This window comes from Pantoea osteomyelitidis, assembly GCF_044342975.1.
Classification (GTDB): Bacteria; Pseudomonadota; Gammaproteobacteria; order Enterobacterales; family Enterobacteriaceae; genus Pantoea; species Pantoea osteomyelitidis.
The window spans coordinates 114,361-226,603 of sequence record NZ_JBGFSN010000003.1; the positions used below are offsets into that span (position 1 = coordinate 114,361).

The 112,243-nt window shown below is 55.9% G+C and carries 111 protein-coding genes, 3 tRNA genes and 2 pseudogenes (2 of these 116 running past the window's edge); 59 read left to right on the forward strand and 57 right to left on the reverse strand.

Annotation, left to right across the window (positions count from 1 at the left end):
* Positions 1–455, reverse strand: partial view of a tartrate dehydrogenase gene (locus tag ABU178_RS02770; protein WP_397211771.1) — the start only. The gene continues 616 nt to the left of window position 1, outside the view; the window shows 455 of its 1,071 coding nt (coding positions 1–455); the start codon lies at positions 453–455; its stop codon lies off the left edge, out of view.
* Positions 456–660: 205 nt separating this feature from the next.
* Here ABU178_RS02770 and ABU178_RS02775 point away from each other — a divergent pair, with 205 nt between their 5' ends.
* On the forward strand, positions 661–1,584 hold the full coding sequence (locus ABU178_RS02775) for a TIM barrel protein (protein ID WP_397211773.1): 924 nt from the start codon (positions 661–663) through the stop codon (positions 1,582–1,584).
* A gap of 10 nt (positions 1,585–1,594) precedes the next feature.
* A complete protein-coding gene (locus ABU178_RS02780; RefSeq protein ID WP_397211775.1) occupies positions 1,595–2,767 on the forward strand; it encodes a Gfo/Idh/MocA family protein in 1,173 nt (390 codons plus the stop codon).
* 58 nt (positions 2,768–2,825) lie between these two features.
* Here ABU178_RS02780 and ABU178_RS02785 read toward each other — a convergent pair whose 3' ends face one another.
* The 7 genes from ABU178_RS02785 to aspA form a co-directional block, all read right to left on the reverse strand.
* Positions 2,826–3,116, reverse strand: coding sequence for a DUF1330 domain-containing protein (locus ABU178_RS02785; RefSeq protein WP_397211777.1), 291 nt, complete (start codon positions 3,114–3,116; stop codon positions 2,826–2,828).
* A 27-nt stretch (positions 3,117–3,143) separates the two neighbouring features.
* Positions 3,144–4,010, reverse strand: coding sequence for a glutathione-dependent disulfide-bond oxidoreductase (gene yghU / locus ABU178_RS02790; RefSeq protein WP_397211779.1), 867 nt, complete (start codon positions 4,008–4,010; stop codon positions 3,144–3,146).
* A 602-nt stretch (positions 4,011–4,612) separates the two neighbouring features.
* A tRNA-Phe gene (locus tag ABU178_RS02795) sits at positions 4,613–4,688 on the reverse strand.
* Between the two features lie 109 nt (positions 4,689–4,797).
* Positions 4,798–5,373: a division control transcriptional repressor DicD gene (gene dicD / locus ABU178_RS02800; protein ID WP_397211781.1), complete on the reverse strand. Its 576-nt coding sequence runs from the start codon at positions 5,371–5,373 to the stop codon at positions 4,798–4,800.
* A 69-nt stretch (positions 5,374–5,442) separates the two neighbouring features.
* On the reverse strand, positions 5,443–7,164 hold the full coding sequence (locus tag ABU178_RS02805; RefSeq protein ID WP_397211783.1) for a protein-disulfide reductase DsbD: 1,722 nt from the start codon (positions 7,162–7,164) through the stop codon (positions 5,443–5,445).
* Positions 7,140–7,244 carry a divalent cation tolerance protein CutA gene (gene cutA, locus ABU178_RS02810; RefSeq protein WP_397211785.1) on the reverse strand — a complete coding sequence of 35 codons (105 nt, stop codon included), beginning with the start codon at positions 7,242–7,244 and terminating at the stop codon, positions 7,140–7,142. Before cutA ends, ABU178_RS02805 begins: the two co-directional genes overlap by 25 nt.
* A gap of 102 nt (positions 7,245–7,346) precedes the next feature.
* The gene (aspA, locus tag ABU178_RS02815) at positions 7,347–8,783 is read right to left on the reverse strand and encodes an aspartate ammonia-lyase (RefSeq protein WP_397211787.1); all 1,437 of its coding nucleotides are present in this window, start codon (positions 8,781–8,783) and stop codon (positions 7,347–7,349) included.
* A gap of 387 nt (positions 8,784–9,170) precedes the next feature.
* On the opposite strand from aspA, the gene ABU178_RS02820 reads away from it, so the two are divergent.
* From ABU178_RS02820 to ABU178_RS02835, 4 genes are all read left to right on the forward strand, one after another.
* Positions 9,171–9,626, forward strand: a complete 456-nt coding sequence (locus ABU178_RS02820) for an FxsA family protein (protein ID WP_397211789.1) — start codon at positions 9,171–9,173, stop codon at positions 9,624–9,626.
* Between the two features lie 203 nt (positions 9,627–9,829).
* Complete coding sequence (locus ABU178_RS02825) at positions 9,830–10,123, forward strand: co-chaperone GroES (protein ID WP_312241227.1); 294 nt, start codon at positions 9,830–9,832, stop codon at positions 10,121–10,123.
* Between the two features lie 46 nt (positions 10,124–10,169).
* Complete coding sequence (groL, locus tag ABU178_RS02830) at positions 10,170–11,819, forward strand: chaperonin GroEL (protein WP_397211792.1); 1,650 nt, start codon at positions 10,170–10,172, stop codon at positions 11,817–11,819.
* A gap of 191 nt (positions 11,820–12,010) precedes the next feature.
* On the forward strand, positions 12,011–12,358 hold the full coding sequence (locus ABU178_RS02835; RefSeq protein ID WP_397211794.1) for a DUF4156 domain-containing protein: 348 nt from the start codon (positions 12,011–12,013) through the stop codon (positions 12,356–12,358).
* A gap of 72 nt (positions 12,359–12,430) precedes the next feature.
* Here ABU178_RS02835 and ABU178_RS02840 read toward each other — a convergent pair whose 3' ends face one another.
* The 3 genes from ABU178_RS02840 to epmB form a co-directional block, all read right to left on the reverse strand.
* Positions 12,431–12,880: a GGDEF domain-containing protein gene (locus tag ABU178_RS02840; RefSeq protein ID WP_397211796.1), complete on the reverse strand. Its 450-nt coding sequence runs from the start codon at positions 12,878–12,880 to the stop codon at positions 12,431–12,433.
* Positions 12,881–12,914: 34 nt separating this feature from the next.
* Positions 12,915–13,094 carry a hypothetical protein gene (locus ABU178_RS02845; protein WP_397211798.1) on the reverse strand — a complete coding sequence of 60 codons (180 nt, stop codon included), beginning with the start codon at positions 13,092–13,094 and terminating at the stop codon, positions 12,915–12,917.
* A gap of 343 nt (positions 13,095–13,437) precedes the next feature.
* A complete protein-coding gene (gene epmB, locus ABU178_RS02850) occupies positions 13,438–14,466 on the reverse strand; it encodes an EF-P beta-lysylation protein EpmB (protein ID WP_397211800.1) in 1,029 nt (342 codons plus the stop codon).
* 41 nt (positions 14,467–14,507) lie between these two features.
* Here epmB and efp point away from each other — a divergent pair, with 41 nt between their 5' ends.
* The 3 genes from efp to ABU178_RS02865 all read left to right on the forward strand — a co-directional run bounded on the left by efp (position 14,508) and on the right by ABU178_RS02865 (position 15,527).
* Complete coding sequence (gene efp / locus ABU178_RS02855) at positions 14,508–15,074, forward strand: elongation factor P (protein WP_397211802.1); 567 nt, start codon at positions 14,508–14,510, stop codon at positions 15,072–15,074.
* A gap of 54 nt (positions 15,075–15,128) precedes the next feature.
* Positions 15,129–15,260, forward strand: a complete 132-nt coding sequence (locus tag ABU178_RS02860) for an entericidin A/B family lipoprotein (RefSeq protein WP_397211804.1) — start codon at positions 15,129–15,131, stop codon at positions 15,258–15,260.
* A 132-nt stretch (positions 15,261–15,392) separates the two neighbouring features.
* Positions 15,393–15,527, forward strand: a complete 135-nt coding sequence (locus ABU178_RS02865) for an entericidin A/B family lipoprotein (RefSeq protein ID WP_193405233.1) — start codon at positions 15,393–15,395, stop codon at positions 15,525–15,527.
* Positions 15,528–15,577: 50 nt separating this feature from the next.
* Here the strand turns inward: ABU178_RS02865 and blc are convergent, their stop codons facing one another.
* Entirely contained in the window at positions 15,578–16,102 is a 525-nt protein-coding gene (gene blc, locus ABU178_RS02870) for an outer membrane lipoprotein Blc (protein WP_397211807.1), read from the reverse strand.
* 163 nt (positions 16,103–16,265) lie between these two features.
* Here blc and epmA point away from each other — a divergent pair, with 163 nt between their 5' ends.
* Positions 16,266–17,243, forward strand: a complete 978-nt coding sequence (gene epmA / locus ABU178_RS02875) for an elongation factor P--(R)-beta-lysine ligase (RefSeq protein WP_397211809.1) — start codon at positions 16,266–16,268, stop codon at positions 17,241–17,243.
* Positions 17,244–17,279: 36 nt separating this feature from the next.
* On the opposite strand, the gene degS is transcribed toward epmA, so the two are convergent.
* The 3 genes from degS to zapG form a co-directional block, all read right to left on the reverse strand.
* Positions 17,280–18,344 carry an outer membrane-stress sensor serine endopeptidase DegS gene (gene degS, locus ABU178_RS02880; protein WP_397211811.1) on the reverse strand — a complete coding sequence of 355 codons (1,065 nt, stop codon included), beginning with the start codon at positions 18,342–18,344 and terminating at the stop codon, positions 17,280–17,282.
* A gap of 90 nt (positions 18,345–18,434) precedes the next feature.
* Positions 18,435–19,802: a serine endoprotease DegQ gene (gene degQ, locus ABU178_RS02885; protein WP_397211812.1), complete on the reverse strand. Its 1,368-nt coding sequence runs from the start codon at positions 19,800–19,802 to the stop codon at positions 18,435–18,437.
* A gap of 109 nt (positions 19,803–19,911) precedes the next feature.
* Positions 19,912–20,313, reverse strand: a complete 402-nt coding sequence (gene zapG / locus ABU178_RS02890; RefSeq protein ID WP_397211814.1) for a Z-ring associated protein ZapG — start codon at positions 20,311–20,313, stop codon at positions 19,912–19,914.
* Positions 20,314–20,545: 232 nt separating this feature from the next.
* Here zapG and zapE point away from each other — a divergent pair, with 232 nt between their 5' ends.
* The 8 genes from zapE to ABU178_RS02930 all read left to right on the forward strand — a co-directional run bounded on the left by zapE (position 20,546) and on the right by ABU178_RS02930 (position 28,243).
* Positions 20,546–21,673 carry a cell division protein ZapE gene (gene zapE, locus ABU178_RS02895; protein ID WP_397211816.1) on the forward strand — a complete coding sequence of 376 codons (1,128 nt, stop codon included), beginning with the start codon at positions 20,546–20,548 and terminating at the stop codon, positions 21,671–21,673.
* A gap of 239 nt (positions 21,674–21,912) precedes the next feature.
* On the forward strand, positions 21,913–22,341 hold the full coding sequence (gene rplM, locus ABU178_RS02900) for a 50S ribosomal protein L13 (RefSeq protein ID WP_006121722.1): 429 nt from the start codon (positions 21,913–21,915) through the stop codon (positions 22,339–22,341).
* 15 nt (positions 22,342–22,356) lie between these two features.
* Positions 22,357–22,749 (forward strand): 30S ribosomal protein S9, encoded by a 393-nt coding sequence (rpsI, locus tag ABU178_RS02905; RefSeq protein WP_312241208.1) that lies wholly within the window; start codon positions 22,357–22,359, stop codon positions 22,747–22,749.
* A 325-nt stretch (positions 22,750–23,074) separates the two neighbouring features.
* Positions 23,075–23,716 (forward strand): stringent starvation protein SspA, encoded by a 642-nt coding sequence (gene sspA, locus ABU178_RS02910; RefSeq protein ID WP_397211820.1) that lies wholly within the window; start codon positions 23,075–23,077, stop codon positions 23,714–23,716.
* 3 nt (positions 23,717–23,719) lie between these two features.
* On the forward strand, positions 23,720–24,205 hold the full coding sequence (gene sspB / locus ABU178_RS02915) for a ClpXP protease specificity-enhancing factor (protein WP_397211822.1): 486 nt from the start codon (positions 23,720–23,722) through the stop codon (positions 24,203–24,205).
* 237 nt (positions 24,206–24,442) lie between these two features.
* Positions 24,443–24,664 (forward strand): hypothetical protein, encoded by a 222-nt coding sequence (locus tag ABU178_RS02920; protein WP_397211824.1) that lies wholly within the window; start codon positions 24,443–24,445, stop codon positions 24,662–24,664.
* Between the two features lie 176 nt (positions 24,665–24,840).
* Complete coding sequence (locus ABU178_RS02925) at positions 24,841–26,139, forward strand: HlyD family secretion protein (protein WP_397211826.1); 1,299 nt, start codon at positions 24,841–24,843, stop codon at positions 26,137–26,139.
* Positions 26,132–28,243, forward strand: a complete 2,112-nt coding sequence (locus ABU178_RS02930; RefSeq protein ID WP_397211828.1) for a peptidase domain-containing ABC transporter — start codon at positions 26,132–26,134, stop codon at positions 28,241–28,243. The genes ABU178_RS02925 and ABU178_RS02930 overlap by 8 nt, the downstream gene beginning before the upstream one ends.
* A gap of 79 nt (positions 28,244–28,322) precedes the next feature.
* On the opposite strand, the gene ABU178_RS02935 is transcribed toward ABU178_RS02930, so the two are convergent.
* Together ABU178_RS02935 and gltB are read right to left on the reverse strand one after the other, a co-directional pair.
* Positions 28,323–29,741, reverse strand: a complete 1,419-nt coding sequence (locus ABU178_RS02935; protein ID WP_397211830.1) for a glutamate synthase small subunit — start codon at positions 29,739–29,741, stop codon at positions 28,323–28,325.
* A 9-nt stretch (positions 29,742–29,750) separates the two neighbouring features.
* Entirely contained in the window at positions 29,751–34,217 is a 4,467-nt protein-coding gene (gene gltB, locus ABU178_RS02940; RefSeq protein ID WP_397212507.1) for a glutamate synthase large subunit, read from the reverse strand.
* Positions 34,218–35,072: 855 nt separating this feature from the next.
* Here gltB and arcB point away from each other — a divergent pair.
* Complete coding sequence (gene arcB, locus ABU178_RS02945) at positions 35,073–37,427, forward strand: aerobic respiration two-component sensor histidine kinase ArcB (RefSeq protein ID WP_397211832.1); 2,355 nt, start codon at positions 35,073–35,075, stop codon at positions 37,425–37,427.
* A gap of 874 nt (positions 37,428–38,301) precedes the next feature.
* Complete coding sequence (gene mtgA, locus ABU178_RS02950) at positions 38,302–39,024, forward strand: monofunctional biosynthetic peptidoglycan transglycosylase (protein ID WP_397211834.1); 723 nt, start codon at positions 38,302–38,304, stop codon at positions 39,022–39,024.
* Positions 39,025–39,064: 40 nt separating this feature from the next.
* On the opposite strand, the gene npr is transcribed toward mtgA, so the two are convergent.
* The 11 genes from npr to ABU178_RS03005 all read right to left on the reverse strand — a co-directional run bounded on the left by npr (position 39,065) and on the right by ABU178_RS03005 (position 47,081).
* Complete coding sequence (gene npr, locus ABU178_RS02955) at positions 39,065–39,337, reverse strand: PTS phosphocarrier protein NPr (RefSeq protein ID WP_397211836.1); 273 nt, start codon at positions 39,335–39,337, stop codon at positions 39,065–39,067.
* Complete coding sequence (rapZ, locus tag ABU178_RS02960) at positions 39,334–40,188, reverse strand: RNase adapter RapZ (protein WP_397211838.1); 855 nt, start codon at positions 40,186–40,188, stop codon at positions 39,334–39,336. The genes npr and rapZ overlap by 4 nt, the downstream gene beginning before the upstream one ends.
* A gap of 54 nt (positions 40,189–40,242) precedes the next feature.
* The gene (gene ptsN / locus ABU178_RS02965) at positions 40,243–40,725 is read right to left on the reverse strand and encodes a PTS IIA-like nitrogen regulatory protein PtsN (RefSeq protein WP_397212509.1); all 483 of its coding nucleotides are present in this window, start codon (positions 40,723–40,725) and stop codon (positions 40,243–40,245) included.
* Between the two features lie 176 nt (positions 40,726–40,901).
* Entirely contained in the window at positions 40,902–41,189 is a 288-nt protein-coding gene (gene hpf / locus ABU178_RS02970; RefSeq protein WP_397211840.1) for a ribosome hibernation promoting factor, read from the reverse strand.
* A 21-nt stretch (positions 41,190–41,210) separates the two neighbouring features.
* Positions 41,211–42,644: an RNA polymerase factor sigma-54 gene (gene rpoN / locus ABU178_RS02975; protein ID WP_397211842.1), complete on the reverse strand. Its 1,434-nt coding sequence runs from the start codon at positions 42,642–42,644 to the stop codon at positions 41,211–41,213.
* 48 nt (positions 42,645–42,692) lie between these two features.
* Positions 42,693–43,418: an LPS export ABC transporter ATP-binding protein gene (lptB, locus tag ABU178_RS02980; RefSeq protein ID WP_397211844.1), complete on the reverse strand. Its 726-nt coding sequence runs from the start codon at positions 43,416–43,418 to the stop codon at positions 42,693–42,695.
* 5 nt (positions 43,419–43,423) lie between these two features.
* Complete coding sequence (gene lptA, locus ABU178_RS02985) at positions 43,424–43,978, reverse strand: lipopolysaccharide ABC transporter substrate-binding protein LptA (RefSeq protein ID WP_397211846.1); 555 nt, start codon at positions 43,976–43,978, stop codon at positions 43,424–43,426.
* Positions 43,947–44,525 (reverse strand): LPS export ABC transporter periplasmic protein LptC, encoded by a 579-nt coding sequence (gene lptC / locus ABU178_RS02990; RefSeq protein ID WP_397211848.1) that lies wholly within the window; start codon positions 44,523–44,525, stop codon positions 43,947–43,949. The genes lptA and lptC overlap by 32 nt, the downstream gene beginning before the upstream one ends.
* Positions 44,522–45,085, reverse strand: coding sequence for a 3-deoxy-manno-octulosonate-8-phosphatase KdsC (gene kdsC, locus ABU178_RS02995; RefSeq protein WP_397211850.1), 564 nt, complete (start codon positions 45,083–45,085; stop codon positions 44,522–44,524). The genes lptC and kdsC overlap by 4 nt, the downstream gene beginning before the upstream one ends.
* Before the next feature lie 13 nt (positions 45,086–45,098).
* A complete protein-coding gene (kdsD, locus tag ABU178_RS03000) occupies positions 45,099–46,085 on the reverse strand; it encodes an arabinose-5-phosphate isomerase KdsD (protein WP_397211852.1) in 987 nt (328 codons plus the stop codon).
* Between the two features lie 15 nt (positions 46,086–46,100).
* Positions 46,101–47,081, reverse strand: a complete 981-nt coding sequence (locus tag ABU178_RS03005) for a calcium/sodium antiporter (protein ID WP_397211854.1) — start codon at positions 47,079–47,081, stop codon at positions 46,101–46,103.
* Between the two features lie 227 nt (positions 47,082–47,308).
* Here ABU178_RS03005 and mlaF point away from each other — a divergent pair, with 227 nt between their 5' ends.
* The 7 genes from mlaF (at position 47,309) to murA (ending at position 52,102) form a co-directional block, all read left to right on the forward strand.
* Entirely contained in the window at positions 47,309–48,124 is an 816-nt protein-coding gene (mlaF, locus tag ABU178_RS03010; protein WP_397211856.1) for a phospholipid ABC transporter ATP-binding protein MlaF, read from the forward strand.
* A 4-nt stretch (positions 48,125–48,128) separates the two neighbouring features.
* Positions 48,129–48,911, forward strand: a complete 783-nt coding sequence (gene mlaE / locus ABU178_RS03015; RefSeq protein WP_397211858.1) for a lipid asymmetry maintenance ABC transporter permease subunit MlaE — start codon at positions 48,129–48,131, stop codon at positions 48,909–48,911.
* A gap of 4 nt (positions 48,912–48,915) precedes the next feature.
* A complete protein-coding gene (gene mlaD / locus ABU178_RS03020) occupies positions 48,916–49,452 on the forward strand; it encodes an outer membrane lipid asymmetry maintenance protein MlaD (RefSeq protein ID WP_397211860.1) in 537 nt (178 codons plus the stop codon).
* 13 nt (positions 49,453–49,465) lie between these two features.
* Complete coding sequence (mlaC, locus tag ABU178_RS03025) at positions 49,466–50,098, forward strand: phospholipid-binding protein MlaC (RefSeq protein ID WP_397211862.1); 633 nt, start codon at positions 49,466–49,468, stop codon at positions 50,096–50,098.
* Entirely contained in the window at positions 50,098–50,403 is a 306-nt protein-coding gene (mlaB, locus tag ABU178_RS03030; protein WP_397211864.1) for a lipid asymmetry maintenance protein MlaB, read from the forward strand. The genes mlaC and mlaB overlap by 1 nt, the downstream gene beginning before the upstream one ends.
* A gap of 114 nt (positions 50,404–50,517) precedes the next feature.
* On the forward strand, positions 50,518–50,772 hold the full coding sequence (gene ibaG / locus ABU178_RS03035; RefSeq protein WP_312241468.1) for a BolA family iron metabolism protein IbaG: 255 nt from the start codon (positions 50,518–50,520) through the stop codon (positions 50,770–50,772).
* 70 nt (positions 50,773–50,842) lie between these two features.
* Positions 50,843–52,102 (forward strand): UDP-N-acetylglucosamine 1-carboxyvinyltransferase, encoded by a 1,260-nt coding sequence (murA, locus tag ABU178_RS03040; RefSeq protein WP_397211866.1) that lies wholly within the window; start codon positions 50,843–50,845, stop codon positions 52,100–52,102.
* 56 nt (positions 52,103–52,158) lie between these two features.
* Here murA and ABU178_RS03045 read toward each other — a convergent pair whose 3' ends face one another.
* Together ABU178_RS03045 and ispB are read right to left on the reverse strand one after the other, a co-directional pair.
* Complete coding sequence (locus tag ABU178_RS03045; RefSeq protein WP_397211868.1) at positions 52,159–52,458, reverse strand: helix-turn-helix domain-containing protein; 300 nt, start codon at positions 52,456–52,458, stop codon at positions 52,159–52,161.
* A gap of 243 nt (positions 52,459–52,701) precedes the next feature.
* On the reverse strand, positions 52,702–53,673 hold the full coding sequence (ispB, locus tag ABU178_RS03050; protein WP_397211870.1) for an octaprenyl diphosphate synthase: 972 nt from the start codon (positions 53,671–53,673) through the stop codon (positions 52,702–52,704).
* Between the two features lie 256 nt (positions 53,674–53,929).
* On the opposite strand from ispB, the gene rplU reads away from it, so the two are divergent.
* The 3 genes from rplU to cgtA all read left to right on the forward strand — a co-directional run bounded on the left by rplU (position 53,930) and on the right by cgtA (position 55,946).
* Positions 53,930–54,241 (forward strand): 50S ribosomal protein L21, encoded by a 312-nt coding sequence (rplU, locus tag ABU178_RS03055; RefSeq protein ID WP_397212511.1) that lies wholly within the window; start codon positions 53,930–53,932, stop codon positions 54,239–54,241.
* Positions 54,242–54,256: 15 nt separating this feature from the next.
* A complete protein-coding gene (gene rpmA / locus ABU178_RS03060; protein ID WP_397211872.1) occupies positions 54,257–54,514 on the forward strand; it encodes a 50S ribosomal protein L27 in 258 nt (85 codons plus the stop codon).
* A 253-nt stretch (positions 54,515–54,767) separates the two neighbouring features.
* Positions 54,768–55,946: an Obg family GTPase CgtA gene (gene cgtA / locus ABU178_RS03065; protein ID WP_397211874.1), complete on the forward strand. Its 1,179-nt coding sequence runs from the start codon at positions 54,768–54,770 to the stop codon at positions 55,944–55,946.
* Positions 55,947–55,990: 44 nt separating this feature from the next.
* On the opposite strand, the gene ABU178_RS03070 is transcribed toward cgtA, so the two are convergent.
* Genes ABU178_RS03070 through ABU178_RS03090 form a run of 5 tightly spaced genes read right to left on the reverse strand, consistent with a single transcriptional unit; the run spans position 55,991 to position 60,840 of the window.
* A complete protein-coding gene (locus tag ABU178_RS03070; RefSeq protein ID WP_397211876.1) occupies positions 55,991–56,407 on the reverse strand; it encodes a hotdog fold thioesterase in 417 nt (138 codons plus the stop codon).
* A gap of 3 nt (positions 56,408–56,410) precedes the next feature.
* On the reverse strand, positions 56,411–57,169 hold the full coding sequence (gene dhbA / locus ABU178_RS03075) for a 2,3-dihydro-2,3-dihydroxybenzoate dehydrogenase (protein WP_397211878.1): 759 nt from the start codon (positions 57,167–57,169) through the stop codon (positions 56,411–56,413).
* Positions 57,166–58,020, reverse strand: a complete 855-nt coding sequence (locus ABU178_RS03080) for an isochorismatase family protein (RefSeq protein ID WP_397211880.1) — start codon at positions 58,018–58,020, stop codon at positions 57,166–57,168. Before ABU178_RS03080 ends, dhbA begins: the two co-directional genes overlap by 4 nt.
* A 29-nt stretch (positions 58,021–58,049) precedes the next feature.
* Entirely contained in the window at positions 58,050–59,651 is a 1,602-nt protein-coding gene (locus tag ABU178_RS03085) for a (2,3-dihydroxybenzoyl)adenylate synthase (RefSeq protein WP_397211882.1), read from the reverse strand.
* A 10-nt stretch (positions 59,652–59,661) separates the two neighbouring features.
* Positions 59,662–60,840: an isochorismate synthase gene (locus ABU178_RS03090; protein ID WP_397211884.1), complete on the reverse strand. Its 1,179-nt coding sequence runs from the start codon at positions 60,838–60,840 to the stop codon at positions 59,662–59,664.
* Positions 60,841–61,014: 174 nt separating this feature from the next.
* On the opposite strand from ABU178_RS03090, the gene fepB reads away from it, so the two are divergent.
* The 4 genes from fepB (at position 61,015) to ABU178_RS03110 (ending at position 64,890) form a co-directional block, all read left to right on the forward strand.
* The gene (gene fepB / locus ABU178_RS03095) at positions 61,015–61,983 is read left to right on the forward strand and encodes a Fe2+-enterobactin ABC transporter substrate-binding protein (RefSeq protein ID WP_397211886.1); all 969 of its coding nucleotides are present in this window, start codon (positions 61,015–61,017) and stop codon (positions 61,981–61,983) included.
* A 143-nt stretch (positions 61,984–62,126) separates the two neighbouring features.
* Positions 62,127–63,116, forward strand: coding sequence for a Fe(3+)-siderophore ABC transporter permease (gene fepD, locus ABU178_RS03100; RefSeq protein WP_397211888.1), 990 nt, complete (start codon positions 62,127–62,129; stop codon positions 63,114–63,116).
* Positions 63,113–64,096, forward strand: coding sequence for an iron-enterobactin ABC transporter permease (gene fepG, locus ABU178_RS03105; RefSeq protein ID WP_397211890.1), 984 nt, complete (start codon positions 63,113–63,115; stop codon positions 64,094–64,096). The genes fepD and fepG overlap by 4 nt, the downstream gene beginning before the upstream one ends.
* On the forward strand, positions 64,093–64,890 hold the full coding sequence (locus tag ABU178_RS03110; protein ID WP_397211892.1) for an ATP-binding cassette domain-containing protein: 798 nt from the start codon (positions 64,093–64,095) through the stop codon (positions 64,888–64,890). Before fepG ends, ABU178_RS03110 begins: the two co-directional genes overlap by 4 nt.
* On the opposite strand, the gene ABU178_RS03115 is transcribed toward ABU178_RS03110, so the two are convergent.
* From ABU178_RS03115 to fes, 3 genes are read right to left on the reverse strand one after another with little or no spacing between them, the layout of a single operon-like run.
* Positions 64,887–68,828, reverse strand: coding sequence for an enterobactin synthase subunit F (locus ABU178_RS03115; RefSeq protein WP_397211894.1), 3,942 nt, complete (start codon positions 68,826–68,828; stop codon positions 64,887–64,889). The two genes, ABU178_RS03110 and ABU178_RS03115, sit on opposite strands and share 4 nt — an antisense overlap.
* Positions 68,821–69,033: an MbtH family protein gene (locus ABU178_RS03120; RefSeq protein WP_397211896.1), complete on the reverse strand. Its 213-nt coding sequence runs from the start codon at positions 69,031–69,033 to the stop codon at positions 68,821–68,823. Before ABU178_RS03120 ends, ABU178_RS03115 begins: the two co-directional genes overlap by 8 nt.
* Positions 69,034–69,070: 37 nt before the next feature.
* A complete protein-coding gene (gene fes, locus ABU178_RS03125; RefSeq protein WP_397212513.1) occupies positions 69,071–70,285 on the reverse strand; it encodes an enterochelin esterase in 1,215 nt (404 codons plus the stop codon).
* Between the two features lie 262 nt (positions 70,286–70,547).
* Here fes and ABU178_RS03130 point away from each other — a divergent pair, with 262 nt between their 5' ends.
* On the forward strand, positions 70,548–72,824 hold the full coding sequence (locus tag ABU178_RS03130) for a TonB-dependent siderophore receptor (protein WP_397211898.1): 2,277 nt from the start codon (positions 70,548–70,550) through the stop codon (positions 72,822–72,824).
* Between the two features lie 3 nt (positions 72,825–72,827).
* Here the strand turns inward: ABU178_RS03130 and pmrB are convergent, their stop codons facing one another.
* Genes pmrB through dacB form a run of 3 tightly spaced genes read right to left on the reverse strand, consistent with a single transcriptional unit; the run spans position 72,828 to position 75,982 of the window.
* Positions 72,828–73,886: a two-component system sensor histidine kinase PmrB gene (pmrB, locus tag ABU178_RS03135; RefSeq protein ID WP_397211900.1), complete on the reverse strand. Its 1,059-nt coding sequence runs from the start codon at positions 73,884–73,886 to the stop codon at positions 72,828–72,830.
* On the reverse strand, positions 73,883–74,545 hold the full coding sequence (gene pmrA / locus ABU178_RS03140; protein WP_397211902.1) for a two-component system response regulator PmrA: 663 nt from the start codon (positions 74,543–74,545) through the stop codon (positions 73,883–73,885). The genes pmrB and pmrA overlap by 4 nt, the downstream gene beginning before the upstream one ends.
* Before the next feature lie 3 nt (positions 74,546–74,548).
* Positions 74,549–75,982 (reverse strand): serine-type D-Ala-D-Ala carboxypeptidase, encoded by a 1,434-nt coding sequence (dacB, locus tag ABU178_RS03145; RefSeq protein ID WP_397211904.1) that lies wholly within the window; start codon positions 75,980–75,982, stop codon positions 74,549–74,551.
* Positions 75,983–76,231: 249 nt separating this feature from the next.
* On the opposite strand from dacB, the gene greA reads away from it, so the two are divergent.
* Positions 76,232–76,708 (forward strand): transcription elongation factor GreA, encoded by a 477-nt coding sequence (gene greA / locus ABU178_RS03150; protein ID WP_397211906.1) that lies wholly within the window; start codon positions 76,232–76,234, stop codon positions 76,706–76,708.
* A 127-nt stretch (positions 76,709–76,835) separates the two neighbouring features.
* Here the strand turns inward: greA and yhbY are convergent, their stop codons facing one another.
* Entirely contained in the window at positions 76,836–77,129 is a 294-nt protein-coding gene (yhbY, locus tag ABU178_RS03155; protein ID WP_397211908.1) for a ribosome assembly RNA-binding protein YhbY, read from the reverse strand.
* A gap of 126 nt (positions 77,130–77,255) precedes the next feature.
* Between yhbY and rlmE the strand changes: the two genes are divergently transcribed.
* From rlmE to ABU178_RS03240, 17 genes are all read left to right on the forward strand, one after another.
* Complete coding sequence (gene rlmE / locus ABU178_RS03160) at positions 77,256–77,885, forward strand: 23S rRNA (uridine(2552)-2'-O)-methyltransferase RlmE (RefSeq protein WP_397212514.1); 630 nt, start codon at positions 77,256–77,258, stop codon at positions 77,883–77,885.
* A gap of 55 nt (positions 77,886–77,940) precedes the next feature.
* The gene (gene ftsH / locus ABU178_RS03165) at positions 77,941–79,872 is read left to right on the forward strand and encodes an ATP-dependent zinc metalloprotease FtsH (protein WP_397211910.1); all 1,932 of its coding nucleotides are present in this window, start codon (positions 77,941–77,943) and stop codon (positions 79,870–79,872) included.
* 88 nt (positions 79,873–79,960) lie between these two features.
* Positions 79,961–80,794: a dihydropteroate synthase gene (gene folP / locus ABU178_RS03170; protein WP_397211912.1), complete on the forward strand. Its 834-nt coding sequence runs from the start codon at positions 79,961–79,963 to the stop codon at positions 80,792–80,794.
* A gap of 4 nt (positions 80,795–80,798) precedes the next feature.
* The gene (gene glmM, locus ABU178_RS03175) at positions 80,799–82,133 is read left to right on the forward strand and encodes a phosphoglucosamine mutase (RefSeq protein WP_397211914.1); all 1,335 of its coding nucleotides are present in this window, start codon (positions 80,799–80,801) and stop codon (positions 82,131–82,133) included.
* 217 nt (positions 82,134–82,350) lie between these two features.
* Positions 82,351–82,683 carry a preprotein translocase subunit SecG gene (gene secG / locus ABU178_RS03180; protein ID WP_397211916.1) on the forward strand — a complete coding sequence of 111 codons (333 nt, stop codon included), beginning with the start codon at positions 82,351–82,353 and terminating at the stop codon, positions 82,681–82,683.
* Positions 82,684–82,733: 50 nt separating this feature from the next.
* Positions 82,734–82,820 (forward strand) — tRNA-Leu (locus ABU178_RS03185).
* Between the two features lie 59 nt (positions 82,821–82,879).
* Positions 82,880–82,956, forward strand: a tRNA-Met gene (locus tag ABU178_RS03190).
* A gap of 211 nt (positions 82,957–83,167) precedes the next feature.
* Positions 83,168–83,620 (forward strand): ribosome maturation factor RimP, encoded by a 453-nt coding sequence (gene rimP, locus ABU178_RS03195; RefSeq protein WP_397211918.1) that lies wholly within the window; start codon positions 83,168–83,170, stop codon positions 83,618–83,620.
* Between the two features lie 24 nt (positions 83,621–83,644).
* Positions 83,645–85,132, forward strand: coding sequence for a transcription termination factor NusA (gene nusA, locus ABU178_RS03200; protein WP_397211920.1), 1,488 nt, complete (start codon positions 83,645–83,647; stop codon positions 85,130–85,132).
* Between the two features lie 17 nt (positions 85,133–85,149).
* Positions 85,150–87,846 (forward strand): translation initiation factor IF-2, encoded by a 2,697-nt coding sequence (gene infB, locus ABU178_RS03205; protein WP_397211922.1) that lies wholly within the window; start codon positions 85,150–85,152, stop codon positions 87,844–87,846.
* 65 nt (positions 87,847–87,911) lie between these two features.
* Positions 87,912–88,319, forward strand: a complete 408-nt coding sequence (gene rbfA, locus ABU178_RS03210; protein ID WP_397211924.1) for a 30S ribosome-binding factor RbfA — start codon at positions 87,912–87,914, stop codon at positions 88,317–88,319.
* On the forward strand, positions 88,319–89,263 hold the full coding sequence (truB, locus tag ABU178_RS03215) for a tRNA pseudouridine(55) synthase TruB (RefSeq protein WP_397211926.1): 945 nt from the start codon (positions 88,319–88,321) through the stop codon (positions 89,261–89,263). Before rbfA ends, truB begins: the two co-directional genes overlap by 1 nt.
* 144 nt (positions 89,264–89,407) lie before the next feature.
* Positions 89,408–89,677, forward strand: coding sequence for a 30S ribosomal protein S15 (gene rpsO, locus ABU178_RS03220; protein WP_013507704.1), 270 nt, complete (start codon positions 89,408–89,410; stop codon positions 89,675–89,677).
* A 309-nt stretch (positions 89,678–89,986) separates the two neighbouring features.
* Positions 89,987–92,122: a polyribonucleotide nucleotidyltransferase gene (gene pnp, locus ABU178_RS03225; protein WP_397211929.1), complete on the forward strand. Its 2,136-nt coding sequence runs from the start codon at positions 89,987–89,989 to the stop codon at positions 92,120–92,122.
* Between the two features lie 126 nt (positions 92,123–92,248).
* A complete protein-coding gene (nlpI, locus tag ABU178_RS03230; RefSeq protein WP_397211931.1) occupies positions 92,249–93,133 on the forward strand; it encodes a lipoprotein NlpI in 885 nt (294 codons plus the stop codon).
* 105 nt (positions 93,134–93,238) lie between these two features.
* On the forward strand, positions 93,239–93,295 hold the full coding sequence (gene yrbN / locus ABU178_RS03235) for a protein YrbN (RefSeq protein WP_397212516.1): 57 nt from the start codon (positions 93,239–93,241) through the stop codon (positions 93,293–93,295).
* 16 nt (positions 93,296–93,311) lie between these two features.
* Positions 93,312–95,234, forward strand: coding sequence for a DEAD/DEAH family ATP-dependent RNA helicase (locus ABU178_RS03240; RefSeq protein ID WP_397211933.1), 1,923 nt, complete (start codon positions 93,312–93,314; stop codon positions 95,232–95,234).
* Between the two features lie 92 nt (positions 95,235–95,326).
* Here the strand turns inward: ABU178_RS03240 and ABU178_RS03245 are convergent, their stop codons facing one another.
* Positions 95,327–96,337 (reverse strand): luciferase-like monooxygenase, encoded by a 1,011-nt coding sequence (locus ABU178_RS03245; protein ID WP_397211935.1) that lies wholly within the window; start codon positions 96,335–96,337, stop codon positions 95,327–95,329.
* 262 nt (positions 96,338–96,599) lie between these two features.
* Here ABU178_RS03245 and ubiT point away from each other — a divergent pair.
* Together ubiT and ABU178_RS03255 are read left to right on the forward strand one after the other, a co-directional pair.
* Positions 96,600–97,078: pseudogene (gene ubiT, locus ABU178_RS03250) on the forward strand (ubiquinone anaerobic biosynthesis accessory factor UbiT).
* Complete coding sequence (locus ABU178_RS03255; protein WP_397211937.1) at positions 97,072–97,578, forward strand: GNAT family N-acetyltransferase; 507 nt, start codon at positions 97,072–97,074, stop codon at positions 97,576–97,578. The pseudogene ubiT and the gene ABU178_RS03255 overlap by 7 nt, the downstream one beginning before the upstream one ends.
* On the opposite strand, the gene ABU178_RS03260 is transcribed toward ABU178_RS03255, so the two are convergent.
* Complete coding sequence (locus ABU178_RS03260; RefSeq protein ID WP_397211939.1) at positions 97,562–97,849, reverse strand: GIY-YIG nuclease family protein; 288 nt, start codon at positions 97,847–97,849, stop codon at positions 97,562–97,564. The two genes, ABU178_RS03255 and ABU178_RS03260, sit on opposite strands and share 17 nt — an antisense overlap.
* A gap of 102 nt (positions 97,850–97,951) precedes the next feature.
* On the opposite strand from ABU178_RS03260, the gene ABU178_RS03265 reads away from it, so the two are divergent.
* Positions 97,952–98,386: a YhbP family protein gene (locus ABU178_RS03265; protein ID WP_397211941.1), complete on the forward strand. Its 435-nt coding sequence runs from the start codon at positions 97,952–97,954 to the stop codon at positions 98,384–98,386.
* Positions 98,387–98,427: 41 nt separating this feature from the next.
* Here ABU178_RS03265 and ABU178_RS03270 read toward each other — a convergent pair whose 3' ends face one another.
* The 4 genes from ABU178_RS03270 to ABU178_RS03285 all read right to left on the reverse strand — a co-directional run bounded on the left by ABU178_RS03270 (position 98,428) and on the right by ABU178_RS03285 (position 101,628).
* Positions 98,428–98,946 (reverse strand): type 1 glutamine amidotransferase domain-containing protein, encoded by a 519-nt coding sequence (locus tag ABU178_RS03270; RefSeq protein ID WP_397211943.1) that lies wholly within the window; start codon positions 98,944–98,946, stop codon positions 98,428–98,430.
* 110 nt (positions 98,947–99,056) lie between these two features.
* Positions 99,057–99,839, reverse strand: a complete 783-nt coding sequence (locus ABU178_RS03275; RefSeq protein WP_397211945.1) for an ABC transporter ATP-binding protein — start codon at positions 99,837–99,839, stop codon at positions 99,057–99,059.
* The gene (locus ABU178_RS03280; RefSeq protein WP_397211947.1) at positions 99,836–100,600 is read right to left on the reverse strand and encodes an ABC transporter permease; all 765 of its coding nucleotides are present in this window, start codon (positions 100,598–100,600) and stop codon (positions 99,836–99,838) included. Before ABU178_RS03280 ends, ABU178_RS03275 begins: the two co-directional genes overlap by 4 nt.
* An 11-nt stretch (positions 100,601–100,611) precedes the next feature.
* A complete protein-coding gene (locus ABU178_RS03285) occupies positions 100,612–101,628 on the reverse strand; it encodes an ABC transporter substrate-binding protein (protein ID WP_397211949.1) in 1,017 nt (338 codons plus the stop codon).
* A gap of 234 nt (positions 101,629–101,862) precedes the next feature.
* Here ABU178_RS03285 and ABU178_RS03290 point away from each other — a divergent pair, with 234 nt between their 5' ends.
* Positions 101,863–102,501 (forward strand): NAD(P)H-binding protein, encoded by a 639-nt coding sequence (locus ABU178_RS03290; RefSeq protein WP_397211951.1) that lies wholly within the window; start codon positions 101,863–101,865, stop codon positions 102,499–102,501.
* On the opposite strand, the gene nrdG is transcribed toward ABU178_RS03290, so the two are convergent.
* The 7 genes and pseudogenes from nrdG to argF all read right to left on the reverse strand — a co-directional run bounded on the left by nrdG (position 102,498) and on the right by argF (position 110,064).
* Positions 102,498–102,965: an anaerobic ribonucleoside-triphosphate reductase-activating protein gene (gene nrdG / locus ABU178_RS03295; protein ID WP_397211953.1), complete on the reverse strand. Its 468-nt coding sequence runs from the start codon at positions 102,963–102,965 to the stop codon at positions 102,498–102,500. The genes ABU178_RS03290 and nrdG overlap by 4 nt on opposite strands.
* A pseudogene (gene nrdD, locus ABU178_RS03300) lies at positions 102,962–104,818 on the reverse strand (anaerobic ribonucleoside-triphosphate reductase); the annotation flags it as partial. The pseudogene nrdD and the gene nrdG, both read right to left, overlap by 4 nt.
* A gap of 150 nt (positions 104,819–104,968) precedes the next feature.
* The gene (gene treC, locus ABU178_RS03305) at positions 104,969–106,630 is read right to left on the reverse strand and encodes an alpha,alpha-phosphotrehalase (protein ID WP_397211955.1); all 1,662 of its coding nucleotides are present in this window, start codon (positions 106,628–106,630) and stop codon (positions 104,969–104,971) included.
* Between the two features lie 287 nt (positions 106,631–106,917).
* Positions 106,918–107,304: a 2-iminobutanoate/2-iminopropanoate deaminase gene (gene ridA / locus ABU178_RS03310; protein ID WP_397211957.1), complete on the reverse strand. Its 387-nt coding sequence runs from the start codon at positions 107,302–107,304 to the stop codon at positions 106,918–106,920.
* Between the two features lie 70 nt (positions 107,305–107,374).
* Positions 107,375–107,839, reverse strand: coding sequence for an aspartate carbamoyltransferase regulatory subunit (pyrI, locus tag ABU178_RS03315; RefSeq protein WP_397211959.1), 465 nt, complete (start codon positions 107,837–107,839; stop codon positions 107,375–107,377).
* A 13-nt stretch (positions 107,840–107,852) separates the two neighbouring features.
* Entirely contained in the window at positions 107,853–108,788 is a 936-nt protein-coding gene (gene pyrB / locus ABU178_RS03320; protein WP_397211961.1) for an aspartate carbamoyltransferase, read from the reverse strand.
* A 268-nt stretch (positions 108,789–109,056) separates the two neighbouring features.
* Positions 109,057–110,064, reverse strand: coding sequence for an ornithine carbamoyltransferase (gene argF / locus ABU178_RS03325; protein ID WP_397211963.1), 1,008 nt, complete (start codon positions 110,062–110,064; stop codon positions 109,057–109,059).
* A gap of 173 nt (positions 110,065–110,237) precedes the next feature.
* Here argF and rraB point away from each other — a divergent pair, with 173 nt between their 5' ends.
* Together rraB and miaE are read left to right on the forward strand one after the other, a co-directional pair.
* A complete protein-coding gene (gene rraB, locus ABU178_RS03330; protein ID WP_397211965.1) occupies positions 110,238–110,651 on the forward strand; it encodes a ribonuclease E inhibitor RraB in 414 nt (137 codons plus the stop codon).
* A 65-nt stretch (positions 110,652–110,716) separates the two neighbouring features.
* Positions 110,717–111,496, forward strand: a complete 780-nt coding sequence (gene miaE / locus ABU178_RS03335) for a tRNA isopentenyl-2-thiomethyl-A-37 hydroxylase MiaE (protein ID WP_397211967.1) — start codon at positions 110,717–110,719, stop codon at positions 111,494–111,496.
* Positions 111,497–111,538: 42 nt separating this feature from the next.
* On the opposite strand, the gene ABU178_RS03340 is transcribed toward miaE, so the two are convergent.
* A complete protein-coding gene (locus tag ABU178_RS03340; RefSeq protein ID WP_397211969.1) occupies positions 111,539–112,048 on the reverse strand; it encodes a GNAT family N-acetyltransferase in 510 nt (169 codons plus the stop codon).
* A gap of 66 nt (positions 112,049–112,114) precedes the next feature.
* A protein-coding gene (locus ABU178_RS03345) for a valine--tRNA ligase (protein ID WP_397211972.1) crosses the window boundary here: on the reverse strand, positions 112,115–112,243 show its end. It continues 2,727 nt past the right edge of the window; only the last 129 of its 2,856 coding nucleotides appear in the window; the start codon falls outside the window, past its right edge; it ends in the stop codon at positions 112,115–112,117.

Genomic DNA, 112,243 nt, shown 5'->3' on the forward strand with positions numbered 1-112,243 from the left:
GTGCCGGGAAACATCGTCCCGCCGACGCTGGAGTATTCGCCTTCGGTATTTTCCCTGACGACATAAAAGTCGATGTCGCCCGGCTGACGGTTGGCGAGCGGCGCCTTCACGCCGGGCATCAGGCGCACGGGACGCAGGTTGACGTACTGGTCGAACTCGCGGCGAAACTGCAACAGTGAACCCCAGAGCGAGACGTGATCCGGCACTACCTCGGGCCAGCCAACCGCGCCGAAATAGATCGCATCAAAGGTTTTCAGGTGGGCAAACCAGTCATCCGGCAACATTTTGCCATGCTGCTGCCAGTAGTCGGCGCTGGCGAAATCAAACCACTCCCATTCAAGAGAGATGGCGAACTTTTTCGCCGCCGCATTCATGACGCGTACGCCTTCCGGCATGACTTCTTTACCAATCCCGTCACCGGGGATCACGGCAATCTTATGGCTGCTGCTTGTCATCGGGCCCTCTCAGGTAAGGTTCATTTTCTGTCCAGAGTATACCCGGCACAGGCGAGATATTTCTGCAAGCGCGATGAAAGATTTCATCATTTTTGCCGTTTTGCGATGATCGCCATCAAAGAATGAAATTTTCATACTTTCCACAAATGAAACATATGTTTGATACTGACCGCAGAAATCAATGATGCACTGCGCGGAGATGATGATGACGATTCATATTGCTAACGCGCCCTGCAGCTGGGGCGTAGATAATCCTGATAATCCTTATCTGCCGCCCTGGGAGAAAGTGCTGCAGGAAGCTTCACAGGCGGGCTACAAAAGCATTGAGCTTGGCCCGTGGCGTTATCTGCCCGCTGACCCGCAGCAGCTTACCGCCGCGCTAAAGCAGTACGATCTTTCTTTGGTGGCCGCCACCATTTTTGACGACCTGGTTAGTGAAGCTAACTTTGCGAAGATGGTTGAGTTGACCCACAACCTGTGCCGTACTCTCTCGGCTGTGCCCACCGCCAGCAAAACGCATGGCGATAATTTCCCGGCGCCTTATCTGGTGATCATCGATTTCGGTAACGCAGAGCGGGCGCGCTACGCCGGTAACGCAGCGAAAGCGCTGCGTTTGCCGCAGGCCGAATGGCAGCGCATGATGCAGCATATCACCACGCTGAGCCGCATCGCCTGGGAAGAGTATCAGGTGCGACCGGTGATCCATCCTCATGCAGGCGGCTGCATTGAGTTTGCCGATGAGCTGGAAAAGCTGGCGGCGGATATCCCTCATGAGGTGGCTGGCCTCTGCCTCGATACGGGTCACCTTTACTACGCTGGCATGGATCCGCTCGCCTGGCTGGGAAAATATTTCGACCGCATCGACTATCTGCATTTCAAAGATGTTGACGAAAAGGTATTCCGGGAGGTGCTGGCGCGCGAGCTGGATTTCTTCACCGCCTGCGCTGAAGGCGTAATGTGCCCGCTCGGCAACGGCGCTATTGATTATCCGACAATCAAAGCCTTTCTGGCTGAACGTCATTATCAGGGTTGGATCACCATTGAACAGGAGCGCGATCCGCGCAACGTAGCGACCAGTTTGCGCGACGTCACGGCCAGCCTGCGCTATCTACATTCCGTTGGTTTTTAAGGAGAACACTATGATTAACGGTATTAAGCCTTTGGATCGTTCGCTGCGCTGGGGCATGGTTGGCGGCGGCGGCACCAGTCAGATTGGCTATATTCACCGCGCATCAGCGCTGCGGGATAACGTTTTCAGCCTGCTGGCCGGGGCGTTTGATATTGATGCCGCGCGCGGACGGGCATTTGGCGTCAGCCTTGGCGTGGCGGAAGATCGCTGCTATCCCGATTATCAGACCCTGTTTCGCGAAGAAGCGGCACGGCCAGACGGCATTGAGGCGGTTTCCATCGCTACGCCTAACAATAGCCATTTCGCCATCTGTCGCGCCGCGCTGGAAGCGGGCCTGCATGTCGTATGCGAAAAGCCGCTCTGCTTCAGCGTCGAAGAGGCGCAGATCCTCGAAGATCTCAGCAAATCGCAACAAAAAATCATCGGCGTGACCTACGGCTATGCCGGGTATCAGTTGATCCATCAGGCGCGTGAGATGATCCAGCAGGGGATGCTGGGTGAGATCCGTATTATTAATATGCAGTTCTCCCACGGTTTTCATGCGCAGGCGGTGGAGCAGCAGAATACCAGCACCCAGTGGCGCGTCGATCCGCGTTTCGTCGGACCAAGCTATGTGCTGGGCGATCTCGGCACCCATCCGCTGTTTATTGCCGAAACCATGGTGCCGCAGCTGCGGATCAAGCGGCTGATGTGTTCGCGCCAAAGCTTCGTCAAATCCCGCGCGCCGTTGGAGGATAACGCCTTTGTGCTGATGGAGTATGACAACGGCGCGATGGGATCGATGTGGTGCTCTGCGGTGAATGCCGGTTCGATGCATGGTCAGAAAATTCGTGTGGTCGGCGAGAAAGCGAGTCTTGAGTGGTGGGACGAACAGCCGAACCAGCTGCGCTACGAGGTACAGGGCGAACCGGTACGCATTCTGGAACGCGGCATGAGCTATCTGAATGCGCGCGCGCTGGAGGAAGATCGCATCAGCGGCGGACATGCGGAAGGGCTGTTTGAGGCCTGGTCGAACCTCTATCGTCGCTTTGCCGTCGCGATGGATGCCACCGATCGGGGAGACAGCGTGCTGCTGAAGGATTTTTGGTATCCGGACGTGAACGCCGGTCTGATGGGGGTGAAGTGGGTCGCGAACTGCGTACGATCCGCCGATCGCGGCGCAGAGTGGGTTGAGTTTGCCTGACGGTCCTTCAGGCAGAATAAAAAAGCACCCGAGCGGGTGCTTTCTTTTTTACCCGACTTTACGCGATGCCCTGCACCAGCAGCACGCGGTAGTTTGCGCCTTTCATACGTTGCGCTTTGGCTTCCTGATAGGCCGGGCTGTTGTACCAGGCGCGTGCGTCTTCCATGGTCGGGAACTCCAGCAGCACTACACCTTCAGCATCCTGGCCTTCCAGCACTTCTATATCGCCATAGGCCACCAGCGCGGTGATCGGATGATCGCCGCGCGCCTTACCGGCCATCACGCTGTAGGTGTCCAGCTCTTGCTGATCGATAGTGTTGTCACGAATAAAAATAGCGTATGCGCTCAAAGCGTTTCTCCTTGTAAAGTCAGGACGTTATGCCTGACGTTTGTCTTCGGTGTTCAGATCAAAATCAGACGCGTCGTGGCGCTCATGCAGCTGCTCTGCGGGTTCGCCCCAGGTACGGTTGACGATGCGACCACGTTTTACCGCCGGACGGTTTTCAATCACTTCAGCCCAGCGCTGCACATTCTTGTATGACTGCACGTCAAGGAACTCGGCCGCCTCATACTGATTATTACGCACCAGATTGCCATACCACGGCCAGATCGCCATATCAGCAATGGTGTACTCCTCGCCAGCAATATAGTCATGGTCCGCCAGCTGGCGATCCAGGACGTCCAGCTGACGCTTGGCTTCCATGGTGAAGCGGTCAATCGCGTATTCAATCTTTTCTGGCGCGTAGTGGTAGAAGTGGCCGAAGCCGCCGCCAAGATAAGGCGCGGAACCCTGCAGCCAAAAGAGCCAGTTCAGCGCTTCGGTGCGCGCGGCGATATCCTGCGGCAGGAAAAAACCAAATTTATCCGCCAGATAAAGCAGGATGGCGCCGGACTCAAACACACGGATCGGCGGATTAACGGAGCAGTCGAGCAGGGCGGGAATCTTGGAGTTCGGGTTAACGTCGACAAATCCGCTGGAAAACTGATCGCCCGCGCTGATGCGGATCAGGTGCGCGTCATATTCCGCTTCCTTCACGCCCAGCGCCAGCAGTTCTTCCAGCAGAATCGTGATTTTCTGGCCGTTCGGCGTGCCCATGGAGTAAAGCTGTAGCGGGTGCTGACCAATGGGCAGCGTTTTCTCATGGGTCGGTCCCGCAATCGGACGATTGGTTTTAGACCAGGAACCTGCGCCGTTTTGATCCCAGGTCCAGACTTTCGCTGGCTGATACTGTTTTTCCGACATGATGAAGGTTCGCCTTTTTAGTTTGAGTAGGATTGCGCCAGCTTCGGCTGCACGCAATCGAGTTTAGCAGGCCGGTTGGGAAGGGTTTAACCATGATGGCTGTAGGAGTGAGAAGGAGAGGAGAATGCAAAGGCACGCTTTTATTAGCTGATTTTTAGCCCAGGAAAAGCCTTGATGATATAAGGCGGCTTTTTATTACCAGGCAAATCTGATTCAGCCTAATAAACTGATTCTCTGAAGCAGTAAACAGATTACAACAGGACATGGTACTGATAATTACCGAATTTTTTGGTCAATCATCAGGAGAAGATCAATATTCACAGGAAAATGCTCTGAATGGATGAACAGATTTTAGTAAATATATGATTAAACGCTGCGTCATTGCGTGTGTCGAGGAACCTGTACCGCAGGTCAATCTATGTCTGAGGTTTGCACCGGTTAGCTATGCAACTCAACGGGCGGCAATCTGGACGTTAACAGCCAGCAGTATCAAAGATATGAATATGGCTTTCAGGTCGGAACGGATCGCGATCCGCCTGGCGATCAATGAAACATCCGACGCCAGAAAGCAAAAACCCAGCCATAGGCTGGGTTCTTTAATATGGTGCCCGAACTCGGAATCGAACCAAGGACACGGGGATTTTCAATCCCCTGCTCTACCGACTGAGCTATTCGGGCAACGGGGCGCATTAAACCGTAAAGGTTTTCAGTCGTCAACGGCTTTTGCAAAAAAACCATGCGAAACGTGACTGATTGCCTGAATTTCAGGCAAAGGCAGTAAAAAACGTCAGGTCAGCGCGCCATTCTTGCGGCACAGGGCGATGTTCAGCACATCTTCAGCCAGTCGTCGGGCGGTGGCAACATCCTGCACGTTGCGTTTTACCAGTAGCTTGCTCAGGCAGCCTTCCAGAATCAGTTCAAGCTGATCGGCCACCAGCGTGGGGTTATCCAGTTCCAGCGCCACCAGGATTTCATGGCTGAACTGCCAGGAGGCTTTTTTCTGCTGTTCCGCCAGCTGATGCACCGGCTGATCCGGCTGCGGATAGAAGCTACAGGCGGCAATAAACAAACAGCCGGGGAAACGGCCTTTACTGACCTGTTCGCTCAGCACCTGATAGCGCGCCAGCAGCTTTTGTGCGCTATTCAGCGCATCGTCGAGCAAAATCTGACGACGCCAGACATCAATCTGTTGGGCATGATAACGAAGCGCATCGTACAGCAGAGCTTCACGATCGGGCCAGTAACGCTGTAGCTGTTCTGTCGTCAGGCCGCTATCGCCAGCGAGCTGAGGAAGGGAAGTGGTGGCAAGGCCATTCTGTTCAAGCACATTCAACGCATGCTCGAGTATTTGTTCACGTTGCAAGTGACTCTCCTCTGTATGCGGACCCGATCGATAAATCACGATCGGGCCTGATTCTGCATCCAGTGTCGTTTACTGGCCGAGTTTCTGCAAATGATTGCGAAATGCCGCCGCGTCAAGAAAGCCGGTGACGCGTGAATCGGGAATCTCTTTACCTTGCGCATCAAAAAACAGAATGGTCGGCAGGCCGAGCACCTGCAAATGTTGCAGCAGCGCGTCATCCTGGACGCTGTTGGCCGTGACGTTGGCCTGCAGTAATTGCAGCTTGCTCAATGCCTGACTGACGCCAGGATCGCTGAAGGTATATTTCTCAAACTCTTTGCAGGCGACGCACCAGTCGGCATAGAGATCCACCATCGTCATCTTGCCCTGCGCCTGTTGCAGCGCGGCGTCCAGCTGCGCGGACGAAGCGATAGCACGGAAAGGCAGGTGCGCCGCCGTCTGCTGCGCGTTGGTTGCGCCAAAGGCCCAGTCCTGCAAAGGACGCACGCTGACCAGCGCCGCGCCCAGCATCAGGATCTGCAACAGCCGTAATTTTCCCGCCGCGGCGCGCAGGCTGACGCTGAACGCCCAGCCGAAAAACGCCACGCCGAGCAGGCTCCAGAGGCGTAATCCCCACAGCTCGCCCAGTACGCGCTCCAGCAAAAATACCGGCAGCGCCAGAATCACGAAGCCGAAGCCCTCCTTCACGATCTGCATCCAGGGACCGCTTTTGGGCAGCAGGCGATGACCAAACAGAGTAACGGCAATCAGCGGCAGGCCCATGCCCAGCGCATAAAGGTAAAGCGTACCGGCGCCTGCCAGCAGATTACCGCTTTGGGCGATATAAAGCAGAATGGCGCTGAGCGGGGCGGTGGTGCAGGGGGAACAGATCAAACCGGCCAGCGCGCCCATCAAAAATACGCCCGCGAACGAACCGCCTTGCTGACGATTGCTCCAGAGCGTCAGGCGCGTTTGCAGGCTGGAGGGCAGTTGCAGCGTAAAGAGACCAAACATCGACATCGCCAGCAAGATAAACAGCAGCGACAGGCCGATCAGCACATAAGGATGTTGCAGCGCCGCCTGAAAACGCAGTCCAGCGGCGGCGACCACTACGCCCAGCAGAGTATAGGTCAGCGCCATGCCCTGCACGTAAACCAACGCCAGCGCAAACAGGCGCGCCAGAGAATAGTCTCGTTTACCGCCAAGGATAATGCCGGAGATCAGCGGATACATTGGCAGCACGCAGGGGGTAAAGGCGACGCCGATACCGATCAGCAAGGCCCAGAGCGGAGAAAAGGGCAGCGGGCTGACGGGCGCGGGCTGCGCGCTTATCTGAGGCGGTGCGCTCACCGGCGCTGGCGGCGCGTTGTTGGCGGCCACGGCGCTGAGCGGAATGGTGTGGGTTTCCGGCGGATAGCAGAAGCCCGCAGCGGCACAGCCCTGATAAATCACCTTCAGCGTAGCGTTTGCATCCGCCTGACGCAGCACGATGGGTAGGGTCAAATTCTGCGGATAGATTTCACTTTTACCGTAAAACTCATCTTCGTGCGGCACGCCGGTTGGCAGCGTGAGCGGCGCAATTTGCGCATGCTGCGGCACGATCTGCATCTGCTGACGGTAAAGATAGTAACCCGGCTTTATTTGCCAGCTGAGCGTCAGTTGATTGCCCTGTTGGCTGAAATCAAAGGCAAACGCCTGGCCAACCGACACAAAACGGCTGTTGTTATTGGGAGAAAAAATCCCTGCCTGCGCCTGCAGGCTGACAAACAGCGCAAAGAAAATAACAATCAGGCGAGAGAGGCATGCGGCCATGACAAATATTCACCGTCTCCATGTTGAACCGGCAGTACCCATAGTTCCGGTACGTCGTAAAGGTGCGCCGATAATAACACGCTCCGTCAGCCGCAGCGTTGACAGGATGTAAATGGTGTGATGATAAAAAAGGCACGCCGTTTTAAGAACAGGCGTGCCTTAATGCGTCAACGCAGCAGCGATTACTGTTCGCTTTCGTCGGTGTACCGTTTGGCTTTATAAGCCGGGAACATCAGGTTTTGCACCGAGAAAATATCGTCCAGCTCGCTTTCGGTCAGCAGGCCGCGCTCCAGTACCACTTCGCGCACGCTTTTGCCGGTTTCCGCGCAAATCTTGCCGACAATGTCGCCGTTGTGGTGACCAATGTAGGGATTGAGATAGGTCACGATGCCGATTGAGTTGAAAACGTAAGCTTCACACACCGCTCTGTTGGCGGTAATGCCGTTGACGCATTTCTCCAGCAGGTTGTAGCAGGCGTTGGTCAGAATGCTGATCGACTCAAACAGCGCCTGGCCAATCACCGGCTCCATCACGTTCAGCTGCAGCTGGCCCGCTTCGGCCGCCATGGTGACCGTGGTGTCGTTGCCGATCACCTTGAAACAGACCTGGTTAACCACCTCCGGCACCACCGGATTCACTTTCGCCGGCATAATCGAGGAGCCTGCCTGCAATTCCGGCAGGTTGATTTCGTTCAGCCCGGCGCGCGGGCCGGAAGAGAGCAGACGCAGGTCGTTACAGATTTTCGACAGCTTTACCGCCAGACGCTTCAGCGCCGAATGCACCATCACGTAGGCGCCGCAGTCGGAGGTCGCTTCAATCAGATCCTCCGCCGGCACCACTGGCAGATTGCTCACTTCCGCCAGGCGTTGTACCGCCAGCTGTTGATAGCCGTCCGGCGTATTTAGCCGCGTGCCGATCGCCGTTGCGCCGAGGTTAACCTCCAGCAGCAGTTCAGCGGTACGCAACACGCTTTTGGTCTCTTCGTTCAGCAGCACATTGAAGGCGTGAAACTCCTGGCCGAGGGTCATCGGCACGGCGTCCTGTAACTGGGTACGCCCCATTTTGAGAATGGTTTCGAACTCCACCGCTTTGCGCTGGAAGCCGTCACCCAGTTGGCTGATAGCGTCGACCAGCTTCAGGATGGAGGAGTAAACCGCAATGCGGAAGCCGGTGGGGTAGGCGTCGTTAGTGGACTGGCATTTATTCACATGGTCGTTGGGGTTGAGAAACTGGTATTCCCCTTTCTGATGGCCCATTAGCTCAAGGCCGATATTCGCCAGCACTTCATTGGTGTTCATGTTAACGGAAGTACCAGCGCCGCCCTGATAGACGTCAACCGGGAACTGATCCATGCATTTACCGTTGTTCAGCACTTCATCGCAGGCCTGGACAATCACGTTGGCGAGGTTGCGTGGGATGGTTTGCAGCTCTTTATTGGCCAGCGCCGCCGCTTTTTTCACCATCACCATGCCACGGACAAACTCCGGGATGTCGCTGATTTTGCTGCTGCTGATATAGAAATTTTCAATCGCACGCAGAGTATGAACACCGTAATAAGCGTCTGCCGGAACTTCGCGCATACCTAACAGATCTTCTTCGATACGAATGTTGTTCGCCATGATTACCTTCTTATTATTGATGCGTCACATCTTTCATGCTGCAACGGCTTGCTGCACAATGAAATCTGTTGGGCATCCCTTACAGGTGATGTAAATATATTGTCGTGGAGTGCCAGAGCCGACATTTTATCCAACTTCAGCCTGGCGAGCACGATGATATTCTGTTGTATCAGAAAAGCCTGTGCGCAGATCACTTTACGGCGATTTCCAGACGCAGCGCCATTAACGATATGTGATGTTGCTCGCAAAATTAACCCTCGGGCAAAAAGTTGGCAGGATCGGTTGAAAAGCGCCCTCCGTATGCCCATCTCTTTTCTTATCATCCCTGAGATGAACCATTTATGCTGCCTGGCACACAGCGAGGCAGCCACAACACAGGAGAGTACGGTGCGCTGGTTACCGTTAGTGATTTTCTTTTTGCTGGCCTGGCTTGAGATAACGATCTTTATCCAGGTGGCTCATGTACTGGGCGTGTTGCTCACCATGCTGCTGGTGATCTTCACCTCCTGCATCGGCATCTCGCTGGTGAGAAATCAGGGCGTGAAAAACTTTATGATCATGCAGGAGAAGCTGGTGCGTAACGAAAGCCCGGCGGCGGAGATGATCAAAAGCGTTTCGCTGATCCTTGCCGGTTTTCTGCTGCTGCTGCCGGGATTCTTTACCGATTTCATCGGCTTGCTGCTGCTGCTGCCGCCGGTGCAGAAGCACCTGACGCTGAAGCTGATGCCGCATCTGCGCGTCTGGCGCGGGCCCGGTGCCGGGCCGGACAGCGGTTACACCGTTGACGGCGAATTCGAACGTAAAGAGCGCGATCGCATCGAACATGACAAGCAGGATCGCTAAATATCGAGGCGGCTTACAGGCCGCCTTTTTTGCCAGCAGCCGGTGAGAAAATCGCCAATCGTCAGCGAAACAAAAATTTTTTATTTTTTTGCCCTTGAAAGCCGGAAACCTGGCCTTATCTCTTGAGCCACGAGGCCGGAAGCCCTGCAGCCCGGCGTTCAACCCAAAGTGAATGATTGGACTTCTCAAAGGAGAGTTATCAAATGAAAATCCGTCCATTGCATGATCGCGTTATCGTCAAGCGTAAAGAAGTAGAAGCTAAGTCTGCTGGCGGCATCGTTCTGACCGGCTCTGCAGCGGGTAAATCAACCCGTGGTGAAGTGCTGGCTGTAGGCAATGGCCGCATCCTGGAAAGTGGCGAAGTGAAGCCGCTGGACGTGAAAGTGGGTGACGTGGTCATTTTCAACGAAGGTTACGGCGCGAAAACCGAGAAGATCGACAACGAAGAGGTGCTGATCATCTCTGAAAGCGACATTCTGGCGATTGTTGAGGCGTAATTTTACGCGTATTCACTGAACGAAACGAATTTAAGGGATATTTGAAATGGCAGCTAAAGACGTAAAATTCGGTAATGACGCACGCGTAAAAATGCTGCGTGGCGTGAACGTACTGGCAGATGCAGTAAAAGTTACCCTGGGCCCGAAAGGCCGTAACGTGGTGCTGGACAAATCTTTTGGTGCGCCGACCATCACTAAAGACGGCGTATCTGTAGCGCGTGAAATCGAACTGGAAGACAAGTTCGAAAACATGGGCGCGCAGATGGTGAAAGAAGTGGCCTCCAAAGCGAACGACGCGGCGGGCGACGGCACCACTACTGCAACCGTACTGGCACAGTCTATCGTTAACGAAGGTCTGAAAGCCGTTGCGGCTGGCATGAACCCGATGGATCTGAAGCGCGGCATCGACAAAGCCGTTATCGCCGCCGTTGAGCAGCTGAAAGCGCTCTCCGTTCCGTGCTCTGACTCCAAAGCCATTGCCCAGGTGGGTACCATTTCCGCCAACTCCGATGAAAGCGTCGGCACCCTGATCGCCCAGGCGATGGAAAAAGTGGGTAAAGAAGGCGTGATCACCGTTGAAGAAGGCACCGGTCTGCAGGACGAGCTGGACGTGGTTGAAGGTATGCAGTTCGACCGTGGCTACCTCTCTCCGTACTTCATCAACAAACCGGAAACCGGTGCGATCGAACTGGAAAGCCCGTTCATCCTGCTGGCTGACAAGAAAATCTCCAACATCCGCGAAATGCTGCCGGTACTGGAAGCCGTGGCGAAAGCAGGCAAACCGCTGCTGATCATCGCTGAAGATGTGGAAGGCGAAGCGCTGGCGACCCTGGTGGTAAACACCATGCGCGGCATCGTGAAAGTGGCTGCGGTGAAAGCGCCGGGCTTCGGCGATCGTCGTAAAGCCATGCTGCAGGATATCGCTATCCTGACCGGCGGTACCGTGATCTCTGAAGAGATCGGTATGGAGCTGGAGAAAGCGGCGCTGGAAGATCTGGGCCAGGCGAAACGCGTGGTGATCAACAAAGACACCACCACCATTATCGATGGCGTGGGCGAAGAGTCTACCATTCAGGGCCGCGTAACGCAGATTCGTCAGCAGATCGAAGAAGCGACCTCTGACTACGATAAAGAAAAACTGCAGGAGCGTGTAGCGAAACTGGCAGGCGGCGTTGCCGTACTGAAAGTGGGCGCGGCGACTGAAGTTGAAATGAAAGAGAAGAAAGCCCGCGTTGAAGACGCCCTGCACGCGACCCGTGCTGCGGTGGAAGAAGGCGTGGTGGCAGGCGGCGGCGTTGCGCTGGTGCGTGTTGCTTCTCAGTTGCAGGAACTGCGTGGCCAGAACGAAGATCAGAACGTCGGTATCAAAGTTGCGCTGCGCGCAATGGAAGCGCCGCTGCGTCAGATCGTGTCCAACGCCGGTGAAGAGCCGTCTGTTGTGGCTAACACCGTGAAAGCGGGCGAAGGTAACTACGGTTACAACGCGCAGACCGAAGAATACGGCGACATGATCGCGTTCGGTATTCTGGATCCGACCAAAGTAACCCGTTCTGCTCTGCAGTACGCTGCCTCTGTTGCTGGCCTGATGATCACCACCGAATGTATGGTGACTGACCTGCCGAAAGGCGACGCGCCTGATTTAGGCGCCGGCGCTGGCGGTATGGGTGGCATGGGCGGTATGGGCGGCATGATGTAATTGCCCCCGACCCCTGAGTCAGAAAACCCCCGATCGGAAACGGTCGGGGGTTTTTCTTTTGTCAGGGAAAATAGTATAAGTAAAGGCGCAATACTTCGGCTTCCTGGGTTAGGGCGATGAATGTTCAGAAAAAATGTGCGCTTTTCTGCTACGCTGCTACCCGACTCTGATGATAATAAATGGGGATTACAATGCGGATTAACCTCTTGCTCGGACTCGCTGTCGGCGCGTTATTGCTGACCGGCTGTAGCAGCTCAAATCAACTGAATGCAGGCGGTGAGCGCGTCACCTTCGTTGATCAGCAGCCGGGCAGTGATTGCCAGCTTCTGGGAAATGTCACCGGCTCGCAAAGCAACTGGCTGAGCGGCGCGGGCGCTGACACCAGCGCGCTGCGCGGTGCGGCGAACGATCTGCGTAATCGCGCAGCGGCGATGGGCGGCAACGTAATCTACGGCGCCACCAGCCCGACGCAAAATTTGCTTTCTGCTTTTGCCCCGCTCGACAGTAAAATGAGCGGCCAGGTTTATAAGTGTCCTTAACGCCGTGACAACGCGAGCCGGAGAAATCCGGCTCTGGTAAACCTGCTCTTTCACGCTCGCCCGACAAGTCGTTCAGCTGCTAATTTTCCGTGCCAAAAACACCATCTGGCTCCTGCCGTTGCGTTTGGCTTCATAAACCCCCTGATCTGCCTGCTGCAACAGTTTTTCATAGTCAGGATGGCCGCCATGTAGCGTAAAGCCAATCGAGATGCTCATTTGCAATGGTCCTTCCCGCAGTGGGCAGGCTGTTTGATCAACCTTCAAACGTATGCGTTCAAGGAATTTTTCCGCGTTACTTTTATTGGCTTCAACCAGAATAATCAGGAACTCCTCGCCGCCGTAACGGAAAAGGTAATCACCGGAGCGCATATTTTCGCTCAGCAGCGACGCAATATGGCGCAGCGCTCTGTCACCCACTTCATGTGCATAGGTATCGTTGATCTTTTTAAAATTATCCACGTCCACCATCGCCACGACCAGCGGCTTCTGCATCTGAATCGCCATTTTTACTTCGTGCTTCATCACGCCAGGTAAAAACGACGATTAAGCAGGTTTGTCAGGGGATCCTTACCGCTTTCAAGACGACTCGCCTTTGCAAACATGGCGGCGAGAAATTATTAATTTGGGTCGTTTTTAAGCGAATATCGCGCAACGTTTGCTGAATATATTCCAGCGAGAGAGAATTACTGTTATTCTCATTAATAATGATGGCGTTATCATTTTCTGTTGTGTTCATGAACAGATTCTCCTATTTTTGGCTCGCCGGGCTGCTGCAATAATCCGGGACGAGTAAAAGCAACAGAAATAATTATCTGTGGCAAAAAGGCAGGCGAAGTTTAAAGATAGTTAAATTAATTTGTGCGTAGCTTAATAATCTGACTGCTAATGTCAATGCCCGTCAGGAAGTAAACGGAGCCTGCCATTCAGCCTGCTCTGTTTATTTTATTAAGATAATCAAACAGGAATTAAAGATACGCGAAATATGATTTTTATCTTTATGATAGATAAACCGAATTCATCGTAATGAATTCGGTATTAATATTGATTAACTTACTTTTAGCCTGATTTAAATATCACGCTTATTCCTGACGCAGCTGTAAATCAAGCGGCGTTTTACTCGGCTCGCCGCCAATTTCACGCGCCAGCTTCGGCACCATATAGCCGGAAACCAGCGTTAAAAGCTCACGTATCAGCGCCCGCGCCTCATTATCTGACACGAAGAAGTGCGCTGCGCCCTGTACTTTATCCAGTACGTGCAGATAGTAGGGCAAAATGCCGGCATCAAACAGCGCGTTGCTGAGCGCGGCCAGTTGCCGCGCGTCATCATTCACGCCGCGCAGCAGTACGCTCTGGTTAAGCAGAGTAACGCCCGCCCGTTTCAACATCTGCATTCCCTGGCGCAGCTCGTCATCAATCTCCTGCGCGTGATTGATGTGCGTCACCATCAGCACCTGTAAGCGCGACTGCGCCAGACGCTGGCACAGCTCTTCTGTGATGCGTGCCGGGATCACCACCGGCAGGCGGCTGTGAATACGCAGACGTTTCAAATGAGGAATCGCTTCCAGCTCGCCGATCAGCCAGTCCAGCTCATGATCCTTCGCCATCAGCGGATCGCCGCCGGAGAAGATGATCTCGTCAAGCTCCGGGTGATTGGCAATATAGGCCAGCGCGCTTTGCCAGTTACGCTTGTTGCCCTGGTTATCCTGATAGGGAAAATGGCGCCGGAAGCAGTAGCGGCAGTTGACCGCGCAGCCGCCTTTAACCAGCAGCAGCGCACGATTTCTGTACTTATGCAGTAAACCGGGCACCACGCTGCTCTGCTCATCGAGCGGGTCAGTGCTGTAACCTGGCGCATCATAAAATTCCTCACGGCTGGTCAGCACCTGGAGCAGCAGGGGATCCCGCGCATCGCCTTTTTTCATCCGTCTGATGAAGGAACGGGGCACGCGCAGGGCAAAAAGACGGCGCGCATCGTTACCCGCCGTCAGCTCCGCATGCTGATCGAGAGCTAAAAGTCGTAGTAATTCATTGGGTTCAGTCACAACATCAGCGAGTTGCTGCAACCAATCTTCTCTGGAAGGGGTTTTTAGGGTTACAATGTGTGCCATTTTTTTGGCTAAGTACCAGTATCAATTTGTAGAGGGCCTTCATGGCGACTTATTCTAGCAACGATTTCCGTTCCGGTCTTAAAATCATGTTCGAAGGCGAACCTTATGCCATCGAATCCAGCGAGTTCGTGAAACCGGGTAAAGGCCAGGCTTTCGCACGCGTGAAAATGCGTCGTCTGCTGACCGGTTCGCGTGTTGAGAAAACGTTCAAATCCACCGACTCCGCCGAAGGCGCAGACGTTGTTGATATGACGCTGCAGTACTCCTATAACGACGGTGATTTCTTCTATTTCATGCATCCGGAAAGCTTTGAACAGTATCAGGTTGAAGCGAAGGTGCTGGAAGACGTGCAGAAATGGCTGCAGGACAACGCTGAATGTATCGTAACGCTGTGGAACAACAAAGCCATTGCCGTTCAGCCGCCGAACTTCATTGAAGCTGCAATCACTGAAACCGATCCAGGCCTGAAAGGTGACACTGCCGGTACCGGCGGTAAACCTGCTACCCTGACCACCGGCGCTGTGGTGAAAGTACCGTTGTTCGTACAGATCGGCGAAGTGATCAAAGTTGATACCCGTTCTGGCGAATACGTGTCACGCGTAAAATAAGTACATAATCAGGCGCATCCATGATGCGCCTTTTTCATGTGTGAGTTTCAGAGAATGAAAAAGCTGGCAAAAATCATCGCGTTTGCGTTGCTGGTCTCTTCAGCGCTAAGCGCCTGTAATACCTTCCGTGGTTTTGGCGAAGATGTGTCGCATCTGGGCGGCGCCATTTCCCATGCGGCGGATTAAGCTGTCAATCCAGCATGACGACTGTCGCCGTGTCAGTGATTTCCTTTTTATGAACAGTTGATTAAGCAGCGGTCCGGATTCAGGCTATGCTTAAAACGCTGTACTTTTACTGCAACCAAAAAGGAAATTGTCATGTTAAAGAAAAGTATTGTCGCGATCTTCTCTGTACTGGTTCTCTCCTCGCTGCTGAGCGCATGTAATACCACGCGCGGCGTAGGCGAAGATGTTGAGGCGGGCGGCCAGGCCATTCAGCGCAGCACGCAGTAATGTAAACCGGTGCGAAACAGCGCGTTTCGTACCGGCACCTTTTTCCCCGTTTATTCCTGCTTCACCCAGATCAGTTTTTCTACCGGGAAGCCCGCCTGGCGCGCCTGTGCGGTCAGCTTACTCTTTACATCTTCATCCAGCCGGGGCGTGCGCGACAGGATCCACAGATAATGCCGGTTTGGCCCGCATACCAACGCGTAGCGGTAGCTGGGATCGAGCGCAATGACGTTATAACCGCCATAGAACGGGCCAAAGAAAGAGACCTTGAGCGCGGCACGCTGCGGCGAGCCGGTAAAGTAAGCCTTGCCCACGCTCTCTTTCCAGCGCTCTTTGCCTGGCTGATAGCCGCGATTCACCACTTTCAGCCCGCCATCGTCACGCTTGCTGTAGGTGGCGGTAACATGATCGAGCCCACGCTCAAAACGATGATTAAGGCGGGCAATTTCGTACCACTGTCCCAGATAGCGATCCGCTTCAAATCCCTCTACCACGGTGACATTTTTCGGCGGCGTGGTGGAGCAGGCGACGGAGAGCATTGTGCCCAGGCTGGCGGTCAGCGTTTTCCATAAAGTCATAAACGATTCCTTAGCGGTTGAATCTTTGAGTATAGAAAAAGTCGCCGTCTGTGGCGTTGCCCGGCGGCCCGCAGCAAAGCGCATCGCTGTGCTAAGGCGGCGTTGTTTGCGCGCGGTAATACAGGTAGACTTCCTCCCCCTGTGTGTCTGAGGAGTCATCATCATGAGCGAAACGGCAAGCTGGCAGCCGAGCGCATCCATTGCCAATTTGTTGAAACGTGCGGCCATTATGGCGGAAATACGCCGTTTCTTTGCGGATCGCGGCGTGCTGGAGGTAGAGACTCCTGCCATGAGCCAGGCAACCATTACCGATATTCACCTGTTCCCGTTCCAGACCCGCTTCGTGGGGCCGGGCGCCTCGCAGGGGCTGGATCTCTGGCTGATGACCAGTCCGGAATATCATATGAAGCGCCTGCTGGCAGCGGGTAGCGGGCCGATTTATCAGCTCTGTCGCAGCTTCCGTAATGAAGAGGCGGGCCGCCACCATAACCCCGAATTCACCATGCTGGAGTGGTATCGTCCGCACTACGATATGTATCGGCTGATGAATGAAGTGGACGATCTGATGCAGCAGGTGCTGGAGTGCGACAGCGCGGAGTCGCTCTCTTATCAACAGGCCTTTATCCGTCATCTGGAGCTTGATCCGCTCTCGGCTGATAAGCCTCAGCTGCGCGAAGCGGCAGCCAAACTGGGCGCAGGCGAGCTGGCCGACGCGGAAGAGGATCGCGATACGCTGCTGCAGCTGCTGTTTATGCTGGGTGTAGAGCCGAAAATTGGTCAGGACAAACCGGCGTTTGTTTACCATTTTCCGGCCAGCCAGGCTGCGCTGGCGGAGATTAGCACTGAAGATCACCGCGTCGCGGAGCGTTTCGAGGTTTATTACAAAGGCATCGAGCTGGCGAACGGTTTTCGCGAGCTGACCGACAGCCGCGAACAGCGCCAGCGTTTCGAACAGGATAACCGTCGTCGCGCCGCGCGCGGCTTACCACAGCATCCGGTTGATACCAACCTGTTGGATGCGCTGACACACGGTATGCCAGCCTGCTCTGGCGTGGCGCTGGGGGTGGATCGCCTGATTATGCTGGCGCTGAAGGCCAGCTCGCTGAGCGAAGTGATCGCCTTCCCGGTGGATCGCTGCTAAGGCGGGGAGGGATCTGCGCTACGCGCAGATCCTCTGTCAGTTATTGCTTTGCGGAAACTCCTGAATCGTCACCGGCAGCGTCAGCTTGCGATCGTTACGCAACACCTGTACGTCAATCACCGAGCCCGGACGGATTTCCGCCACCTGGTCCATGGTTTCCTGGGCCGAAATCGCCGGTTTGCCGTTGACGCTGACCAGCACGTCGTTCTTCTCGATACCCGCTTTATCTGCCGGGCCGCCGGCGGAAACCTCACTGACGATAATGCCCTGAATACGATCGATATTGTTGCCCTGACCATGCAGCGGCGGCAGCTCGCGCCCGGTAATACCGATATAGCCACGGATCACGCGACCGTCGCGGATCAGCTTGTCCATGATTTTGCTGGCTAATGCGGTCGGAATGGCAAAGCCGATACCTTCCGGCGTTTCGCCGTTATTGCTTTTGTCGAAGGTCAGGGTATTGATGCCCATCAGTTCGCCCAGCGAATTGATCAGCGCGCCGCCGGAGTTGCCCTGATTAATGGAGGCATCGGTTTGCAAAAAGTTTTGACGACCGGATGAGCTTAAGCCAACACGGCCGGTGGCACTGATAATTCCCTGCGTCACGGTCTGACCAAGGTTATAAGGATTGCCGATAGCCATCACCACGTCGCCGATATGCGGCGTGCGATTGGAATTGATAGGGATCACCGGCAGGCTGGAAGCGGTAATTTTTAATACCGCCAGATCGGTCATGGCGTCGGAACCAACCAGCGTGGCTTCAAAGAAACGTCCATCCTGTAACGCCACAATAATCTGATCGGCATTATTGATAACGTGCTTATTGGTCAGGATATAACCTTTGGCGTTCATGATAACGCCTGATCCCAGCGTGGTAATGCCGCGGTTGTTGTTACCCTGAGTGCTGCGGTTATAGACATTCACAACGGCAGGCACGGCGCGGCGCACCCCTTGATTAAAGCTGAAGGGCGTTTCGTCTTCGCTGGTATTCGTACTCTCGTACAGGGCGCTGCTGCCCATTCTGAGCGCCGGGACCGCCGCAAGCAGAATACCTGCAACGATTAGCCCCATCAGCACTGAACGCAAAAGTTTAGGAAACATAGTGTTAACTTAAGCTGGAAAGATCGCAGGGCAGAATAACATGAGAAAGGCGGACAAACACGCGGTTGTGTCCGCCTTCTTTGGCAGGGATTATCTCAGCAGCAAATAGATGCTCTCCTCGCCACGCACCACATTCAGCGCCAGCACCGGTGGTTTACCCTCCAGCGCCTTACGCATATCGGCGATGCTCTGTACGCGGCTGCGGTTGACGCCCACTATCACGTCATCTTTCTGCAGGCCAACCTGCTCCGCAGGCGTGCCTTTTTCGATGGCGTCGACCTTCACGCCTTTGTCGCCCGTTTTCGTCTGACCATCGCTCAGGGTTGCGCCCTGCAGCGCGGGTGACAGCTGCTGAGCGCTGGCGGTGCTCTGGGCGCTCTGATCCAGCGTCACGTTGACGTCAACCGGTTTTCCGTCGCGCAGCAGGCCCAGTTTGACCTGCTCGCCCGGCGGGGTGGTGCCGATTTTCACCCGCAGTTCAGCAAAGCTGCTGATAGGCTTATCGTTCACCGAGGTGATGATATCGCCCGCTTTGATGCCTGCTTTCTCAGCGGCGGATTGCGGCAGCACTTCAGAAACAAAGGCGCCGCGTTGCGCGTCGACGTTAAAGGCTTTCGCCATATCGGCGGTCATTTCCGTGCCTTTAATGCCAAGCTGGCCGCGCTTCACTTCGCCAAACTTAATCAGCTGCTGCGCCAGATTCACCGCCATGTTACTCGGAATGGCGAAGCCAATGCCGATGTTGCCGCCGCTGGAGGCGAGAATCGCGGTGTTAATGCCGATCAGCTCGCCGTTCAGGTTCACCAGCGCGCCGCCGGAATTACCGCGGTTGATGGCGGCATCGGTCTGAATAAAGTTTTCCAGTCCTTCCAGGTTCAGGCCGCTGCGGCCCAGCGCGGAGATAATGCCGGAGGTGGCGGTCTGGCCGAGGCCAAACGGGTTGCCGATCGCCACGGCGAAATCACCCACTTTCAGCTGATCGGAGTCGGCGATTTTTACCTGAGTCAGGTTTTTCGCCCCCTGAATCTGTATCAGCGCAATGTCAGTCTGCTCATCATGACCAATCAGTTTCGCATCGTATTCACTGCCATCGCCCAGCTGCACGCTGATTTTATCGGCGCCGTTAACCACATGGTTATTGGTCAATACGTAGCCTTTAGCCGCATCGATAATCACGCCCGATCCCAGACCTTCGAAAGGCTGCGGCTGATTGTCGCCAGGTTGCTGTCCAAAAAAGCGTTTCAGCGGCTCAGGAATATCCTGGGCCTGAGCCGTTTCAGTGCCTTCCACATGCACACTGACCACCGCCGGCAGGACTTTTTCCAGCATGGGCGCCAGGCTGGGCAGCGCCTGTCCCTGGATTTGCGCCGGAAGCGTTGCCATTGCAGATGGCGCAACGGCCAGACTCATCCCAATGCTCAAGGCTAATGCGCTTAACAGTCGTGATTGTTTATTCATTGCTACAACGCTCTCGCTGCAAAATGTGGGGGGTAAAAGTGTGTGACAGTTGTTCAGGCCAGGGGTTCGAAAAAATAAAAAGGGCGCAGAATCGCTGCGCCCAAAATGTTTAGTTTCGTGCGGGATGTTCACCGCGCAGCAGGCCGGAGGCGCCTTCTGAATAGTCACGCGGGATCTGCACCGGCGCCTGATCGTTATCCGCTTCCGCTTCCGTCAGCTGATAGGCAAACGGATTTTTCTCGCCCGGCAGGTCGGGCAGCAGGTCGTTGGAGCCTTTTGCCATATGCTGATAGAGCTGACGATAGTCGCGCGCCATGTTATCCAGCAGCTCGGCGCTGTGCGCAAAATGGTTGGTCAACTCTTTACGGTAATCCGCCAGTTCCGCTTTGGATTTTTCCAGTTCGTACTGCATGCTGCGCTGTTCGCGCAGTTTTTTATTGCCGAAACGCATGGCGACCGCGCCGATAATGAGGCCAATCACTAAACCAATAAGCCCGTATTCCCAGGTCATAATGACTCCCGTGTAATTTCCGTTGTTCCGTAGGGCAATGCTTCACTTTTAGCAGGCAGTGCCCCGTAATTAACCGTCAATGCCAGCACGACGTTTGATGACGGGACACACACTCCACTATACCCGTTAATCTTAAGGAAGTGGAATCCTGCAACGGCATCGCTTAGTGTAGAGCGGCCTTTTTTTCGTCAACCGACACACGAATCAGAAAATTCAGGGACCCGAGAGAACCATGCAAACTTCATCTCTGCTGGCGCGCTACGAGCAGGCGCTTTCGCTGGGCGACTATCAACCCGACGATGTGCAACGCGAAGCCATTACCCGCTTAGACCGTATCCAACAGGCGCTGACAGCGCGTCAGCCTGACGCGACGCCGGAAAGCAAAGGGCTGTTTGGCCGACTGTCGAAGCTGATGGGTAAAGAGAAAAATCCTGCGCAGCCGCCGGTGCGTGGTCTCTATATGTGGGGCGGGGTAGGACGCGGCAAAACCTGGGTGATGGATCTTTTTTTCCATTCCATCTCTGGCGAGCGTAAGCTGCGACTGCATTTTCATCGCTTTATGCTGCGTGTGCATGAAGAGCTGACGCGCCTGCAGGGGCAGAGCGATCCGCTGTTGATTATCGCGGACCGCTTTAAAGCGGAAACCGATATCCTCTGCTTCGATGAGTTTTTTGTTTCCGACATTACCGACGCCATGCTGCTGGGCACGCTGATGGAAGCGCTGTTTGATCGCGGCATCACGCTGGTGGCGACCTCCAATATCCCGCCCGACAACCTTTACCGTAACGGCTTGCAGCGTGCCCGTTTTCTGCCGGCGATCGAACAGATCAAACGTCACTGCGAGGTGATGAATGTTGATGCCGGCATCGACTATCGCCTGCGCACGCTGACCTCCGCTCACCTGTGGAACCATCCGCTCAATACGGAAACCACCCAGGAAATGGAGCGCATGTTCAAAGCGCTTTCCGGCCAGGCGCGCGGCGCGGCAACGGTACTGGAAATTAACCATCGCAGCCTGCCGACGCTCGGCATTAGCGAAGGGGTGTTGGCGATTCGCTTCTCGACGCTGTGCGGGGAAGGGCGCAGCCAGCATGATTATATTGAGCTGTCGCGTCGCTTCCACAGCGTGCTGCTGTATGAGGTGCCGGTGATGATTTATAAAACCGAAGATGAGGCAAGACGTTTTCTGGCGCTGGTGGATGAGTTTTACGAGCGTCACGTTAAGCTGGTGGTGTCGGCAGAAACCTCGCTGTTCGAAATTTATCAGGGCACGCGTCTGAAGTTCGAATATCAGCGCTGTTTGTCGCGCCTGCAGGAGATGCAAAGCGAGGAGTATTTGCGCCTGCCGCATCTGGCCTGACGCAGCCGGGGAAAAGGTGGCTTATGTCGCAAAAAACGTTCGATCTTTGCAGGCGACTTCTCTATAATCCTTCGACCCCACGTTACAGCAAAGGCTCTTCGTTCCCAGAAACCTTTGTGTTCCGGTAACCTATCCGAGGTGGGTAGGCTTGCTGGTCAAAATGGTCGTGTGAGCCTCAACCGTTTACTTAAGCGTTTGGGATTTCACCAACGTGTAACTTAATTTGGGTAAGCTTTTCAATGAAAACTTTTACAGCGAAACCAGAAACCGTCCAACGTGACTGGTATGTTGTTGACGCAACTGGCAAAACTTTGGGTCGCCTGGCGACTGAACTGGCGCGCCGTCTGCGTGGTAAGCATAAAGCGGAATATACTCCGCACGTTGATACCGGTGATTACATCATCGTTCTGAACGCTGAGAAAGTTGCTGTTACCGGCAACAAGCGCTCTGACAAGATTTACTATCATCACACTGGTCACATCGGTGGTATCAAACAGGCGACCTTTGAAGAGATGATTGCTCGCCGTCCTGAGCGTGTGATTGAGATCGCGGTTAAAGGCATGCTGCCGAAGGGCCCGCTGGGCCGTGCTATGTACCGTAAACTGAAAGTTTACGCAGGCAACGAGCACAACCATGCGGCACAGCAACCGCAAGTTCTTGACATTTAATCGGGATTAAAGGCAATGGCTGAAACTCAAAACTACGGCACTGGTCGCCGCAAAAGCTCCTCCGCTCGCGTCTTTATCAAGCCGGGTAGCGGTAACATCGTTATTAACCAGCGCTCTCTGGAGCAGTATTTCGGTCGTGAGACTGCACGTATGGTCGTGCGTCAGCCGCTGGAACTGGTAGAAATGACAGGTAAACTGGACCTGTACATCACTGTTAAAGGTGGTGGTATCTCTGGTCAGGCCGGCGCGATCCGTCACGGTATCACCCGCGCTCTGATGGAGTACGACGAGTCTCTGCGTTCAGAACTGCGTAAAGCGGGCTTCGTTACCCGTGATGCGCGTGAAGTTGAACGTAAGAAAGTCGGTCTGCGTAAAGCACGCCGTCGTCCGCAGTTCTCCAAACGTTAATTGTTGCTGCTTCGGCAGAGACAGTTGGCACAAAAAACCCGCTTCGGCGGGTTTTTTGCTTTTGGCATTTCGCCTGCAAAACAGGGAAAAAACGCGAGCTCCGCCTGCTTTTGCCCGCAAATCTTCATTACCCGCCCCACAAGCTGCCTAAAATCTGGTAAACTGACTGACACTTTGCGCCCGTAAGCCGGGGCGTTGCCAGCACGAATCCTGTCGGGATGGCAGAGAATGCCGGAAACGCTGGCTACGAGCGAGTCCGTTAGCAGGTGAGTCGCCGTGTGGTTGGCTATTCGCAGTATATTTTTGAACAAACTTGGAGGTTTTCATGGCTGTCGCTGCCAACAAACGTTCGGTAATGACGCTGTTTTCTGGTCCGACTGACATTTTCAGCCATCAGGTTCGTATCGTACTGGCCGAGAAGGGTGTCAGCGTAGAGATTGAGCAGGTTGAAACGGATAACCTGCCGCAGGATCTGATTGACCTCAACCCGTATCGCACCGTGCCGACACTGGTAGATCGTGAACTGACGCTGTACGAATCCCGCATCATCATGGAATATCTCGACGAGCGCTTTCCGCATCCGCCGCTGATGCCGGTCTATCCGGTCGCCCGTGGTGAAAGCCGTCTGATGATGCATCGCATTGAGCAGGACTGGTATAGTCTGATGCGCACCGCGGAAAACAGCAGCGGGCAGGAAGCGGAAACGGCGCGCAAGCAGCTGCGCGAAGAGCTGCTGGCCATTGCCCCGCTGTTTGCCCGGACGCCATTTTTTATGAGCGAAGAGTTCAGCCTGGTGGATTGCTACCTGGCACCGCTGCTGTGGCGTCTGCCGTCGCTGGGCATTGAACTGACCGGCGCCGGCTCGAAAGAGCTGAAAGGCTACATGAACCGCGTGTTTGAACGTGACTCTTTCCTCGCTTCATTAACCGAAGCAGAACGTGAAATGCGCCTGCAATCCCGGGGCTAATGTATGGAAATGTCTCAACTAACCGCACGTCGTCCTTATCTGCTGCGCGCGTTTTACGACTGGCTGCTCGACAATCAGCTGACGCCGCATTTGGTGGTCGACATCAATCTGCCCGGCGTGCAGGTGCCGCTGGAGTATGCGCGCGACGGCCAGATCGTGCTGAATATCGCGCCGCGTGCCGTGGGTAATCTGGAACTGGGCAACGACCAGGTGCATTTTAATGCCCGTTTTGGCGGCGTGCCGCGTCAGGTTTCGGTGCCGATGGCGGCAGTACTGGCCATTTATGCACGCGAAAACGGCGCCGGGACGATGTTTGAACCGGAACCGGCATATGAACGGGCCGCGCTGGAAGAATCAGCAGGTCAGGAAGAGACAGTGATGTCGGTCATTGATGGCGATCGCCCGGATGATGCCAGCGATGAAGATCACTCTCCGGATGATGAGCCACCACCGCGCGGCGGCCGCCCTTCATTGCGCGTGGTGAAATAAGTCGCCGGCGATTCTCCTCGCTTTAGCCAAATCGAAACCTCCCTGACTCAACGTCACGGGAGGTTTTTTTATATTTATTGTGTATTAATTACCTGTTTAATATTTAACTTTATAATAATGTTAATAGATGGATAATTATATTTAAATAACCGGATGGTATGATTGTTTTATTGACGATGTGATAGTTCAGTGATATTTTTTCCTCGGTTTTAACCAGTATCATAAAAGGAGAAAATGATGCGTGAATTACATGAAGTAGAAACAATGGAAGTTGCTGGTGGCGTTTCTTTTGCTGATGCAATGGATACTATCAAAGCAGGTATTGATGGTCTGAAAAGCTGGATGAAAAAAGAAGATGGCGCACCTTCAGCTTCTGATGCTTTAATGACTATCGGTGCTGGCATTGGTGGCATTATTGGATCAATAACAGAATCTATCAGCAAATGGTTCCGTAAATAATTATCTTTCATAATCAATTATGATTGATGCTAAACGACATCAGTTTCTGGTGTCGTTTTTTGTTTCGCTAATTAAATTTAATTTATATCGGTCACGCCTTCCATCAGGAACTGAAATCCCTCGATAGGTTATTTTTAAGTTGGCTTTTTACCAGAAGTCTCAGGGAAAAGGAAATTATGCCCGATAAAAGCAGGAAGCTTTTTCGCGCTGAAGCCGTTACCTTTCATCAGGGAAGATGGACAGGCCAGGCTCTGCTCATCGCTAAAATCCCGGCATGGATAACCTTGTTTTTCTCTATGCTATTTTTAGCGCTGCTCATTATTGCCTTCAGCTATGCGCAACTGGATCGCCGAACGCATGTAACCGGTGAGGCCACCTTCCATCCTCGCTACATTAACCTGTTAAGCCCTCAGGCGGGATATATTGCCGAGCGCTATGTTCAGCCAGGGGATAAAGTCAAAAAAGGTCAGGTGCTTTATCTGATAGATATCAATAAGGTGACAACTAACGGCGTAGTGAGCGCGCAGTCACGCGCCTTGCTGGAAGAACAGCGCAAAAATCTCGATAAAATTATTAGCAAAACGGAAAAAAACAAGTATCAGGAACTTGAGCATATACGCTCCCAACTTGAGCAGAAAAGGCTGAAGCTCAGACAGACAAATGACTCGCTGAATATCGCCAGCAAAGGGGCTGTTGCAGCAAAAAAGAGCGTAGAGAGTTATACCGTTTATCGCAAAAAAGGCTGGATAACCCAGGATCAACTTAACTATCAGGCTAATTTATATTACCAGCAGCAAAATTTATACGATTCTCTTCTGAATCAGAAAGAGCAGGAAATTTTAACCATTAAGACACTGGAAAATGAGTTGGATTCAAAAGCGATCGAATTTGAAAATAAAATCGCTGAGCATGAGAATAGCAGAGGCAATATTCTGCGCAGCCTGAATGAAGTTGAAACCAACGGCTTTTTAGCAGTCACCGCTCCTGTTGATGGCTATGTCGAAACGCTGAGCGTTTCTGTGGGGCAGATGCTGGCTGCGCATGATGCGATGGCGCAAATCATTCCTGAAGCTGAAAAAAAGGCGTTAGTGGTATTTTGGGTGCCTGGCTCAAGTCTCCCTTATATCCATCTTAATGATAAAGTTAATCTGCGCTATAGCGCTTATCCCTATGAGCGTTTTGGTCAGTTTGCCGGAAAGATTGTTTCGATATCCGCTGTGCCCGCTTCTCAACAAGAGATGATCAATTACCGCAGCGCAGAGCGTCTGTTAAAAACCTCCGAAGGTGAAAATTACTATAAGGTATTTGTCGCACCTGCCAGTGATGTTATTGAATATGAATCCAGAAAAATTGCCCTTTCAGAAGGATTGTTGGCAGAAGCGACGCTTTTTCTGGAAAAACGTCCTCTCTACCAATGGGTGTTCCAGCCCTATTATAAAATTAAAAAAAGCATTGCAGGCCAGATGAATGAATGAGCAGCTCTATCAATGGATAAACCGTCGTTTAAATTTTTCATTCAGGCCAAAAGTTCCTGAAATTCTGCAAACTGAGGCGTCGGAATGCGGTCTTGCCTGCCTGGCAATGATTGCCAGTTTTTACGGCACTAACCACGATCTTTTTTCGCTGCGGGAAAAATTCAGCGTCTCTTCACGCGGGCTGACGTTAAAAGATCTTATTACGATGGGTAAACATCTCGGAATGCATACCCGGGCGCTCTCGCTTGAGATCCACGAGCTTAGCTTGCTCAGGCGTCCCTGCATCCTGCACTGGGATCTTAACCATTTTGTGGTGCTGGTTGCGGTAAACCGGCGCAGCATTACGATTCACGATCCGGCGCGTGGAAAGCGAAAAATATCCCTGGCGCGCTGCCGCCAGCATTTTACCGGCATTGCGCTGGAGGTATGGCCCGGCAGCGACTTTACGCCTGCGGAAGAGAGAGCAAAGTTTCGCTTTTCCAACCTGCTGAAAAATATTACCGGCTTGCGCGGCGCCTTAGTAAAAATATTCTCGCTTTCGCTTGTTATCGAAAGCATTAATTTACTGTTGCCGATGGGCACGCAGCTGGTGATGGATCATGTGCTGCCTGCTGAAGATGTCGGGCTACTGATGTTGGTTTGTCTGGGGCTATTTTCTTTTATTCTTTTCAGAACCTTTATCTCTTTTTTCCGTTCCTGGACGACGCTGTTAATTGGCGCCCTGATTGACGTGCAGTGGAAAGGAGGCCTGTTCAGCCATCTGTTGGAGTTACCTGCTCATTATTTTGAGAAGCGTAAGCTGGGGGATATTCAGTCTCGCTTTAACTCTCTGGAGACGCTGCATAAGATCTTCACCACCAGCATTGTGCACAGCATCATTGATGCCATTATGTCCATTGGTCTGATGGTGATGATGTATCTTTATGGCGGCTGGTTACTTTGGGTAGTGTTAGCGATGACGTTGATTTACGTTACGCTACGCTTAACCACCTGGCGGCGCTACCGTAACGCAACGGAAGATAAAATCGTCAGGGATGCAAAGGCGGATTCACATTTTATGGAGACGCTTTATGGCATCAATACTATCCGTTCCCTTGGCCTGACGCAGACCCGCGCGCAATACTGGCTCAACCTTAGCGTAGACAGCACCAATGCCGGTATTAAGCTCTCAAGGCTGGATATGCTGTTTGGCGGCGTTAACAACATCATTACCGCTTTCGACCAGGTGATTATTTTATGGCTCGGCGCGATGATGGTGATTGATGGCCATTTAACCATCGGGATGTTTGTGGCTTTTAATGCCTACCGCGGGCAATTTGGCGAACGCGCCGCCAATTTGGTCAATATGCTCTTGCAGCTGCGTATGCTGGGGCTGCACAACGAACGTATTGCCGATATTGTTTTGACGACACCGGAGCAGAGCGGAAAAACCATTGATATCTTCCGGCCCAACGAGGCGGCCTCGCTGGAACTTCAGGATATCAGCTATCAGTACGATGGCATCTCCAGAGCGATCTTTTCTCGTCTCTCCTTAGCCTTCGCGCCGGGTGAAAGCGTGGCCATCGCCGGGCCTTCGGGACTGGGAAAAACCACGCTGATGAAAATCATGACCGGGCAGGTGAAGCCTGATGTCGGCAAGGTGCTGTTTAACGGTATGGATATTCACGCCGTGGGATTGAATAACTATCGCCGCTGCATCGCCTGCGTGCTTCAGGATGACAAATTATTCTCCGGATCGATTGCGGATAATATCTGCGCCTTTACCGCACCGCACGATACTGAACTGATGCAGCAGTGTGCTGAAATGGCGAACATTCATAACGATATTATGGCGATGCCGATGGGGTATGAAACGCTGATTTCCGAGCTTGGCAGTAGCCTTTCCGGCGGGCAGAAACAGCGTCTGCTTATCGCGCGCGCGCTTTACCGTCAGCCGATGATTTTGTTTATGGATGAGGCGACCAGCCACCTCGATCTGGAGAACGAGGCCCACATCAATCAGGCGATCGCCACGCAAAAAATTACGCGAATTTTTATCGCGCATCGTCCTTCCACTCTCGCTTCAGCCGATCGCATTATCAATCTGGCGGATGTGCTGACCTGACCTGATGTAGCCAACGGCAGGCGAAAAAAAACGCTTCTTCGCTAACGAAGAAGCGTTCACTGTCAGGCCTGGCGGAAGATTATACTTCCAGATAGTCCATGATGCCTTCTGCCGCTTTACGGCCTTCGGCAATCGCGGTCACCACCAGATCCGAGCCGCGTACGGCATCGCCGCCGGCAAAGATTTTCGGGTTGCTGGTCTGGAATGCGGTTTCCGCGCCTTCCGGCGCAATGATACGACCCTGCTTATCCAGCTCAACGCTGAAATCAGCCAGCCATTCCATTTTGTGCGGACGAAAACCGAATGCCATCACCACCGCATCCGCCGGAACCACATGCTCGGAGCCTGCAACGATTTCCGCGCGACGACGGCCTGCGGCATCCGGCTGACCCATTTCGGTACGCGCCATCTTCACGCCGCTGACGCGACCGTTGGAATTAATCTCAACACCGAGCGGCTGCAGATTGAAGCGAAACTCCACACCCTCCTCACGCGCGTTTTTCACTTCGCGTCTTGAGCCGGGCATGTTCTCTTCATCACGACGATAGGCACAGGTCACATGGGTAGCGCCCTGGCGAATCGAGGTGCGCACGCAGTCCATCGCAGTATCGCCACCGCCCAGCACGACGACGCGTTTGCCTTCCATGCTGATGTAAGGCTGGTCGTCCTGCTGCTCAAAGCCCATGGTGTGCTTGGTATTGGCAATCAGGAACGGCAGGGCGTCATAAACACCCGGCGCGTCTTCATTTTCCAGGCCACCGCGCATCGACTGATAGGTACCCACGCCGAGGAAAACCGCGTCGTAATCGTTCAGCAGATCGCTCAGCTGCACGTCACGGCCCACTTCGGTATTCAGCTGGAACTCAATGCCCATCTCCGTGAACAGCACGCGGCGTTTGATCATCACCTCTTTTTCCAGTTTGAAAGAGGGGATACCGAAGGTCAGCAGACCGCCGATTTCCGGGTGACGATCGTACACCACCGCTTTCACGCCGTTGCGCGTCAGCACGTCGGCACAGGCCAGGCCCGCCGGACCAGCGCCGATGATCGCCACGCGTTTGCCGGTCGGTCTGACGTGAGAAAGGTCGGGCTTCCAGCCCATCTCCATCGCTTTATCGTTGATATAGCGTTCGATATTGCCGATGGTGACCGCACCGAACTCATCGTTCAGGGTACAGGAACCTTCACACAGACGATCCTGCGGGCAGACGCGCCCGCAGACTTCCGGCAGACTGTTTGTCTGGTGCGACAGTTCTGCCGCTTCGATAATGCGTCCTTCGTTGGCTAACTTCAGCCAGTTCGGGATGTAGTTATGGACCGGACACTTCCACTCGCAATAGGGGTTACCGCAATCCAGACAGCGGTCAGCTTGCGCTTTTACCTGGCTGCCGGAAAAGGGTTCATAAATTTCTACAAACTCAATTTTACGAATGCTGAGCGGTTTCTTTGGCGGATCAACGCGCTGCAAGTCGATAAATTGATAAACGTTTTGACTCATCGTGACCTCTTACTGCGCCTGCACCCGCAGCTCGGCTGCGGAACGACTACGGTGACCCAACAATGCTTTAACATCGCTAGACTTCGGTTTAACCAGCGCGAATTTCGCCGACCACGCTGGCCAGTTTGCCAGAATCTCTTCACCACGCGATGAGCGGGTATGCTGAACGTGTTCGGTGATCAATCCACGCAGATGCTCTTCATGGATCGCCAGTTCATCGACATTCAACACTTCTACCAGCTCCGGGTTAACGCGCTTACGGAATTCGCCGTCTTCATCAAGTACATAGGCGAAACCGCCGGTCATGCCTGCGCCAAAGTTGACGCCGGTACGGCCGAGTACGCAGACGATACCGCCCGTCATATATTCGCAGCCGTTATCACCAATGCCTTCCACCACGGTAATCGCGCCGGAGTTACGCACGGCGAAACGCTCGCCTGCGCGGCCTGCGGCGAACAGCTTGCCGCCGGTTGCGCCATACAGACAGGTGTTGCCGGCAATCGTCGCTTCATGGCTGCGGAAGGCTGAGCCAACCGGTGGACGAATCGCCAGCATACCGCCCGCCATGCCTTTGCCCACGTAGTCGTTGGCGTCGCCGGTCAGCGTCAGCTCCACGCCGCCCGCATTCCAGACGCCGAAGCTCTGGCCTGCGGTGCCGGTGAAGAAGGCGCGAATCGGATCGGCAGCCATACCCTGATCGCCATGAATGGCGGCGATAGCGCCGGAGAGCGTCGCGCCGACCGAGCGATCCGTGTTGCGGATATCGAAGTAAAAGGTTTTGCTTTGCTTCGCGTCCACATAGGGCATCGCCTGATCGTACAGCGCTTTGTTCAGCACACCTTTATCAAACGGCGGGTTGTCTTCGGTGCAGTGCACCGCTTTGCCCGGCATCGGACTGGCGGTTTTCAGCAGCGACGACAGATCCAGGTTTTGCTGTTTAGCAGTAAAACCGTCGAGCTCTTTCAGCAGCTCGGTGCGGCCAATCAGGTCGGTCAGGCGCTTCACACCCAGTTCCGCCATGATTTCACGCGTCTCGCGCGCGATGAATTCAAAGTAGTTGGTCACTTTGAACGGCAGGCCGTGATAGTGGTTCTGACGCAGCTTGTCATCCTGGGTCGCCACGCCGGTCGCACAGTTGTTCAGGTGGCAAATACGCAGGTATTTACAACCCAGCGCCACCATCGGACCGGTGCCGAAGCCGAAGCTTTCCGCACCCAGAATCGCCGCCTTGATGATGTCGCGACCGGTTTTCAGGCCGCCATCCACCTGCAAACGGATCTTATGACGCAGGCCGTTAGCCACCAGCGCCTGTTGGGTTTCCACCAGGCCTAGCTCCCACGGACAGCCGGCGTATTTCACCGAGCTGAGCGGGCTGGCGCCGGTGCCGCCATCGTAGCCGGCAATGGTAATCAGGTCGGCATAAGCTTTGGCTACGCCGGTGGCGATAGTGCCGACGCCTGGCTCGGAAACCAGCTTCACCGAAATCATCGCTTTCGGGTTAACCTGCTTCAAATCGAAAATCAGCTGCGCCAGATCTTCAATCGAGTAGATATCATGATGCGGCGGCGGTGAAATCAGCGTCACGCCAGGCACCGAATAGCGCAGTCTGGCGATATAAGGCGTCACTTTGTCGCCCGGCAGCTGGCCGCCTTCGCCCGGCTTGGCACCCTGGGCCACCTTGATCTGAATCACGTCGGCGTTCACCAGGTAGGCAGGCGTAACGCCGAAGCGCCCGGATGCCACCTGCTTGATGCGCGACACTTTATTGGTGCCGTAACGCGCCGGATCTTCGCCGCCTTCGCCGGAGTTGGAGTAGCCACCGAGGCTGTTCATCGCCTCCGCCAGCGACTCGTGCGCTTCCGGACTCAGCGCGCCGATAGACATTGCCGCGGTATCGAAGCGTTTGAACAGCTCGCTGGCAGGCTCAACGTCGTCAATATTGATCGACTGGCTGCCTGACTGGAGTTCCAGCAGATCGCGCAGCGTCGCCACCGGACGTTCATTGACCAGCTTCGCATAGGCCTGATAATCGCTGTATTCGCCGCTCTCTACCGCACGTTGCAGAGTGCCCACCACGTCCGGGTTGTAAGCGTGATACTCACCGCCGTAGACATACTTCAGCAGGCCGCCATGATCCAGCGGTTTACGCTGTAGCCAGGCGCGCTTCGCGAGGTTCACCAAATCCTGCTGGAACTCGGCGAAGTTAGCGCCGCTGATGCGACTTACCACGCCACGGAAGCAGAGGCTGGAGATATCCGCATGCAGTCCCACGGCTTCAAACAGTTTTGAGCAGCGGTACGAAGCGATGGTCGAGATGCCCATTTTGGACATGATCTTATACAGACCTTTGTTGATGCCGTTACGGTAGTTCAGCATCAGGGCGCGGTAATCTTTATCGATCACCTTGCCGTCGGCCATTTTCGCCAGCGATTCGTACGCCAGGTAGGGGTAAACGGCGGTGGCGCCAAAGCCCAGCAGCACGGCAAAGTGATGCGGATCGCGCGCGCTGGCGGTCTCCACAATGATGTTGGCGTCGCAGCGCAGGTTTTTCTCAACCAGACGCGTTTGCACCGCACCCACGATCATTGGCGCAGGCACCGGCAGTCGCAGCTCGCTGATGGCACGGTCGGAGAGCACCAGCAGTACCGTGCCGTTGCGCACCATTCTTTCCGCTTCATCACACAGCGCGTGGATGGTCTGCTCCAGCGTCTGTTGAGCGGGATCGAAAGTACAGTCCAGCGTATCGGCGCGGTAGTACTCGCCTTCCAGCGTGGTCAGCTGTTTAAAGTCGGACCAGAGCAGAATCGGCGATTTAAAGCTGACGCGATGCGCCTGGCCTTCCGCTTCGCAGAAAACATTCATTTCGCGGCCGATGCTGGTAGCCAGCGACATCACATGGTTTTCACGCAGCGGATCGATCGGCGGGTTGGTTACCTGCGCGAACTGCTGACGGAAATAGTCATAGATGATGCGCGGACGACTGGAGAGCACGGCGAAGGGGGTATCGTCGCCCATGGAGCCAACCGCTTCCTGACCGTTTTCGCCCAGTACGCGGATAATGCCGTCCAGCTCTTCGCTGCTGTAAGCGAACTGCTTCTGATAGGTCGCCAGCAGCGCATCGTCCAGCTCACGGCTGCCCACCTGCTCGTCCGGCAGATCTTCGAACGGCACCAGACGCTTGACGTTTTTCTCCATCCACTCTTTATAGGGATGACGACTTTTGAGATCGTTGTCAGTTTCCGCCGAGTGCAGAATGCGGCCGATACGGGTGTCGATCACCATCAGCTCGCCCGGACCAACACGTCCTTTTTCCACCACTTCGTCAGGCTGGTAATCCCAGATGCCGACTTCAGAGGCGCAGGTGATCAGTTTGTCTTTGGTGATGACGTAGCGCGCCGGGCGCAGACCGTTACGGTCAAGGTTACAAGCAGCGTAGCGGCCATCGGACATCACGATGCCTGCCGGGCCGTCCCACGGCTCCATGTGCATGGAGTTAAAGTCGAAGAAAGCGCGCAGCTCCGGATCCATATCCGGATTGTTTTGCCATGCCGGCGGCACCAGCAGGCGCATGGCGCGAATCAGATCCATGCCGCCGTTCAGGAACAGCTCCAGCATGTTATCCATCGAGCTGGAGTCTGAACCGGTTTCGTTAACAAACGGACCGGCGGTTTGCAGGTCGGGGATCAGCGGCGTATTGAATTTATAAGCACGGGCGCGTGCCCACTGACGGTTACCGGCAATGGTGTTGATTTCGCCGTTGTGCGCCATATAGCGGAACGGCTGCGCCAGCGGCCAGCGCGGCACGGTGTTGGTGGAGAAGCGCTGGTGGAACAGGCAAATGGCCGATTCCAGACGCAGATCCGCCAGGTCAAGGTAGAAGCGCGGCAGGTCAGCCGGCATACAGAGACCTTTATAGATATTGACCTGGTTTGAGAAACTACAGATGTAAAAGCCTTTGTCCTCTGTGAGTTCCATACGCTTTTCGATACGGCGGCGCGCCATATAAAGGCGACGCTCCATATCACGCGGACGCCAGCCGGCAGGGGCGTTGATAAACAGCTGCTGGATACGCGGCATCGACGACAGGGCGATCTCGCCCAGTACGTCCTGGTTCACGGGCACATCGCGCCAGCCCACCACAGAGAGGGTTTCACGCACCACTTCTTCTTCGACCACGCGGCGGCTCGCCTGGGCTTCTTCCTCATCGTTGCTGAGGAAAATCATGCCAACGGCGTAATTTTTGGCTAAACGCCAGCCTTTCTCTTCCGCCACGACGCGGAAAAAGCGGTCAGGTTTTTGTAATAACAGCCCACAGCCGTCGCCGGTCTTGCCGTCAGCAAGGATCGCGCCACGGTGTTGCATTCTGGCCAGTGCGTGAATAGCGGTACGCACCACTTTATGGCTAGGTTCGCCTTCGATATGGGCGATCAGGCCGAAACCACAGTTATCCTTTTCAAGGGATTTATCGTACAACATATCAGTGAACCTCCCCAGGCTCTGTGGATTCCCGCAATCGTCGGCGGTCAGGCGTAGAAAGGGCATAGCGACGGGTTCGCGCATCATGCGCTGCACTCCATTGTCGCCCCTTTCTGTTTGGCCGTTGGCGTCGGTGTCACAAGCGTCTTGGACTTGTTACAGGGGGAATCTCTGTTACTGCATAAATATGACGGATGGATCACCCGTCCGGAAAGCTTCCAGCGGAATTCCAACTTATCGGGAAAGCGTACTCAGGTCAAATAGCGTACCTGGTCGTGCTTTTTTAGCGCTTAAACGACCTATCTTACTGTTTTTAAAGCATTAACCACATAAAAATATGTCAATCAGCCATGCGCTGATAGCGGCGGAAATGTGAACTGACTCACTGTAGTGCAGCGGCCATATCTCTGCACCATGCTGGTGCCGCCGCTTTTCACAGCATTATCTGCTACCTGCTTGCTGCAGGACGCAGGATGTATCTGTTTTTCTTATGTCGGTATATTTGAATGAAACAGGGCTTCTTCATTAGAAAAATTAATCGTGCCCAATATGCTTAAATCAGCGCTAAAGATGAATAAATATGCGAAAAGAAAAAAGAGGTCCCGGCCCGGAACAGAGCCACCGTTGTGATAATTATTCGGTGAGAAGCAAGCGCCTGTGCTCAGGCGGCCTTCAAGGTTAGTCAGTTATCAGAATTAGTCAAGCGATTTAGGCATAATGGGGCGAACGTCGGCGAAAATTTGATGCGATGCACCATAAGAGAGCGAAAAATCCCGGATTTAGTGGGTCTGACGGCAATTCGCTGCCAGGCGTTTTACGCTATGATGGTGCCGTTTCTCAGCCAGGGAGTACTTTATGAAACAAATTCGTCTGTTAGCGCAGTACTACGTTGATCTTATGGTCAAGCTGGGACTGGTACGCTTTTCGCTGCTGCTCGCCTCGGCGCTGGTGGTTCTGGCCATAATTGTCCAGATGGCTATTACCATGGTGCTGCGCGGGCATGTAGAAAGTATTGATGTGGTGCGCTCGATTTTCTTTGGTCTGCTGATTACTCCCTGGGCGGTTTATTTTCTTTCGGTTGTGGTTGATCAGCTGGAGGAGTCGCGTCAACGTCTGGCGCGGCTGGTGGATAAGCTTGAGGAGATGCGCACGCGCGACCTGGAGCTGAATCAGCAGATGCAGGAAACCATCAGCCAGCTGAATCAGGAGATCGCCGATCGTATCAGAGCGGAAGAGGCGCGCGAGCAGGTGATGGACAAGCTGCGTGAAGAGATGGCGCGGCGCGAACAGGCGCAGATCGAACTTGAACAACAATCCTCATTTTTGCGCTCTTTCCTTGATGCTTCGCCGGATCTGGTCTTTTATCGCAACATCGATAAACAGTTCTCCGGCTGTAACCGCGCCATGGAGTTGCTGACCGGCAAAAGCGAAAAGCAGCTGATTGGCCTGACGCCGCGTGACATCTATGACGACGAGGCGGCAAGCAAGGTACTGGAAACCGATGAGAAAGTGTTTCGTCACAACGTGGCGCTCACCTATGAGCAGTGGCTGCAATATCCCGACGGCCGCAAAGCCTGCTTTGAAATCCGCAAGGTGCCTTATTACGACCGCGTGGGCAAACGCAGCGGACTGATGGGCTTTGGACGCGATATAACCGAGCGTAAGCGCTATCAGGACGCGCTGGAGAACGCCAGCAGGGAAAAGACTACCTTTATCTCTACCATCAGCCACGAGCTGCGTACGCCGCTTAACGGCATTGTCGGACTCAGCCGCATTCTGCTGGATACCGATCTGAATCAGGAGCAGCTTAAATTCCTGAAAACTATTCATGTCTCCGCCATCACCCTCGGCAACATTTTCAATGACGTGATTGAAATGGACAAAATTGAACGGCGCAAAGTGCAGCTCGATAATCAGCCGCTCGATTTCACTGGTTTCCTTGCCGACCTGGAAAATCTCTCCGGCCTGCTGGCGCAGCCTAAAGGACTGAAATTCGTTATGGCTCCGACGTTGCCGTTGCCGCATAAAATCTGCACCGACGGCACGCGCCTGCGTCAGATTCTCTGGAATCTGATTGGCAACGCGGTGAAGTTTACCCAACACGGGGAAATCGTGGTGCGCGTAGAGTATGCACAGGATGAAACGCTGCGCTTCGAGGTGGAAGATTCCGGCATGGGTATTCCCCAGGATGAGCAGGACAAAATTTTCGCCATGTATTATCAGGTGAAAGATCAGTATGGCGGTAAACCCGCGACCGGCACCGGCATCGGTCTGGCGGTATCGCGTCGGCTGGCGCAGGCGATGGGCGGTGATATCAGCGTACACAGCGCGCCAGGCCAGGGTTCCTGCTTTACCGTGTTGATCAAGGCGCCGCGCGTGGCGGAAGAGGCTGACGATGAAGATCAGGAAGATGCGATGCCGCTGCCGGCGCTACATATTCTGCTGGTAGAGGATATCGAGCTGAACGTGATTGTGGCGCGCTCGGTGCTGGAGAAGCTGGGTTGCAGCGTCGAGGTGGCGATGACGGGCGGCGATGCGCTGGCGATGTTCGATCCGCAGGAATTCGATCTGGTGCTGCTTGATATTCAGCTACCAGATATGACCGGTCTCGACGTATCACGCGAAATCCACCGCCGCTATCAGGGCGTCACGCTGCCGCCGCTGGTGGCGCTGACCGCCAATGTGCTGAAAGATAAAAAAGAGTATCTGGAGGCGGGCATGGACGATGTGCTGAGCAAGCCGCTGGCCGTTCCGGCGCTGACTACCGTGATCAAAAAGTACTGGGATTATCAGACGCAGCCGGAAGAGAACGATGCGCCGTTGCTTAGCGACAAAACGCTCTCATTACTCGATGTGCCGATGCTGGAACAATACCTCGACCTTGTCGGACCGGGACTGATTCATCAGAGCCTGGCGATGTTTGAGCAGATGATGCCAGGCTATCTTGAGGTGCTGGATTCCAACATGATGGCGCGCGATCAGAAAGGGATCGCCGAAGAGGGGCACAAAATCAAAGGCGCGGCGGGATCGGTAGGCTTGCAGCACCTTCAGCAGCTGGCGAAACAGATTCAGAGCCCGGAACTGCCGGCCTGGTGGGACAACGTCCAGGAGTGGATTGACGAGCTCAAACAGGAATGGCGTCATGATGTAGAGGTGTTACGCGACTGGGTAAGCGAAGCTGAGAAATTGCAGGGCGCTGAAAAAAAATGACCCCAGTCGAAACCGGGGTGCGCGAATACTGCGCCAACACCAGGGAAAAAGGTCACTGCTGCTATTCTTAGGAGAATGTCTTGAGCAACAGCGTGGTATTGGTTAACGCTTTCATAACACCTTAGCAAATATGCCACGCGTTGCGACAAGATTCATTAAAATGTGTGATGTTGAACAGCGTTTAAATACAGAAAACATTAATTTGATGACACAGTCAAGCAAGGAATCATTTTCTTCGCTGTATTGATGGAATTTTAACCAAATCTACCTGTTTTTTTATTATTTTGTGTAATCGGATAACTTTTAACAATCATGCTGAAAGACAAAAAACAGGCCGGACGAAAATTTTCAGCGCTTTCTAATCTAACCTTTTGAAAAAACAATAACAAAAAGGAGTTAAGATCGGGGCGTCCAAAACGTTTCGGAAAGGCGGAATAAAAATTCCCGTCAGCAGGTTTTAGCAACCAATGCGCATTGTCTGGCTTTTGAAATTTTCATTACTACAACAGAAACTGCTGTAATTTTCGGTGCGAAAAACTCGCTCATTTCCAGGTTAACAGGCCTTATTCTTACACCAAATCAAAAACCGGTCGGGTTGATTGTTAAGTTTGATAAATGTTTTACTGTGCTCTTTATCACGAAATATTAAGTATCCAGGCAGGGGTGTTTCGAGGTGATAAAGCAAATGGAACCGATTCCTTAAAGCGGAAGTGCTTGATGTCTCAGGCACTATTCACGGTCCGGAACACAGGTGCATATTTGCAGGGTTGGGACATGATGAAATAATGGCCGTTATTTTCAAGAAATTTGACGAAAATATCGGTCTATGACGTCAGTAATTGATTAATGCATGAAACAGATAAGAGAAGATTGCATGAGTAAGCGTAAAGGGAGTGGTTTGCAACGAATCAAAGCTATTATCGCGCGCCTGTTCCTTGTATTGATTGGTCTTTGGGTAGCAGGGATTTTACTGTTCGCGTTTTTGCCCGTTCCCTTTTCTGCCGTAATGGCCGAGCGGCAGCTGGGCGCCTGGTTCAGCGGTCGGTTTGGTTATGTAGCGCATTCCGATTGGGTCGGTATGGATGAGATTTCCCCCTGGATGGCGCTGGCGGTGGTCGCTTCCGAGGACCAAAAATTTCCGCAGCATTGGGGTTTTGACGTCGCCGCCATCGAATCGGTTTTAGATAAAAGCGAAGGCGAACGGATGCGCGGCGCTTCGACGCTGTCGCAGCAAACGGCGAAAAATGTCTTTCTCTGGGATGGCCGCAGCTGGCTGCGTAAAGGTCTGGAGGCTGGCCTGACGGTGGGTATCGAAACGGTCTGGACTAAACGACGCATTTTGACGGTTTATCTTAACGTGGCGGAGTTTGGCGATGGCGTTTTTGGCGTCGAGGCGGCCTCACAGCGTTTCTTCCACAAGCCCGCCAGCAAGCTCACCATCGCCGATGCCGCGCTGCTGGCAGCCGTATTGCCTAATCCTTTGCGTTTTCGCGCCGATGCGCCCTCTGGCTACATTCGCCAGCGTCAGCAGTGGATTATGCGCCAGATGCGTCAGCTGGGCGGAGAAGGGTACTTACAGCGCAACAAGCTCTATTAAATATGCAACAGGCCAGGGGAAGGACGGAGACGCCGACCGCTTAGTCTTCATCAAACCCGGCGTCGAACAGCTCAATAACTGCCGCCAGCGCTTCCGTTTCTTCCGGGCCGCTGGCCTCAATCTCTATGTGACCGCCTTTTGCGGAGTCGAGCATCAGCAGCGCAATCACGCTGCTCGCCTCGGCTTGCGTGCCAGCCTCGTTGCGCAACAGCACTTCAGCGTCAAAACTTTGCACCAGTTCAAACAGCTTCATTGCCGGGCGCGCATGCATGCCCAGCCTGTTCTTGATTTCAACGGTTTGCCTGACAGTCATGATTTGCGTTTTTCCAGCGTCCGGTGACGGGACTGTACGTTTTTGCCGCGTGAGCGGAAGTAATCAGCTAGCTGCTCTGCGATATACACCGAGCGATGTTTGCCGCCGGTACAGCCAATCGCAACGGTAAGATAACTGCGGTTATTGGTTTCCAGCATCGGCAGCCAGAGTTCCAGATAGCTGCGCGTCTGGTAAATGAAATTATGCACTTCCGTGTGGCGATCGAGAAAGGCGGCGACCGGGCGATCGAGACCGGTCATCGGACGCAGCTTGGGATCCCAGTGCGGGTTGGGCAGAAAACGCACGTCAAACACATAATCCGCGTCGATCGGGATGCCATGTTTGAAGCCAAAGGATTCAAACACCATGGTCAGCTCGCGCTCCCGTTTGCCCAGCAGGCGGGTGCGCAGCATCTCCGCCAGTTCATGCACCGACATCTCTGAGGTATCGATAATCAGATCGGCTCGTGAACGCAGCGGCTCCAGCAGCGTATTTTCTTCATCAATGGCGCTCTCCAGCGAGAGGTTTTTACTGGAGAGCGGATGTAAACGGCGCGTATCGCTGTAGCGACGAATCAGCGTATTCCGATCGGCATCAAGGAACAGCAGCTGCGGAGAAAACGCCTCCGGCAGGTTATTCAAAGCGGTTTCGAAAATCTCCGGCGATTCCGGCATGTTGCGCACATCAATGCTTACTGCCGCTGAGATATTGCGTTCCACCAGGGAGTTAGCCAATTCCGGCAGCAGCACCACGGGCAGATTATCGACGCAATAAAATCCCATATCCTCCAGCGCGCGCAGCGCGACTGATTTACCTGAGCCTGAACGACCGCTAACGATCATCAGCACCATGACCTCTTCTCCCGTTTTAAACCGGCGGCTGGCGCCGGTAAAAGTGCACTGCGCTTAAGGATGTTCTTCCTGAGCTTCGGTGATAATTTCGTAAAGCTCCCCATCGCTTTGGGCGGCGCGCAGGCGGCGACAAACTGTTTTATCCGCCAGACGTTTCGCCACCAGCGACAGCGTATGCAGGTGGGTTTTGCACTGGTCTGCGGGAACCAGCAGGGCAAAAAGCAGATCGACAGGCTGATTGTCCACCGCATCGAAGGCGATAGGCTGATCGAGACTGATAAAGACGCCCACCGCACGCAGCGTATCTTCTTCCAGCTTGCCATGCGGTATGGCGATGCCGTTGCCGATACCGGTGCTCCCCATGCGCTCACGGGTCAGGACCGCGTCAAAGATTGTCTGATGAGGCAGGTTGAGCTGTTTTGCTGCCAGTTCGCTGATAATCTCCAGCGCGCGTTTTTTACTCTGGCAGTGCACGCTGCTGCGCGTACAGTCCGGCGTAAGTACTGTGCTCAGTTCCAGTGTCAGATCGTTGTTCATCATCGTTTCACTTGCATGTTCACCAGGCCGCGAGGAACTTCCACTTTACGCGCCTTACGGCAGGAAAAGCAAAGGCCTGTTGGCGCTTGCACAAATGACAAAACGGGGCGGTTAACGCGCCCCATTCAGTCAGCCAGGCGCAGCGGCAATGGCTGGCCTCTGTGCAAGCGTGAAGGTTAGTGTTGTTTCAGTTTGTCTTTATGTCTGGTCAACTGACGGGAGAGCTTATCGATCAGCCCGTCGATGGCCGCATACATATCTACCGCTTCTGATGTGGCGTGCAGCTCGCCGCCGTTGACATGTAGCGTGGCTTCCGCTACCTGTGTGACTCTCTCCACCTTCAGAACAATATAGACCTGATTTATTCGATCGAAATAGTGTTCCAGTTTGGCGAATTTATTGTTCACAAAATCACGCAGTGGATCGGTGATTTCAACGTGTTGCCCAGTGATATTCAGCTGCATAGGTCTTCCTTCTCAGTTCTGTCAAACCAGCTGTTTGCGCTGGTTCGATGGCGGGATAGATAAAGACTCGCGATATTTAGCGACGGTACGGCGCGCCACCATAATTCCCTGTTCAGATAACATGGAGGTGAGCTTACTGTCACTCAAGGGTTTAGCGGGATTCTCCGCTGAGATTAATTTTTTCACCAGCGCGCGAATCGCCGTGGAAGAGGCTTCGCCGCCGCTTTCAGTATTCACATGGCTGGAGAAAAAATATTTCAATTCAAAAATGCCGCGCGGGCTATGTAAGTACTTCTGCGTGGTGACGCGAGAAATGGTCGATTCATGCATATCCACCGCCTGGGCGATGTCAGCCAGCACCATCGGACGCATAAACTCTTCGCCCTGTTCAAAAAAGGCCTGTTGCTGTTCCACGATGCAACGCGTCACTTTCAACAGCGTATCGTTGCGGCTTTCCAGGCTCTTTATCAGCCATTTGGCTTCCTGCAGATTGCTGCGAATAAACTGGTTATCGCTGTCGTTACGCGTGGTGCCGCCCATTGCGGCATAGTGCTGATTGATGCGCAGACGCGGCACGCTGTCGGCGTTAAGCTCCACGGTCCAGCGCGTGCCGACTTTGCGTACCAGCACGTCGGGGATCACATATTCCGGTTCGCCGGTGTTAACCGACTGGCCCGGACGGGGATCCAGCGACTGAATCAGCAGCATCGCATTTTTCAACACCTCTTCTTTCAGACGCGTGACGCGCATCAGGCTGCGAAAATCGTGATTGGCCAGCAGATCCAGATGCTCGCTGACGATCAGCCGCGCTTCCGCCAGCATCAGAGTGTCAGGCGGATACTGCGACAGCTGCACCAGCAGGCAATCGCGCAGATCGCGCGCGCCGACGCCGACCGGATCGAAGCGCTGAATGCGTTTTAGCACCGCTTCCACTTCATCCAGCGCCAGATCCTCGCTGCCGATACTGTCGCGAATCTCCTCCAACGACACCGTCAGATAGCCGGTATCGTCAATGGCATCGACAATGGAAGTAGCGATAGCGCGATCGGTATCGGTAAAAGGCGTTAGCTCCACTTGCCACATCAGGTAATCCTGTAGCGACTGGGTGGTCTCGCCCTGATAAACCGGCAGTTCGTCATCCTGATAATCGGTGCCGGTGCCGGAGGGGGTGCCCGCCGTGTAAATTTCATCCCAAGTCGCATCCAAAGGCAGCTCTTCCGGCATATCCTTCTGCTCCAGCGCTTCCCGGGTATCCAGCGCTTCGCTTTCCTGATATTCGCGCGCGTCCACTTCTTCATGAAGCTCCGCTTGTTCAAGCAGCGGGTTGCTTTCCAGCGCCAGTTGAAGCTCCTGCTGGAGTTCAAGCGTGGAAAGTTGCAACAAGCGAATCGCCTGCTGCAACTGTGGGGTCATCGCCAGCTGTTGGCTGAGCCTGAGTTGCAAACCTTGCTTCATAATCAGGATTGAATTTCCTAAGCAAACTTCGTAGTTAACGACACCTTATCAGAGTCTGAACTCTTCACCCAAATAAACGCGCTTAACTTGCTCATTAGCAAGGATCTCGCCCGGCGTACCGTGGGCGATCAGATGGCCCTGACTGACGATATAGGCGCGTTCGCACACGGCCAGCGTTTCACGGACGTTATGGTCGGTAATCAGTACGCCAAGCCCGCTGTCGCGCAGGTGTTCGATAATTTTTTTGATATCAATGACGGAAATGGGGTCAACCCCGGCGAAGGGTTCATCCAGCAGGATGAATTTCGGATTGGCGGCCAGTGCGCGCGCGATCTCCACACGGCGGCGTTCCCCGCCGGAGAGCGCCTGGCCCATGCTGTCGCGCAGATGCTGAATGTGAAACTCTTCCATCAGCTCATTAGCGCGATCCTGACGCTGCTCTTCGGTGAGGTCGTCACGCACCTGCAGTACTGCCATCAGGTTGTCGTATACGCTCAGGCGGCGGAAAATAGAGGCTTCCTGCGGCAGATAGCCGATGCCGCGGCGGGCGCGGGCATGCAGCGGCAGAATGCTGATATCTTCATTATCAATCACGATGCGGCCCGCGTCGCGCGGCACAATACCGACCACCATATAAAACGTGGTGGTTTTACCCGCACCGTTGGGGCCCAGCAGACCGACAATTTCGCCGGATTTCACCTGCAAGCTGACATCTTCTACCACGCGACGGCCTTTATACGCCTTCGCCAGGTTTTCTGCGATTAAAGTGGCCATAGCAATCAGTTACTCTTCTTTTGGCTGTTGGACGAGCCATTTTTATCCTGCAGTTGCGACGGCACCAGCACAGTAGTGACGCGCTTGCTTTGACCCTGACTGTAAGCCTGCATTTTCTGCTCTTTCACCAGGTAGGTGATGCGGTCGCCTTTGATGTTGCTGTCCAGCTGCTCAATGTAGGCGTTGCCGGTCAGCTCAATGAAATCTTTCGCCATTTCATAACGTAATTTAGCAGCATTCCCCTGCACGGGTTTGCCGCTATCCTGCAATTGATAAAAAGTGGCGGGATTACCATAAGCATCAATGATGATTTTACTGTTGTCGCCGCCCGGACGCGTAATGACCATCTTGTCAGCGGTGATCTTAATGGATCCCTGCGTGACAATGACGTTTCCCGTCAGCGTCGTGACATTTGACTGAAGATCAAGTGCCTGATTTTCCGAGTTAATGTTGACAGGTTTATCCGTGTCGCCCGTCAACGCCCAGGCGGCTGAGCTGGCCATCAATGCAGCGCAAAGCAAGCTAAGCTTAAGGCTGTTTTTGTTCATTTTGGATTTCATAGTAGGTTTTGACCTTTTCGATTAACTCGGCATTCTTGGTTCGTAAATTGCCGCGCATTTTCATGCCTGTGGAGTTAAAGTTGCGGCCATAAAGCGTGACCTGATCGTCTGAGGTAACATCCTGCGTGACAAGGTTAACCTGCGCGTTGTCCGTTTTTATGCGTTCAAGCTGCGAATCCTGCGTCAGCGTATTTACCTCAACATGCCCGTAAAGATAAAGCATACGATCGTTCGTCAGCTTCGCTTTGTCGGCGCGTACGGACCAGGTTGGCACCTTGTTTTCGTCGTAAGTGGTCATGACCGGGTTATCAAACCAGCTCACCGCATCCGCAGAGAAATAGGTGGCTTTCGCCGAAACCAGCTTGTAAGCCAGAGCGCCTGTCGGGTTATAAACCACCGTATTGGAATTTGCGCTGGTATAGGTTGGTTCCTGCGTGTTGCTGGCCACAGGCGCTTGCGTCTCATCCTGGCCGGTCAGGTTCCAGCCGATCAATACCAGGGCAATCAATGCCAGAATCAGCGTTATCCAACGCCTGCTTTTACTCATACCGATTGCCCTTTGGCATCCTCGAATTTGTTCTGAGCCAGTAAAATCAGATCGCAAATTTCACGAACCGCGCCACGACCGCCCGCAATACGGGTGACATAATGCGCGCGCGGCAGCAATACCGGATGGGCGTCTGCGACGGCGACGCTCAGGCCAACCTGCGCCATCACCGGCCAGTCGATCAAATCGTCGCCGATGTAAGCCACTTCATCCACAGTTAACGACAGTTTATCCAGAAGTTCCCGGAAGGCCAAAAGCTTATCCGACTGTCCCTGGTAAAGATGCGTAATGCCCAGCGTCCTGCAACGATCTTCCATCAGCCTGGCGTTTCGACCGGTTATAATAGCCACTTCGATCCCCGAGGTCAGCAGGCAACGAATGCCGTAGCCGTCGCGCACGTTGAAGGCTTTGAGTTCTTCGCCGCTGTTACCCATGTAAATCACGCCGTCGGACATCACGCCGTCAACGTCGCAAATCAGCAGGCGAATCTGGCTGGCTCGCGCCATTACCTCTGCGCTGACAGGACCATAGCAGGTCTCAACGGTTAATGTTTCACTCATACTCTTTTCCTGTTCAGACCACGCCAGCGCGCAGCATGTCATGCATATGTACCACACCCAGCAGACGATCGTCATCGGCTACCAGCAACGCAGTGATGTTTTTGTTTTGCATAAGGTTCAGGGCGTCAACCGCCAGCGTATTGGGACGCACGCGAATGCCTCCCGGCGTCATTACCTGCGCAATCGACGCCGTTTGAAAATGGATACCCATATCAAACACGCGGCGTAAATCACCGTCGGTGAAAATGCCTTCGATTTTCATCAGATCGTCAACGATAACCGTCATGCCGAGATTTTTCCGCGTGATCTCCAGCAAAGCATCACGCAGCGAAGCGTCACGCGTGACGTGCGGGATCTCATCGCCGCTGTGCATGATATCGCTGACATGCAGCAGCAGCTTGCGTCCCAGCGCGCCGCCGGGGTGGGAGAGGGCAAAATCCTCCACGGTAAAACCGCGCGCTTTTAACAGCGCGACGGCCAGCGCATCGCCCATCACCAGAGTGGCGGTGGTGCTGCTGGTCGGGGCCAGTCCCAGCGGGCAGGCTTCCTGCGGCACTTTGATGCACAAATGCACATCCGCCACGCGTCCCATGGCGCTCTCTGCGCGGCTGGTCATGCAGATCAACTGAACCTTCAGACGCTTCAACACCGGCACCAGCGCCAGAATCTCATTCGACTCTCCGCTGTTGGAAATGGCGATCACCACATCGTTGGCGCTGACCATACCGAGATCGCCGTGGCTCGCTTCGCCGGGATGAACGAAAAAGGCGGGCGTGCCGGTGCTGGCGAAGGTGGCAGCCATTTTTTTGCCAATATGTCCCGATTTTCCCATACCCATCACTACGACTTTGCCCTGACAGGCAAAGATCATTTCGCAGGCGCGTGTAAAATCTTCGTTGATATATTGGTCGAGTTGTTCCAGCCCTTCGCGTTCAATGCGCAGCACCGCCTTTCCAGCCTGCTGAAAATCAAAACCCGCTGTTGGTACGTGATATGACATGGCAAGCGTGTCCTTTTATCCATCGATAAACGCAGGGTGCAGCCAGAGCAGCGTCACCCACACGATAAATCCACACAGTAAAATGCTGCCTGCGGTGCGGCCGATACGCCGACGCCGTTGCAGACAGATAAGCGCAAACAGCGCGCTGACTCCCAGCATCACCCAGTAGTCGCGCCCGAAGGCGTGAATATCAATGCTGGCGGGATGCAGCAGCGCCGGCAGACCGAGCACAATGGCAATATTATAAATGTTGGCGCCGATCAGATTGCCGATAGCGATATCATCTTCGCCTTTTAGTGCGCCAGCGATGACGGTGGCGAGTTCCGGCAGGCTGGTGCCGACGGCAATCACCGTCAGGCCCAGCACCAGTTCGCTGACGCCAAAATAGTCCGCGAGCACCGTGGCGTTGTCGATCACCATGCGCGTCGACATCGGCATAATCAGCAGCGCCACCGCCAGCCAAAGAAAGGCCACAGTGTTGCCCGCCTCTTCGCGCGGCAGTTCCGCCAGCTGTTCGCGCGTCAGGGTATCGTTATTGTTGCGTTCGGCGCGGCGCGCGATGCGCATCACCACCAGCAGGTAGATAGCGGCGATGACGAGCAGAGCGAAACCATCAAGTCGACTAAGATGATTATCAAACAGCATGATGCCGCTCAGCAGCGACACCAGCAGCATCAAAGGAAGTTCACGGCGAATCAGGTTGGAATGCACCGTCAACGGATGCAGCAGCGCCGCGCCGCCCAGAATAAGTAAAATATTGGTAATGTTTGAACCCAGCGCCGTGCCCACCGCTAAATCCATCTGGCCATGTTGCGCAGCGGAAAAAGAGAGGATAATTTCCGGCAGCGAGGTGCCGATGCTGACCACCGTCATGCCGATAATCAGCGGCGGCATCCCGAGCGAGCGACATAAAATCGACGCGCTGAACACCAGACGATCGGCGCCATAAGCGAGTAAAATCAAACCGATGATCAGCAGGGCGGTAGCAACGAACATGAAAAATCCTTGCGTGGGCATCCTCGCCAGCATACCTGCGCTGACAGGACTTCAGGTTCCGGGTAAACAAACAGCCGCTGATTTTGACCGTCTGAGAGACAAAAGTAAATTTTATGGCTGTTTTCGCCACACCTGAGCGGTAAGTTTCTGTAAAACTATCGTGCATTGAGAGGGACCAGGCTACCATCGGTAGATCGCAAGTACGCCGATCCGCATAAGAGGTAATGATGATCCAGCAGCAAACGAACCTGGTTGAGGTTCGTGGCGTGAGTTTCTCACGCGGAGATCGCCAAATCTTCGATGATATTTCGCTGACGGTTCCCGCCGGTAAAATCACCGCCATTATGGGACCTTCCGGCATAGGCAAAACCACGCTGTTGCGCCTGATTGGCGGCCAGTTGCAGCCTGATCGGGGCGAAATCTGGTTTCGTGGCGAGAATATCCCTACGTTATCACGCTCGAAGCTGTATGAAGCGCGCAAAAAAATGAGCATGCTGTTTCAGTCCGGCGCGCTGTTCACCGATTTGACGGTGTATGAAAATGTCGCCTGGCCGCTGCGCGAGCATACGCAGCTACCTGCGCCGTTGCTGCACAGCACGATAATGATGAAGCTGGAAGCCGTGGGCCTGCGCGGCGCGGCGCAACTGAAACCCGCTGAGCTTTCCGGCGGTATGGCCCGCCGCGTTGCGCTGGCGCGCGCCATCGCGCTGGAACCCGAACTGATTATGTTTGACGAGCCTTTCGTCGGACAGGATCCTATTACCATGGGGGTACTGGTGAAGCTGATCGATGAACTCAATCATTCGCTGGGCGTGACCTGCATCGTGGTATCGCACGACGTGCCGGAAGTGTTGAGCATTGCCGATCATGCCTATATCGTGGCCGGGCAAAAGATCATTGCGCAGGGGAGTGCGCCGGAACTGCGAAAAAATAGCGATCCGCGCGTGCGTCAATTTATCGATGGTCACGCGGATGGACCTGTCCCGTTCCGCTATGCGGCCGGGGATTATCTTGCCGATTTAACCGGCTCAGGGAGAATGTGAACTGATGTTGTTACAGGCGCTGGCGTCACTGGGACGTCAGGGAATTGAAACCTGCGCCTCCTTCGGACGCGCAGGAATGATGCTGTTTCATGCTCTGGTCGGTAAACCCGCCTTTCGCAAGCATGCGCCGCTGCTGGTAAAGCAACTTTACAGCGTGGGCGTATTGTCACTTCTGATTATTGTGGTCTCGGGCCTCTTTATCGGCATGGTGCTCGGGCTGCAGGGCTATCTGGTTCTGACCACCTACAATGCTGAGACCAGTCTGGGCATGCTGGTGGCGTTATCGCTGCTGCGCGAGCTTGGTCCGGTGGTCACCGCGCTGCTGTTTGCCGGTCGCGCCGGTTCGGCGCTGACGGCGGAAATCGGGCTAATGAAAGCCACAGAGCAGCTCTCCAGCATGGAGATGATGGCGGTGGATCCGCTGCGACGCGTGGTCTCGCCGCGCTTCTGGGCCGGTTTTATCAGCATGCCGCTGCTGACGTTAATCTTTACGGCGGTAGGCATTGCTGGCGGCGCGCTGGTGGGCGTGAGCTGGAAAGGGATCGATCCAGGCTTTTTCTGGTCGGCGATGCAGAACGCGGTAGATTTCCGCACCGATATCGTTAACTGCATCATTAAGAGCGCGGTTTTCGCGGTGACGGTCACCTGGATCGCCCTGTTCAATGGCTATGACGCTATTCCGACCTCGGAAGGGATCAGTCGGGCGACGACGCGCACCGTGGTACACGCCTCGCTGGCGGTACTGGGTTTGGATTTTGTGCTGACGGCACTGATGTTTGGGAATTGAGGCAATGCAAAGCAAAAAAAACGAAATCTGGGTTGGCGTCTTTATCCTGCTGGCTATGGCTGCCGTACTGTTTCTCTGTCTGCGCGTAGCAGATCTGAAATCGGTCGGCACTGAGCCTACGTGGAAGCTCTACGCGACCTTTGACAACATTGGCGGTCTGAAGGCCAGCTCGCCGGTGAAAATCGGCGGCGTGGTGATCGGTCGCGTGACGGACATTTCGCTGGAGCCAAAGACGCTGTCGCCGCGTATCACCATGGCGATCAGCGATAGCTATGCCAATCGGATCCCGGATACCAGTTCGCTGGCGATCCGCACTCAGGGCCTGTTGGGGGAGCAATTCCTGGCACTGAATCTCGGTTTTGACGATCCTGATTTAGGCTCTGCTATGTTGAAAGATGGCGATACGCTGCGTGATACCAAGTCGGCGATAGTACTGGAAGACCTGATTGGGCAGTTCCTGTATAAGAGCGGCGACGGAAAAAGTGATACTAAACCAGCGCAGGGAGCGGAGAGCGCACCTGCAGCAACGGAACAACCCTGAGAGGTAAAACATGATGTTTAAGCGTTTAATTATGATTGCCATGCTGGCCATTGCGCCTTTGGTCGCGAACGCGGCAGATCAAAGCGATCCTTATCAGCTGATGAACGAGGCGGCGGCAAAAACCTTTACCCGCCTGAAAAACGAACAGCCGAAGATCAAGCAGGATCCCAACTACCTGCGTGAAATCGTGCGTCAGGAGCTGCTGCCCTATGTGCAAATCAAATATGCCGGCGCGCTGGTATTAGGCCGTTACTACCGCGACGCCACGCCGGCGCAGCGCGACGCCTATTTCAGCGCCTTTGCTGATTACCTGGCGCAGGCGTATGGCCAGGCGCTGGCGCTTTATCATGGTCAGACCTACCAGATTCAGCCGAAGCAGGCGCTGGGCGACGCCAATATTATCGCTATCCGCGTCACTATCCTGGATCCGAGCGGCCGTCCGCCCGTGCGTCTTGATTTCCAGTGGCGTAAAAACAGCCGCACCGGCGACTGGCAGGCTTATGACATGGTGGCGGAAGGCGTCAGCATGATCACTACCAAACAGAATGAGTGGAGCGATCTGTTGCGCACTCAGGGTATCGAGGGTCTGACCGCACAGCTGAAAAAGTCTGCGGCGCAGCCGATCACACTGGAACAGCAGAAGTAATGGCCGAACCGTTACGCTGGCAATTAGAGGCCAGCACGCTGCATCTGAGCGGCAAGCTGGATCGTGACACGCTGTTGGCGCTGTGGCAGCAGCGGGAAAGCGTGATGGCGAAAGTGGATACTATCGACGTCTCGGCGCTGGAACGCGTTGATTCGGCGGGGCTGGCCCTGCTGGTGCATTTGCGTGAAATCGCGCGGGAGCAGGGCAGGGCGCCGCGCTTTAGCGGTATTAACGATAAACTGCGCTCGCTGATTACGCTCTACAATCTGCAACAGATCATTGTTTCTGCGGATAAAATCGCTTAAATACAACGCCGTCCCTTCGAGCCTCTGTTTTATACAGGGGCTTTTGCGTATTTAAGAGTCATGCGCTTTCAACTAAGATGTCTGCCTGATTATTATTAAGTGAAGCAAAGAGCAATGGAAAACAATGAAATTCAGGCCGTGCTGATGAACGCGCTGCCGTTAGAAGAAGTCCACGTTAGCGGTGATGGCAGCCATTTTCAGGTGATAGCCGTAGGCGAAATGTTCGGCGAGCTGAGCCGTGTGAAAAAGCAGCAGGCGGTTTATGCGCCGCTGATGGAATTTATCGCTGATAACCGCATCCATGCGGTATCCATCAAAACCTATACGCCCGCTGAATGGGCTCGCGACCGTAAACTCAACGGTTTTTAAGCGGCCAGCGTGGCGCGCTCGCCTGAAGCGAGCATTTGCCTTTTTTGATTGTTAATTGAGAACCGTGTTAATGGACAAATTTCGTGTGCAAGGCCCCACCCGCTTAAGTGGTGAAGTGACCATTTCCGGGGCGAAGAACGCCGCGCTGCCTATTCTGTTTGCTGCGCTACTGGCGGAAGAGCCGGTAGAGATTCAGAACGTTCCCAAGCTGCGGGACATCGATACCACCATGAAGCTGCTGAGCCAGCTGGGTGCGAAAGTAGAGCGCAACGGCTCCGTCCACGTTGACGCCAGCGCGGTGAATATCTTTTGCGCGCCTTACGATCTGGTGAAAACCATGCGCGCCTCTATCTGGGCGCTGGGCCCGCTGGTGGCGCGTTTCGGCCAGGGTCAGGTTTCGCTGCCGGGCGGCTGCGCCATTGGTGCGCGTCCGGTCGATCTGCATATCACCGGCCTGGAGCAGCTGGGCGCCGAGATCAAGCTGGAAGAGGGGTACGTCAAAGCCTCGGTGAATGGCCGCCTGAAAGGCGCGCATATCGTAATGGATAAGGTCAGCGTAGGCGCGACCGTCACCATTATGAGCGCGGCGACGCTCGCCACCGGCACGACCATTATCGAAAACGCCGCGCGCGAGCCGGAGATTGTCGATACGGCAAACTTTCTGAAAACGCTGGGCGCCAAAATCAGCGGCGCAGGCAGCGATAAAATCACTATCGAAGGCGTTGAGCGCCTGGGTGGCGGTGTTTACCGCGTGCTGCCGGATCGTATTGAAACCGGTACTTTCCTTGTGGCTGCGGCCATCTCCGGCGGTAAAGTGCTGTGCCGCAATACGCAGCCTGATACCCTGGATGCGGTGTTGGCGAAGCTGCGTGATGCCGGTGCGGATATCGAGTTGGGCGACGACTGGATTAGCCTGGATATGCACGGCAAGCGACCCAAAGCGGTTAACGTGCGTACCGCGCCGCATCCCGGTTTCCCGACGGATATGCAGGCGCAGTTCACCTTGCTGAACCTGGTGGCTGAAGGTACCGGCGTCATTACCGAGACCATCTTTGAAAACCGCTTTATGCATATCCCTGAGCTGATTCGTATGGGCGCGCACGCGGAAATCGAAAGCAATACCGCGATTTGCCACGGCACAGAAAAGCTTTCTGGCGCACAGGTGATGGCGACCGATTTGCGCGCCTCGGCCAGTCTGGTGCTGGCGGGCTGCATTGCGGAAGGCACAACGTTGGTGGATCGTATTTACCACATCGATCGTGGCTACGAGCACATCGAAGACAAGCTGAAAGCGATGGGCGCCAACATTGAGCGCGTCAGCGGCGAGTAAGTCTCTGCGCAGACAAGACACAAAATAAAATGGCCGGGATTTCCCCGGCCATTTAGTTACTCATTCTTGCGTGTTTTTTTGGGTGTGGAAGAGGACACGGCACGCATTAATTTTTTCCGGTCCAGCAAACGACGCGTGACCGGATCGTAGTAGCGACTGGGCCAGATCTCGGCTGGATGCACATTAAGCGCCTGCGCAATAAGAAACTCCCCCTTTGGCCAGGGGCGCGCCAGCGCGTTCGCCAGCGTGGATGAACGCAGACCCGCCTGACGAGAAACGGCCGCCAGCGTAGTCCCTTGTTTACGTAATGTGGCGATAATATCCGCCGGATGCCAGTCATCTCTCCCTGCATACATAGCAGCAATCCTCCCTGTGCTTGTTGATCCCTGATGAGATTTACATCCAGTTTTCGGCATTAACTGGAAACTACAGGTCATTTATAACAAATGCCTTCCATAAGTTTCCAGTAAATTTTATGAGTAAATACAGAAGTGAGCAAGCCTTCGCAAAAGTTTTGCAACGAATGTAAGCGGGGGGAATTTTTTTGCGGCAGGGATAAGCACGGAGCGAAAGAGCACATCCTGTGCTCCTGCTTGCCGTCAAAAGTCGCGCTGTACCGACATATGCGCCAGCGCTTCCAGCGCGCTGCGCCAGGGGGTTTCAGGCAGCGCTTTCAGCGCGGCGATCGCTTTGTCCGCTTCTTCCTCGGCGCGCTTACGCGTCCACTCCAGCGAGCCGCACTGCTGCATGGCGGCGAGCACCGGCTCCAGCAGATGGCGTCCGTTGCCTTCTTCAATCGCCTGACGGATCATGGCGGCCTGTTCCGGCGAGCCGGTGCGCATGGCGTGCAGCAGCGGCAGGGTCGGTTTGCCTTCGCTGAGATCGTCGCCGACATTTTTGCCCAGCGTTTTGCCGTCGGCGCTGTAGTCGAGCAGATCGTCGATCAGCTGAAAGGCGGTGCCGAGATAGCGGCCATAATCCTGCAGCGCTTTTTCCTGCGCATCCGTCGCCTCGGCAAGGATCGCAGAAGCCTGGGATGCGGCTTCAAACAGGCGCGCGGTTTTGCTGTAGATCACGCGCATGTAACTCTCTTCAGTGATGTCAGGGTCATTGCAGTTCATCAGCTGCAGCACTTCGCCCTCTGAAATCACATTTACCGCTTCCGACATCAGCGCCAGGATCTTCAAGGATCCCATGCTGGTCATCATCTGAAAGGCGCGCGTATAGATAAAATCGCCGACCAGCACACTGGCCGCATTGCCGAAAGCGGCATTCGCCGTGGCTTTGCCGCGACGCATATCGGATTCATCCACCACATCGTCGTGCAACAGCGTGGCGGTATGGATAAATTCGATCAGCGCCGCGTTGGTAATGTGCAGGTTGCCCTGATAGTTCAACGCGCGTGCCGAGAGCACAGCGATCATCGGGCGTATACGTTTGCCGCCTCCGCTGATGATGTAATAGCCCAGCTGGTTGATGAGCGAAACATCTGAATTCAGCTGGTCGAGGATGGTCTGGTTGACAGCCGCCATATCCTGCGCGGTTAATTCATTTATCTGTTCTAGGTTCATTCGTCTGTTCAGCTATGACTCGTTTCTTGGCCATGGTAAGCGGTTTTACCCAGCGTGAGTTCAGGTTATCTGTTACTGATTGTACTTGAAAAATCGGGTTGAGAAACGTTTGCGTTCAGCCTGTGTTTTTTTTCTGCAAGAGAGTGCAAAGTGCTCTTGTCTTCCTGGAGAGTTTTGCGTAGAATTCGCGCCCTATTGTGAATATTTAGCGCGCCGCCTGATGAACAGAAAGGCAAGCGCAGAAGCGGAGTTTTATATGTACGCGGTTTTCCAAAGTGGTGGTAAACAACACCGAGTAAGCGAAGGTCAGACCGTTCGCCTGGAAAAGCTGGACATCGCAACCGGTGAAACCATTGAGTTTGATCAGGTTCTGATGATTGCAAATGGCGAAGACGTGAAAATCGGCGCGCCACTGGTTTCAGGCGGTGTGATCAAAGCAGAAATCGTTGCTCATGGTCGTGGCGAGAAAATTAAAATCGTTAAGTTTCGTCGTCGTAAACACCACCGTAAGCAGCAAGGCCACCGTCAGTGGTTCACTGATGTGAAAATCACTGGCATCAGCGCCTAAGAGGAGATCTGACAAATGGCACATAAAAAGGCTGGTGGCTCGACTCGTAACGGTCGTGACTCGAATGCAAAACGTCTGGGTGTAAAACGTTTCGGTGGCGAAGCCGTTCTGGCTGGCAGCATCATCGTTCGTCAGCGTGGCACTAAATTCCACGCCGGTACTAACGTAGGGCTTGGTCGTGACCATACTCTGTTTGCTACCACCGACGGCAAAGTAAAATTCGAAGTTAAAGGTCCGAATAACCGTAAATACGTCAGCATCGTTGCTGAGTAAGGTTGTCGTGACTCAGGTTCCCCTGGAGCCTGAATAAACGAATTGAAGCCCCGCAAAAGCTGCGGGGCTTTTTACATTCTGATACCAAACGCTGAGAAACTCGGTTTTGCGTAGCAGATTGCTGTACAATTTATGTACATCTGGCCTCTGGCCAATCCTGTTTTATCCGCCGCCGGTCAGCGCAGAAGACCCTGGCGGACCCGCCTGTAACAGATATCTGCTGATGCGGGCGTAAGCGTGACGGAGAAAGAAAATGAAGTTTGTTGATGAAGCGACAATCCTGGTCGTCGCGGGTGATGGTGGTAACGGCTGCGTGAGCTTTCGCCGGGAAAAATATATTCCCAAGGGCGGTCCTGACGGCGGCGATGGCGGCGATGGCGGCGATGTTTACCTGCTGGCCGACGAAAACCTCAACACCCTGATCGATTATCGTTTCGAAAAATCTTTCCGCGCCGAACGCGGTCAGAACGGCCAGAGCCGTGACTGTACCGGCAAGCGCGGTAAAGATATCGTGGTTAAAGTACCGGTAGGTACGCGTGTGATTGATCAGGGCACCGGCGAAACGCTGGGCGATATGACGCGTCATGAGCAAAAGCTGATGGTGGCGAAGGGCGGCTGGCACGGCCTGGGCAATACCCGTTTCAAATCCTCAGTTAACCGTACGCCGCGTCAGAAAACCATGGGGACGCCTGGCGAGAAGCGCGATCTGCAACTGGAGCTGATGCTGCTGGCGGACGTGGGAATGCTGGGTCTGCCGAACGCCGGTAAATCGACCTTCATCCGCGCCGTCTCCGCCGCCAAGCCGAAAGTCGCTGACTATCCCTTTACCACCCTGGTGCCAAGTCTCGGTGTGGTGCGTATGGACAGCGAAAAGAGCTTTGTGGTGGCGGACATTCCCGGCCTGATTGAAGGCGCAGCGGAAGGCGCCGGTCTCGGCATTCGCTTCCTGAAGCACCTTGAGCGCTGCCGCGTACTGCTGCACCTGATCGATATCGCGCCGATTGATGAATCCGATCCGGTAGAAAACGCCCGTATCATTCTCGGCGAGCTGGAAAAATACAGCGAAAAGCTTTACCAGAAGCCGCGCTGGCTGGTTTTCAACAAAACCGACCTGCTGAGCCGTGAAGAAGCGGAAACGCGCGCCAAAGCGATTGCTGAAGCGCTGGGCTGGGAAGATAAGTACTATCTGATCTCTGCCGCCAGCCGCGATGGCGTCAACGCGCTTTGCTGGGACGTGATGAGCTTTATTATCGCCAATCCGAAGGAAGCGGAACAGGAAGATAAGCAGCCGGAAAAAGTGGAATTCATGTGGGATGACTACCATCGTGAAGCGATGGCCACCGCCCAGGAAGCAGAAGCAGAAGATGAAGAGTGGGATGACGACTGGGACGAAGATGACGACGAAGGCGTCGAGATCATCTACCAGCGTTAATCTGACGAACAAGGCGGCCAGCGTGCCGCCTTTTTTATTGAATGTTAGCCCATTACCGCCACGGTGAGTCGTGAGCTACAGCAGAGCTGATCGCGCTGATTGCGGATTTCAATCTGCCACGTTTGATTGCGCGCTCCCAGATGCAGCGCACGGCAAATTCCGCGCACCTCGCCGCTGCTAACGGCGCGATGATGACTGGCGTTCACCTCAATCCCCACCACGCTTTTACCCTCTTCAACGCAGAGATAGCCTGCGATAGAGCCCATCGACTCCGCCAGCACCACCGAAGCGCCGCCATGCAGCAGCCCGAAAGGCTGATGCGTACGCGCATCCACCGGCATGGTCGCTTCCAGCGTCTCATCGCCGATGGCGGTAAACACAATCCCCAGATGGGCGACCAGCGAGTTCTGCCCCAGCGCATTGAGTTCCGCCAGCGTTATCGAACGTTTCCAGATAGCCATCCGTCAGGCTCCCAGCGTCGCGCCGCCGTCGACCACGATATCCTGCAGCACGATGTGGCTGGCATGATCCGAGGCGAGGAACAGAATAGTGGCGGCGACCTCTTCGGGTTTAGCAATCTTACCCAGCGGGATCCCCAGCTTGTACTGATCGGGGAAGCCATTGATCATCGCCTGTTCGGCATCCGGCGTGTGCCAGAGGCTGCGCTGCATTTCAGTATCGGTAGAGCCGGGAGAAACAATATTGCAGCGCACGCCATAAGGCGCCATTTCAAGGCCCACGGTGAGGCAGAGACTGCGCAGCGCCGCTTTTGACGCGCCATAGGCGGACATACCGATACGCGGCGCATGCGCGGCATTCGAAGCGATAGTGACGATCGCACCGGCGCGCTGCTGGCGGAACAGCGGCAGCGTCTGCTGGAACATATTGAAAGCGCCGCCCGCGTTCACCGCCAGGCACGCCTGCCACTCCTCCGGCGCCAGCTCGTCTGTTGCGCCGATACGCAGAATACCGGCGCCGTTGATCAGCACATCGAGGCGTGGCTGCTGCGCCAGCAGACGCTGACACACTGCTTTTACCTGCGCGGCATCGGCGACGTCAAGCTGGTGGCAGGCAAAGGGATAATCATGATCGTGGAAGCGCAGATCGAAGCCGATCACCTGCGCGCCAGCCTGCTGAAAAGCCAGCGCCGTGTGGTAGCCGATCCCCTGACCGGCACCGGTCACCCAGACGATCTTGCCGCTGAAATCACCGGTCAGGCTCATTTTTTCAGCTCCCGCGCCAGCAGCGCCCACCAGCCGTCAATGCTGGGGTTTTTCGCCAGGCTGATAAAGTCGATATCAGCATGAACCTGACGCCAGCGCGCCGCCAGCGCCATCACGCGTACCGAATCGAGACCGTAATCGATTAGGTTCTCATCATCTTCCGGCACGTCATCATCTTCCAGCAGCGGCAGCACCAGCGCGCGCAGCTCATCTTTACTCAGCGGCAACGGCATCAGGTCGGCGGTCATCACCACCTTGCCGCTGCGGCCGGCGGTATAGGTCAGCGCCATCATATGCTCGTCGCGGGTAAAGTCCGCCAGCGCGTCCGCCACCATAAACGGCTTGATGTTGCGCATAAAGGCGTCGGTGGCGGTGGTCAGGCAGCCAATATGGGCATAGACGCCGGTAATAATCAGCTGATCGCGCCCCATCTCCTGCAGGATCGACTCCAGCGGCGAGCGATGAAACGCGCTGTAACGCCATTTGGTCAATACCTGATCCTCATCATCCGGCGCCAGCGCATCGACGATCTTCTGCTGATCGGGATGCTTGTTCAGGCCTGGTCCCCACATATCATTCAGCAGGGCACGATCTTCATCACTCTGCTGATTGGGCTGCGCGGTATAGAACACCGGGATGCCCTGCGCTTTGCAGTAGCGGCGCAGGCGCGCAATATTCTCCACCACCTGCTGCACCAGCTCGCTCTCTTCGCCCCAGAAATTGAGGAAATAGGCCTGCATATCGTGGATCAGCAGCGCTGCGCGCTCAGGCTCAAAGGCCCACTTCACCTTGTTGGACGGCAGCTCGCCAGCCGTGGGTAACGCATAAGCGCTTAATTTTGGAATAGCCATCATCTCTCCTGAACAGGTCACGCTTGCGGTTAATCGGCAAGCTGTTGGCGCAGACGTTTCTTATCCACCTTGCCGACCGGGGTCAGCGGCAGGGCATCTACGCAGGTTATACGGTCCGGCAGCTTGAATTCGGCGACGCCCAGCTCACGCAGATGGCGACGCAGCACTACCGGTTTGATCGGCTGGCGCGCGACAATAAAGGCGCAGCTTTTTTCGCCCATCAGCTCATCAGACATGGAAACCAGCGCCGCGTGGATCACGTCGGGATGACGTTGCAGCAGGTTTTCGATCTCTTCCGCGGCAATCTTCTCGCCGCCACGGTTAATCTGATCCTTTTCCCGCCCGTGAACCTTGATATAGCCTTCAGGGGTGATCTCGATCAGGTCGCCCGAGCAGTAGAAGCCGTTGGCGTCGAAGCAGCTGGCGTTATGTTCCGGACTTTTATAGTAGCCGCGGAAGGTATAAGGGCCGCGCGTCATCAGGCGACCGGTTTCGCCTGCGGGCAGCGGATTGCCGTTCTCATCAGCCACCCACACTTCGTCATCCTCAGAAATCGGGCGGCCCTGCGTGGTGAGAATGGTTTGTTGATCGTCATCCAGGCGCGTGTAGTTGACCAGACCTTCCGCCATGCCAAAAACCTGTTGCAGCTGACAACCGATCTCGGTGGGAATACGCGCCGCCAGCGTTTCGCCCAGTTTGGCGCCGCCCACCTGCAACAGCCGGAGGGAAGCGAGCTGTTTGTTGCCGCCCCATTCAGCTATCGCCTGCAACCACAGGCTGACGGCGGGCGGCACCAGCGCAGTATCGGTAATCTGATGCTTTTCAATCAGCGGGAAACAGAGTGTCGCGCTGGGGTCGGCGGCCAACACCACCCGGCCACCGGCATAAAAAACGCCAAGCGCGCCAGGCGAGCTCATCGGGTAGTTGTGAGCCGCGGGCAGGGCGATCAGATAGCGGGTTTGCGCCGTGACGCCGCAAATTTCCACGCTGGCCCGAATGCTGTAATAGTAGTCGTTATGGGTGCGCGGAATCAGCTTTGGCGTACCGGTGCTGCCACCGGAGAGCTGGAAAAAGGCGACCTCATCGGCAGCCGACGGCGAGGCGTGAAAAGCGTCCGCCTCTTCGGCCAGCAGCGCGTCCAGGCTGTTCTCCGGTTGAGAGTCGTTACGCAATACCACATGGCGCAGCGATGGATGCGCTGCGCAGAGCGCATCGATAAAGGTATCGTCGCGAAACAGCGCATGCTCGCGGTCGGCAATCAGCAGCGCCGGTTCAATCTGCATGGCATAGGCGCGCAGCTCGGTGCGCTGATGGCTGAAAAGCGCGTTTACCGGCACCACGCCAATTTTAAACAGCGCGAAAAGCGTCAGGTAGAAATCGGCGACGTTAGCTAACTGCACCAACGCCGTCTCGCCCGCTTTCAGGCCACGACGCTGCAACGCCGCAGCGAGGTTATCGCTCAGCTGGGCCAGCTGACGAAAGGTGATCTTACGATCGCCATCAATCACGGCGACGTCATCATTCTTTTGTTGCCGATCGAGAATGTCGGTCAGCGGCAGATCCAGCCAGTAGCCTTTTTCACGGTAGCGCGCCGCCAAATCGTCGGGCCAGCGGGTATAGGGGATCGTCATGGTGTTTCCTTTATTGCAGTCCAAAGGCGCGGAGCATGGTATCGAGCTTAACCCCGGTCTCCCGCCATTCTGATTCAGGTTGCGAATCGGCCACGATGCCGGCGCCGGCAAACAGCCGAACCCGCGCGCCCTGCACCGTTCCGCAGCGAATAGTCACTACCCATTCGCCGTTGCCTTCGGCGTCGCACCAGCCGACGATGCCGCCAAACAGCTGGCGATCAAAAGGCTCGAGCTGTTGGATCAGACGCTGCGCGTGCTGATGCGGAAAACCGCTCAGGGCAGGGGTAGGGTGCAGCAAACACGCCAGCGACAGGGCGTTTTCATGATCGTCCAGCGCTTCGCCATCAATCTGCGTCGCGAGATGCCATAAGGTGGCGGTGGTGATCAGCGAGGGCTGTACGGGCACGGCAAGCTGGCGACTGCGCGATTGCAAAACATGGCGCATGGCGTTGGTCACCAACTGATGTTCGTGGCGATCTTTAGCAGAGTTCATCAGGCTTTCGCCTGCGGCGCGGTCGCGATCCGGCTCCGCTTCACGACGCGCCGAGCCAGCCAGCGGACAGGAGCTGAATTCACGTCCCTGTTTGCGCAGCAGCAGCTCCGGGCTGGCGCCCAGCAGAGCGCCGCCCTGCGACAGCGGCAGATGGAAGTGATAGCTGTTGGGATTTTGCAGCATGATACGCTGCATCAGCGCGGCGGTATCCACCGGCTCTTCGGTTACGATATCCATCAGGCGCGACAACACCACCTTATCCAGCTCGCCGCGCCGCGTTGCCGCTACCGCCTGTGCCACCATCTGCGTAAAGGCATCATGCTCCGGCACCGCAGCGCGTCGGCGAATCACAGGTAAATCCACGCGGGTCTGCGGCAGCGCCGCCAGCAGATCGTTACGCCGGAAGCGTTGCCAGGATTCGGGAATAAACAGCGTCGCTGGCTGGCTGACATCAAAAGGAATGGCGCCGACCAGAATGGGTTTGGCGATGCCTGCCCGTTTCGCGGCGCTGAAGTGATGATGCAGCTGGCGCTGGAAATTGCCATTCAGCATATCGCCATCGGTAACCGGTTGGTTTAACGTGGTATAGCAGCCTTGGGTCATCAGGCTGCGCCAGGGGGAGGTAAACAAGAAGCCCCGGCAAAGCGCGGAAAAATCCACTCGCGAGGCATTTTCAAACGTCACGGTTTCCACCATAATCCCACCTTAAATGATAAAAGGATTAATAATGATTATCATTTGTATTGTGGTCGTGTAACCTACGTCGATTGAAGATGAGTGTCAATAAATTCACCCTATTTTCCCGGCGTATGGGTGCAAAATCAGCATATTCTGTCAGGTTCAGATAACGGAAAGAGTGGGATAAGTTTTATGTTTAAGCGTGGTTATTCTGGCGTGATCGCCGCTATTTTTGTTGTTTTGCACGCCTTTTCGGCATCAGCACAGGCGGCGGAAGGCTGGCCGCGTCAGGTTCAGGGCGCGAACGGAACCGTGACGCTGGAGCACGCGCCGCAACGCATCGTCTCTACCAGCGTGACGCTGACCGGTTCGCTGCTGGCGATTGATGCGCCGGTTATTGCCAGCGGCGCCACGGCGCCAGGCAGTCGCGTGGCGGATGCGCAGGGCTTTTTCCGTCAGTGGGGCGATGTGGCGAAACAGCGTGGCGTGAAACGTCTCTATATTGGCGAGCCGAGCGCGGAAGCGGTGGCGGCAGAAGCGCCGGATCTGATTATTGTCAGCGCGACCGGCAACGATTCAGCGATCAGGCTGGCGGATCAGCTGTCCGCCATCGCGCCGACACTGGTAGTCAATTACGACGATAAAAGCTGGCAGCAGCTGGTGACGCTGCTGGGGCAGGCCACCGGCCATGAGGCGCAGGCCGCCGCACGCGTCAAAGCCTTTGACGATCGCGAAGCGGCGCTAAAGCAGAAACTGACGCTGCCGCCGCAGCCGGTTTCCGCCATGGTGTGGAACGGCGATGGCCGTGCGGTTAACCTCTGGACCGGCGACTCGGCGCAGGGAAAACTGTTGCAGCAGCTCGGTTTTACGCTCGCCACGCCTCCTGCCTCGCTACAGCGCGGCCACAGCATGGGCCAGCGCAAAGATATTATTCAGCTTGCGGGCGAGAATCTTGCCAGCGGACTGAACGGCAACAGCTATCTGTTGTTCGCGGCGGAAGAGAAAACCGCACAATCGGTGCTGAACAATCCCTTCCTGGCACAAACGGCGGCGGTGCAGCAGAAGCAGGTTTACGCGCTGGGCGTGGAGACTTTTCGCCTCGATTACTACAGCGCCAGCAATTTGCTGACGCGTCTGGAGCAGCTGTTCGTGAAATCGTGATCCGTTATGCGCAGATAAGCGAGTCGTGATAACATAGACAAATACGAGTAATAACGATAATAAGTGTCATTATCATATTTTCCCCGCTGTAATCGGGGAGTGCTCGCTCGCAATGTCGTTGATCAGTGAAGGTTTAAAACGCTATGCGCCAGATCCGCGCAATGGCAGGTTCAGGGATTCTGCTATTGCTCCTTATCGCTCTCAGCCTGATGCTGGGAGCAAAATCGATCGCCTTTTCCGATGTGTTTAACGCGCTTTTTCACTCCTGCGGCAGTGCCGACTGCACTATCGTGCGCGATGCGCGCCTGCCACGCACTCTTGCCGGGCTGCTGGCGGGCGCGGCGCTCGGCCTGGCTGGCGCGCTGATGCAAACCCTGACGCGTAATCCGCTGGCGGATCCCGGTATTCTGGGCATTAATGCCGGAGCCGGTTTCGCCGTGGTGATCGGGATTGCGCTGTTTCATGCCGATACGCCCGCCGACTGGCTCGGCTTCGCCTTTGCCGGTGCGCTGATTGCAGCAACGCTGGTGGCACTGACCGGCGCGCTGGGCGGCGGCCGCGTCAATCCGGTGCGTCTGACGCTGGCGGGCGTGGCGCTGGGCGCGGTACTGGAGGGGCTGACCTCCGGCATCTCATTGCTTAATCCCGACATTTATGACCATCTGCGCTTCTGGCACAGCGGCTCGCTGGATATTCGCAGCATGGCGATATTGCGGGCGGTGTTCCCGGCGATTCTGCTCGGCAGCCTGCTGTCCCTTGGCCTGGCGCGGTCCCTTAACAGCCTGAGCATGGGCGGCGATCTGGCTACCGCGCTCGGTACGCGCGTGGCGCGCACCCAACTGCTTGGCCTGCTGGCGATTACGCTGCTGTGCGGTGCCGCTACCGCCGCCGTCGGCCCCATCGCCTTCCTCGGCCTGATGACGCCTCATCTGGCGCGCTGGCTGATGGGGAACGATCACCGCTGGCAGCTGCCCGGAACGCTGCTATTAACTCCCTGTTTGCTGCTGGCTGCCGATATCCTGGGGCGCCTGCTGGTGCCGGGCGAGCTGCGCGTCTCCATCGTCACGGCGATTCTGGGCGCGCCGATGCTGATTATCCTGGTGCGTCGCGAGCGGGGAAGAGGGAACCGATGAATCGTCGTCTCGCGCTTCATTCGCTGTGGCTGCTGCTCGCCTGTCTGCTGTTCGCTTACTGGGGCGTGAGTCGGGGAACACTGCCGGTCAGCGGCGCGCAGCTCTGGCAGCTTTTTACCGGCGAAGCGCCGCGCAACGTCACGCTGATTGTCACCGAGTGGCGGCTGCCGCGCGTCATCATGGCGCTGCTGGTTGGCGCGGCGCTGGGTGTCAGCGGCGCGATCTTTCAGTCGCTGCTGCGCAATCCCCTCGGCAGTCCTGATATTCTCGGCTTCAATACCGGCGCCTACAGCGGCGTGCTGGTGGCGCTGGTGCTGTTTCATCAAAACATGGCGGGCATGACCGCTGCGGCGCTGCTGGGCGGCATCGCTACCGCCGCGCTGGTTTATCTGTTTGCCTGGCGCAACGGCGTCGAAACTTTCCGTCTGATTATCGTCGGCATCAGCGTGCGTGCGCTGCTGATGGCGCTGAACAGCTGGCTGATTATCAGCGCCTCGCTGGAGGCGGCGTTAAGTGCGGGATTATGGAGCGCCGGTTCGCTGAACGGCATTACCTGGGCAAAAACGGGGCCGGTGATTGTGCTGCTGCTGCTGGCGCTGGGCGCGACATGGCTGCTGGCGCGGCGTATGCGTCTGATGGAGATGGGCGACGATACCGCCTGCGCGCTCGGCGTGCCGGTGGAGCGCAGCCGCCTCTGGCTGATGCTGATCGGCGTGGTGCTCACCGCGGCTTCCACCGCGCTGGTGGGACCCATCTCCTTTGTAGCGCTGCTGGCGCCGCAGATCGCCCGGCGTCTTAGCGGCGGCGTGAAGGGCGCGCTGCCGCTGGCGGCATTCTGCGGCGCGCTGCTGCTGATCGCCGCAGACTACGCGGCGCAACATCTCTTTTTACCCTGGCAGCTGCCGGTTGGCGTGATTACCGTCAGCCTGGGCGGCCTTTATCTGATTGCTTTACTGGTGCGGGAGGCGCGGCAGCGATGACAACGATCGCTTCACGGCTACGGGCGGAACAGCTGACGCTCGGCTATGAGAAAAAGGTGGTGGCGCAAAACCTGTCGGTGACCATCCCGGACGGCGAGCTGACGGTGATCATCGGCCCCAACGCCTGTGGGAAATCGACGCTGCTGCGCACCCTGAGCCGCTTAAACGCGCCGCTACAGGGAGAGGTCTGGCTGGATGGTCAGGCAATCGCCCGTTATCCCAGCAAAGAAGTGGCGCGGCGGCTCGGTCTGCTGCCGCAAAGCTCCAGCGCGCCGGCGGGCATCAGCGTCAGCGAACTGGTGGCGCGTGGCCGCTATCCCCATCAGCCGCTGTTTGGCCGCTGGCGGACAGAGGATGAAGACGCCGTCACGCGGGCGATGCAGGCGACGGGCGTGGCCGATCTGGCTCAGCAGAGTGTGGATACGCTCTCCGGCGGCCAGCGTCAGCGCGTCTGGATCGCGATGGTGCTGGCGCAGGAGACGCCTCTGCTGCTGCTGGATGAACCCACCACCTGGCTGGATATTACCCATCAGATCGAGTTACTGGAGCTGATGTGCGATCTCAATCAGCAGCATGGCCGGACGCTGGTGGTGGTGCTGCACGATCTCAACCACGCCTGCCGCTATGCCACCCATCTGATCGCCATGCGCGACGGGCAAATTGTGGCAGAAGGCAAACCGGCGGAGATCGTGACGCCAGCGCTGATCGAAGCGGTATACGGGCTGCGCTGCGTCATTGTAGAGGATCCGATTGCGCATACTCCAATGATTGTGCCGCTTGGGCGGACGCGTTAAGCCTGCTTATCGTCAAATCCCGCCAGGATTTGTTGCAGCTGCGGACCGATCTGCTCAAACATAGCGGGTGAAATAATGTCAACGTGGGCGCACGCCACTGGCCGGATCTCCAGCTCAGCGGTGTAAGGCGCCCAGGCGCAACGCGCATCCTGCCCGGGCTGTAACGTCTGTGTGGCCAGGAACAGCGTAGCGCGTCCGTTAAAGCGCGCACTGCGCGCCGTAGCCAGCAGACGCACCGAACTGGCGTAGTTGGCCTCAATAGCGTCGAACATCGTCTCCATCTCTGCTCCCGCCTGCTGACGCTGCGCCGCAATAAACTGTTCGCGCTCGCGGTTTACCTCCTCTACTACCCGCGGATCCAGGACGTTCACGCCGCGCTTTTCATCCCAGTTCTGCGTTTCCGGCGGCCAGGTATCCAGCAGGCCGAGGAAGGCGACGGTTTCACCGGCCGCCTCCAGGCGGGCGGCGATGGCCTGCGCCAGCGTGCCGCCGAGGGAATAGCCGATAAAGTAATAAGGACCGTGCGGCTGTACGCGCCGCAGCGTTTGCAGGTGCGCTTCACACACCTCGTCCAGCGTGGCGCTCTTGTTGAGCGGCCCGTGCAGATCGGGCGACTGAATACCCATCAGCGACCAGCGCGCATCGAGATAGCGCTGCAGTATGCTGAACTGCCAGGCAAAGCCGGAAGCGGGATGGAAGCAGAACAGGGTGGGACCATCGCCGCGACGCAGCGGCAGAACCGGCTCAAATCCGGCGCGCTGGCTGTCCGCCTCACTGCTCAGCAATGCCGCCAGTTTTTCAACGCTGGAGGCCACCATGATCTGGCCGACGGAAACCGGCTGCTGCAACGCGCGCCTCAGCCGTGCCGCAAGGCGCATCGCCAGCAGGGAATGACCGCCGAGGGCGAAGAAATCATCCTGAGCGCTGATGCTGTCGCGTTCCAGCAGGGCGCAGAAAGCGTCAGCCAGCGCGCTTTCCAGCCCCGGCAACGGCGCGCGTGACGGGCCGGAAGCACTGGCCTGCGGCAGCGGCAGCGCTTTACGATCCAGCTTGCCGTTGCTGCTGAGCGGAAACGCCTCGAGCTGAACGATGGCTACCGGCACCATATGCGCCGGCAATTGCTGGCTGAGCGCGTCACGTATCGCCTCGCTCGCCAGCGGCTCGCTGGCGATCACGTAGCCCACCAGCTGGCGCGCATCGCCCTGCTGCGTGGCGCTGTCGCCCAACACCACCGCATGGGTTACCGCCTGCTCAATGCCAGGCAGAGCGGCAAGAGCATGATCGATTTCGCTCAGCTCGATGCGCTGTCCGCGAATTTTCAGCTGATCGTCGCTGCGTCCCAGATATTCCACTGCGCCGTTCGCCAGCCAGCGCGCCACGTCGCCGGTGCGATACATGCGCGTGCCATTGCCGTAAGGATCGGCAACAAAGCGGCTGGCGGTCAGGCCGGGACGATCGAGATAGCCGTGCGCCAGCTGAATGCCGGTAAGGTAGAGATCCCCCGCCACGCCCGGCGGCACCGGCTGCAGGCGTGCATCCAGAATACGCAGGCCGGTATTCCACACCGGGAAGCCGATGGGCACGCTGGCTCCGCTCACCGCATCTAGCTCATCGCCACAGGCGGGATACCAGCTGACGTCAACGGCCGCTTCGGTGGGACCATAAAGATTATGCAATGGCGCCTGCGTCAGCTGCTGCCACTGGCGCGACAGCTCCGTCGGCAGCGCTTCACCGCTGCAAAAGACGCGACGCAGGGAGCGGCAGCTTGCGACGGCGTCCGCATCGTCCAGCGCCGCGACAAAAGCGGCCAGCATCGACGGCACAAAGTGAGTGGTGGTGACCTGATAGCGGGCAAACAGCTGTTGCAGCGCCTCGGGATCGCGGTGCGCCTCTGGCGGCGCCATCACCAGCTGCGCGCCAACGATCAGCGGCCAGAAAAATTCCCACACCGAGACGTCGAAGCTGCACGGGGTTTTTTGCAATACCACATCGTCAGCGCCGAGCGGATAGTGATTCTGCATCCAGAGCAGACGATTGACGATCGCCTCATGGCCTACCAGCACGCCTTTTGGCCGTCCGGTCGATCCCGAGGTATAGATGATATAAGCGCCATCCTGCGGCCGGGCGTGCTGCGGCAAGGGCAGCAGCGTGTCGGCGGGCAGCAGGGTTTCATAGTGATATTGCCTGACCGCGCTGACGGCGGCGAAACGAGCAGAGAGTGCATCTGAGGTGATCAGCCGCTTCGGCGCGGCATCTTCCAGCATCAGCTGCAAACGCTCATCGGGATAGCCGGTGTCGAGCGGCAGATAAGCCGCGCCGACGCTGACAATCGCCTGCAGCGCCAGCGACAGCCAGACCGAGCGCGGCAGGGCGACGGCGACGATATCGCCCGCAACCACGCCCTGCGCCGCCAGCTGCTGCGCCAGCGCCTGCACCTGCTGCTGCATTTCGCGGTAGGTCAGGCTATGCTGCCCGTCGGTCAGCGCATGGGCATCGGGCGCGCGCGCTGCCTGTTGCGCCAGCAGACTCCCCAGGGTTTCCGCCGGGATCGGCATCGCGGTCTGGTTAATCGCCTGTAGCTGATGGTGTTCGGCTGCTGTCAGCATATCAAGCTCGCCGCACGGACGTTCCGGCTGCTGTGCCAGCTGCGCAAGCAGCAGCGCAAAGCGGCTGGCGTGCTGCGCCAGCGTAGCCGCGTCATAACGTTCGGCGTTAGCCAGCAGCTCCAGCGTTAACTCGCCCTGTTCGGTGATATAGATGGCGATCTCCAGATCGCGTACCGGGCCGGAGGCCAGCTGATGGGTCACGCCTTCGATGCCGTTGAAGTCGAGCTGATAATCGAACATCTTCAGGTTGATAACCGGCCCGTAAAGCGGATCGCTGTCGCCGTGGCGGCCAAGGTCGCGCTGCACCTGCTCGGCGTCATAGCGCTGATGGCGACGCATCTTCTTCACTTCCGTCGCCAGCTGCGCCGCCAATGTTGCCAGCGGCCGATCCGGATCGTAATGCACCGCCATCGGCAGCACGTTAATCACCGGGCCGGTGGCGCAGAGCGCGGCGGAACCGATACGACGCATAAAAATAAAGCCGGCGGCAAAATCGTTCTGGCCGCTCAGACGCGCCAGCCAGAGCGCTACCAGCGCAAAGGCGGTATCGGCGGCGCTCAGCTGCTGTCGCTGCGTATGGCTCAACAGCGTTTGGAACGTATCGCGGTCCAACGTCAGCGTCTGGCGCAGCAGATCGGTACTGGCGCTTTGTCCCGCCAGCGGCTGGGCAGCCAGCGAGGCGGGCGTAGGCAGCAGAGCGCCTTTTTCACGCCAGAACTGTGCGTCGCGTTGATATGAAGGAGATTGCTGGTAGCGCTGATACTCCTCCACCACTTCGCTGAAGGGGATAAACGGCGTGGGTTCCGGCATTTCGCTGCGCGCCAGAGCGCTGTAAAGATTGGCGATGCGGCGCGTCAGCGCCGTGAAGCTGAAGCCGTCCACCACCAGATGGTGATAGCGCTGATACCAGTACCAGTGATTATCACCAAGACGCATCAGGCTGTGATGCCACAGCGGCGTGCCGCTTAGCACGCGCAGATCGCCTGCCATATCCTGGCGCATCAGTGCGCGCGCGGCGGCGTCGGGATCCGCTTCCTGACGCAGATCGAGGATCGACGGCTCGCTGAAGTGCTGCGGCGTCAACCACTGCACCGGTTCGCCATCCTGCTCGCCAAAAGCCATGTTCAGCGTGTCCGCTTCCTGCATACCGGCAACGATGGCTTTGGCCAGCAGCGCGCTGTCCAGCTCGCCGCGCAGTTCAACGAAGTGTGCGACTGCATAGGCGTTGGCATGTTTCGACAGCTGATCGGCGATCCAGATGCCCGGCTGCGCCGCGACCAGCGGCAGGGTTTGATATTCAGTAACGTCCCGGTTCATCAGCGATTCAGACATTGCCGCCTCTTGTGGTATTTGGTCGAATATCGCGCCAGTTCGCTTCCAGCCAGGCGAGGCACGCCGCCTGCGGCTGCGGGCCAAAAACAGACTGCCAGCCGTCGGGAATGGCGCTGAAGGTGGGCCACAGGCTGTACTGCCGTTGAGCGTTGATCAGTACGCAACAATCCTGTTGCGGATCGTCAAAGGGGTTGAGATGTTCCATGCCTCGCTCCTGCCCGCAGTGCGCGGGCGAGATAAATTTAATTTTGCCACATGGCTTGCAGTCCGTTCAGCAGCCCGCCGCGCCAGCAGAGCGCATCGTGACCGCCTTCCACCGGAAGGTAGCTGACCTGATGTCCGGCATCGGTCAGCTGTTGTTGCAGCGTCTGGTTCGCCTGTAAAATCAGCCGTTCACGGCGGCCCGCTTCCAGGTAAAAGCGCAGCGGCGCATCCACGCCCAGGCCTTTTTCCAACTGCTGAATCAGCCAGCCGTGCGGCGTATCGCGCGACGGCCACCAGAAGGAGCCGGACTGGCTGATGGCGCAGCCGAAATGCTGCGGCCAGTGGAGCGCGGCGTAAACCGCCGACAGACCGCCAAAGCTCTGGCCAGCCACCAGGGTGCTGCCTGCATCCTGACGATACGGCGTCCACTGCTGTAGCCGGGGCAGCAGTTCTTGCTGGATCGCCAGCCAGAATTCGGGGTTGCAGGTAAGTTCACGGCTGCGATGTTCGCGATCGATGATGTCGATCATCAGGTAAACCGCTGGCGGCAGCGCACCCGCATCGGTTAACTGCTGTAGCGGCCAGGCGATCGGCATGCTGTGCGCCCAGAACTGACCATCAAGCAAAATAGCCAGCGGACGGTTCTCCGGCTGCGCCTCGCCGCTGGTATAAACCCACACCGAGCGCCGATTGCCGAGGCGCTGGCTTTCCCACTGATAGTGACGCAGCGGCAGCGTCGGCGCGCTGCCATCATCCACCGCCTGCCAGACCTGTTGATCCGGCGCCTGCGGCATATGCAGCGGTGATACGCCCATGCCGCGTCCGCCAGACCAGCTACGCAGGTGGTTCAGGGGATCGGACTGAGCAGCAGGGAATTTCGCACGCCACCAGTTACGCAAGGCGTAGATATCAGGCTCGCCGCTAAAGCTCTCCGCCTGTTGATCCGGCATCAGACAGTAGCTGCCGCGCCAGTTGGCCGGGAGCTGCGTCTGCCAGTACCAGACATCGGTATCCGGCACGCGCGTCAGCGATTGAGGAGCGGCGCGCTGATGATGATCGGTCACGCCGGTAATATTGATCCAGACGCGCTGCGTGTCTGAGGTCGCTTCACTGCCCTGAGGATCGCGCCAGAAAAAGGTGACCTGACAAACACCGTTTTTCGCCGTTGCGATTAGCGGAATACCGCGCTTTTGCTGTTCATGCCACCAGGCTTCACTGCCGGTTTCATCGTTTAACCACATCACAGGCACCATCAGTGGTTTTACCCACAACGATCGTTTCATGAAAGTTATAGATAATACTATTGATAATTATTTGCATTTGCAATAGGGTGTTTCCGCTCATCGGGGAGCAGGCGCGTTTCGCCCGTCACATCCACTTTTTCAAAGAGATGTAGCGGCAGGAAAGGAGATGACAGGGTTGCAACGGGCCGTTTAAAACCAACAAGAATCCTTCACCGGCTCGCCAGCGCGTTCTCGCGTTTTAGCGCTGCTGGTCATCCAGGAATGAAAAAAAATGAAAAAGCTATCACGTTTGTCATTAGCCATTCTGATTGAACTGGGTTTAACCGCGTCATTTTTCTCTGCCAGCGCAGGGGCTGCCGCAGCCGCCACCGAGGCGAGCGAAAGCGCAGCCAGCAGCCCCTCGGAAAAAGTGGACGCCGACGGCAGTACCATCATGGTGACCGCCGCTGAGCAGAACCTGCAGGCGCCCGGCGTCTCCACCATCACCGCTGATGAAATCAAAAAGCGTCCCCCCGCGCGCGATGTCTCTGAAATTATTCGCACCATGCCGGGCGTTAATCTGACCGGCAACTCCACCAGCGGCCAGCGCGGCAATAATCGCCAGATCGATATCCGCGGCATGGGACCGGAAAATACCCTGATTCTGGTTGATGGCCTGCCGGTCACCAGCCGTAACTCGGTGCGACTCGGCTGGCGTGGCGAGCGCGATACGCGCGGCGATACCAGCTGGGTGCCGCCGGAGATGATCGATCGCATCGAAGTGATCCGTGGTCCGGCTGCGGCGCGCTACGGTAACGGCGCCGCCGGCGGCGTGGTGAATATCATCACCAAAAAAGATAGCAACGAATGGCACGGCTCCTGGAACAGTTATTACAACGTGCCGCAACACAAGGATGAGGGATCAACCAAACGCACCAACTTCAGCCTGACCGGCCCGCTGGGCGACGATGTCAGTTTCCGTCTCTATGGCGGGCTGGCAAAAACTCAGGCGGATGCGCGCTTCATTAATGAAGGCCATCAGTCGCTGCGCACCGGCACCTATGCGGATACGGTGCCAGCCGGACGCGAAGGGGTTGAGAACAAAGATATCAATGCATTGCTGCGCTGGGCCTTTGCGCCGATGCAGGCGCTGGAATTCGAGGCGGGCTACAGTCGTCAGGGCAACCTTTACGCCGGTGATACGCAGAACACCAACACCAGCGCGCTGGTGCAAAGCAAATATGGCGACGAGACCAACCGTCTCTATCGTCAGAACTTTGCCGTGACCTGGACCGGCGCATGGGATAACGGCGTCAGCACCCGCACTTTCGCGCAGTATGAAAATACGCGTAACTCACGTATGGACGAAGGGCTGGCGGGCGGTACCGAAGGGATCTTCTCTGACGACGGCTTCTCCACCATTCAGCTGGATGATGTGCTGCTGCATAGCGAAGTGAGTATTCCGTTCGAGTTCGGCGTCAACCAGACGGCGACCATCGGCACAGAATGGAACCAGCAGCGCATGAAGGATCCTTCATCAAATACCCAGGCGCTGTCGGGCGGGGCAGTTGAGGGCATCTCCAGCACCAACCGCAGCCCTTATTCGCAGGCAGAGATCTTCTCGCTGTTCGCCGAAGACAATATGGAGCTGACCGACAGCACCACGCTGGTACCCGGACTGCGTTTCGATCACCATTCGATCGTTGGCAACAACTGGAGTCCGTCGCTGAACCTGTCGCAGGGGCTGGGCGACGATTTTACCCTGAAGCTGGGCATCGCCCGCGCCTATAAAGCGCCGAGCCTCTATCAGACCAATCCCAACTACCTGCTCTACAGCCGTGGTCAGGGCTGCGCGGCGAGCGCCGGCGCCTGTTATCTGATGGGCAACGAGGATCTTAAAGCGGAGACCAGCATCAACAAAGAGGTGGGGCTGGAGTGGAAACGCGACGGCTATCAGGCGGGCGTCACCTGGTTCCGCAACGACTACCGCAACAAGATCGAAGCGGGCTATCTGCCTACCGGCACCTCAACCACCGGCACCACCGATATTTATAAATGGGAAAACGTGCCGAAAGCGGTAGTGGAAGGGCTGGAAGGCACGCTGAATATTCCATTCTCCGATACGGTGAAGTGGAATAACAACATCACTTACATGTTGCAGAGCAAGAACAAGGAGACCGGCGATCGTCTGTCGATCATCCCGGCGTACACGCTGAACTCCACGCTGAGCTGGCAGGCGACGCAGGATTTGTCGCTGCAAACCACCTTAACCTGGTACGGCAAACAGGTGCCCAAGAAGTACAACTATAAAGGTGAAGCGGTAACCGGCAGCGAGCGGGATCAGGTCAGCCCTTATTCGATTCTGGGTCTGAGCGGCACTTACGACGTCAACAAGTACGCCAGCGTGACGCTGGGTATCGACAACCTGTTTGATAAGCGCCATTTCCGCGAAGGGAACGCACAGACCACCGGAAATACCACCACTGATTCTTATATGTACGGCGCAGGCGCCAATACCTATAACGAATCGGGACGGACTTACTACGTCAGCCTGAATACCCATTTTTAACGCTTAGTTTAAGCGCGCAGGCAACCAGCAGCGGGCAATCAGCCCGCTGCGATCTGGTCGGTTAAGCAGTTGCAGATGGCCGCGATGAATCTGCACGATGCGCAGCACAATATTCAGTCCCAGGCCGCTGCCGCCGTAGCGTTGATCCCGGCGGCGGAACGCACGGGTTAACTCCTCAGCCGCACCCGTATCGATCCCCGGACCTTCATCCGTCACGCTGAGCACCACGCCATCCTCTTCCTGTTTAATGGCGATGGTCACGCCGCTGCCCTCCGGGCTGTAACGCGAAGCGTTCTCCAGCAGGTTGCGCAGCATCAGGCGCAGCAGCGTGGCATCTCCCTGAAGCGAATACTCCACCACGTCAGGCCAGCGCAGCTGCTGGGCGCGCTGTGCAAACAGTTCCGCCATTTCCGGCTGTAGAGGCTGAAAAATCGCCTCCTGCCAGGAGAGGATTTGATAATGACCGCTGGCCAACGCCTGACCGGCGCGCGAGAGCATCAGCAGCTGTTCTACGGTGTGCATCAACTGGTCGATACGCGTTATCAGCATTTCGCTCTGCGCGACGCCCTGCTGCTGCATCAGCTCAAGGTGCAGACGCAGCCCGGCCAGCGGCGTACGCAGCTCATGCGCGGCATCGGCGGTAAACAGGCGCTCCTGCTGCAACGTATGATCGAGGCGCGACAACAGCTGATTGAGCGAAGAGGTGACCGCAACGATTTCATCCATCTCCGAATAAAGCGGCAGCGGCGAAAGATTATCGGCTGAACGTTCCGCCAGGCTGCGCTGCAAGGCGCGCAGAGGACGAACAATCCAGCTGATGGCCCAGAACGAGAGGATCAGCGTGAAGCAGACCATCACCAGCGAGGGCAGCAGCAGCGAAGCGATGGCTTCACGGATTTCATTTTCAACGTGCTGATTACGCGCTTTTTCCGACAGGGTTTCGTTGACCAGAAAACCGATCTGTTCGCGGCTTTCATGCCACAGCCAGATAGCGCTCATTACCTGACAGGTGAGCAAGATCAGCGCCAGCATGATCAACAGTCGCTGACGCATACTGTTCACAGGCGTTCTTCCAGCCGGTAGCCCACGCCGCGCACGGTTTTGATACGATCTTTCCCCAGCTTGCGCCGCAGGTTATGAATATGCACTTCCAGCGTGTTGGAGCCGTTGTCGTCCTGCCAGCTGTAGAGATCCTGCTGCAGCGTTTCACGATGCACATTCTGCCCGATACGCATCAGCAGGCGCGTCAGCAGGGCAAACTCCTTCGGCGTGATTTCAACCGGCTGGCTTTCCAGCAGCACCTGTTGCGAAGAGAGGTTAAGCACCAAATCGCCATGCTGCAAAAGATTGTCGCTGTGGCCCTGATAGCGACGAATCAGGGCGCGCACCCTGGCCTGCAACTCGGCCAGCGCGAAGGGTTTGATCAGATAATCGTCCGCGCCGGCATCCAGCCCGTCAACGCGATCCTCCAGCGCATCGCGCGCCGTGAGGATCAGCACCGGCAGATCGATGCCCGCTTTGCGCCACTGACGCAGCAGATCGCTGCCGTCCCGATCGGGCAGGCCGAGATCCAGCACGATCAAACTGTACTGACCGCTGTGCAGCAGGGCGTCGCTCTCCGCTGCGCTCGCGGCGCAGTCGATAGCATAACCCTGGCTGCTCAGCGCCTGCGCCAGGCCAGCCTGCAGCAACATGTCATCTTCGATAATCAGCAGCTTCATAGGTCAGTTATTCTGGTAGATGTCTTTGTAAAGGCGGCTCTCAAAGCGCACCAGCGGCACGCGACGCGTACGCTGATCTTCCGGCGGAACGGCATAGCCCGACAGATATTGCACAAAGGCCACGCGCGCGCCGCTGGCGGTGGTGATAAAGCCTGCCAGGTTGTAGACACCCTGCAGGGAACCGGTTTTCGCCGAGACTTTGCCATCCACGCCCGCTTCATGCAGACCGCCGCGATAACGCAGCGTACCGTCATAACCTGCCAGCGGCAGCATTGATATGTAGTTTAGCGTCTGATCGTTTTTCGCAATGTATTGCAGCGCCTGCATCATGGTATCGGGCGCAATCAAATCATGACGCGACAGGCCGGAACCATCCACCTGAATGCTGTTGCCCATATCGATGTTCGCTTTCTCTTTCAAAATACGCCGAACCGCATCGGAACCGGCGCGCCAGGTGCCGGGCACGTTGAAATAGTGGTGGCCGATGGTGCGGAAAACCGTGTCAGCAATCATGTTGTCTGACTTCTTCAGCATCATTTTCAGCAGATCGTGCAGCGGCGCAGACTGCGTCGAGGCCAGCACCGTGGCGGGCGAGGTTACCTGCGTCTGGCGCAGCAGATGGCCGCTGTAATCGATCTTCGCCTGATGCAGTTCATCTTTCAGAATTTCGCCCGCCCAGGCGGCGCCATCCTGTACCGCAAACGCCAGCGGCAGCGGCTCAGCGCGCTGGCGCATACAGCCGGTCAGGGTGTAGCGGTTCAGCTCGCCGGGTACCACGTCCAGCTCGCAATATTGTCCTTCGCCGCTGTTGCGGCCAATTGTACGCACCTGGCTGAACATATGGGCAGGATAATAGGAAGCGATGCGGATAAACGCATTTTCGCCCGGCGAACTGGCGCTGTAGAGCGACACCGAAAAGCAGTTTTTATCCACAATTGCTGCCGCCGGCGGGGCGCTGAAGCATTGGGTTATATCATTCCACGGCCAGCCCGGCGCCATATCGTGGCTGGCAAATACCGAGGTATCAATCACCAGATTGCCTTTGATCTGGTTAATGCCCTGTTTCTTTAGCGCAGCCACCATGTTGCGCAGATCCTGACGGCTCAACGTCGGGTCGCCGCCGAAGCGCGCCACCAGATCGCCATTCAGCGTGCCGTCGCTCACGGCGCCTTTGGTCTCCAGCGTGGTCTGAAAACGGAAATCGCTGCCCAGTTCCAGCAGTGCCGCCAGCGCGGTAAAAACTTTCATGGTGCTGGCAGGCAGCGCCATCTGTTTGCCGTGATAATCGATTATCGGGGTGGATGCGCCTACTTTCTGTACCATCAGCGCCAGATTGGTGCCGTCCGGCAGATACTGCATGTATTCCTCAACGGAAGCTGCTTGCGCCTGCAGCATAAATGCACAGGTTAATCCGGTAACAAGTCGTGAAAATCGCATAATCTCGCGGTAACTGGCAGGTGAAGCCGTCAATACTACGTCCCATGACGGTGGAAAGTAAACGATGACCCACAGGGAACTCTGCGTTAAAATACGTATCAAATTGCAAAACCCTTTCCTGGCCCGGAACCTTGTCCGGGTCAGGATTCTTTTGTTTGCAAAACGGGGTAACGCGTCGCAGAACGCTTTTTTCTGCAGTCACCGGTCAGGATGACGCCGTTTAAACAGGACAGATGACGAGGAGTTAAAATGAATCAGATTCCCATGACGTTAAGGGGCGCAGAGAAGCTGCGTGAAGAACTTCATGAGCTGAAAAATGTGAAGCGCCCACGCATCATCGCCTCTATTGCCGATGCCCGCGAGCATGGCGACTTAAAAGAGAACGCCGAGTATCACGCCGCGCGTGAAGAGCAGGGCTTTTGCGAAGGGCGTATTCAGGAGATCGAGGCCAAGCTGTCGAATGCGCAGGTGATCGACGTCACCAAAATGCCGCAGACCGGCCGCGTGATTTTCGGCGCCACCGTGACGGTAGTGAATACCGAGACGGACGAAGAGGCGACCTACCGCATCGTGGGCGATGACGAAGCAGATTTTAAACAAAATCTGATTTCTGTGAACTCGCCGATGGCGCGAGGGCTGGTAGGGAAAGAGGTTGATGATGTTACCATCATTAAAACCCCCGGCGGCGATGTCGAATATGAGGTTTTGAAGGTAGAATACCTTTAAGATATTGCTACGCTTTGAAATGTGTAGATTCATATTGTAAAGAAAGGAAAAAGGCCGCGCTGCGGCCTTTTAACCCATGCAGGAGCATGGCACTTTCTCTGCCCGGAGCCAGACATCTCTTACAGACTTAACGCGGCAGAGAAATCTTGCTCTCCTTTGACGGGCGATACAGCACCAGCGTTTTGCCGATCACCTGAACATTACAGGCGCGGGTTTCACGCAGGATAGCCTCAACCACTAGCTGCCGGGTTTCACGATCTTCGGTGGCGATTTTCACCTTGATCAGCTCGTGGTGTTCAAGCGCGTGTTCGATCTCGGCCAGCACGCCTTCTGTCAGGCCATTGTTGCCCAGCATGACGACAGGCTTGAGCGGATGGGCGAGGCCTTTCAGGTGCTGTTTTTGTTTGGTACTCAGATTCATCGTATTTTTTGCTTACTTTGGGATTGAAAACGGGTCATTCTACCGCCATCTCGGGTATATCACCAAATCAACAGCGCCCATTGCGTGATGATTTATCGCTACGATGAAGATTTAGTTGGAAAAATTATGACGGGTAAAAAGCGTTCGGCCAGTTCAAGCCGCTGGCTTCAGGAACACTTTAGCGATAAATATGTGCAGCAGGCACAGAAAAAAGGGTTGCGTTCGCGCGCCTGGTTTAAACTTGATGAAATACAACAGGGTGACAAGCTGTTCAAACCCGGCATGACCGTGGTAGATCTGGGCGCTGCGCCTGGCGGCTGGTCGCAATACGTTGTACAACAGATTGGATCGCGCGGGCGCATCATTGCCTGTGATATTTTACCGATGGATCCGATTGTTGGTGTCGATTTCCTTCAGGGCGATTTTCGTGAAGAATCGGTCATTAAAGCGTTGCTTGAACGTGTCGGCGACGAAAAAGTTCAGGTTGTCATGTCAGATATGGCACCCAACATGAGCGGTACACCTGCCGTTGATATTCCCCGGTCGATGTATTTGGTAGAATTGGCGCTGGAAATGTGTCGGGATATCCTTGCACCAGGCGGCAGTTTTGTGGTGAAAGTGTTTCAGGGAGATGGCTTCGATGAATACCTCCGGGAAATTCGCTCCCTGTTTACGAAAGTGAAAATTCGTAAGCCGGACGCTTCGCGATCACGTTCGCGCGAAGTGTACATTGTAGCGACAGGGCGCAAACTATAGTACCCTACGCTGTCTGTTAACACAGTTGTAATATGAGGTTAATCCCTTGAGTGACATGGCGAAAAACCTGATTCTCTGGTTAGTCATCGCGGTCGTGCTGATGTCGGTATTCCAGAGCTTTGGGCCCAGCGAGTCGAATGGCCGTAGGGTTGATTATTCAACCTTCCTGTCGGAAGTGAACCAGGATCAGGTCCGCGAGGCACGTATTAACGGGCGTGAGATTAACGTTACCAAAAAAGACAGTAATAAATACACGACCTATATTCCTGTCAACGATCCCAAGTTACTCGATAACCTGTTGACCAAAAACGTCAAAGTGGTTGGCGAACCGCCGGAAGAGCCGAGCCTGCTGGCTTCAATCTTTATCTCCTGGTTCCCGATGCTGCTGCTGATTGGCGTGTGGATCTTCTTTATGCGGCAGATGCAGGGCGGCGGTGGCAAGGGCGCGATGTCCTTTGGCAAGAGCAAAGCCCGTATGCTGACCGAAGATCAGATCAAAACCACGTTTTCTGATGTCGCAGGCTGTGACGAAGCAAAAGAAGAAGTGGGCGAGCTGGTCGAATACCTGCGCGAGCCGAGTCGTTTCCAGAAGCTGGGCGGCAAGATTCCTAAAGGCGTGCTGATGGTGGGCCCGCCGGGTACCGGTAAAACCCTGCTGGCGAAAGCGATCGCCGGTGAAGCGAAAGTGCCTTTCTTTACCATTTCAGGTTCTGACTTCGTGGAAATGTTCGTAGGCGTCGGCGCATCTCGCGTGCGTGACATGTTCGAACAGGCGAAGAAAGCCGCTCCCTGCATCATCTTTATCGATGAGATCGATGCGGTGGGTCGTCAGCGCGGCGCCGGTTTAGGCGGTGGTCACGATGAACGTGAGCAGACTCTGAACCAGATGCTGGTTGAGATGGACGGCTTCGAAGGCAATGAAGGTATTATTGTTATCGCGGCGACTAACCGTCCTGACGTGCTTGACCCGGCGCTGTTGCGTCCCGGTCGTTTTGACCGCCAGGTCGTCGTCGGTCTGCCGGACGTGCGAGGACGTGAGCAGATTCTGAAAGTGCATATGCGTCGCGTGCCTTTGGCGACGGATGTCGATGCGGCGATTATCGCGCGTGGTACGCCGGGCTTCTCCGGCGCCGATCTGGCTAACCTGGTGAACGAAGCTGCGCTGTTTGCGGCGCGCGGCAACAAGCGCGTGGTTTCCATGGTTGAGTTCGAGAAAGCGAAAGACAAAATCATGATGGGTGCGGAACGTCGATCCATGGTGATGACGGAATCGCAGAAAGAGTCGACCGCGTATCACGAAGCGGGCCATGCGATTATCGGTCGCCTTGTGCCGGAACACGATCCGGTTCACAAAGTGACGATTATTCCGCGCGGCCGTGCTCTCGGCGTGACCTTCTTCCTGCCGGAAGGGGATGCGATCAGCGCCAGCCGTCAGAAGCTGGAAAGTCAGATCTCTACCCTGTACGGCGGCCGTCTGGCGGAAGAGATCATTTACGGTTCAGAACATGTTTCTACCGGTGCCTCCAACGACATCAAAGTGGCCACTAACCTGGCGCGTAACATGGTGACGCAGTGGGGCTTCTCGGAAAAACTGGGTCCGTTGCTTTATGCGGAAGAAGAAGGCGAAGTGTTCTTAGGACGTTCCGTTGCCAAGGCGAAACATATGTCTGACGAAACGGCGCGTATTATCGACCAGGAAGTAAAACACCTGATCGACAGTAACTACCAGCGCGCTCGCCGTATTCTGAACGAAAACATGGACATCCTTCACGCGATGAAAGACGCGCTGATGAAGTATGAAACCATTGATGCTCCGCAGATCGATGACCTGATGGCGCGCCGCGAAGTGCGTCCGCCAGCGGGTTGGGATGATGCAGGCAACAGCAACAACTCGGACAACAGCGGTACGCCGAAGGCGCCGCGTCCGGTTGATGAACCGCGTACGCCGAACCCAGGCAATACCATGTCTGAGCAGCTCGACAAATAAGGCGTTCTGCGCGCTAAAACAAAACCCCGGCTGGTCCGGGGTTTTTTACATCCATTATTTTGCTTTTTGTCTCAAGGGGACCTTAGTCATGAAGTTGTACGCCCGTGATTCCCATCTCGATCTCTCTTTTCCGCATGTGATGGGTATTCTTAACGTCACGCCGGACTCCTTCTCTGATGGCGGTAAACACAATTCGCTGGTTGACGCGCTAACGCATACCAATGAGATGGTGAATGCCGGGGCAACCATTATCGACGTGGGCGGAGAGTCGACGCGGCCCGGTGCGGATGAGGTCAGCGTGGAAGAGGAGCTGGCGCGCGTGATACCGATCGTAGAAGCGATTGCGCAGCGTTTTGAAGTCTGGATCTCCGTTGATACCTCGAAAGCAGAAGTGATACGCGAAGCGGCGCGAGCGGGCGCTCACATCATCAACGATATCCGTTCGCTCTCGGAGCCGGGCGCGCTGGCCGCGGCGGCAGAAACCGATCTGCCGGTGTGCCTGATGCATATGCAGGGCGAACCGCGCACCATGCAGCAGGCGCCTGATTATCAGAATGTGGTCAGCGAAGTGGACGCTTACTTCGCTCAGCAGATCGCCCGATGTGAAGCGGCCGGCATCAAAAAACAGAATCTGCTGCTCGACCCCGGCTTTGGTTTCGGTAAGAATCTCAACCACAATTATGAGCTGCTGGCCCACCTGGCTGATTTTCACCATTTCGGCCTGCCGCTGCTGGTCGGGATGTCGCGTAAATCGATGATTGGGCAGCTGCTGAATGTCGGTCCTTCGCAGCGCTTAACCGGCAGCCTGACCTGCGCGGTGATTGCCGCCATGCAGGGGGCGCAGATTATTCGTGTGCATGACGTAAAAGAAACGGTCGAAGCGATGCGAGTTGTCGAAGCGACACGGAGAGCAAAAGGATAACCAAGTGAGTAAGCGTAAATATTTCGGTACAGATGGCATTCGCGGCAAAGTAGGCGAAACGCCAATTACTCCTGATTTTGTACTGAAGCTGGGCTGGGCGGCGGGCAAGGTGCTGGCGCGCCACGGCTCGAAAAAAATCATTATCGGCAAAGATACCCGCATCTCCGGCTATATGCTGGAGTCCGCGCTGGAAGCGGGCCTGGCGGCTGCCGGGCTGACCGCCGCCTTCACCGGGCCGATGCCGACCCCGGCGATTGCCTATCTGACGCGCACTTTCCGCGCCGAGGCGGGTATCGTGATCTCCGCGTCGCATAACCCCTTCGACGATAACGGCATCAAATTTTTCTCTACCGAAGGCACGAAATTGCCTGACGAAGTGGAAGAGGCGATTGAACGCGAGATGGATAAGCCGATTACCTGCGTGGAATCAGCGGAACTGGGACGTGCCAGCCGTATTGTTGATGCTGCGGGCCGCTATATCGAATTTTGCAAAGGCACTTTTCCCAGCGAGCTGAGCCTGAACGGTCTGAAAATTGTTGTGGACTGCGCGAACGGCGCGACCTATCACATCGCGCCAAACGTGCTGCGCGAGCTGGGCGCCAAAGTGATCGCCATCGGCATCCAGCCCGACGGCATGAACATCAACAAGGCGTGCGGTGCGACCGATTTGGCTATGCTGCAACAGCGCGTGCTGGATGAAAAAGCGGACCTGGGACTCGCCTATGACGGCGACGGCGACCGCATCATGATGGTGGACCATCAGGGCAACAAGGTCGATGGCGATCAGATCCTCTATATCATCGCCCGTGAAGGCTTACGGCAGGGCCAGCTGCGCGGCGGCGTGGTCGGCACGCTGATGAGCAATATGGGGCTGGAGCTGGCGCTAAAACAGCTTGGCATTCCCTTTGCGCGCGCGAAAGTGGGCGACCGCTATGTGCTGGAGAAGATGCAGGAGAAGGGCTGGCGTCTCGGCGCGGAAAACTCCGGCCATGTTATTCTGCTCGATAAAACCACTACGGGCGACGGCATCGTTGCAGGTTTGCAAGTGCTTACCGCCATGGTGCGCAATCATATGAGCCTGCACGATCTGTGCAGCGGCATGAAGCTGCTGCCGCAGGTGCTGGTGAACGTGCGCTTTAGCGGCGACTCCGATCCGCTGGAGACCAACGCGGTGAAAGCAGTGGCGGCCGAAGTGGAAAAAGCGCTGGCGGGACGCGGACGCGTGCTGCTGCGTAAATCGGGCACCGAACCGCTGATCCGCGTGATGGTGGAAGGGGAAGACGAGGCGCAGGTCACCGCGCTGGCTCATCGCATCGCGGACGCGGTAAAAGCGGTTTAACCCTTGACAGGCGGTGGGATTTTTATCCGAACCGCCTGTAAAATCACCGCTCTGGCGCTTTTTTCCGCAATCAGTCGCGCCGTTGAAAATTGCGCTTGCAGAGGGTTACGCCTTTGGTTAGTATTCACACCCGCTTCCGATGGGTGATGACGATACTCTCCATCGATACTGGTGAAGCTTTAACTGTGCGGTTATCGTGCAAGGAAACAGGTTGATTATGTACGAAGCTCTTTTGGTAGTTTTCCTTATTGTGGCAATCGGCCTTGTGGGTCTGATCATGCTTCAGCAAGGTAAAGGCGCTGATATGGGAGCCTCATTCGGTGCAGGCGCATCTGCAACGCTGTTCGGTTCCACGGGTTCTGGTAACTTCATGACTCGCATGACCGCAGTGCTGGCGACGCTGTTCTTCATCATCAGCTTGATTCTGGGTAACCTGAACAGCAATAAGACTTCTAAAGGAAGCGAGTGGGAAAATCTCACTGCGCCGGCTCAGTCTCAACAGACTCAGCCAGCTAAACCGGCAACGCCGGGCAATGATATCCCGCAGTAACATCGTCAATGCTTGCGACGCGACAGTTTACCGGTCGCAGTCCAAAAAGTGCCGAGGTGGTGGAATTGGTAGACACGCTACCTTGAGGTGGTAGTGCCCGATTGGGCTTACGGGTTCAAGTCCCGTCCTCGGTACCAAATCTCAGTAATACTTGCATTTAATGCATGTTCGGCGTAACATTCGCCACGTTTTCGGACGCGGGGTGGAGCAGCCTGGTAGCTCGTCGGGCTCATAACCCGAAGGTCGTCGGTTCAAATCCGGCCCCCGCAACCACTTTCCCTTAGTGTTCTTTTTCAAATATACTGTATGCATCGACGGACGCATTCTCAGTGAGTTTTGAAAAAAATTCTTTTGGATTGTGTGCCGAGCCGCATAGCGGCGTACAGGGTCCAGTCATAAAAAGCCCCGAATTTTCGGGGTTTTTTGTTATCAGGAAATCGTAACACTGGGCTATAGGCCCTTTTTTTATGTCTTGGGGGTGGGCTTGTCCACATTAGAGCAAAAATTGACAGAGTTGGTATCAGCTCCGGTAGAAGCGCTTGGCTACGAACTGGTCGGTGTTGAATTCGTTCGTGGTCGCACATCCACACTGCGCATCTATATTGATAGTGAAAATGGTATCACTGTCGACGATTGCGCTGATGTCAGCCACCAGGTAAGCGCGGTATTTGATGTGGAAGATCCCATTACCGTTGCTTACAACCTTGAAGTCTCCTCACCGGGCCTCGATCGTCCCATGTTTACCGCTGAACATTACGCGCGTTTTGTGGGGGAAGAAGTGAGTCTGGTGCTGCGTATGGCCGTTCAAAACCGCCGTAAATGGCAGGGCATCATTAAGTCTGTTGAAGGCGAAATGGTGACGGTGACCGTTGAGGGTAACGATGAAGTGTTCGCGCTGAGCAATATTCAGAAAGCGAACCTGGTCCCCCACTTTTAAAAGTCCGGATTGAGGCTAACCAGGATGAATAAAGAGATCTTAGCTGTTGTAGAAGCCGTTTCTAACGAAAAAGCCCTGCCGCGTGAGAAAATCTTCGAGGCGCTGGAGAGCGCTTTGGCCACAGCCACCAAGAAGAAATATGAGCAAGAGATCGATGTGCGTGTCAGCATCGATCGTAGAAGCGGCGACTTCGATACGTTCCGCCGCTGGCAGATCGTGGATGAGGTAACGCAGCCGACGCGCGAGATCACACTGGACGCAGCCCGCTTCGAAGATGAAGCGTTCAATCTGGGTGATTATGTTGAAGACCAGATTGAATCTGTGACCTTTGACCGCATTACCACGCAGACGGCGAAACAGGTTATCGTGCAGAAAGTGCGCGAAGCTGAACGCGCGATGGTCGTGGATCAGTTCCGCGAGCAGGAAGGTGATATCATCACCGGCGTAGTGAAGAAAGTGAATCGCGACAACATCACGCTGGACCTCGGCAGCAACGCCGAAGCCGTTATCGTGCGTGAAGATATGCTGCCGCGTGAAAACTTCCGTCCGGGCGATCGCATTCGCGGCGTGCTTTACGCAGTACGTCCGGAAGCGCGCGGGGCGCAGCTGTTTGTTACCCGCTCCAAGCCGGAAATGTTGATTGAGCTGTTCCGCATCGAAGTGCCGGAAATTGGCGAAGAAGTTATCGAGATCAAAGCGGCTGCCCGTGATCCCGGTTCCCGCGCTAAAATTGCAGTGAAAACCAACGATAAACGTATCGATCCGGTGGGTGCCTGTGTGGGCATGCGCGGCGCGCGCGTTCAGGCCGTTTCCAGCGAACTGGGCGGCGAGCGTATCGATATCGTGCTGTGGGATGATAACCCGGCGCAGTTTGTGATTAACGCCATGGCCCCGGCCGACGTGGCGTCAATTGTGGTCGACGAAGATAACCACACCATGGATATCGCTGTAGAAGCCGGAAATCTGGCTCAGGCGATCGGCCGCAATGGCCAAAACGTGCGTCTGGCTTCACAGCTGAGCGGCTGGGAGCTGAACGTGATGACCGTCGATGATCTGCAGGCTAAACATCAGGCCGAAGCCCACGCAGCGATCGATATGTTCACCAAACACCTCGACATCGACGAAGAGTTCGCCACCGTACTGGTGGAAGAGGGCTTCTCTACCCTGGAAGAGCTGGCTTACGTGCCGCTTAACGAGTTGCTGGAGATTGAAGGCCTCGACGAAGAGACGATTGAAGCCCTGCGTGAACGAGCAAAAAATGCGTTAACCACCCTGGCGCTGGCGAAAGAAGAGAGCCGTGGCAATCAGGAGCCTGCTGAGGATCTTCTGAATCTCGACGGCCTGGATCGTGCGCTGGCATTCCGCCTGGCGGCGATCGGCGTATCTACGCTGGAAGACCTCGCCGAGCAAGGTGTCGACGACCTGACAGACATTGAAGGGCTTGATGATGAAAAAGCCGGCGCGCTGATTATGGCCGCTCGCAATATCTGCTGGTTCGGCGATGACGCATAATAACAGGAAGGAACAGCATGACAGATGTAACCGTAAAATCGCTGGCCGCAGAAATTCAGACCCCGGTAGATCGCCTGGTACAGCAATTTGCTGATGCGGGGATCCGCAAGTCTGAAAACGACTCTGTGACCCAGCATGAGAAAGAAACCTTACTGTCCCACCTGAATCGCGAGAGCGGTAATACCGGTTCAGGTAAGTTAACGCTGCAACGTAAGACGCGTAGCACCTTGAATATTCCAGGCACCGGGGGTAAAAGTAAGTCGGTGCAAATCGAAGTCCGCAAAAAGCGCACCTATGTGAAAGGCGATGCCGAGGAGCTTCAGGCTCAGGCGGAAGCTGAAGCGCAGGCGCAGCGTGAAGCGGAAGAAAAGGCGCGTCACGAGGCGGAAGAGAAAGCCAGACGCGAAGCTGAAGAAAAAGCGCAACGTGAAGCCGATGAAAAAGCCAGGCGCGAAGCCGCTGACAAGGCGAAACGTGACGCAGCGGAAAATGATAAAGTGACAAACCAACAAACCGACGAAATGACCAAGGCTGCGCAGTCTGATAAAGCCCGTCGCGAAGCGGAAGCGGCTGAACTGAAGCGTAAAGCGGAAGAAGAAGCGCGCCGCAAGCTTGAAGAAGATGCTCGCCGTGTCGCTGAAGAAGCGCGTCGTCTGGCTGAAGAGAAAGCGGCGGAATGGGAAAAACCAGAGGAAGAAGACAAGGGCGACTACCACGTCACCACCTCTACCCATGCGCGTCAAGCTGAAGACGAAAACGACCGTCAGGTCGAAGCGGGTCGTGCGCGTGCGCGCACCACCAAAGCCGCGCGTCCGGCGAAAAAAGGCAACAAACATTCTGAAGCCAAAACTGACCGTGAAGAAGCGCGCGCCGCGATTCGTGGCGGTAAAGGCGGCAAGCATCGCAAACCGAGCGCGCTGCAGCAGGGCTTTAACAAGCCCGCGCAGGCGGTTAACCGCGACGTTCAGATTGGTGAAACCATTACTGTGGCCGAGCTGGCGAACAAGATGGCGGTAAAAGGCTCCCAGGTCATCAAAGCGATGATGAAAATGGGCGCCATGGCCACCATTAACCAGGTTATCGATCAGGAAACTGCCCAGCTGGTCGCGGAAGAGATGGGTCACAAAGTGATCCTGCGCCGTGAGAACGAGCTGGAAGAAGCGGTAATGAGCGACCGTGACATCGGCGGCACCGCTGAAGCGGAATCCCGCGCGCCAGTCGTCACCATTATGGGTCACGTCGACCACGGTAAAACCTCGCTGCTGGACTATATCCGCTCTACCAAAATCGCCTCAGGCGAAGCGGGTGGCATTACCCAGCATATCGGTGCTTACCATGTAGAAACCGACAACGGCATGATCACCTTCCTTGACACCCCGGGCCACGCCGCGTTCACCGCGATGCGTGCGCGTGGTGCGCAGGCCACGGATATCGTTATCCTGGTGGTGGCGGCAGACGACGGCGTGATGCCGCAGACCATCGAAGCGATCCAGCACGCGAAAGCGGCGGGCGTGCCGGTGGTGGTTGCGGTGAACAAAATCGATAAGCCGGAAGCCGACCCGGACCGCGTGAAGAACGAGCTGACCCAGTACGGTATTATTCCGGAAGAGTGGGGCGGCGAAAACATGTTCGTCAACGTCTCGGCGAAAGCGGGCACCGGTATCGACGATCTGCTGCAGGTTATTCTGTTGCAGGCCGAAGTGCTGGAGCTGACCGCAGTACGTCAGGGCATGGCAAGCGGCGTGGTTATCGAATCCTTCCTGGATAAAGGTCGTGGTCCGGTTGCTACCGTGCTGGTACGTGCCGGTACGCTGAACAAAGGCGATATCGTGCTGTGCGGCTTCGAGTATGGCCGTGTGCGTGCGATGCGTGACGAGCTGGGCCGTGAAGTGCTGGAAGCGGGTCCGTCCATTCCGGTTGAGATTCTGGGTCTGTCAGGCGTGCCGGCAGCGGGTGACGAAGCCACTGTGGTACGTGACGAGAAGAAAGCGCGTGAAGTCGCACTCTATCGTCAGGGCAAGTTCCGCGAAGTGAAACTGGCGCGTCAGCAGAAATCGAAGCTGGAAAACATGTTTGCCAACATGACCGAAGGCGAAGTTTCCGAGCTGAATATCGTGCTGAAAGCGGACGTACAGGGTTCTGTGGAAGCGATATCTGACTCCCTGCTGAAACTTTCCACCGACGAAGTGAAGGTGAAGATTGTCGGCTCGGGCGTAGGTGGTATCACCGAAACCGACGCCACCCTGGCGGCAGCTTCCAACGCTATTATCCTTGGCTTCAACGTGCGTGCCGATGCCTCTGCGCGTCGCGTAATCGAAGCGGAAAGCCTGGATCTGCGTTACTACTCCGTGATCTATAATCTGATCGACGAAGTGAAAGCCGCCATGAGCGGGATGCTGGCACCGGAGTACAAACAGCAGATTATCGGTCTGGCTGAAGTACGTGACGTGTTCAAATCGCCGAAATTCGGCGCCATCGCAGGTTGTATGGTTACCGAAGGTAACGTTAAGCGTCACAACCCGATTCGTGTGCTGCGCGACAACGTGGTGATCTACGAAGGCGAGCTGGAATCACTGCGTCGCTTCAAGGATGACGTTAACGAAGTGCGTAACGGCATGGAGTGTGGTATCGGCGTGAAGAACTACAACGACGTCCGTCCCGGCGATATGATCGAAGTGTTTGAAATTATCGAAATTAAACGCACCATCGAGTAATCGTCATCTGATGTAATGCAATTTGGGAGGCCGCTGGCCTCCCGAATTATTTTGGAGAAATAAATATGGCGAAAGAATTTGGTCGCCCACAGCGCGTGGCGCAGGAACTGCAAAAAGAAGTGGCGATTATCCTTCAGCGTGAGATTAAAGATCCACGTCTGGGGATGATGGTTACCGTTTCCGGCGTGGAAGTCTCACGCGACCTCGCCTATGCCAAGGTGTTTGTCACCTTCCTCAACGATAAAGACGAAGAAGCGGTCCAAAACGGCCTGAAAGCGTTGAAAGAGGCATCAGGCTATATCCGTTCTCTGCTCGGCAAAGCGATGCGCCTGCGTATCGTGCCGGAGCTGACCTTCTTCTACGACAACTCGCTGATTGAAGGGATGCGTATGTCCAACCTCGTCTCCAGCGTCGTGAAAAACGATGCTGAGCGCCGTGGTCCTGAGACCGCGGACGAAGACAAGGAGGATTGATGAGTCGTCCTCGTCGTCGCGGTCGTGATGTGCATGGGGTGCTGCTGCTGGACAAACCGCAGGGGGCCTCATCCAACGACGTGCTGCAAAAAGTGAAGCGCATCTACAACGCCAACAAAGCGGGCCACACCGGCGCGCTCGATCCGTTGGCGACCGGGATGCTGCCGATCTGCCTCGGCGAAGCGACCAAGTTTTCGCAATATTTGCTGGATTCCGACAAGCGTTACCGCGTGATTGCGCGTCTGGGACAGCGCACCGACACCTCTGACGCCGATGGCAGCGTGGTGCAGGAGCGTCCGGTCGCCTTCACGCAGGCGGCGCTGGATACGGCGCTGGAGAGCTTTCGTGGCGACACCTTGCAGGTGCCCTCCATGTTCTCTGCGCTGAAGCATCAGGGACGTCCGCTTTACGAATATGCGCGGCAGGGTATTGAAGTGGCACGCGAAGCGCGCCCGATTACCGTTTATGAGCTGCAATTTATTCGCTGGCAGGATAATGAGCTGGAGCTGGAAATCCACTGCTCCAAAGGCACCTATATCCGCACCATTATCGACGATCTCGGTGAAAAGCTCGGCTGCGGCGCACATGTGATTATGCTGCGCCGTCTCCAGGTGGCGCGTTATCCGATCGAGAGTATGGTGACGCTTGAGCAACTCAACGCGTTGCTGGAGAGCGCCAATGAAGCGGGCACGCCGCCAGGGGAGCAGCTCGATCCGCTGCTGCTGCCGATGGACAGCCCGGCGTCGGCGTTTCCGGAAGTGAACCTGTTGTCGGTCGTGGCTGCTTACTTTAAGCAGGGACAGCCAGTACAGGCAGCGAAAGTCCCGGCCGGGGGGCTGGTGCGCGTGACCGAAGGTGACGAGCGCAAGTTTATCGGCATGGCTGAAATTGATGACGAGGGTCGCGTTGCGCCACGTCGTCTGGTGGTTGAATATCCTGCTTAATCTGTTGTCGCTCTGTTGTTGATGCGGGAAAGATGATGAGGAATTTGCACTCATCATGGGCGAAGAGTAGAATAGCGCGGCTTTAAAGCGGGCTGCTGAATTAGAGATCGGCACCCTTACATTCATTTTATTACTGGAGTTATTATGTCTCTAAGCGTAGAAGCTAAAGCAGAGATCGTTGCTAAATACGGTCGTGGTGCTAACGACAGCGGCTCAACCGAAGTTCAGGTTGCTCTGCTGACTGCTCAGATCAATCACCTGCAGGGTCACTTTTCCGAGCACAAAAAAGATCACCACAGCCGTCGCGGTCTGCTGCGCATGGTTTCCCAGCGTCGTAAGCTGCTGGACTACCTGAAGCGTAAAGATGTTGCACGCTACACCAGCCTGATCGAAAACCTGGGTCTGCGTCGCTAAGTCTGAAGAATCTGATCAAGGGCGTAGCAAGCGCAGTATGCAGAAAAACGTTTCCGACGATCAGATTTGTGCGAGTTTCGCGAAAAGGGGCCTTTTAAGGCCCCTTTTTTCAGGTAATGCGCAGCAATCCGGTCCAAACTCATGTATTGTTGCTAAGAGTGATCTTTGATTGCAGAGATTCGCGCGGCTAATGAGAGGCTTTACCGCAGGGGCGGTTAAGGGTTGTCATTAGTCGCGAGGATGCAACTGAAGATCGGTAATCAATAGCAGACCTGAGACAGGTCTGCCCTGAAGTTAAGGATTTTAATTTTGCTGAACCCGATCGTACGTAAATTCCAATATGGTCAGCATACCGTCACGCTGGAAACCGGCATGATGGCGCGCCAGGCCACCGCGGCCGTTATGGCCAGCATGGATGACACCGCTGTATTTGTTACCGTTGTCGGCCAGAAAAAAGCTAAAGCCGGTCAGGATTTCTTTCCGCTGACCGTAAACTATCAGGAACGTACCTACGCTGCCGGCCGTATTCCGGGTAGCTTCTTCCGTCGTGAAGGTCGTCCGAGCGAAGGCGAAACGCTGATTGCGCGTCTGATTGACCGCCCGGTTCGTCCGCTGTTCCCGGAAGGTTTCGTTAACGAAGTGCAGGTTATCGCCACCGTGGTTTCCGTTAACCCGCAGGTTAACCCGGATATCGTTGCGATGATCGGTGCCTCTGCTGCGCTGTCGCTCTCCGGTATTCCGTTCAACGGTCCTATCGGTTCCGCACGCGTGGGTTATATCAACGATCAGTATGTACTGAACCCGACCGCTGACGAGATCAAAACCTCTCGTCTGGACCTGGTGGTTGCTGGCACCCAGAACGCCGTTCTGATGGTAGAGTCTGAAGCCGACATCCTGACCGAAGAGCAAATGCTGGGAGCTGTCGTATTCGGCCACGAGCAGCAGCAGGTTGTGATTGAAAACATTAACTCTCTGGTCGCCGAAGCGGGCAAACCGCGTTGGGACTGGCAGCCGGAAGCGACCAACGATGCGCTTATTGCACGCGTTGCTGCGCTGGCTGAAGCGCGTATCAGCGACGCTTACCGCATCACGGACAAGCAGGAGCGTTACGCCCAGGTTGGCATCATCAAAGAAGAGACCATCGCTGCGCTGCTGGCTGAAGATGAGACGCTGGACGACGCTGAAATCGGCGATATCGTTCACAGCCTGGAAAAGAACGTGGTGCGCAGCCGTATTCTGAACGGTGAGCCGCGTATCGACGGTCGTGAAAAAGATATGATCCGTGGTCTGGACGTACGTACTGGCGTACTGCCGCGCACGCACGGTTCTTCTCTGTTCACCCGTGGTGAGACTCAGGCGCTGGTTACCGCGACGCTGGGTACGGCACGCGATGCGCAGAACCTGGACGAGTTGATGGGCGAGCGTACCGACAACTTCCTGTTCCACTACAACTTCCCTCCGTACTCCGTGGGTGAAACCGGCATGGTCGGCTCACCGAAGCGTCGTGAAATCGGCCACGGTCGTCTGGCGAAGCGTGGCGTTCTGGCAGTGATGCCGAAGGGCGACGAGTTCCCGTACACCGTACGTGTGGTATCTGAGATCACTGAATCTAACGGCTCCTCCTCCATGGCGTCCGTATGTGGTGCTTCTCTGGCGCTGATGGATGCGGGCGTGCCGATCAAAGCGGCCGTTGCCGGTATCGCGATGGGCCTGGTGAAAGAAGATGAGAAGTTTGTCGTCCTGTCAGACATCCTGGGCGACGAAGATCACCTCGGCGACATGGACTTCAAAGTGGCCGGTAGCCGTGAAGGTATCACCGCGCTGCAGATGGACATTAAAATCGAAGGCATCACCCGTGAAATCATGCAGGTGGCGCTGAATCAGGCCAAGGGCGCGCGTCTGCATATCCTGGGCGTGATGGAGCAGGCGATCAGCACGCCGCGTGGCGAAATCTCTGAATTCGCACCGCGCATCTACACCATCAAAATCAACTCCGACAAGATCAAAGACGTGATCGGTAAAGGCGGCTCAGTGATTCGTGCGCTGACCGAAGAGACCGGCACCACTATCGAAATCGAAGATGACGGCACGGTAAAAATCGCTGCAACTGACGGTCTGAAGGCGAAAGAAGCGATTCGTCGCATCGAAGAGATCACCGCTGAAATCGAAGTGGGCCGTATTTACAACGGTAAAGTGACCCGTATCGTTGATTTCGGCGCCTTTGTGGCGATTGGCGGCGGTAAAGAAGGTCTGGTGCACATTTCTCAAATCGCCGACAAGCGCGTTGAGAAAGTCACGGACTATCTGCAGATGGGCCAGGAAGTGCCGGTTAAGGTACTGGAAGTGGACCGTCAAGGCCGTGTTCGTCTGAGCATCAAAGAAGCATCAGAGCCGAAGCCGCAGGCAGAAGAAGCCGCTGCAACCGTTGCACCTGACGCAGAATAAGCACGTGATTTGCCTCTCTCTGCCTGGCGGAGAGAGGCGTTTGTGTCATCGCGAGGGCAGGAATCCTTGTGCACAGCAGCCGGATGACAGGATGTTCATCCCAATGTTTGTATTCGGGAGTGGGAAATGAAGCCTTTTTTGCGCTGGTGTTTTGTTGCAACAGCTTTGACGCTGGCAGGATGCAGCAACTCCAATTGGCGTAAGAACGAAGTTATGGCAGTACCTTTGCAGCCCACACTGCAGCAGGAAGTGATTTTGGCGCGAATGGAACAAATTCTTGCCAGTCGTGCCCTGACCGATGATGAACGCGCGCAGCTGTTATATGAGCGCGGAGTGTTGTATGATAGTTTAGGTTTGAGAGCACTGGCGCGGAACGATTTCTCGCAAGCGCTGTCTATCAGACCAGATATGCCAGAAGTATTTAACTATCTTGGTATATACTTAACGCAGGCGGGCAATTTTGATGCTGCCTATGAAGCGTTTGATTCTGTACTTGAGCTTGATCCAACTTACAACTATGCGCATTTAAACCGTGGTATCGCCCTCTATTACGGCGGTCGATACAAGTTAGCGCAAGATGATCTGCTGGCGTTTTATCAAGACGATCCTAACGATCCTTTCCGCAGCCTGTGGCTTTATCTCGACGAACGAGAGATGAATGTTGACCAGGCGGAAGTAGCGCTAAAGCAGCGTTACAACAAAGCGGTCCGCGATCAATGGGGATGGAATATTGTCGAGTTCTACCTGGGCGACATCAACGAAAAAACGTTGATGGAACGTCTCAAGGCGGACGCAACGGATAACACCTCGCTCGCTGAACATCTCAGTGAAACCAACTTCTATTTAGGTAAGTACTACCTAAGTCTGGGGGAGAAGGACGACGCGAAAGCGTTGTTCAAACTGGCGGTGGCCAACAACGTCAATAACTTTGTTGAACACCGATACGCATTGTTGGAACTGGCGCAACTCGGCCAGACACAAGACGATTTATCAGAATCTGACCAGCAATAGCTGACGAACTTTTATTGCCTGAATTACCCGTTAAGTCATCATCTTCCGGGATGAAGGCTTTTCTGTTCGTCGAAACTTCTAATTTGAGCCGGTTCACACTTTTCGATGAAAATGACTGAAAATTTTCATGTCGAGTTATGTAGACTGGCCGCCGCAATCTAAGAGGCACGTGTACTACATGACTGATATTCAAACCACTTTTGCTGACCTTGGCCTGAACGCCGACATCCTCGAATCACTGAACGGCATGGGCTACGTTAAGCCATCCCCGATCCAGGCTGAGTGTATTCCTCACCTGCTGGCGGGCCGTGACGTGTTAGGTATGGCTCAGACCGGGAGTGGTAAAACCGCGGCCTTCTCTCTGCCGCTGTTAAACAACATTGATCCAACTATTAAAGCACCGCAAATTCTGGTGCTGGCACCGACCCGCGAACTGGCGGTGCAGGTTGCAGAAGCCGTTACTGAATTCTCTAAACATATGCGCGGACTGAACGTCGTGGCCCTGTACGGCGGCCAACGTTATGACGTCCAGCTGCGTGCGCTGCGTCAGGGACCACAGGTTGTTGTGGGGACCCCGGGTCGTCTGCTTGACCACCTGAAACGCGGCACGCTTGATCTTTCTAACCTGCGCGGCCTGGTGCTGGACGAAGCTGATGAAATGCTGCGCATGGGCTTTATTGAAGATGTAGAAACCATCATGGCGCAGATTCCGGAAGGTCATCAGACCGCTCTGTTCTCTGCCACCATGCCGGAAGCGATTCGTCGTATTACCCGTCGCTTCATGAAAGATCCGCAGGAAGTGCGTATCCAGTCCAGCGTTACCACGCGTCCGGACATCAGCCAGTCTTACTGGACCGCTTATGGTCGTAAATCTGACGCGCTGGTGCGTTTCCTGGAAGCGGAAGATTTTGATGCGGCGATCATCTTCGTTCGTACCAAAAACGCGACGCTGGAAGTGGCAGAAGTGCTGGAGCGCAACGGCTACAACAGCGCTGCGCTGAATGGCGACATGAACCAGGCGCTGCGTGAGCAGACGCTGGAGCGTCTGAAAGATGGCCGTCTCGATATCCTGATCGCTACCGACGTTGCGGCTCGTGGTCTTGACGTAGAGCGTATCAGCCTGGTCGTAAACTATGACATCCCGCTGGATGCCGAGTCTTACGTTCACCGTATCGGCCGTACCGGTCGTGCGGGTCGTGCCGGTCGCGCCCTGTTGTTCGTAGAAAACCGCGAACGTCGCCTGCTGCGCAACATCGAGCGCACCATGAAGCTGACGATTCCGGAAGTTGAACTGCCGAACGCAGAACTGCTGGGTACCCGTCGTCTGGCGAAATTCGCTGGTCGCGTACAGCAGCAGTTGGAAAGCAGCGATCTGGATCAGTATCGCGCACTGCTGGAGAAACTCTCTCCGCAGGACGAACTGGATATGGAAACCCTGGCCGCAGCGCTGCTGAAAATGGCGCAGGGCGAACGTCCGCTGATCGTGCCGGCAGACGCGCCGCGTCCGCAGCGTCGTGAATTCCGCGATCGTGACGATCGTCGCGATGACCGTCGTGCTGGTGGTCGTGAAGGCCGCGAAGGTCGTGACAGCCGCGACAGCCGTGACGGTGATCGTCCGCGTCGTGAACGTCGTGACGTTGGCGAAATGGAACTTTACCGCATCGAAGTGGGTCGTGATGATGGCGTTGAAGTTCGTCACATCGTGGGTGCCATCGCTAACGAAGGCGATATCAGCAGCCGTTACATTGGTAACATCAAGCTGTTTGATTCGCATTCCACTATCGAGCTGCCGAAAGGTATGCCGGGCGAAGTCCTGCAGCACTTCACCCGCACGCGTATTCTCAATAAACCGATGAATATGCAGCTGATGGGCGATGCGCAACCGCATGAGCGTAGCGAACGTCGTGGCGGCGGTCGTGACTTCGGCGGTGAGCGCCGTGGCGGCGGCGCACGTGAAGGCAACCGTGAAGGCGGTCGTCGTTTCTCTGAGCGTCGCGAAGGCGGCCGTGAAGGTGGTCGTGGCGGCTTCAGCCGTGAAGGCAGTCGTGGTCCGCGTCGTGATGATGCAGGTACAGGCGCACCGCGTCGTCGTGATATCTGACAGCCAAAACGGGGCGTGAAACGTCCCGATTGATGGCAGTAAAAAAGGAGACCTCCGGGTCTCCTTTTTTTATGCTTAGCTTTCGACAGCTATCAAAGCGAACGCGCTGCTTCCATTGCCAGCGCAAAGGAGTGCAGACGCGCATCGCGATCGAAAATCTGGCCGTTAACCATGATTTCATCCGCCTGGGTTTCACGCATAATCGCCGCCAGTCCGTGACGCACCTTATCGCGATCGCCGACGATCGACATGCTCAGCGCCTGTTGTACGCCATACTGCTCAGAAGGCGACCAGAGGTTATCCATGTTTTCGACCGGCGCCGGCAGCGGGCCAGGCTTGCCGCGGCGCAGATTGATAAACTGCTGCTGCATAGAGGTAAACAGGAAGCGGGCATCGCGTTCGCTGTCGGCGGCCACGATGTTGATACAGGCCATCGCATAAGGTTTTTCGAGGCGCGCGGAAGGCTGGAATTTCTCGCGATAGAGATGCAGCGCCTGAAACAGCAGGTCGGGCGCAAAGTGCGAGGCAAAAGCGAACGGCAGCCCCATTTTGGCCGCCAGCTGGGCGCTGTAAAGGCTCGAACCCAGCAGCCAGACGGGAATTTTCAGTCCCAGGCCCGGCACCGGCTGCACCGGCGGTTGCGCGCCCTCTTCGGCGTCGAACCAGTTAATCAGTTCGGCGACATCTTCCGGGAAACTGTCAGCCTGCGCGCTGGAGAGATGACGACGCAGCGCCATCATGGTGCGCTGATCGGAGCCGGGCGCGCGGCCCAGGCCCAGGTCAATACGGCCAGGATAGAGTGATTCAAGCGTACCAAACTGTTCAGCGATCACCAGCGGCGCATGGTTAGGCAGCATAATGCCGCCGGAACCAAGGCGCAGAGTTTGCGTGTTCGCTGCCAGATAGCCAAGCAGTACCGAGGTCGCCGCGCTGGCAATACCGGTCATGTTGTGATGCTCAGCCAGCCAGTAGCGATGAAAACCCAGGGTTTCAGCCTGACGCGCCAGCGCCAGAGAGTTATGAAACGCATCGCGCGGCGTGGAGCCTTGTGGAACCGGAGCCAAATCCAGGATGGACAGGCGAACATTTTTATTCTCAGACATGGGCACTCCAGAGATTGAATGGCGCAGGTGAACGCTTGCTTCCTGCGCTATCAGTATTACGCATCATTCCCCATATTAAAACTGCTAATGGCAGGGGGACGATTGCCGGATCGTGCCTTTCGGCGCGCCGCTGTCGGCATCATGCCCGCGAGCCGCTGTATCTGAGGCAACGAACGCCGGGTTTATTGATCTCAACGGAGGCGCGGACGGCAGAATGTGGCAATATAAGTGAATTTTTTTGAAGAGAGTGCTGTTAAGGTGAATGCGGAAGCTAACAAATTTTCAAGTAAATCATTTTAAATTCAAATGGTTAGATGTGGATCTTGCGTCGTTTGTCCGACAAAAAGCGCTTTTGCAACAACTCCTAAACTGGCAATTTCGTCATGTTTTAGCTGAAGGTGAGTTAGACTTTCTGGAAAGGCGTCGTCCCGGTATCAAAACAGGTCGCCTGGCGTTAAGCTGGGTTGGCTCTGGTGAGCGGGGACAACTGACGGTATCACGGGATCGGCTGTAGGTGGCTACAGATAAAACGGATCCCGATATGCTGTTTTTCAACGTCGACTGCTAATAGAAGGCGATACGGAAACGGAACTGGAGGTGAAAAACCTGATGGATGCCATTGAACTCGACACCATACTAACGCCGTTGCGTACGGGATTGCAGCAGCCGACTGCAAAGGTGAAGGTGAAAATGAAACAGGACGCGAAGGCCATGCGCGCGCGCGCGGGTGTCTCATGTTGATACGTACTGAAATTGGCGTGGATGCAGCCAGCATCGACAGCCTGTTAAAGCGTTGTTTCGCGACCGCTGCAGAAGCGGAGCTGGTGCAGCAACTGCGCGAAGATGGCCTGCTGACGCTGGGCGTGGTCGCCACCGACGATGAAGGTCAGGTGTTAGGCTACGCTGCTTTCAGCCCGGTCACCTTACAGGGTGAAGATCGCGGCTGGGTTGCGCTGGCGCCGCTGGCGGTAGACGAGAGCGTGCGCGACCAGGGCATCGGCAAGCAGCTGGTCTATGAAGGTCTCGATGCGCTAAATGAGTTTGGTTATAGCGCGGTGGTGACGCTGGGCGATCCGGCGTATTACAACCGCTTTGGTTTTGAGCCGGCGGCGCGCCATGGCTTACGCTGCCGCTGGCCGGGTGCCGAAGCCGCGTTCCAGATCTATAAGCTCGCCGACGGCGCCTTTAATGATGTGGAAGGCGACGTGGATTACGCCGCGCCTTTCAATCGGTTCGACTAAGCCACTCGGCTACGCAGGCTGGTTGGTTCTCCACCAGACGCAATTTTTGCTGGCGGTTAAGCTGTTTAACCCGGTATTCCAGGCGTGACGCGTTAGCGCGATCGCCTGCCTCACAGTGAAACACCAATGCCAGCGGTCCTTTGCCCCGTAGTGCGCGCGCGCCGGTACCCTTCTGATGTTGGGCGACGCGCCGTGGCACATCGGTGGTAATGCCGGTATAAAGTACGCCGGAGGCGGTACGCACGATATAGAGCTGCCAGCCCTGACTCATAAGCTGAAACCTCTGAATAACCTTTGCCGGGCAGTGTAGCGTGGATTGCGCTAAACGGCTATCCGGCGCCTTTCGCTGTTATTATCAACACGGAGTAACGTTGTGTCCGATCGATCCCACCTGATTCGCTATCTGAAGAAGCAGCATGTGCTGTCGCTGAGCTGCCACAGCGCGCATGAAATCTGGAGCGCCAACTGCTTCTATGTGTTTGATGAGGCGCGTATGGCCTTCTGGCTGATGACCGAGGCGGAGACGCGCCATGGCGCGCTGATGCAGCTCAATGCCCAGGTCGCCGGTACGGTGAATGGTCAGCCGAAAAGCGTGCTGCTGATCAAGGGCATCCAGTATCGCGGCCGCATTCAGCGTCTGGAGGGCGAGGCGGAGCAGCAGGCACGGCTGGCTTACCAGAAGCGTTTTCCGGTGGCGCGCAAGGTTTCTGCGCCGCTGTGGGAGATTGCGTTGGATGAGCTAAAGATGACGGACAATGTGCTGGGCTTCGGCAAAAAAATCCACTGGCGGCGGGAAGAGGTTGCATAAGCAACGCTCCCTCTCCCGGCAGGAGAGGGAGGCGCGCCCGATCAGGTGTTAAGAATACGCAGCGATTCCTGATTAAAAGCAGGCAAATCTTCAGGCGTACGGCTGGTAACCAGAATATCATCATCCACGACCACTTCCTTGTCGTAAAAATCCGCACCGGCGTTACGCAGATCGATAGCGATCGCCTTTACGCAAGTCATCTTACGGCCGCGTACGCCGTTCGCGCTGATCAGCAGCTGCGGTCCGTGGCAGATAGCAAAGATCGGTTTGCCGCTGGCGACAAACTCCTTGGTGAACTGGACGAAACGATCATCGCCGCGCAGCGAATCGGGTGAATGACCGCCCGGCAGCAGCAGCGCGTCGAATTCAGCCGCACTGACATGATCGATATCCTTGTCAATCTTCACTTCCGCTTTACCCTGTTTTCCTTTTACCGTTTTCCCGGCCTGCATCTCAATCGTCACAATTTCATGCCCTGCTTTGGTGTAAGCCTCGGCGGGTGAGGTAAATTCTGAGTCTTCAAATCCGTCGGTAATCAACACCGCTACTTTCTTGCTCATTTTCTCCTCCTTTTAAACATGAAAATCGGGTTTGCTCTCCTGAATAGTCTGTTAAGCCTGGTCGTCTGTGCTGAAAATGCAAGTCAGACTGTTGCTGATATCGCAGGATCTCAGCCAGCCGCCATCTCCCGCTTGAAGACTTCCAGCGTATGGGCTTTGACGCGAATAAACTCCGGATGGCTCATCACTTCCGCGGTGCGTGGGCGCGGCAGGTCGAAAGGCACAATCTCCGCGACCTGCGTCGGACGCCGGGTCAGCAGCAGGATCTCATCGGCGAGGAAAACCGCATCCTCCAGGTCGTGAGAGACGATCAGCATGGTGACGCCGGTCGCCAACTGCACCTGCTGTAGCTTGTCGCGAATAAACAGCGTCATCTCAAAATCCAGCGCGGAAAAAGGCTCATCAAGAAACATCACTTCCGGCTCGGTCGCCAGCGCGCGCATGATACACACCGTTTGCTGCTGGCCGCCGGAGAGCTCATAGGGATAGCGCTGCAAATCGAAGCGGATATCAAACATTTCTGACAGCTCAGCGACACGTTTTTTCACCGCGTCAGCCTTTATGCCGCGCCGCTTCAGCGGGTAGGCGATATTGCTCCAGGCACTGAGCCAGGGGAAAAGCGCATCGCGATAGTTCTGAAACACATAGCCGATGGTGGTGTCTGCCAGGGTTTTACCATCAAACAGGATCTCGCCGCGATCCAGCGGGATCAGCCCGGCGATCATATTCATCAGGGTGGATTTACCGCAGCCGTTGGGGCCAAATATCGAGACGATCTTCCCCTTGGGCAGATCCAGATTGAGATTCTGATAAAGCGGCTGACCAGCAAACGTTTTATCCAGACCGCGAATAGTGACGTGCGTATTGGGCTTGGGATAATCGGGGAGTTTCATGCTTTGCCGCTCCAGTGAACGCACCGTTTTTCAATCAGCAAAAAGGCCAGGTTCAGCAGGTAGCCAAACGCGCCGGTGATCAGGATCGAGGCGTACATATCCTTGATATTAAACAGCTGCTGCGCATCAATAATGCGATGACCCAGCCCGGTTTCCGAGCCGATAAACATCTCCGCTACGATGACGATCACCAGCGCCATCGACACACCGGTGCGCAGGCCGACAAAGGTTTGCGGCAGGCTTTCCATCAGCATGATGTCCTTGAAAACATGCCAGCGGGAAACGCCCATCACCTGCGCGGCCATAATGCGCGTCTTTTTCGCGTTCATCACCCCGTAGGCGCTGTTAAACAAGATCACCAGCACGGCGGCGAACGCGGCGATGGCGATCTTGTTGGTGTCGGTAATGCCAAAAATCAGCATAAACAGCGGGATCAGCGCGGAGGAGGGGGTTGAGCGGAAGAAATCCACCAGAAACTCCACGCTGCGGTACAGGCTTTCGCTGCTGCCCAGCATGACTCCGAGCGGTACGCCAATCACGGCGGCAAACAGAAACGCCATCAGCGTGCGATAGAGGGTGGCGCCAATATCCTGATTCATGCTGCCGTCCGCCAGTGCGCCAAACAGATAGCTCAGCGTCTCGCCGGGGGAGGGCAGCAGCACCGGGTTGAGCCATTTGGCGCTGACCGCGGTTTGCCAGAACAGAAACAGGAGCAGCGGGCCGACCAGCGGCAGCAACCGGCGGCTGTAGCGTCCAGTCATAGTCTCTTTCCTCAGGCTTTATAGATCAGGGTGGCAACGTCCAGCGGTTTGCTGAAAATCTTACGTTCGGTAAAGACGTCATAAAACTTCTGGAACCATTGCAGATTCTCGCCGTTGAGCTGGTCATACATAACAAAGCCCGGCAGCGGCACCTCTTTCACCAGCGCCGCATCGATGCTGGTATAGCCCGCCACATACTGGCGCGCCTCATCCGGCTGCTGCTGGATAAATTTCACCGCCTCGCCGTAAGCGTCAGCGAGTTTTTGCGCCCGCGTCTTATCGGCGTTGATAAATGTGCTGGTTAACGCGGCAGCGCCACCGAACCAGGGCGCGCTGGCATCGCCAAGCACATATTTTGCAATCACGCCGGTCTCCAGCACTTTGCCCATGCCTTTCATGCGCGCCACGGTGCCGGTGGGTTCCAGGGTATAAACGCCGTCAATCTGCCCTGCTGCCAGCGAAGGCGCGTGCTGGCCCACCGGCAGTTCAATCACTTTGGGATCGCTGAAGCCGTTCTTCTCCAGAATAATTTTCGCCATGGTGACGTTCTGAATGCCGGGGCCGCAGGCGATACGTTTACCCTTTAGATCGCCAATGGTTTTTGCCGTACTGTTCACAGGCACGAGGAATTCATCCAGCACCATTTTCGCGTTGGATGGGTTCGAGCAGATAATTTTGAACAGGTCCGGGCTGGTGATCGCTCCCAGACCCAGCGCGCCGGTCGCCGTGCCGTTGGCGCAGCCGTGGATACGTCCGGTAATCATCGCCTCTACCACCTGCTGCGGGCTGGCGAATTTCACCGCGCGCACGTTGAGTCCCGCCTGTTTGAAGATGCCTTTTTCCACGCCGACATAAAGCGGCAGACCGCCGACAATCGGCCAGTAGCCAATCAGGATCTCATCATCCGCCGCCCGCGCCGCCGGGCTTGCCAGCATGCCGCTTAACGCGATGCCGCCCAGCGTTAAAGCGGAATATTTCATTAACTGGCGACGCTGTGCGTTGATCTTATCCTGGTTATCGTTGCGCATCTTTCTCTCCCAAAGTCAGCTGACCGGTATGCGGCCTTGTATACAAGTTTGTCTGAACCATGCAGAAGTTGTGCCAGATACAAAAGCGTTGTAAACGGAGCTTTGCGTCTTGTTGACGATCCTGTCAGCACAAAGTTGGTGCGTGCGCGCACCGTTGCGGTCCAGCGCGAAAAAATAAAGCTATCTTTTAAAGCACAGAGATCAGGCTGCCGCGAAGCGGTTAAGGAAAAGAAGATGAACCGCGTGTTACTGACCGGCGCGACCGGACTGGTAGGCTCGCATTTGCTGCGTTTGCTGATTGATGATGCGCGCGTCGATGAGATTATCGCACCGACGCGCCGTCCGTTACCGGCGATGCGTAAGGTGGTGAATCTGGTCGAGGAGGATCTTACCGATGTGCTGCGGCCCCTGGCCGACTCTGTCGATATCGTTTTCTGTTGCCTCGGCACCACGCGCAAGCAGGCGGGCAGCAAAGAGGCGTTTCTTCACGTTGACTATACGCTGGTGATAGACAGCGCGCTGACCGGCTTACGTCTGGGCGCGAAGCATATGCTGGTGGTCAGCGCCCACGGGGCTAACCGGCATTCGCCCTTTTTCTATTCCAGGGTAAAAGGCGAAATGGAGAACGCCCTGCGTCATCAGGGTTGGCCGCGCCTGACGCTGATACGTCCCTCATTGCTGCTAGGCGATCGCGATCGCAAGCGTAGCGGCGAGAGCCTGATGGCGCCGCTGTTCAGCATGCTGCCGGGTGACTGGCGTGCCGTACCGGCGAAAGCAGTGGCGAAGGCGATGCTGGAAGCGGCCTTTTCGCCGGGCCGGGATGATGTCGTCGTTATCGAATCGGGGGCGATTCCGCGCGCGACGGATAACTAACGCAAATAGTGAATCACCTGGTTTTTACTGCCGCGCCACCGCAGGGCAGGATCGTACTGCGCGGCAATAAAACGTCCGTCAATCAGCACGTCAATCTCTGCTATTACCCTGCGCTGAGCCGGATTCAGTTCAGCCAGGGTATAACCCGTCCAGAGCCAGATATCTTTGTCCGGACATTCGCGGCGCACCCGTTTAACCAGACGCAGAATATCAGGCACGTTATGCGGATGAAGCGGATCGCCGCCGCTCAGCGAGAGTCCCTGACGAGGAATACGGCGGTCGTGCAGATCGGCCATCAGCCGTTCTTCCAGCTCCAGCGTAAAGGGCGCGCCAGAATCGACGCGCCAGGTGCTCTGGTTATAGCAGCCGCGACACTGATGCTCGCAGCCTGCGACAAACAGCGTGCAACGCGTGCCGGGTCCGTTGACGATATCCACGTCGTAGTAACGATGAATATGCATCATTCTGTGACGCCCTCGTTGAGATGCTTCACGCGCCGTTTGACCTCCTCCTGCTTGCCAGCGTTAAAAGGGCGGGCATCCGGGCTGCCGAGATAGCCGCAGACGCGGCGCGTCACCGACACGCGCGCCGGATCGTGATTGCCGCACGCCGGACAGGTGAAGCCCTTGCTGGCGCAGGTGAACTCGCCGCTGTAGCCACAGTCGTAGCACTCATCAATCGGCGTATTGGTGCCGTAATAGGGTACCCGGTCGTAGCTGTAATCCCAGACATCCTCCAGCGCCTTCAGGTTGTGCTGTACGTTGGGAAACTCGCCGTAACAGATGAAACCGCCGTTGGACAGGGGTGGATAGGGCGCTTCAAAGTCGATTTTGTCGTAAGGGTTCACCTTTTTCTCGACGTCGAGATGGAAGCTGTTGGTGTAGTAGCCTTTGTCCGTCACGCCAGGAACCACGCCAAACTGCGCGGCGTCGAGGCGGCAAAAGCGATCGCAGAGATTTTCGCTCGGCGTGCTGTAGAGGCTGAAGCCGTAGTGGGTTTCCGCTTTCCAGGCGTCCACCGCGCGGCGCAGGCGCGCCACAATTGCCACCCCTTTTTCTCGTAGCTGCGCACTGTCAAAGGGATGGGTATCACCGCCGCTCAGCGCGTTGAGCGTTTCATGCAGGCCGATATAGCCGAGCGAGATAGAGGCGCGTCCGTTGCGGAAAATCGGTCCGATCTCCTCGTCGGCCTGAAGCCGCACGCCGCAGGCGCCTTCCATATAGAGAATGGGCGCCACGCGCGCTTTGGTTTTTTCCAGCCGGGCGATGCGTGACAGCAATGCGCGCTTCGCCAGCGCAAGACGTTCATCGAGCAAATGCCAGAAACGATCCTCATTGCCTCGCGCTTCCAGCGCGATACGTGGCAGGTTCAGGCTGATAACGCCAAGATTGTTGCGTCCGTCGTGAATCAGCTCGCCGTTCTCCTCATAAGGTGCAAGAAAGCTGCGACAGCCCATCGGCGTTTTGAACGAGCCGGTGATCTTCACCACCTGATCGTAATTGAGAATGTCGGGATACATGCGCTTACTGGCGCAGGCGAGCGCCAGCTGCTTGATATCATAATTTACGTCGCCGGGCCGCCGGTTTACGCCTTCGCGAATGGCGAACACCAGCTTGGGAAAGACGGCGGTTTTATGATTTTTCCCCAGCCCGGCGATGCGGTTGCGCAGAATAGCCTGCTGGATCAGACGCGCCGCCTGGTCAGTGCCGAGACCGAAGCCAAAGGTGACGAAGGGCGTCTGGCCGTTGGCGGTATGCAGCGTATTGACCTCATATTCCAGTGACTGAAAGGCGTCAAAACACTCTTTCTCGGTACGCGCCCTGGCATAGGCTTCCGCATCCGCGATCTGCCAGCGCTGCGCCACTGCGCGGTGTTTCGCCAAACTGAGATTCACAAAGGGAGCCAGCACCTCGTCGATGCGGTCAATGGTGGTGCCGCCGTAAATATGGCTGGCGACCTGGGCGATAATCTGGGCGGTGACCGCCGTTGCGGTGGCAATCGATTTGGGCGGTTCAATTTCAGCATTACCCATTTTAAAGCCGTGATTCAGCATGCCTTTCAAATCGATCAGCATGCAGTTAAACATCGGAAAGAAAGGCGCGTAATCAAGATCGTGATAGTGAATCTCGCCGCGCTCGTGCGCCTCAACTACCTCGCGCGGCAACAGGCATTGCTGCGCATAATGTTTCGCCACAATACCGGCCAGCAGATCCCGCTGCGTCGGGATCACCTTGCTGTCCTTGTTCGCGTTCTCATTCAGCAGGGCGGCGTTCGTTTGCTCCACCAAGCCCTGAATTGCCTGATGCAGCTTATCCTGCGTTGCGACTCCTGTTGCCATGCTTCCTCCAGAAAATCTATATGTTGCGGTTTCTGTGGAGTGTAGGCTCTATATGTAGTGATTGCGCGCAGATTAATCGCCGCAGTTTTGACCTGAAGCAAGGAAGAGGCATCGTGGCGCAAAAGATCTTCAGCGTGCGGTGTGCAGCCACCAGATCGCCTCCCAGGGCCGCAGCATCATCTCGCCCGGTTGATCATGCGCATCCGGATAATTGCTCATCAGCACATCCCAGCTGCCGCTAAAGGGATCCGGATGCCAGCTTTGCGCCTCGCCGCTGAAATTAGCGATCACAATCAGCGTTTGCTGCCCATGCTGGCGCCGATAGCACCAAAGATGGGGATGCTCCGGCATCAGATCCTGATAGTCGCCCCAGGTCAGAATCAGATGGGATTTCCGCAGCTGAATCAGCTTCTGATAGGCGTAAAACACCGAATCGGGATCGGCCAGCGCCGCCTCGGCGTTAACGGTTTCGTAATTGGGACTCATGCCGATCCAGGGCGTGCCATCGGTAAAACCGGCGTTGGGCGAGGCGTCCCACTGCATCGGCGTGCGGCCATTATCGCGCGATTTGCTGGCGAGTATAGCCAGCAGGTTATCGCTGTCGCGGCCTTGGGCGCGCAGTTCTGCATACATGCTGTGGCTCTCGACGTCGCGGTAATCGATGATGCGGCTGAAGTGCGGATTGGTCATCCCCAGCTCCTCCCCCTGGAAAATGTAGGGCGTGCCCTGCATGCCGTGCAGCGTCATCGCCAGCATTTTCGCCGACAGCACGCGATATTCCCCTTCGTCTCCCCAGCGCGAGACGACGCGCGGCTGATCGTGATTACACCAGAACAGCGCGTTCCAGCCACGGTCATACATTCCCTGCTGCCAGTGGGTAAAAATGGCTTTCTGCGCCACCAGATCGAGCGGCGTCAGCGTCCATTTTTGTCCCTGCCAGAAATCGACCTCGACATGATCGAAGCTGAACACCATCGACAGCTCGTCGCCGCTGTGCGCGCTGTACTGCTGGCAGTGTTCCAGCGTGGCTGAGGACATTTCGCCCACCGTCATCAGCTCGCGCGGGCGGAACACATCGCGGCTCATCTCCTGCATAAACTCATGGATGCGTGGCCCGTCGGTATAGTGACGCAGCCCGTCGCCGTGGAGATCATCAGCAAAATCCTGATGTTTGGAGACCAGATTGATCACGTCCAGGCGCATTCCGTCGATACCGCGATCGGCCCAGAAATTGACGATCTGTTTCAGCTCGGCGCGCACGTTCTCATTTTCCCAGTTGAGATCGGCCTGTTCCGGTGCCCAGAGGTGCATATAATACTGACCGCTTTCGGGGTGCCAGCGCCAGGCGGAGCCGCCAAATTTCGACTTCCAGTTGTTGGGCGGCTCGGCGGGAGTGCCGTCGCGCCAGATATAGTAGTCGCGATACGGGCTATCCCGATTCAGCGCCTCGTAGAACCAGTGATGCTGAGTCGACGAGTGGTTAAATACCATATCAAGGATCACCCGCAGCCCGTGGCGATGCGCCTGCTCAACCAGGTTATCGAAATCGTTGAGCGTACCGAAAAGGGGATCGATGGCGGTATAGTTGGCCACGTCGTAGCCGTTATCCACCTGCGGCGAGAGATAAAACGGCGTCAGCCAGATGGCATCCACGCCGAGGGTTTTCAGATAGGGCAGCCGGTGGATTACCCCTGCTAAATCGCCGGTGCCGTTGCCGGAGGTGTCCTGAAAGCTCTTGGGGTAAATTTGATAGATAACGCCGTTCTGCCACCATGGAAGCGTATTGATCATGCTCAGTCCTGCCTGCGTAGTAAGAGCCGATTCCGGCCCAACAAGATCGCGTATCGTTTTTATTCCTACTCCTAAGGTTAGCCATGAACCTCAGACTGCCAAACAGGCCAGCGTAATTTCAGAGTGAAGGAGGGGGCGTAAAGCGCGCAGGGAAAATTTTTTTCCATTTTTTTCAGCAGGATAATCGGGAAGAAGAGAAGGGGACGGCGAGAAGAAAAATCAGCCCTCATCCGCCAGCGGCAAACGATGCGCCTGGCGCGAGGGCTGAAGCAGGGGAAAGGTAGCGATTAGCGACGCAGCGCGATCGCTTCAATCTCGATTTTCACATCTTTCGGCAGGCGCGCCACTTCCACACAGGAGCGCGCCGGGAAGCTGGCGTTATGCTCGCTGAAAAAGGCTTCGTAAGTGGCGTTCAGGGTAGCGAAATCATTGAGATCCTTCACGAACACCGTGGTTTTCACAATGTCGCCAACCTGCAAGCCGGCCGCTTCCACAATCGCCTTCACGTTTTCCAGCGACTGGCGGGTCTGGGCTGCGATCTCATCGGCCACGGCGCCGGTTTTCGGATCTACCGGGATCTGACCGGAAGTGATGATCATGCTGCCCAGATCCACGCCCTGGACATAAGGACCAATGGCGGCTGGTGCGTTTTCCGTACTGATTTCGCGAGACATCGTTTCTCCTTGGTTAACGCGCATCGGCGCGGTAAAGAATGTCGCCCCATTATAGGGACGACAGAAGGGATTACCAGTGACCGAGCACCACGTGATGGGCGAACTCTTTCTCACAATATTTGCACTTCAGATGCACTTCCTCGTCGCGCTTTTTCACCGCGAAGCTGGAGTAAACCGGCTCGCTGCGGCTGATGCAGTTGCCGTTCGGGCAGGTCAGCACGCGCTCGATGCGATCCGGCAGCGTTGGCGCGATCTTCGCCACCACTTCGTAATCGTCAATACGGTTAACCGTGGCGTGCGGCGCATACACCGCCAGCTGATTGATCTGATCGTCAGTCAGGAAAGTATTCTCGATTTTAATCAAATCCTTGCGGCCCAGCTCGCCAGAGGGCAGGTTGAGACCGATGGTGATGCGTTGATCGGTTTCGGTCAGGCGAAACAGCGACAGTAACTTGAAGCCAACCTGCGCCGGGATATGGTCGATTACCGTGCCGCGTTTAATCGCTTCGACCTGCAGTTTGTTATCGTGAGTCATGCGGTGTTCCTCCTTACAGAGCCAGTTCGCTGTTCAGTACCAGTGCCAGCAGGGCCTGGCGCGCATAGATGCCGTTGCCCGCCTGCTGGAAATACCAGGCGTGAGGCGTTTTATCCACGTCAGTGGTGATTTCGTCGATGCGCGGCAGCGGATGCAGTACTTTCATATTGTCGCGCGCGCCCGCCAAATCGGCCGCGCGCAGGATAAACTGCGCCTTCACGTTGGCATATTCCGACGGGTCGAGGCGCTCTTTCTGCACGCGCGTCATGTAGAGGATATCGAGTTCCGGCATCACCTCTTCGATGGTGTCGTGACGCGTCCAGGGAATGTTCTGCTCATCCAGCATATCGGTGATGTAAGCAGGCATCGCCAGCGCATCGGGGGCGATAAATAAGAAGCGGTTGCCTGTGAATTTCGCCAGCGCCTGGGTCAGCGAATGCACGGTACGACCATATTTCAGATCGCCTACCATCGCCACATTCAGATGGTTAAGGCGGCTCTGGGTTTCCTGAATGGTGAAGAGATCCAGCAGCGTCTGGGTAGGATGCTGATTCGCGCCGTCGCCAGCGTTGAGAATCGGCACGCCGCCGGAAAACTCCGTGGCGAGACGCGCGGCGCCCTCCTGCGGATGACGCATCACGATGGCATCCACATAGGTGCCAATCACCGAGATAGTATCGGCAAGGGTTTCCCCCTTTTTACCCAGCGAGGTATTACTGCCGTCAGCAAAACCCACCACCGAGGCGCCCAGACGATGCATGGCGGTTTCAAACGAGAGGCGCGTACGCGTTGAAGCCTCAAAAAAGCAGCTGGCAATCACGTTATGCTTCAGCAGCTCCGGCTGGGGATTCGCCTTGAGCTGCGCTGCGGTATGCAGCACCAGCTCAAGCTCTTCGCGATTGAGATCGTTAATGGAAATGATGTGCTTGCGATATAGCGGATTGGCCATGTCTCTCTCCTCTGCGCGTGCCGGATTGCGGACAAAAAAAAGCCCCTGATTAAGGGGCTTTTTTAAAATCGGATGAATGACGGAAAGAAACAGGTGCGCCGCCTGCGGTCAGGCGAGATGTTGCGTGATGTTGTACGCTGCGCTGTTGCATGCTTCCTCCCGGCAAATTGTCGCGCATTATACGCATTCAGTATTTTGCATCAAGAGGAAATCGAGCGCAGGGTAAACGTTTGCGTTGCTGGTTCCCGTCAACAAAGAGTGGAAGGCGTTACGGCTGGCCCAGCGTGGCGACCATCACCGCTTTGATGGTGTGCATGCGGTTTTCCGCCTGGTCGAAAACGATGCTCTGCTCTGATTCAAACACCGCGTTGCTGACTTCCATGCCGTCATGCAGGCCGTACTGTTCCGCCATCTGACGGCCCAGCGTGGTTTGGTCGTCATGAAACGCGGGCAGACAGTGCAGGAATTTCACCTCAGGATTGCCGGTGAGCGCCAGCATCGCGCTGTTTACCTGATAGTCGCGCAACAGGGCGATGCGCTCTTCCCATACCGCTTTCGGTTCGCCCATCGACACCCAGACGTCGGTGTAGATGAAATCAGCGCCTTTTACCCCTTCGGCAATCTGCTCGGTAAGCGTAATTTTGCCGTGGGTTTTTTCCGCCGCCTGACGACAGCTTTCTACCAGCTCCGCTTCCGGCCAGCAGCTTTTCGGCGCTACCAGACGCAAATCCAGCCCTGTCAGCGCGGCGGCTTCCAGCATGCTGTTGCCCATGTTGTTGCGCGCGTCGCCCACGTATACCAGCGTCATCTCCTGCAACGATTTCTGCGGCAGATGCTCCTGCATCGTCAGCAGGTCCGCCAGCAGCTGCGTGGGATGAAACTCGGTGGTCAGGCCGTTCCACACCGGCACGCCCGCATAGTGCGCCAGGGTTGAGACGAGATCCTGGCCGTAGCCGCGATACTGAATGCCGTCATACATGCGGCCCAGCACGCGTGCGGTATCTTTAATCGACTCTTTATGGCCGATCTGGCTGCCGCTCGGGCCGAGATAAGTGACGTTTGCGCCTTGATCGTATGCGGCAACTTCGAAAGAGCATCGGGTGCGGGTTGAGTCTTTTTCGAAGATGAGCGCGATGTTTTTGCCTGTCAGGTAGCGAGTTTCGTTGCCGCTTTTTTTTGCGCGTTTTAATTCAGCGGCGAGGTTAAGCAGATCGCCTATCTCGGCGGGAGTAAAATCCAGCAACCGAAGGAAATGGCGTTGATAAAGCTGACTCATACAGCACTCCATAAAAGCGAATAAAGTGAATTAAAATTCAATCTAACCGTATGAATATGCATTTTCAACCCCGGCGTAAATAAACTTTCTGTTTTGTGTAGTGGCGCGCGAGGCAGTGTGGGAAAATAATTGCAGGACACCGCCTTTATTTGCCGACCATTGAGGACATCACCATGGCATACGAAGCATTGCTGGAAGAGCAGCGTGAAGAGACGCGCCTGATCATTGAAGAGCTGCTGGATGATGGCAGCGATCCCGATGCGCTCTATACCATTGAGCACCATCTCTCCTGCAACAATTTCGATTCGCTGGAAAAAGCGGCCGTCGATGCCTTCAAACTGGGTTACGAGGTAACTGAGCCGGAAGAGCTGGAGCTGGAAGATGGCAGCACGGTTATGTGCGTGGATATTATCAGCGAGGGATCGTTACAGGCCGATCTGATTGACGCGCAGGTGGAGCAGTTAGTGAATCTTGCTGGCAAATACAACGTTGATTACGATGGCTGGGGAACCTACTTCGAAGATCCCGATGCGGAAGATGAGGATGACGAGTTCATCGATGACGAGGACGACGGCATTCGCCACTAACAGCCAGGGGCGGACAGCTCTCTGCCCCTGCGCATTTCTGCCTTTTCTACCTTCTGATATGCACAATGAATTACGCACCACTGCTTGAACCTGTCTGGCAATTTCTACACTGTCGCACCCCGCTGGCATGGATTGAGGAAGCGCGCAGGCCGGAAAATCTGACCCTGCTGCTGACCGACCATATGGTCTGCGAGCTGAAAGCGGCGCAAACCGCCACCTGGCTGATCCGCAAATATGTCGCCGACAAGCCGAGCGGAGAGGCTATTCGCGCCTGGCTTAAGCCTTACGAAGATTTTATTTTCCGCGAAGACCACGACAGCAACTTTATCAACGCGCATAAAGCACTGACCAAAAGCATTATCGTGCGCAACGAGTTGCCCTGGGCGGACGATCTGGTGGAGAAGATGGTGCTGTTGATCAAGGAAGAGCTGCACCATTTTTATCAGGTGTGGGAGATTATGCAGGCGCGCAATATCCCTTATAAGAAGATCACTGCCAGCCGCTACGCCAAAGGTCTACTGCGCGAGGTGACGACGCATGAGCCCGATACGCTGGTGGATAAGCTGATTTGCGGCGCTTATATCGAAGCGCGCTCCTGCGAACGTTTTGCCAGCCTCGCGCCTTACCTCGACGGGGAGCTGGAGAAGTTTTATATTTCGCTGCTTCGCTCCGAAGCGCGCCACTATCAGGATTATCTGACGCTGGCGGCGCAGATTTCACCAAAAGATATTGCGCCACGGGTGCAAAAGATCGGCGAAACTGAAGCCATGCTGATTACCGAACCGGACGATGAGCTGCGCTTTCATAGTGGGGTGCCGGTGTGGCGTGCCGAAGCCGGGGCGTGATAGTTCTGCTCCGCAAGGGGCGGGCCGTAAACCTGCCCCCTTTCACAGCGCCTTCAGCATTCTCACTTCGCAGTCCACATGGCCTGTGCAGCCAAGCGCGCCATCAATATGCTCAAACCCCAACGACTCATACAGCTTAATCGCCCGCGTCAGGTTGCCGGTAGTTTCCAGATAGCAGCGTTTAAAGCCGCGTTCGCGCGCATAGTCCATCGCGCGCAGCGCCAGATCGCGCGCCAGACCGAAGCCGCGCAGCTCAGGCAGAAAATACATCTTTTGCAGCTCGCAAATATCCGGCGCGCTGCAGGCGAGGGGAGCAACGCCGCCGCCGCCCATCACCTGGCCCTGATGTTCAACAATCCAGTAGGCGCTGTTCTCCATGCTGTAAAGCTCAAACAGCCGATCCAGCTGCGGATCGGAGACGGTATAGCCTTTGTCTGCGGTAAGGCCAAATTCGGCGGAAACATCGCGAATCACCTGCGCGATATGGGGATTATCCGCAGCGGTAATCGGGCGTACCTGGAGATTTAGCGGCGTTGCGGTGGTGGTCATCATCTCATCCAATAGAAAAAAGCCGGGCAAGCCCGGCTTATCGTGAGTTAAGCGACAGATTGCGACGTTTTACAATGCCGCAATCACGCCCTGCTGTTCAATCAGTTTTGTTTTTGACTGTTCCAGCTCGTTCATGCGCTCGCGCTCTTTCGCGACGACCGCTTCCGGCGCGCGGGAGACAAAGCCTTCATTGGCCAG

Excerpts from the sequence above, each read along its gene's own strand:
- ABU178_RS02775 (WP_397211773.1), top strand. The coding sequence starts at position 661 with ATGACGATTCATATTGCTAACGCGCCCTGCAGCTGGGGCGTAGATAAT.
- ABU178_RS02780 (WP_397211775.1), top strand. The coding sequence starts at position 1,595 with ATGATTAACGGTATTAAGCCTTTGGATCGTTCGCTGCGCTGGGGCATG.
- yghU (WP_397211779.1), bottom strand. The coding sequence starts at position 4,010 with ATGTCGGAAAAACAGTATCAGCCAGCGAAAGTCTGGACCTGGGATCAA.
- ABU178_RS02805 (WP_397211783.1), bottom strand. The coding sequence starts at position 7,164 with ATGGCCGCATGCCTCTCTCGCCTGATTGTTATTTTCTTTGCGCTGTTT.
- aspA (WP_397211787.1), bottom strand. The coding sequence starts at position 8,783 with ATGGCGAACAACATTCGTATCGAAGAAGATCTGTTAGGTATGCGCGAA.
- ABU178_RS02825 (WP_312241227.1), top strand. The coding sequence starts at position 9,830 with ATGAAAATCCGTCCATTGCATGATCGCGTTATCGTCAAGCGTAAAGAA.
- groL (WP_397211792.1), top strand. The coding sequence starts at position 10,170 with ATGGCAGCTAAAGACGTAAAATTCGGTAATGACGCACGCGTAAAAATG.
- ABU178_RS02835 (WP_397211794.1), top strand. The coding sequence starts at position 12,011 with ATGCGGATTAACCTCTTGCTCGGACTCGCTGTCGGCGCGTTATTGCTG.
- ABU178_RS02840 (WP_397211796.1), bottom strand. The coding sequence starts at position 12,880 with ATGAAGCACGAAGTAAAAATGGCGATTCAGATGCAGAAGCCGCTGGTC.
- ABU178_RS02845 (WP_397211798.1), bottom strand. The coding sequence starts at position 13,094 with ATGAACACAACAGAAAATGATAACGCCATCATTATTAATGAGAATAAC.
- epmB (WP_397211800.1), bottom strand. The coding sequence starts at position 14,466 with ATGGCACACATTGTAACCCTAAAAACCCCTTCCAGAGAAGATTGGTTG.
- efp (WP_397211802.1), top strand. The coding sequence starts at position 14,508 with ATGGCGACTTATTCTAGCAACGATTTCCGTTCCGGTCTTAAAATCATG.
- ABU178_RS02860 (WP_397211804.1), top strand. The coding sequence starts at position 15,129 with ATGAAAAAGCTGGCAAAAATCATCGCGTTTGCGTTGCTGGTCTCTTCA.
- ABU178_RS02865 (WP_193405233.1), top strand. The coding sequence starts at position 15,393 with ATGTTAAAGAAAAGTATTGTCGCGATCTTCTCTGTACTGGTTCTCTCC.
- blc (WP_397211807.1), bottom strand. The coding sequence starts at position 16,102 with ATGACTTTATGGAAAACGCTGACCGCCAGCCTGGGCACAATGCTCTCC.
- epmA (WP_397211809.1), top strand. The coding sequence starts at position 16,266 with ATGAGCGAAACGGCAAGCTGGCAGCCGAGCGCATCCATTGCCAATTTG.
- degS (WP_397211811.1), bottom strand. The coding sequence starts at position 18,344 with ATGTTTCCTAAACTTTTGCGTTCAGTGCTGATGGGGCTAATCGTTGCA.
- degQ (WP_397211812.1), bottom strand. The coding sequence starts at position 19,802 with ATGAATAAACAATCACGACTGTTAAGCGCATTAGCCTTGAGCATTGGG.
- zapG (WP_397211814.1), bottom strand. The coding sequence starts at position 20,313 with ATGACCTGGGAATACGGGCTTATTGGTTTAGTGATTGGCCTCATTATC.
- zapE (WP_397211816.1), top strand. The coding sequence starts at position 20,546 with ATGCAAACTTCATCTCTGCTGGCGCGCTACGAGCAGGCGCTTTCGCTG.
- rplM (WP_006121722.1), top strand. The coding sequence starts at position 21,913 with ATGAAAACTTTTACAGCGAAACCAGAAACCGTCCAACGTGACTGGTAT.
- rpsI (WP_312241208.1), top strand. The coding sequence starts at position 22,357 with ATGGCTGAAACTCAAAACTACGGCACTGGTCGCCGCAAAAGCTCCTCC.
- sspA (WP_397211820.1), top strand. The coding sequence starts at position 23,075 with ATGGCTGTCGCTGCCAACAAACGTTCGGTAATGACGCTGTTTTCTGGT.
- sspB (WP_397211822.1), top strand. The coding sequence starts at position 23,720 with ATGGAAATGTCTCAACTAACCGCACGTCGTCCTTATCTGCTGCGCGCG.
- ABU178_RS02920 (WP_397211824.1), top strand. The coding sequence starts at position 24,443 with ATGCGTGAATTACATGAAGTAGAAACAATGGAAGTTGCTGGTGGCGTT.
- ABU178_RS02925 (WP_397211826.1), top strand. The coding sequence starts at position 24,841 with ATGCCCGATAAAAGCAGGAAGCTTTTTCGCGCTGAAGCCGTTACCTTT.
- ABU178_RS02930 (WP_397211828.1), top strand. The coding sequence starts at position 26,132 with ATGAATGAGCAGCTCTATCAATGGATAAACCGTCGTTTAAATTTTTCA.
- ABU178_RS02935 (WP_397211830.1), bottom strand. The coding sequence starts at position 29,741 with ATGAGTCAAAACGTTTATCAATTTATCGACTTGCAGCGCGTTGATCCG.
- gltB (WP_397212507.1), bottom strand. The coding sequence starts at position 34,217 with ATGTTGTACGATAAATCCCTTGAAAAGGATAACTGTGGTTTCGGCCTG.
- arcB (WP_397211832.1), top strand. The coding sequence starts at position 35,073 with ATGAAACAAATTCGTCTGTTAGCGCAGTACTACGTTGATCTTATGGTC.
- mtgA (WP_397211834.1), top strand. The coding sequence starts at position 38,302 with ATGAGTAAGCGTAAAGGGAGTGGTTTGCAACGAATCAAAGCTATTATC.
- npr (WP_397211836.1), bottom strand. The coding sequence starts at position 39,337 with ATGACTGTCAGGCAAACCGTTGAAATCAAGAACAGGCTGGGCATGCAT.
- rapZ (WP_397211838.1), bottom strand. The coding sequence starts at position 40,188 with ATGGTGCTGATGATCGTTAGCGGTCGTTCAGGCTCAGGTAAATCAGTC.
- ptsN (WP_397212509.1), bottom strand. The coding sequence starts at position 40,725 with ATGAACAACGATCTGACACTGGAACTGAGCACAGTACTTACGCCGGAC.
- hpf (WP_397211840.1), bottom strand. The coding sequence starts at position 41,189 with ATGCAGCTGAATATCACTGGGCAACACGTTGAAATCACCGATCCACTG.
- rpoN (WP_397211842.1), bottom strand. The coding sequence starts at position 42,644 with ATGAAGCAAGGTTTGCAACTCAGGCTCAGCCAACAGCTGGCGATGACC.
- lptB (WP_397211844.1), bottom strand. The coding sequence starts at position 43,418 with ATGGCCACTTTAATCGCAGAAAACCTGGCGAAGGCGTATAAAGGCCGT.
- lptA (WP_397211846.1), bottom strand. The coding sequence starts at position 43,978 with ATGAAATCCAAAATGAACAAAAACAGCCTTAAGCTTAGCTTGCTTTGC.
- lptC (WP_397211848.1), bottom strand. The coding sequence starts at position 44,525 with ATGAGTAAAAGCAGGCGTTGGATAACGCTGATTCTGGCATTGATTGCC.
- kdsC (WP_397211850.1), bottom strand. The coding sequence starts at position 45,085 with ATGAGTGAAACATTAACCGTTGAGACCTGCTATGGTCCTGTCAGCGCA.
- kdsD (WP_397211852.1), bottom strand. The coding sequence starts at position 46,085 with ATGTCATATCACGTACCAACAGCGGGTTTTGATTTTCAGCAGGCTGGA.
- ABU178_RS03005 (WP_397211854.1), bottom strand. The coding sequence starts at position 47,081 with ATGTTCGTTGCTACCGCCCTGCTGATCATCGGTTTGATTTTACTCGCT.
- mlaF (WP_397211856.1), top strand. The coding sequence starts at position 47,309 with ATGATCCAGCAGCAAACGAACCTGGTTGAGGTTCGTGGCGTGAGTTTC.
- mlaE (WP_397211858.1), top strand. The coding sequence starts at position 48,129 with ATGTTGTTACAGGCGCTGGCGTCACTGGGACGTCAGGGAATTGAAACC.
- mlaD (WP_397211860.1), top strand. The coding sequence starts at position 48,916 with ATGCAAAGCAAAAAAAACGAAATCTGGGTTGGCGTCTTTATCCTGCTG.
- mlaC (WP_397211862.1), top strand. The coding sequence starts at position 49,466 with ATGTTTAAGCGTTTAATTATGATTGCCATGCTGGCCATTGCGCCTTTG.
- mlaB (WP_397211864.1), top strand. The coding sequence starts at position 50,098 with ATGGCCGAACCGTTACGCTGGCAATTAGAGGCCAGCACGCTGCATCTG.
- ibaG (WP_312241468.1), top strand. The coding sequence starts at position 50,518 with ATGGAAAACAATGAAATTCAGGCCGTGCTGATGAACGCGCTGCCGTTA.
- murA (WP_397211866.1), top strand. The coding sequence starts at position 50,843 with ATGGACAAATTTCGTGTGCAAGGCCCCACCCGCTTAAGTGGTGAAGTG.
- ABU178_RS03045 (WP_397211868.1), bottom strand. The coding sequence starts at position 52,458 with ATGTATGCAGGGAGAGATGACTGGCATCCGGCGGATATTATCGCCACA.
- ispB (WP_397211870.1), bottom strand. The coding sequence starts at position 53,673 with ATGAACCTAGAACAGATAAATGAATTAACCGCGCAGGATATGGCGGCT.
- rplU (WP_397212511.1), top strand. The coding sequence starts at position 53,930 with ATGTACGCGGTTTTCCAAAGTGGTGGTAAACAACACCGAGTAAGCGAA.
- rpmA (WP_397211872.1), top strand. The coding sequence starts at position 54,257 with ATGGCACATAAAAAGGCTGGTGGCTCGACTCGTAACGGTCGTGACTCG.
- cgtA (WP_397211874.1), top strand. The coding sequence starts at position 54,768 with ATGAAGTTTGTTGATGAAGCGACAATCCTGGTCGTCGCGGGTGATGGT.
- ABU178_RS03070 (WP_397211876.1), bottom strand. The coding sequence starts at position 56,407 with ATGGCTATCTGGAAACGTTCGATAACGCTGGCGGAACTCAATGCGCTG.
- dhbA (WP_397211878.1), bottom strand. The coding sequence starts at position 57,169 with ATGAGCCTGACCGGTGATTTCAGCGGCAAGATCGTCTGGGTGACCGGT.
- ABU178_RS03080 (WP_397211880.1), bottom strand. The coding sequence starts at position 58,020 with ATGGCTATTCCAAAATTAAGCGCTTATGCGTTACCCACGGCTGGCGAG.
- ABU178_RS03085 (WP_397211882.1), bottom strand. The coding sequence starts at position 59,651 with ATGACGATCCCCTATACCCGCTGGCCCGACGATTTGGCGGCGCGCTAC.
- ABU178_RS03090 (WP_397211884.1), bottom strand. The coding sequence starts at position 60,840 with ATGGTGGAAACCGTGACGTTTGAAAATGCCTCGCGAGTGGATTTTTCC.
- fepB (WP_397211886.1), top strand. The coding sequence starts at position 61,015 with ATGTTTAAGCGTGGTTATTCTGGCGTGATCGCCGCTATTTTTGTTGTT.
- fepD (WP_397211888.1), top strand. The coding sequence starts at position 62,127 with ATGCGCCAGATCCGCGCAATGGCAGGTTCAGGGATTCTGCTATTGCTC.
- fepG (WP_397211890.1), top strand. The coding sequence starts at position 63,113 with ATGAATCGTCGTCTCGCGCTTCATTCGCTGTGGCTGCTGCTCGCCTGT.
- ABU178_RS03110 (WP_397211892.1), top strand. The coding sequence starts at position 64,093 with ATGACAACGATCGCTTCACGGCTACGGGCGGAACAGCTGACGCTCGGC.
- ABU178_RS03115 (WP_397211894.1), bottom strand. The coding sequence starts at position 68,828 with ATGTCTGAATCGCTGATGAACCGGGACGTTACTGAATATCAAACCCTG.
- ABU178_RS03120 (WP_397211896.1), bottom strand. The coding sequence starts at position 69,033 with ATGGAACATCTCAACCCCTTTGACGATCCGCAACAGGATTGTTGCGTA.
- fes (WP_397212513.1), bottom strand. The coding sequence starts at position 70,285 with ATGGTGCCTGTGATGTGGTTAAACGATGAAACCGGCAGTGAAGCCTGG.
- ABU178_RS03130 (WP_397211898.1), top strand. The coding sequence starts at position 70,548 with ATGAAAAAGCTATCACGTTTGTCATTAGCCATTCTGATTGAACTGGGT.
- pmrA (WP_397211902.1), bottom strand. The coding sequence starts at position 74,545 with ATGAAGCTGCTGATTATCGAAGATGACATGTTGCTGCAGGCTGGCCTG.
- dacB (WP_397211904.1), bottom strand. The coding sequence starts at position 75,982 with ATGCGATTTTCACGACTTGTTACCGGATTAACCTGTGCATTTATGCTG.
- greA (WP_397211906.1), top strand. The coding sequence starts at position 76,232 with ATGAATCAGATTCCCATGACGTTAAGGGGCGCAGAGAAGCTGCGTGAA.
- yhbY (WP_397211908.1), bottom strand. The coding sequence starts at position 77,129 with ATGAATCTGAGTACCAAACAAAAACAGCACCTGAAAGGCCTCGCCCAT.
- rlmE (WP_397212514.1), top strand. The coding sequence starts at position 77,256 with ATGACGGGTAAAAAGCGTTCGGCCAGTTCAAGCCGCTGGCTTCAGGAA.
- ftsH (WP_397211910.1), top strand. The coding sequence starts at position 77,941 with ATGGCGAAAAACCTGATTCTCTGGTTAGTCATCGCGGTCGTGCTGATG.
- folP (WP_397211912.1), top strand. The coding sequence starts at position 79,961 with ATGAAGTTGTACGCCCGTGATTCCCATCTCGATCTCTCTTTTCCGCAT.
- secG (WP_397211916.1), top strand. The coding sequence starts at position 82,351 with ATGTACGAAGCTCTTTTGGTAGTTTTCCTTATTGTGGCAATCGGCCTT.
- nusA (WP_397211920.1), top strand. The coding sequence starts at position 83,645 with ATGAATAAAGAGATCTTAGCTGTTGTAGAAGCCGTTTCTAACGAAAAA.
- infB (WP_397211922.1), top strand. The coding sequence starts at position 85,150 with ATGACAGATGTAACCGTAAAATCGCTGGCCGCAGAAATTCAGACCCCG.
- rbfA (WP_397211924.1), top strand. The coding sequence starts at position 87,912 with ATGGCGAAAGAATTTGGTCGCCCACAGCGCGTGGCGCAGGAACTGCAA.
- truB (WP_397211926.1), top strand. The coding sequence starts at position 88,319 with ATGAGTCGTCCTCGTCGTCGCGGTCGTGATGTGCATGGGGTGCTGCTG.
- rpsO (WP_013507704.1), top strand. The coding sequence starts at position 89,408 with ATGTCTCTAAGCGTAGAAGCTAAAGCAGAGATCGTTGCTAAATACGGT.
- nlpI (WP_397211931.1), top strand. The coding sequence starts at position 92,249 with ATGAAGCCTTTTTTGCGCTGGTGTTTTGTTGCAACAGCTTTGACGCTG.
- ABU178_RS03240 (WP_397211933.1), top strand. The coding sequence starts at position 93,312 with ATGACTGATATTCAAACCACTTTTGCTGACCTTGGCCTGAACGCCGAC.
- ABU178_RS03245 (WP_397211935.1), bottom strand. The coding sequence starts at position 96,337 with ATGTCTGAGAATAAAAATGTTCGCCTGTCCATCCTGGATTTGGCTCCG.
- ABU178_RS03255 (WP_397211937.1), top strand. The coding sequence starts at position 97,072 with ATGTTGATACGTACTGAAATTGGCGTGGATGCAGCCAGCATCGACAGC.
- ABU178_RS03260 (WP_397211939.1), bottom strand. The coding sequence starts at position 97,849 with ATGAGTCAGGGCTGGCAGCTCTATATCGTGCGTACCGCCTCCGGCGTA.
- ABU178_RS03270 (WP_397211943.1), bottom strand. The coding sequence starts at position 98,946 with ATGAGCAAGAAAGTAGCGGTGTTGATTACCGACGGATTTGAAGACTCA.
- ABU178_RS03275 (WP_397211945.1), bottom strand. The coding sequence starts at position 99,839 with ATGAAACTCCCCGATTATCCCAAGCCCAATACGCACGTCACTATTCGC.
- ABU178_RS03280 (WP_397211947.1), bottom strand. The coding sequence starts at position 100,600 with ATGACTGGACGCTACAGCCGCCGGTTGCTGCCGCTGGTCGGCCCGCTG.
- ABU178_RS03285 (WP_397211949.1), bottom strand. The coding sequence starts at position 101,628 with ATGCGCAACGATAACCAGGATAAGATCAACGCACAGCGTCGCCAGTTA.
- ABU178_RS03290 (WP_397211951.1), top strand. The coding sequence starts at position 101,863 with ATGAACCGCGTGTTACTGACCGGCGCGACCGGACTGGTAGGCTCGCAT.
- nrdG (WP_397211953.1), bottom strand. The coding sequence starts at position 102,965 with ATGATGCATATTCATCGTTACTACGACGTGGATATCGTCAACGGACCC.
- treC (WP_397211955.1), bottom strand. The coding sequence starts at position 106,630 with ATGATCAATACGCTTCCATGGTGGCAGAACGGCGTTATCTATCAAATT.
- ridA (WP_397211957.1), bottom strand. The coding sequence starts at position 107,304 with ATGTCTCGCGAAATCAGTACGGAAAACGCACCAGCCGCCATTGGTCCT.
- pyrI (WP_397211959.1), bottom strand. The coding sequence starts at position 107,839 with ATGACTCACGATAACAAACTGCAGGTCGAAGCGATTAAACGCGGCACG.
- pyrB (WP_397211961.1), bottom strand. The coding sequence starts at position 108,788 with ATGGCCAATCCGCTATATCGCAAGCACATCATTTCCATTAACGATCTC.
- argF (WP_397211963.1), bottom strand. The coding sequence starts at position 110,064 with ATGAGTCAGCTTTATCAACGCCATTTCCTTCGGTTGCTGGATTTTACT.
- rraB (WP_397211965.1), top strand. The coding sequence starts at position 110,238 with ATGGCATACGAAGCATTGCTGGAAGAGCAGCGTGAAGAGACGCGCCTG.
- miaE (WP_397211967.1), top strand. The coding sequence starts at position 110,717 with ATGAATTACGCACCACTGCTTGAACCTGTCTGGCAATTTCTACACTGT.
- ABU178_RS03340 (WP_397211969.1), bottom strand. The coding sequence starts at position 112,048 with ATGATGACCACCACCGCAACGCCGCTAAATCTCCAGGTACGCCCGATT.